Source organism: Pseudomonas sp. B40(2017) (assembly GCF_002112855.1).
In the GTDB taxonomy this organism is placed as follows: Bacteria; Pseudomonadota; Gammaproteobacteria; order Pseudomonadales; family Pseudomonadaceae; genus Aquipseudomonas; species Aquipseudomonas pharyngis.
In genome coordinates, this window is sequence record NZ_NEIT01000005.1 from 400516 (window position 1) to 513428 (window position 112913).

At 60.9% G+C, this 112913-nt stretch carries 107 protein-coding genes (2 of these 107 only partly in view); 83 read left to right on the plus strand and 24 right to left on the minus strand.

Features of this window, described 5'->3' with window-relative positions; translation table 11 throughout:
• From CAF76_RS15940 to CAF76_RS15985, 11 genes are all read left to right on the plus strand, one after another.
• A protein-coding gene (locus tag CAF76_RS15940) for a chemotaxis protein CheW (RefSeq protein ID WP_007954679.1) crosses the window boundary here: on the plus strand, positions 1-271 show its 3' end. 413 nt of this gene lie to the left of the window's left edge; the window shows 271 of its 684 coding nt (coding positions 414-684); the start codon falls outside the window, past its left edge; it ends in the stop codon at positions 269-271.
• Positions 268-2562, plus strand: coding sequence for a hybrid sensor histidine kinase/response regulator (locus tag CAF76_RS15945; RefSeq protein ID WP_085647775.1), 2295 nt, complete (start codon positions 268-270; stop codon positions 2560-2562). The genes CAF76_RS15940 and CAF76_RS15945 overlap by 4 nt, the downstream gene beginning before the upstream one ends.
• On the plus strand, positions 2559-3569 hold the full coding sequence (locus tag CAF76_RS15950) for a chemotaxis response regulator protein-glutamate methylesterase (RefSeq protein ID WP_085647776.1): 1011 nt from the start codon (positions 2559-2561) through the stop codon (positions 3567-3569). Before CAF76_RS15945 ends, CAF76_RS15950 begins: the two co-directional genes overlap by 4 nt.
• 48 nt (positions 3570-3617) lie before the next feature.
• Positions 3618-4619: a PleD family two-component system response regulator gene (locus CAF76_RS15955; protein ID WP_085647777.1), complete on the plus strand. Its 1002-nt coding sequence runs from the start codon at positions 3618-3620 to the stop codon at positions 4617-4619.
• Positions 4620-4725: 106 nt separating this feature from the next.
• Positions 4726-5821, plus strand: a protein-coding gene (gene prfB / locus CAF76_RS28475) for a peptide chain release factor 2 (RefSeq protein WP_102621447.1) whose coding sequence is annotated in 2 segments (ribosomal slippage) — positions 4726-4797 and positions 4799-5821 — 1095 coding nt in all. Because the reading frame shifts where the segments join, the coding sequence is not laid out codon by codon here.
• A gap of 69 nt (positions 5822-5890) precedes the next feature.
• A complete protein-coding gene (gene lysS / locus CAF76_RS15960; protein WP_039769614.1) occupies positions 5891-7393 on the plus strand; it encodes a lysine--tRNA ligase in 1503 nt (500 codons plus the stop codon).
• A 118-nt stretch (positions 7394-7511) separates the two neighbouring features.
• Positions 7512-8216: a TetR/AcrR family transcriptional regulator gene (locus CAF76_RS15965; protein ID WP_011332647.1), complete on the plus strand. Its 705-nt coding sequence runs from the start codon at positions 7512-7514 to the stop codon at positions 8214-8216.
• 146 nt (positions 8217-8362) lie between these two features.
• On the plus strand, positions 8363-8917 hold the full coding sequence (locus CAF76_RS15970) for a hypothetical protein (protein WP_085647778.1): 555 nt from the start codon (positions 8363-8365) through the stop codon (positions 8915-8917).
• 33 nt (positions 8918-8950) lie between these two features.
• The gene (locus CAF76_RS15975; RefSeq protein WP_064593712.1) at positions 8951-10228 is read left to right on the plus strand and encodes a flavohemoglobin expression-modulating QEGLA motif protein; all 1278 of its coding nucleotides are present in this window, start codon (positions 8951-8953) and stop codon (positions 10226-10228) included.
• 149 nt (positions 10229-10377) lie between these two features.
• Positions 10378-11292: an alpha/beta hydrolase gene (locus CAF76_RS15980; RefSeq protein ID WP_007954702.1), complete on the plus strand. Its 915-nt coding sequence runs from the start codon at positions 10378-10380 to the stop codon at positions 11290-11292.
• Positions 11289-11618: a hypothetical protein gene (locus tag CAF76_RS15985; RefSeq protein WP_085647779.1), complete on the plus strand. Its 330-nt coding sequence runs from the start codon at positions 11289-11291 to the stop codon at positions 11616-11618. Before CAF76_RS15980 ends, CAF76_RS15985 begins: the two co-directional genes overlap by 4 nt.
• A 68-nt stretch (positions 11619-11686) precedes the next feature.
• On the opposite strand, the gene CAF76_RS15990 is transcribed toward CAF76_RS15985, so the two are convergent.
• From CAF76_RS15990 to CAF76_RS16000, 3 genes are all read right to left on the minus strand, one after another.
• The gene (locus tag CAF76_RS15990; RefSeq protein WP_039769619.1) at positions 11687-12481 is read right to left on the minus strand and encodes an OmpA family protein; all 795 of its coding nucleotides are present in this window, start codon (positions 12479-12481) and stop codon (positions 11687-11689) included.
• A 55-nt stretch (positions 12482-12536) separates the two neighbouring features.
• Positions 12537-12941, minus strand: coding sequence for a DUF4398 domain-containing protein (locus CAF76_RS15995; RefSeq protein ID WP_011332653.1), 405 nt, complete (start codon positions 12939-12941; stop codon positions 12537-12539).
• Positions 12942-13307: 366 nt separating this feature from the next.
• Positions 13308-13652, minus strand: coding sequence for a hypothetical protein (locus CAF76_RS16000; RefSeq protein WP_011332654.1), 345 nt, complete (start codon positions 13650-13652; stop codon positions 13308-13310).
• A 214-nt stretch (positions 13653-13866) separates the two neighbouring features.
• Here CAF76_RS16000 and ppc point away from each other — a divergent pair, with 214 nt between their 5' ends.
• The 7 genes from ppc to CAF76_RS16035 all read left to right on the plus strand — a co-directional run bounded on the left by ppc (position 13867) and on the right by CAF76_RS16035 (position 21167).
• A complete protein-coding gene (ppc, locus tag CAF76_RS16005) occupies positions 13867-16497 on the plus strand; it encodes a phosphoenolpyruvate carboxylase (RefSeq protein WP_085647880.1) in 2631 nt (876 codons plus the stop codon).
• Between the two features lie 288 nt (positions 16498-16785).
• Positions 16786-17436 (plus strand): adenylate kinase, encoded by a 651-nt coding sequence (gene adk / locus CAF76_RS16010; protein ID WP_064593717.1) that lies wholly within the window; start codon positions 16786-16788, stop codon positions 17434-17436.
• A gap of 93 nt (positions 17437-17529) precedes the next feature.
• Positions 17530-18204: a tRNA (adenosine(37)-N6)-threonylcarbamoyltransferase complex dimerization subunit type 1 TsaB gene (gene tsaB / locus CAF76_RS16015; RefSeq protein ID WP_007954718.1), complete on the plus strand. Its 675-nt coding sequence runs from the start codon at positions 17530-17532 to the stop codon at positions 18202-18204.
• A 230-nt stretch (positions 18205-18434) separates the two neighbouring features.
• Positions 18435-18743: a hypothetical protein gene (locus tag CAF76_RS16020; RefSeq protein ID WP_007954720.1), complete on the plus strand. Its 309-nt coding sequence runs from the start codon at positions 18435-18437 to the stop codon at positions 18741-18743.
• On the plus strand, positions 18743-19603 hold the full coding sequence (locus CAF76_RS16025; RefSeq protein ID WP_039769627.1) for a DUF72 domain-containing protein: 861 nt from the start codon (positions 18743-18745) through the stop codon (positions 19601-19603). Before CAF76_RS16020 ends, CAF76_RS16025 begins: the two co-directional genes overlap by 1 nt.
• A gap of 32 nt (positions 19604-19635) precedes the next feature.
• On the plus strand, positions 19636-20472 hold the full coding sequence (locus tag CAF76_RS16030) for an oxaloacetate decarboxylase (RefSeq protein WP_085647780.1): 837 nt from the start codon (positions 19636-19638) through the stop codon (positions 20470-20472).
• 2 nt (positions 20473-20474) lie between these two features.
• Positions 20475-21167 (plus strand): extensin family protein, encoded by a 693-nt coding sequence (locus tag CAF76_RS16035; protein WP_085647781.1) that lies wholly within the window; start codon positions 20475-20477, stop codon positions 21165-21167.
• A 4-nt stretch (positions 21168-21171) separates the two neighbouring features.
• Here CAF76_RS16035 and CAF76_RS16040 read toward each other — a convergent pair whose 3' ends face one another.
• Complete coding sequence (locus tag CAF76_RS16040) at positions 21172-21786, minus strand: energy transducer TonB (RefSeq protein WP_085612274.1); 615 nt, start codon at positions 21784-21786, stop codon at positions 21172-21174.
• Between the two features lie 93 nt (positions 21787-21879).
• Here CAF76_RS16040 and CAF76_RS16045 point away from each other — a divergent pair, with 93 nt between their 5' ends.
• Positions 21880-22662 carry a class I SAM-dependent methyltransferase gene (locus CAF76_RS16045; protein ID WP_064593732.1) on the plus strand — a complete coding sequence of 261 codons (783 nt, stop codon included), beginning with the start codon at positions 21880-21882 and terminating at the stop codon, positions 22660-22662.
• A 46-nt stretch (positions 22663-22708) separates the two neighbouring features.
• Here the strand turns inward: CAF76_RS16045 and CAF76_RS16050 are convergent, their stop codons facing one another.
• Entirely contained in the window at positions 22709-23344 is a 636-nt protein-coding gene (locus CAF76_RS16050) for a TetR/AcrR family transcriptional regulator (RefSeq protein ID WP_085647782.1), read from the minus strand.
• A gap of 94 nt (positions 23345-23438) precedes the next feature.
• On the opposite strand from CAF76_RS16050, the gene CAF76_RS16055 reads away from it, so the two are divergent.
• Both CAF76_RS16055 and CAF76_RS16060 read left to right on the plus strand, forming a co-directional pair.
• Positions 23439-24539 carry an efflux RND transporter periplasmic adaptor subunit gene (locus tag CAF76_RS16055; RefSeq protein WP_064593735.1) on the plus strand — a complete coding sequence of 367 codons (1101 nt, stop codon included), beginning with the start codon at positions 23439-23441 and terminating at the stop codon, positions 24537-24539.
• 6 nt (positions 24540-24545) lie between these two features.
• The gene (locus tag CAF76_RS16060; protein ID WP_085647783.1) at positions 24546-27614 is read left to right on the plus strand and encodes an efflux RND transporter permease subunit; all 3069 of its coding nucleotides are present in this window, start codon (positions 24546-24548) and stop codon (positions 27612-27614) included.
• Between the two features lie 778 nt (positions 27615-28392).
• Here the strand turns inward: CAF76_RS16060 and CAF76_RS16065 are convergent.
• From CAF76_RS16065 to plsB, 3 genes are read right to left on the minus strand one after another with little or no spacing between them, the layout of a single operon-like run.
• The gene (locus tag CAF76_RS16065; protein WP_011332665.1) at positions 28393-29082 is read right to left on the minus strand and encodes a DUF4197 domain-containing protein; all 690 of its coding nucleotides are present in this window, start codon (positions 29080-29082) and stop codon (positions 28393-28395) included.
• Between the two features lie 26 nt (positions 29083-29108).
• Positions 29109-29507 (minus strand): YbaY family lipoprotein, encoded by a 399-nt coding sequence (locus CAF76_RS16070; protein ID WP_085647784.1) that lies wholly within the window; start codon positions 29505-29507, stop codon positions 29109-29111.
• A gap of 51 nt (positions 29508-29558) precedes the next feature.
• The gene (gene plsB / locus CAF76_RS16075; protein ID WP_085647785.1) at positions 29559-32063 is read right to left on the minus strand and encodes a glycerol-3-phosphate 1-O-acyltransferase PlsB; all 2505 of its coding nucleotides are present in this window, start codon (positions 32061-32063) and stop codon (positions 29559-29561) included.
• A 237-nt stretch (positions 32064-32300) separates the two neighbouring features.
• Between plsB and CAF76_RS16080 the strand changes: the two genes are divergently transcribed.
• Positions 32301-32510 (plus strand): cold shock domain-containing protein, encoded by a 210-nt coding sequence (locus CAF76_RS16080; RefSeq protein WP_007954750.1) that lies wholly within the window; start codon positions 32301-32303, stop codon positions 32508-32510.
• Between the two features lie 153 nt (positions 32511-32663).
• Here the strand turns inward: CAF76_RS16080 and CAF76_RS16085 are convergent, their stop codons facing one another.
• From CAF76_RS16085 to CAF76_RS16100, 4 genes are all read right to left on the minus strand, one after another.
• On the minus strand, positions 32664-33041 hold the full coding sequence (locus CAF76_RS16085) for a hypothetical protein (protein WP_085647786.1): 378 nt from the start codon (positions 33039-33041) through the stop codon (positions 32664-32666).
• 75 nt (positions 33042-33116) lie between these two features.
• Entirely contained in the window at positions 33117-33926 is an 810-nt protein-coding gene (locus CAF76_RS16090; RefSeq protein ID WP_085647787.1) for a putative RNA methyltransferase, read from the minus strand.
• Positions 33926-35077, minus strand: a complete 1152-nt coding sequence (gene dapE, locus CAF76_RS16095) for a succinyl-diaminopimelate desuccinylase (protein WP_085647788.1) — start codon at positions 35075-35077, stop codon at positions 33926-33928. The genes CAF76_RS16090 and dapE overlap by 1 nt, the downstream gene beginning before the upstream one ends.
• A 212-nt stretch (positions 35078-35289) precedes the next feature.
• On the minus strand, positions 35290-37881 hold the full coding sequence (locus tag CAF76_RS16100; RefSeq protein WP_085612282.1) for a glycosyltransferase: 2592 nt from the start codon (positions 37879-37881) through the stop codon (positions 35290-35292).
• Between the two features lie 274 nt (positions 37882-38155).
• On the opposite strand from CAF76_RS16100, the gene tcdA reads away from it, so the two are divergent.
• Positions 38156-38974, plus strand: a complete 819-nt coding sequence (gene tcdA, locus CAF76_RS16105; RefSeq protein WP_085647789.1) for a tRNA cyclic N6-threonylcarbamoyladenosine(37) synthase TcdA — start codon at positions 38156-38158, stop codon at positions 38972-38974.
• A 25-nt stretch (positions 38975-38999) separates the two neighbouring features.
• On the opposite strand, the gene CAF76_RS16110 is transcribed toward tcdA, so the two are convergent.
• The 4 genes from CAF76_RS16110 to CAF76_RS16125 form a co-directional block, all read right to left on the minus strand.
• A complete protein-coding gene (locus tag CAF76_RS16110) occupies positions 39000-39404 on the minus strand; it encodes a SufE family protein (protein ID WP_064593760.1) in 405 nt (134 codons plus the stop codon).
• Complete coding sequence (locus CAF76_RS16115; protein WP_064593763.1) at positions 39401-40606, minus strand: aminotransferase class V-fold PLP-dependent enzyme; 1206 nt, start codon at positions 40604-40606, stop codon at positions 39401-39403. The genes CAF76_RS16110 and CAF76_RS16115 overlap by 4 nt, the downstream gene beginning before the upstream one ends.
• 148 nt (positions 40607-40754) lie before the next feature.
• The gene (gene dapD / locus CAF76_RS16120) at positions 40755-41789 is read right to left on the minus strand and encodes a 2,3,4,5-tetrahydropyridine-2,6-dicarboxylate N-succinyltransferase (protein ID WP_007954762.1); all 1035 of its coding nucleotides are present in this window, start codon (positions 41787-41789) and stop codon (positions 40755-40757) included.
• A 31-nt stretch (positions 41790-41820) separates the two neighbouring features.
• Entirely contained in the window at positions 41821-42183 is a 363-nt protein-coding gene (locus CAF76_RS16125; protein ID WP_003222107.1) for an ArsC family reductase, read from the minus strand.
• Positions 42184-42364: 181 nt separating this feature from the next.
• Here CAF76_RS16125 and CAF76_RS16130 point away from each other — a divergent pair, with 181 nt between their 5' ends.
• Positions 42365-43996: a Na+/H+ antiporter gene (locus tag CAF76_RS16130; protein ID WP_085647790.1), complete on the plus strand. Its 1632-nt coding sequence runs from the start codon at positions 42365-42367 to the stop codon at positions 43994-43996.
• A 22-nt stretch (positions 43997-44018) separates the two neighbouring features.
• Here the strand turns inward: CAF76_RS16130 and CAF76_RS16135 are convergent, their stop codons facing one another.
• The 5 genes from CAF76_RS16135 to map form a co-directional block, all read right to left on the minus strand.
• Positions 44019-44693, minus strand: a complete 675-nt coding sequence (locus CAF76_RS16135; protein WP_085647791.1) for a hypothetical protein — start codon at positions 44691-44693, stop codon at positions 44019-44021.
• Between the two features lie 173 nt (positions 44694-44866).
• Positions 44867-45601, minus strand: coding sequence for a peptidase M12 (locus CAF76_RS16140; protein ID WP_064593776.1), 735 nt, complete (start codon positions 45599-45601; stop codon positions 44867-44869).
• Positions 45602-45768: 167 nt separating this feature from the next.
• On the minus strand, positions 45769-46968 hold the full coding sequence (gene dapC / locus CAF76_RS16145; protein ID WP_085647792.1) for a succinyldiaminopimelate transaminase: 1200 nt from the start codon (positions 46966-46968) through the stop codon (positions 45769-45771).
• 43 nt (positions 46969-47011) lie between these two features.
• On the minus strand, positions 47012-49714 hold the full coding sequence (locus tag CAF76_RS16150) for a [protein-PII] uridylyltransferase (protein ID WP_064593782.1): 2703 nt from the start codon (positions 49712-49714) through the stop codon (positions 47012-47014).
• Between the two features lie 40 nt (positions 49715-49754).
• Positions 49755-50537, minus strand: a complete 783-nt coding sequence (gene map, locus CAF76_RS16155) for a type I methionyl aminopeptidase (protein ID WP_039769663.1) — start codon at positions 50535-50537, stop codon at positions 49755-49757.
• Positions 50538-50911: 374 nt separating this feature from the next.
• Between map and rpsB the strand changes: the two genes are divergently transcribed.
• From rpsB to ispD, 23 genes are all read left to right on the plus strand, one after another.
• Positions 50912-51649, plus strand: coding sequence for a 30S ribosomal protein S2 (rpsB, locus tag CAF76_RS16160; RefSeq protein ID WP_008052780.1), 738 nt, complete (start codon positions 50912-50914; stop codon positions 51647-51649).
• 190 nt (positions 51650-51839) lie between these two features.
• Entirely contained in the window at positions 51840-52703 is an 864-nt protein-coding gene (gene tsf, locus CAF76_RS16165) for a translation elongation factor Ts (RefSeq protein ID WP_064593783.1), read from the plus strand.
• A gap of 211 nt (positions 52704-52914) precedes the next feature.
• Entirely contained in the window at positions 52915-53658 is a 744-nt protein-coding gene (gene pyrH, locus CAF76_RS16170) for a UMP kinase (RefSeq protein ID WP_011332683.1), read from the plus strand.
• Complete coding sequence (frr, locus tag CAF76_RS16175; protein WP_011332684.1) at positions 53655-54212, plus strand: ribosome recycling factor; 558 nt, start codon at positions 53655-53657, stop codon at positions 54210-54212. The genes pyrH and frr overlap by 4 nt, the downstream gene beginning before the upstream one ends.
• Before the next feature lie 14 nt (positions 54213-54226).
• Positions 54227-54982, plus strand: a complete 756-nt coding sequence (gene uppS, locus CAF76_RS16180; protein ID WP_007954779.1) for a polyprenyl diphosphate synthase — start codon at positions 54227-54229, stop codon at positions 54980-54982.
• A complete protein-coding gene (locus CAF76_RS16185; protein WP_064593785.1) occupies positions 54982-55788 on the plus strand; it encodes a phosphatidate cytidylyltransferase in 807 nt (268 codons plus the stop codon). Before uppS ends, CAF76_RS16185 begins: the two co-directional genes overlap by 1 nt.
• Entirely contained in the window at positions 55785-56975 is a 1191-nt protein-coding gene (gene ispC / locus CAF76_RS16190; RefSeq protein ID WP_085647793.1) for a 1-deoxy-D-xylulose-5-phosphate reductoisomerase, read from the plus strand. Before CAF76_RS16185 ends, ispC begins: the two co-directional genes overlap by 4 nt.
• A gap of 53 nt (positions 56976-57028) precedes the next feature.
• Complete coding sequence (gene rseP / locus CAF76_RS16195; RefSeq protein WP_085647794.1) at positions 57029-58381, plus strand: sigma E protease regulator RseP; 1353 nt, start codon at positions 57029-57031, stop codon at positions 58379-58381.
• A gap of 74 nt (positions 58382-58455) precedes the next feature.
• On the plus strand, positions 58456-60846 hold the full coding sequence (bamA, locus tag CAF76_RS16200) for an outer membrane protein assembly factor BamA (protein WP_039769675.1): 2391 nt from the start codon (positions 58456-58458) through the stop codon (positions 60844-60846).
• 45 nt (positions 60847-60891) lie between these two features.
• Positions 60892-61395: an OmpH family outer membrane protein gene (locus tag CAF76_RS16205; RefSeq protein WP_003222140.1), complete on the plus strand. Its 504-nt coding sequence runs from the start codon at positions 60892-60894 to the stop codon at positions 61393-61395.
• 3 nt (positions 61396-61398) lie between these two features.
• A complete protein-coding gene (gene lpxD, locus CAF76_RS16210) occupies positions 61399-62454 on the plus strand; it encodes a UDP-3-O-(3-hydroxymyristoyl)glucosamine N-acyltransferase (RefSeq protein WP_085647795.1) in 1056 nt (351 codons plus the stop codon).
• Between the two features lie 106 nt (positions 62455-62560).
• Positions 62561-63001, plus strand: coding sequence for a 3-hydroxyacyl-ACP dehydratase FabZ (fabZ, locus tag CAF76_RS16215; RefSeq protein ID WP_003222142.1), 441 nt, complete (start codon positions 62561-62563; stop codon positions 62999-63001).
• The gene (lpxA, locus tag CAF76_RS16220; protein WP_085612293.1) at positions 62998-63774 is read left to right on the plus strand and encodes an acyl-ACP--UDP-N-acetylglucosamine O-acyltransferase; all 777 of its coding nucleotides are present in this window, start codon (positions 62998-63000) and stop codon (positions 63772-63774) included. The genes fabZ and lpxA overlap by 4 nt, the downstream gene beginning before the upstream one ends.
• A 2-nt stretch (positions 63775-63776) precedes the next feature.
• A complete protein-coding gene (gene lpxB / locus CAF76_RS16225; RefSeq protein ID WP_085647796.1) occupies positions 63777-64907 on the plus strand; it encodes a lipid-A-disaccharide synthase in 1131 nt (376 codons plus the stop codon).
• Positions 64908-64918: 11 nt separating this feature from the next.
• On the plus strand, positions 64919-65545 hold the full coding sequence (rnhB, locus tag CAF76_RS16230; protein ID WP_143491817.1) for a ribonuclease HII: 627 nt from the start codon (positions 64919-64921) through the stop codon (positions 65543-65545).
• Between the two features lie 76 nt (positions 65546-65621).
• On the plus strand, positions 65622-69143 hold the full coding sequence (gene dnaE, locus CAF76_RS16235) for a DNA polymerase III subunit alpha (protein WP_085647798.1): 3522 nt from the start codon (positions 65622-65624) through the stop codon (positions 69141-69143).
• Positions 69144-69282: 139 nt separating this feature from the next.
• Positions 69283-70230, plus strand: a complete 948-nt coding sequence (locus CAF76_RS16240) for an acetyl-CoA carboxylase carboxyltransferase subunit alpha (protein WP_064379018.1) — start codon at positions 69283-69285, stop codon at positions 70228-70230.
• 146 nt (positions 70231-70376) lie between these two features.
• Positions 70377-71705, plus strand: a complete 1329-nt coding sequence (tilS, locus tag CAF76_RS16245; RefSeq protein ID WP_085647799.1) for a tRNA lysidine(34) synthetase TilS — start codon at positions 70377-70379, stop codon at positions 71703-71705.
• Positions 71706-71979: 274 nt separating this feature from the next.
• Complete coding sequence (locus CAF76_RS16250; RefSeq protein WP_011332696.1) at positions 71980-73611, plus strand: CTP synthase; 1632 nt, start codon at positions 71980-71982, stop codon at positions 73609-73611.
• 5 nt (positions 73612-73616) lie between these two features.
• The gene (gene kdsA / locus CAF76_RS16255; protein WP_007954807.1) at positions 73617-74462 is read left to right on the plus strand and encodes a 3-deoxy-8-phosphooctulonate synthase; all 846 of its coding nucleotides are present in this window, start codon (positions 73617-73619) and stop codon (positions 74460-74462) included.
• A 156-nt stretch (positions 74463-74618) separates the two neighbouring features.
• Positions 74619-75908: a phosphopyruvate hydratase gene (gene eno, locus CAF76_RS16260; RefSeq protein ID WP_007954808.1), complete on the plus strand. Its 1290-nt coding sequence runs from the start codon at positions 74619-74621 to the stop codon at positions 75906-75908.
• A 171-nt stretch (positions 75909-76079) separates the two neighbouring features.
• Positions 76080-76358, plus strand: coding sequence for a cell division protein FtsB (gene ftsB, locus CAF76_RS16265; protein WP_003222158.1), 279 nt, complete (start codon positions 76080-76082; stop codon positions 76356-76358).
• On the plus strand, positions 76355-77062 hold the full coding sequence (gene ispD, locus CAF76_RS16270; RefSeq protein ID WP_085647800.1) for a 2-C-methyl-D-erythritol 4-phosphate cytidylyltransferase: 708 nt from the start codon (positions 76355-76357) through the stop codon (positions 77060-77062). Before ftsB ends, ispD begins: the two co-directional genes overlap by 4 nt.
• Here the strand turns inward: ispD and CAF76_RS16275 are convergent.
• Complete coding sequence (locus CAF76_RS16275) at positions 77059-77955, minus strand: LysR substrate-binding domain-containing protein (RefSeq protein ID WP_007954817.1); 897 nt, start codon at positions 77953-77955, stop codon at positions 77059-77061. The genes ispD and CAF76_RS16275 overlap by 4 nt on opposite strands.
• 116 nt (positions 77956-78071) lie before the next feature.
• Here CAF76_RS16275 and CAF76_RS16280 point away from each other — a divergent pair, with 116 nt between their 5' ends.
• The 8 genes from CAF76_RS16280 (at position 78072) to rpoS (ending at position 85278) form a co-directional block, all read left to right on the plus strand.
• Positions 78072-79184 (plus strand): S-(hydroxymethyl)glutathione dehydrogenase/class III alcohol dehydrogenase, encoded by a 1113-nt coding sequence (locus tag CAF76_RS16280; RefSeq protein ID WP_065259207.1) that lies wholly within the window; start codon positions 78072-78074, stop codon positions 79182-79184.
• 55 nt (positions 79185-79239) lie between these two features.
• Complete coding sequence (gene fghA / locus CAF76_RS16285; RefSeq protein WP_085647801.1) at positions 79240-80085, plus strand: S-formylglutathione hydrolase; 846 nt, start codon at positions 79240-79242, stop codon at positions 80083-80085.
• A 43-nt stretch (positions 80086-80128) separates the two neighbouring features.
• Complete coding sequence (ispF, locus tag CAF76_RS16290) at positions 80129-80602, plus strand: 2-C-methyl-D-erythritol 2,4-cyclodiphosphate synthase (protein WP_064593803.1); 474 nt, start codon at positions 80129-80131, stop codon at positions 80600-80602.
• The gene (gene truD, locus CAF76_RS16295) at positions 80599-81657 is read left to right on the plus strand and encodes a tRNA pseudouridine(13) synthase TruD (protein ID WP_011332702.1); all 1059 of its coding nucleotides are present in this window, start codon (positions 80599-80601) and stop codon (positions 81655-81657) included. Before ispF ends, truD begins: the two co-directional genes overlap by 4 nt.
• Complete coding sequence (surE, locus tag CAF76_RS16300) at positions 81645-82394, plus strand: 5'/3'-nucleotidase SurE (RefSeq protein WP_085647802.1); 750 nt, start codon at positions 81645-81647, stop codon at positions 82392-82394. Before truD ends, surE begins: the two co-directional genes overlap by 13 nt.
• A gap of 41 nt (positions 82395-82435) precedes the next feature.
• Positions 82436-83071 (plus strand): protein-L-isoaspartate(D-aspartate) O-methyltransferase, encoded by a 636-nt coding sequence (locus CAF76_RS16305; protein ID WP_170844894.1) that lies wholly within the window; start codon positions 82436-82438, stop codon positions 83069-83071.
• A 211-nt stretch (positions 83072-83282) separates the two neighbouring features.
• Positions 83283-84164, plus strand: a complete 882-nt coding sequence (locus CAF76_RS16310; protein WP_085647803.1) for a peptidoglycan DD-metalloendopeptidase family protein — start codon at positions 83283-83285, stop codon at positions 84162-84164.
• 106 nt (positions 84165-84270) lie between these two features.
• Positions 84271-85278 (plus strand): RNA polymerase sigma factor RpoS, encoded by a 1008-nt coding sequence (gene rpoS / locus CAF76_RS16315; protein ID WP_007954831.1) that lies wholly within the window; start codon positions 84271-84273, stop codon positions 85276-85278.
• A 489-nt stretch (positions 85279-85767) separates the two neighbouring features.
• Here rpoS and fdxA read toward each other — a convergent pair whose 3' ends face one another.
• Together fdxA and mutS are read right to left on the minus strand one after the other, a co-directional pair.
• A complete protein-coding gene (gene fdxA / locus CAF76_RS16325) occupies positions 85768-86091 on the minus strand; it encodes a ferredoxin FdxA (protein WP_007908827.1) in 324 nt (107 codons plus the stop codon).
• Between the two features lie 163 nt (positions 86092-86254).
• Positions 86255-88837, minus strand: a complete 2583-nt coding sequence (mutS, locus tag CAF76_RS16330) for a DNA mismatch repair protein MutS (protein WP_085647804.1) — start codon at positions 88835-88837, stop codon at positions 86255-86257.
• 210 nt (positions 88838-89047) lie between these two features.
• Between mutS and CAF76_RS16335 the strand changes: the two genes are divergently transcribed.
• From CAF76_RS16335 to CAF76_RS16470, 28 genes are all read left to right on the plus strand, one after another.
• A complete protein-coding gene (locus CAF76_RS16335; RefSeq protein WP_085647805.1) occupies positions 89048-89782 on the plus strand; it encodes an XRE family transcriptional regulator in 735 nt (244 codons plus the stop codon).
• Between the two features lie 522 nt (positions 89783-90304).
• Positions 90305-90643, plus strand: coding sequence for a phage holin family protein (locus CAF76_RS16340; RefSeq protein ID WP_085647806.1), 339 nt, complete (start codon positions 90305-90307; stop codon positions 90641-90643).
• A gap of 74 nt (positions 90644-90717) precedes the next feature.
• A complete protein-coding gene (locus tag CAF76_RS16345) occupies positions 90718-91239 on the plus strand; it encodes a hypothetical protein (RefSeq protein WP_085647807.1) in 522 nt (173 codons plus the stop codon).
• Positions 91240-91242: 3 nt separating this feature from the next.
• The gene (locus tag CAF76_RS16350) at positions 91243-91851 is read left to right on the plus strand and encodes a phage baseplate assembly protein V (protein WP_039771230.1); all 609 of its coding nucleotides are present in this window, start codon (positions 91243-91245) and stop codon (positions 91849-91851) included.
• Positions 91852-91865: 14 nt separating this feature from the next.
• Entirely contained in the window at positions 91866-92198 is a 333-nt protein-coding gene (locus CAF76_RS16355) for a hypothetical protein (protein WP_007954853.1), read from the plus strand.
• Positions 92195-93190 carry a baseplate J/gp47 family protein gene (locus tag CAF76_RS16360; RefSeq protein ID WP_085647808.1) on the plus strand — a complete coding sequence of 332 codons (996 nt, stop codon included), beginning with the start codon at positions 92195-92197 and terminating at the stop codon, positions 93188-93190. The genes CAF76_RS16355 and CAF76_RS16360 overlap by 4 nt, the downstream gene beginning before the upstream one ends.
• Positions 93187-93822: a phage tail protein I gene (locus CAF76_RS16365; RefSeq protein ID WP_085647809.1), complete on the plus strand. Its 636-nt coding sequence runs from the start codon at positions 93187-93189 to the stop codon at positions 93820-93822. The genes CAF76_RS16360 and CAF76_RS16365 overlap by 4 nt, the downstream gene beginning before the upstream one ends.
• Positions 93823-96822, plus strand: a complete 3000-nt coding sequence (locus CAF76_RS16370) for a tail fiber protein (protein ID WP_256579621.1) — start codon at positions 93823-93825, stop codon at positions 96820-96822.
• 25 nt (positions 96823-96847) lie between these two features.
• The gene (locus tag CAF76_RS16375) at positions 96848-97396 is read left to right on the plus strand and encodes a DUF4376 domain-containing protein (protein ID WP_085647810.1); all 549 of its coding nucleotides are present in this window, start codon (positions 96848-96850) and stop codon (positions 97394-97396) included.
• Positions 97397-97497: 101 nt separating this feature from the next.
• The gene (locus CAF76_RS16380; protein ID WP_039771239.1) at positions 97498-97683 is read left to right on the plus strand and encodes a hypothetical protein; all 186 of its coding nucleotides are present in this window, start codon (positions 97498-97500) and stop codon (positions 97681-97683) included.
• 2 nt (positions 97684-97685) lie between these two features.
• Positions 97686-98852, plus strand: a complete 1167-nt coding sequence (locus tag CAF76_RS16385; RefSeq protein ID WP_064379034.1) for a hypothetical protein — start codon at positions 97686-97688, stop codon at positions 98850-98852.
• Positions 98852-99358 (plus strand): phage major tail tube protein, encoded by a 507-nt coding sequence (locus tag CAF76_RS16390; RefSeq protein WP_007954868.1) that lies wholly within the window; start codon positions 98852-98854, stop codon positions 99356-99358. The genes CAF76_RS16385 and CAF76_RS16390 overlap by 1 nt, the downstream gene beginning before the upstream one ends.
• Before the next feature lie 99 nt (positions 99359-99457).
• A complete protein-coding gene (locus CAF76_RS16395; protein WP_064379036.1) occupies positions 99458-100039 on the plus strand; it encodes a phage tail assembly protein in 582 nt (193 codons plus the stop codon).
• A 128-nt stretch (positions 100040-100167) separates the two neighbouring features.
• Complete coding sequence (locus CAF76_RS16400) at positions 100168-102429, plus strand: phage tail tape measure protein (protein WP_085647811.1); 2262 nt, start codon at positions 100168-100170, stop codon at positions 102427-102429.
• Positions 102426-102809: a phage tail protein gene (locus tag CAF76_RS16405; protein ID WP_085647812.1), complete on the plus strand. Its 384-nt coding sequence runs from the start codon at positions 102426-102428 to the stop codon at positions 102807-102809. Before CAF76_RS16400 ends, CAF76_RS16405 begins: the two co-directional genes overlap by 4 nt.
• Complete coding sequence (locus CAF76_RS16410; RefSeq protein WP_085647813.1) at positions 102802-103014, plus strand: tail protein X; 213 nt, start codon at positions 102802-102804, stop codon at positions 103012-103014. The genes CAF76_RS16405 and CAF76_RS16410 overlap by 8 nt, the downstream gene beginning before the upstream one ends.
• Positions 103015-103023: 9 nt before the next feature.
• A complete protein-coding gene (locus CAF76_RS16415; RefSeq protein WP_085647814.1) occupies positions 103024-104052 on the plus strand; it encodes a phage tail protein in 1029 nt (342 codons plus the stop codon).
• 61 nt (positions 104053-104113) lie between these two features.
• A complete protein-coding gene (locus CAF76_RS16420; protein WP_085647815.1) occupies positions 104114-104698 on the plus strand; it encodes a hypothetical protein in 585 nt (194 codons plus the stop codon).
• Complete coding sequence (locus tag CAF76_RS16425; protein ID WP_039771254.1) at positions 104695-104874, plus strand: DUF2635 domain-containing protein; 180 nt, start codon at positions 104695-104697, stop codon at positions 104872-104874. Before CAF76_RS16420 ends, CAF76_RS16425 begins: the two co-directional genes overlap by 4 nt.
• A complete protein-coding gene (locus CAF76_RS16430; RefSeq protein ID WP_085647816.1) occupies positions 104874-106370 on the plus strand; it encodes a phage tail sheath subtilisin-like domain-containing protein in 1497 nt (498 codons plus the stop codon). Before CAF76_RS16425 ends, CAF76_RS16430 begins: the two co-directional genes overlap by 1 nt.
• 67 nt (positions 106371-106437) lie before the next feature.
• Complete coding sequence (locus CAF76_RS16435) at positions 106438-106785, plus strand: phage tail tube protein (RefSeq protein WP_007908779.1); 348 nt, start codon at positions 106438-106440, stop codon at positions 106783-106785.
• Positions 106782-107078 (plus strand): phage tail assembly protein, encoded by a 297-nt coding sequence (locus CAF76_RS16440; RefSeq protein ID WP_003222226.1) that lies wholly within the window; start codon positions 106782-106784, stop codon positions 107076-107078. Before CAF76_RS16435 ends, CAF76_RS16440 begins: the two co-directional genes overlap by 4 nt.
• 130 nt (positions 107079-107208) lie before the next feature.
• On the plus strand, positions 107209-109104 hold the full coding sequence (locus CAF76_RS16445) for a phage tail protein (RefSeq protein WP_143491815.1): 1896 nt from the start codon (positions 107209-107211) through the stop codon (positions 109102-109104).
• Complete coding sequence (locus CAF76_RS16450) at positions 109091-110326, plus strand: DNA circularization protein (protein WP_039771262.1); 1236 nt, start codon at positions 109091-109093, stop codon at positions 110324-110326. Before CAF76_RS16445 ends, CAF76_RS16450 begins: the two co-directional genes overlap by 14 nt.
• 3 nt (positions 110327-110329) lie before the next feature.
• Complete coding sequence (locus CAF76_RS16455) at positions 110330-111367, plus strand: phage baseplate assembly protein (protein ID WP_085647817.1); 1038 nt, start codon at positions 110330-110332, stop codon at positions 111365-111367.
• Between the two features lie 143 nt (positions 111368-111510).
• The gene (locus CAF76_RS16460; RefSeq protein WP_085647818.1) at positions 111511-112020 is read left to right on the plus strand and encodes a phage baseplate assembly protein V; all 510 of its coding nucleotides are present in this window, start codon (positions 111511-111513) and stop codon (positions 112018-112020) included.
• The gene (locus tag CAF76_RS16465) at positions 112020-112418 is read left to right on the plus strand and encodes a phage GP46 family protein (protein ID WP_007954906.1); all 399 of its coding nucleotides are present in this window, start codon (positions 112020-112022) and stop codon (positions 112416-112418) included. Before CAF76_RS16460 ends, CAF76_RS16465 begins: the two co-directional genes overlap by 1 nt.
• A protein-coding gene (locus CAF76_RS16470; RefSeq protein WP_074691337.1) for a baseplate J/gp47 family protein crosses the window boundary here: on the plus strand, positions 112408-112913 show its start. 538 nt of this gene lie beyond the right edge of the window; the window shows 506 of its 1044 coding nt (coding positions 1-506); it begins with the start codon at positions 112408-112410; its stop codon lies off the right edge, out of view. The genes CAF76_RS16465 and CAF76_RS16470 overlap by 11 nt, the downstream gene beginning before the upstream one ends.

The following is a 112913-nucleotide window of genomic DNA, read 5'->3' on the forward strand; positions in this document are numbered from 1 at the left end:
CGACCTCGACAGCAACGCGGCCCCGGCGACCGGCGCGCGGATCATGCCGCGCATGCTGATCATCTCGGCCCAGGGCGGGCCGGTGGTGGTGCCGGTGGACGAAGTCGACGGGATTCACGCCATCGACGAGCGAATCCTCGATGCCGCCTCACGCTCCGGTGCGCAAGCCAGCGCCAAATACACCCGAGGCGTGTTGCCTTTCAAAGGTCGCAGCCTGCGTTGGCTGGATGAAGAACAGTTGCTGTCCGCCGTGTCCCGGAGCCTCACATGACCCCCGAGCAAATGCGCGACGCCTCCTTGCTCGAGCTGTTCAGCCTCGAAGCCGAAGCCCAGACCCAGGTGCTCAGCGCCGGGCTGCTGGCGTTGGAGCGCAACCCGACCCAGGCCGATCAGCTCGAGTCGTGCATGCGTGCGGCGCACTCCTTGAAAGGCGCGGCGCGGATCGTCGGCATCGACAGCGGCGTCAGCGTCGCCCACGTGATGGAAGATTGTCTGGTCAGTGCGCAGGAAGGACGGTTGTTCCTGCGTCCGGAACATATCGACGCGCTGTTGCAGGGCACCGACTTGCTGATGCGCATTGCCACCCCGGCCAGCGCCCCCCAACCGGCGGACATCGAGGCTTATGTGGCGTTGATGGGCGGATTGCTCGATCCGACGACGCCGCCACTAGTGCCCGCCGCTGCGAGTGCGCCGCTGATGGCCGAGTTGCAGCTTCAGCCACCGTCGGTGGCGGAGCCTGCGCCGGTTGAAATCCCGGTCGAGGTTGCCGAACCGGAACCCGCGCCGCGCAAGAGCAAACGCGCCACCGAAGGTGGCGAGCGGGTGCTGCGGGTCACCGCCGAACGTCTGAACAGCCTGCTCGACCTGTCGAGCAAATCCCTGGTGGAAACCCAGCGCCTCAAGCCGCACCTGGCCACGATGCAGCGCCTCAAGCGCATGCAGAGCAATGGTCTGCGGGCACTGGAGAGTCTCAATGTGCACCTCAAGGAACATGCCCTGAGCCTTGAAGCTCAGGAAGCGCTGGAGGATGCGCGGCGTTTGCTCGCCGAATCCCAGCAACTGCTGGCAGAAAAAAACGCCGAACTCGACGAGTTTGCCTGGCAGGCCAGCCAGCGCGCGCAAGTGCTTTACGACACCGCACTGGCCTGCCGCATGCGGCCGTTCGCCGATGTGCTGTCCGGGCAGGTGCGGATGGTCCGCGACCTTGGTCGCAGCCTCGGCAAACAGGTGCGGCTGGAGATCGAGGGCGAGAAGACCCAGGTCGACCGCGATGTGCTGGAAAAACTCGAAGCTCCGCTGACGCACCTGCTGCGCAATGCGGTCGATCACGGCATCGAAACCCCACAGGAACGCCTGCTCAAGGGCAAGTCGGAGGAAGGCCTGATCCGTCTGCGCGCCTCGCATCAGGCCGGTTTGCTGGTACTGGAACTGAGCGATGACGGCAACGGCGTGGATCTGGAAAAGGTCCGGCGCAGCATCGTCGAACGCCAGTTGTCGCCCGCGGAAACCGCCGCCCAGTTGAGCGAAGAAGAACTGCTGACCTTCCTGTTTCTGCCGGGTTTCAGCCTGCGCGACAAGGTCACCGAAGTCTCCGGTCGTGGCGTCGGCCTCGATGCCGTGCAGCACATGGTCCGCCAGTTGCGCGGCGCGGTGGTGCTGGAGCAGACGGCGGGCGAGGGCAGCCGTTTCCATCTGGAGGTGCCGCTGACCCTGTCGGTGGTGCGCAGCCTGGTGGTGGAAGTCGGCGACGAGGCCTACGCTTTCCCGCTGGCGCACATCGAGCGCATGTGCGACCTGGCGCCGGAGGACATCGTGCAGGTCGAAGGGCGCCAGCATTTCTGGCACGAGGGCCGACATGTCGGGCTCGTCGCGGCCAGTCAGTTATTGCAACGTCCGGCCAGTCAGAACAGCGGCGATACGCTGAAAGTCGTGGTCATCCGCGAGCGCGATGCGATCTACGGCGTGGCGGTCGAGCGCTTCATTGGCGAGCGCACGCTGGTGGTGCTGCCGCTGGACGAGCGGCTGGGCAAGGTGCAGGACATTTCCGCCGGGGCCTTGCTCGACGATGGCTCGGTGGTGCTGATCGTCGACGTCGAAGACATGCTGCGGTCGGTGGACAAACTGCTCAACACCGGGCGTCTGGAGCGCATTGCCCGCCACGGCCATCAGGCGGCAGAAGCCGCGCGCAAGCGGATTCTTGTGGTCGACGACTCGCTGACCGTGCGCGAACTGCAACGCAAGCTGCTGCTCAATCGCGGCTACGACGTCGCTGTTGCGGTGGACGGCATGGACGGCTGGAACGCCCTGCGCTCCGAGGATTTCGATCTGCTGATCACCGACATCGACATGCCGCGTATGGACGGCATCGAGCTGGTCTCGCTGCTGCGCCGCGACAACCGTCTGCAATCGCTGCCGGTGATGGTGGTGTCCTACAAGGATCGCGAGGAAGACCGCCGCCGTGGACTGGACGCCGGGGCCGACTATTATCTGGCCAAGGCCAGTTTTCATGACGACGCCCTGCTCGACGCAGTGGTTGAGCTCATCGGAGGAGCGCGGGCATGAAGATCGCAATCGTCAACGACATGCCTCTGGCGGTGGAGGCCCTGCGTCGCGCGCTGGCCTTCGAGCCGGCGCATCAGGTGCTGTGGGTCGCCAACAACGGCGCCGAAGCGGTGCGTCTGTGCGCGGAAAACACCCCGGACCTGATCCTGATGGACCTGATCATGCCGGTGATGGATGGCGTCGAGGCCACCCGGCGGATCATGGCCGAGAGCCCGTGTGCGATCGTCATCGTCACTGTGGACCGCCAACAGAACGTGCACCGGGTGTTCGAGGCCATGGGCCATGGCGCGCTGGACGTGGTCGACACCCCGGCCATCGGCGGTGGCAATCCTCAGGAAGCGGCGGCGCCGCTGCTGCGCAAAATCCTCAACATCGGCTGGCTGATCGGCGAGAAAACCGCCCGCTCGCGCCCGGCACCTGCGACACCGCGCAGTGCCGCCTCGCGCCAGCGACTGGTGGCAATCGGCTCTTCGGCCGGTGGCCCGGCGGCGCTGGAAGTCTTGCTCAAGGGCCTGCCGCGCCACTTTTCGGCGGCCATCGTGCTGGTGCAGCATGTTGATCAGGTATTCGCCGCCGGCATGGCCGAATGGCTGGCCAGCGCCAGCGGCCTGGACGTGCGTCTGGCCCGCGAAGGCGAACCGCCGCAGGCCGGCGCGGTGCTGCTGGCCGGCACCAACCACCATATTCGTTTGCTCAAGAACGGCACGCTGGCCTACACCGCCGAGCCGGTCAACGAGATCTACCGCCCCTCGATCGACGTGTTTTTCGAAAGCGTCGCCAATTACTGGAACGGTGACGCAGTAGGGGTTTTATTGACAGGGATGGGACGCGACGGGGCGCAAGGGCTTAAGCTCATGCGCCAACAGGGTTACCTGACCATCGCGCAGGATCAGCAAAGCAGTGCGGTGTACGGCATGCCCAAGGCCGCAGCGGCCATCGACGCGGCCGTAGAAATCCGTCCACTGGAAAAGATAGCGCCACGATTGCTGGAGATATTCCCCAAATGAATACGTCCATCGGCAATCCTGGCCCCCGCAGCACTCAGGTGACCGCCCATGAATGACTTACAGATCGATGACATCAAAACCGACGAGAACGCCGCCATGGTGTTGTTGGTGGACGATCAGGCGATGATCGGCGAGGCCGTGCGCCGTGGGCTGTCGAATGAAGAGAACATCGACTTCCACTTCTGCTCCGACCCGCATCTTGCCGTGGCCCATGCGGTGCGGATCAAGCCGACCGTGATCCTGCAGGATCTGGTGATGCCGGGCCTCGACGGTCTGAGCCTGGTGCGCGAATACCGCAATCACCCGGCGACCAAGGACATTCCGATCATCGTCCTGTCGACCAAGGAAGACCCGCTGATCAAAAGCGCGGCGTTCTCCGCCGGGGCCAACGATTACCTGGTGAAACTGCCGGACAACATCGAGCTGGTGGCGCGGATCCGCTATCACTCGCGGTCCTACATGACGTTGCTGCAACGGGACGCGGCCTACCGCGCGTTGCGGGTCAGCCAGCAGCAATTGCTCGACACCAACCTCGTCCTGCAGCGGCTGATGAACTCCGACGGCCTGACCGGGCTGTCCAACCGCCGGCACTTCGACGAATACCTGGAGCTGGAATGGCGCCGCTCGTTGCGCGACCAGAGCCAGTTGTCGTTGCTGATGATCGACGTCGATTACTTCAAGTCCTACAACGATACCTTCGGCCACGTCGAAGGCGACGAGGCCTTGCGCAAGGTCGCCACGGCAATCCGCGAGGCCAGCGCCCGGCCGTCCGATCTGCCGGCGCGTTATGGCGGCGAAGAATTTGCGCTGGTGCTGCCCAACACCTCGCCGGGCGGGGCCCGACTGGTGGCGGAGAAGCTGCGCCAGACGGTCGCGGCGCTGAAGATTCCGCACAATGCCCCGGCCGAAGGGGCGAGCCTGACCATCAGCATCGGTCTGGCGACCATGGTGCCGGAGTCGGGCAGCGACTGCCGGTTGCTGATCTCGGCGGCGGATCGTGGCCTGTACCTGGCCAAGAACAACGGGCGCAATCAGGTGGGGATCGAATGAACCATCGGGTTCATTCGCCTCAAGAGCCGCCGGACGGGCTGCCGTGACAGCTTGATTACGTTATACTCGCCGGCTTTCAAAAGTTCGCCAACGAGTGCTGCCCGTCATGGAAATCAACCCGATCCTGAACACCATCAAGGACCTGTCCGAGCGCTCCGAAACTATTCGGGGGTATCTTTGACTACGATCAAAAGCATGAGCGTCTGATCGAAGTCAATCGCGAGCTTGAAGATCCTGCCGTCTGGAACAAACCTGAATACGCCCAGGAACTGGGCCGCGAGCGCGCTGCGCTGGCGCAGATCGTCGATACCCTCGACGAACTGAACGGTGGCCTGGCCGATTGCCGCGAGCTGCTGGACATGGCCGTTGAAGAGAACGACGAGGGCGCGGTCAACGACGTCGTCGAAGTCCTTCAAGGTCTCGAGGAGTCCCTGTCCAAGCTCGAATTCCGCCGTATGTTCAGCCACGAGATGGACCCGAACAACGCCTACCTGGACATCCAGGCCGGTTCCGGCGGCACCGAAGCCCAGGACTGGGCCAACATCCTGCTGCGCATGTACCTGCGCTGGGCCGACAAGCGCGGTTTCGACGCGACCATCATGGAGCTGTCGGCCGGTGAAGTCGCCGGGATCAAGGGTGCGACCGTGCACATCAAGGGCGAATACGCCTTTGGCTGGCTGCGTACCGAGATCGGCGTGCACCGTCTGGTGCGCAAGAGCCCGTTCGACTCCGGCAACCGTCGCCACACCTCGTTCTCCGCAGTTTTCGTCTCGCCAGAGATCGACGACAAGGTGGAAATCGAAATCAACCCGGCAGACCTGCGGATCGACACCTATCGTTCCTCCGGTGCCGGTGGTCAGCACGTAAACACCACCGACTCGGCCGTACGTATCACCCACGTACCGACCAACACCGTGGTGAGCTGTCAGAACGAACGTTCCCAGCACGCCAACAAGGACACCGCCATGAAAATGCTGCGGGCCAAGTTGTACGAGCAGGAAATGCAGAAGCGCAACGCCGCGTCCCAGGCCCTGGAAGACACCAAGTCGGATATCGGCTGGGGTCACCAGATCCGTTCGTACGTGCTCGATGCGTCGCGGATCAAGGATCTGCGCACCAACATCGAACGCAGTGACTGCGACAAGGTACTCGACGGCGACATCGACGAATACCTGGAAGCCAGCCTGAAATCGGGGCTGTAAGCTTTCAACCGACCTCAAGTCCCCCGTCGCCGGCGGGGGCAACGAACCTGTGATGGAAAATTTAAAGACATGAGCGACCTACAACTCGATCCGCAAGCCCTGCAACAGGAAGAAAACTCCCTGATCGCTCTGCGCAAGGAAAAGCTTGCTGCCGAGCGCGCCAAGGGCAATGCCTTCCCGAACGACTTCCGCCGCGACAACTACTGCGATGCGTTGCAGAAACAGTACGCGGACAAGACCAAGGAAGAGCTGGCAGAGGCTGCGATCCCGGTCAAGGTTGCAGGTCGCATCATGCTCAACCGTGGCTCGTTCATGGTGATCCAGGACATGACCGGTCGCATCCAGGTCTACGTCAACCGCAAGACTCTGTCCGAAGAAACCCTGGCCGCGGTGAAAACCTGGGACATGGGCGACATCATCGCCGCCGAAGGCACCCTGGCCCGTTCCGGCAAGGGCGACCTGTACGTCGAAATGACCAGCGTGCGCCTGCTGACCAAATCCCTGCGCCCGCTGCCGGACAAGCACCACGGCCTGACCGACACCGAACAGCGCTACCGTCAGCGCTACGTTGACCTGATCGTCAACGAAGACGTGCGTCAGACCTTCCGCGTCCGTTCGCAAGTGATCGCGCATATCCGCAGCTTCCTGATGAAGCGCGACTTCCTCGAAGTCGAAACGCCGATGCTGCAGACCATTCCTGGCGGCGCCGCGGCCAAGCCGTTCGAAACCCACCACAACGCGCTGGACATGGAAATGTTCCTGCGTATCGCGCCGGAGCTGTACCTCAAGCGTCTGGTGGTTGGCGGCTTCGAAAAAGTGTTCGAGATCAACCGCAACTTCCGTAACGAAGGCGTTTCGACTCGTCACAACCCAGAATTCACCATGTTGGAGTTCTACCAGGCTTACGCCGACTACGAAGACAACATGGACCTGACCGAAGAACTGTTCCGCGAGCTGGCGCAGCTGGTTCTGGGCAGCACCGACGTGCCGTACGGCGACAAGGTGTTCCACTTCGGCGAGCCGTTCGTGCGCCTGTCGGTGTTCGACTCGATCCTCAAGTACAACCCAGAGCTGACCGCCGATGACCTGAACGACATCGACAAGGCTCGCGCCATCGCCAAGAAGGCCGGCGCCAAGGTGCTGGGCTTCGAAGGTCTGGGCAAGCTGCAGGTGATGATTTTCGAAGAGCTGGTCGAGCACAAGCTGGAACAGCCGCACTTCATTACCCAGTACCCGTTCGAAGTGTCGCCGCTGGCCCGTCGCAACGATGACAACCCGAACGTCACCGATCGCTTCGAGCTGTTCATCGGCGGCCGTGAAATCGCCAACGCCTACTCCGAGTTGAACGACGCGGAAGACCAGGCCGAGCGCTTCATGGCGCAGGTGGCCGACAAGGACGCCGGCGACGACGAAGCCATGCACTACGACGCCGACTTCGTTCGCGCGCTGGAGTACGGCATGCCGCCGACGGCCGGCGAAGGTATCGGCATCGACCGTCTGGTGATGCTGCTGACCAACTCCCCGTCGATCCGCGACGTGATCCTGTTCCCGCACATGCGGCCGCAAGCGTAAGTGTTTCAATAAAAAAGCCGCCTGAAATGGGCGGCTTTTTATTGCCTGTCTGGTACAAACGTATCAAATGGTTAATTTTGAAGAAAACAACAGAGGTATGCCTGTCGTGATCGGTGCAATGGCTCAAGAGGGTGCAGCGGGAATCGCCACTGCGGTCGCTGAAAGTGTTCAGTACCAGGGCCGCAAGGCCAGCCGGCAGGGCAGTGAACAGCGTCGACAGGACATTCTCGATGCGGCGATGCGCATTGTCGTGCGCGACGGTGTGCGGGCCGTGCGTCATCGGGCGGTGGCCGCCGAGGCCGGTGTGCCGCTGTCGGCCACCACGTATTACTTCAAGGACATCGATGACCTGCTCACCGATACCTTCGCCCAGTACGTCGAGCGCAGCGCGGCCTACATGGCCAAGCTGTGGATCAACAACGAAGGCCTGCTGCGCGAAATGGTGGTCAGCGGTGACGGCAGCCCGGAGTCGCGTTCGCAACTGGCCGACGATATCGCGCGTTTGATGGCTGATTACGTGCATCGGCAACTGGTCAACCGTCGCGAGCATTTGATGGCCGAACAGGCGTTCCGTCAGGAGGCGCTGCTCAACCCGCGTCTGGCGGAATTGGTGCGCTCCCATCAGCAGATTCTGTTGCAGGGCACCTGCCAGTTGTTCCAGGTATTGGGCTCGCGCGAGCCACAGCAGGATGCCAAGGTGTTGACGGCGATTATCGGACGGATGGAATATCAGGGCCTGCTCAACGACGCCGAGCCTTTGGCCGAAGAGGACATGCTCGGCATTCTGACGCGCTATATGCACCTGGTACTCGCGTCGGTGTAACACCAAACCTGTGGGAGCGAGCCTGCTCGCGAATGCGGTCTGACATTCAACATCTTTGTTGCCTGACACCCCGCATTCGCGAGCAGGCTCGCTCCCACAAGGGATCACGGCGATTTTCAGGGCCGTGTATTCATAGGGAGTGTCGAATGAAAGCCTGGCGTGGCGTGCTGATCGCCTTGTCGTTCCTGCTGCTCAGCGGATGTCTGGTGACCTTCAAGGAGCCGCTGCCCGCCAGTGAACCGGCGCCCAAGGGCCTGCTCGGCCAATGGTCGAGCACCAATGCCTGGGGCGAGCCGATGAATCTGGAGCTGACGCGCCTGGGCAACGACCGCTATCAGGCAGTTGCGTACTTCAAAGCCAAACCCCGCGAGCGTGAAGCCTATCCGTTCACGGTGTCGCGCCACGGCAACCGCTGGTACCTGTCGGCGAAAGTGCCGGCGCAATACGGCGGGCACTTCACCATCGCCGGCTTCGAGATCACCGACAAGCGCGAACTGGTGATCTACAACCTCGACCTCGAACAGATCAACCAGGCCATCGCCCAGAAAGCCCTCGACGGCCAGGGCTTCCAGACCGATGACGGCGACGGCGTGCAGGTCGACAGTCCGCTTGAAAAGGTCTTTGCTTACCTCGACGACCCGGCCAATTCCGACGTCTTCGTCGAAGCGGCGCGCTATCAGCATCAAGCCAAAGCCAAATAATTCAGTTCGTCACGTTTTCTACAGGAGTTTCGGGTGGACGATTACCAGCAGACGATACGCATTCTGTCCGATCGCATAGTGCTGGCGCAGACGCCGATCCGCGTGCTCGACGCGGTCAAGTGGGACGAGAACATCCGCAAGGGCTTCCTCAAGGCCAAGGGCAAGGAATTGCCGGCGGTGGATCGCGACTACTACCTCAACCGGCCGCTGTCCTTTGATTCGAGCAAGGTCAAGCTGGAATTCCAGAACATCGAACGGGACATCACCCGCCAGCTCGGCCAGTTCAACCCGGTCGGCCAGATCATGCGCCGCATGTGCAAGGAATACCGGATGGTGGTGCGCATGCTCGAAGCGCGCGGCACAGAGGATTTCGGCCTGATTTCCCAGGAGCTGTACGGCGCCGCGTCCGACGCGTTCCACGCCGGTGACCCGACCCTGGCCGACCTCGGCCTGATGATGTCGGATTACCTGAACAACATCGACGGCCGTGGTGACCTGAAGGACGAACCGAAGATCCTCACCGCCAAAGACGCCGTGCACCTGCTGCAAACCCGCCTGAACAAGGTGTTCGGCGAGGCCGAGGAAACCATCCGCGTGTTCGAGTCCGACGGTATCGTCGCCGATGCGGCGGCGGGTGCCGACTACATCAAGATCCGCACCGACGCGATGTTCAACGACCGCGACGTGCGCGCGCTGGAAGTCCACGAAGGCCTGGTGCACGTCGGCACCACGCTCAACGGTCTGAACCAGCCGATCTGCACCTTCCTGTCCAAGGGGCCGCCTTCGTCGACGGTGACTCAGGAAGGCCTGGCGATCCTGATGGAAATCATCACCTTCGCCTCCTATCCGAGCCGCCTGCGCAAACTGACCAACCGCACCCGCGCCATTCACATGGTCGAGGAGGGCGCGGACTTCCTGCAGATTTTCGAGTTCTTCCGCGAGCAGGGCTTCGAGATGGCGGAAAGCTACGGCAACGCCAGTCGGGTTTTCCGTGGTTCGACGCCGACCGGTCTGCCGTTTACCAAAGACTTGTCCTACCTCAAGGGCTTCATCATGGTTTACAACTACATTCAGTTGGCCGTGCGCAAGGGCAAGCTCGAGCAGATCCCGCTGTTGTTCTGTGGCAAGACCACGTTGGAAGACATGCGAACCCTGCGTCAGCTGGTGGACGAAGGATTGGTGGTGCCGCCGAAGTACCTGCCGGACCAGTTCCGCGACATGAATGCGTTGTCGGCGTGGATGTGCTTCTCCAACTTCCTCAATCACTTGAGCCTGGACCGGATCGAGGCGGATTACTCCAACATCCTGTAACCAACCAATATCCCTTGTGGGAGCTAGCCTGCTAGCGATGGCGGTCAACGTTCAAAAGTGAAGTTGCCTGACACGCCGCCATCGCGAGCAGGCTCGCTCCCACAGGTTTGATCTGTGTTCCAACCAGAATTTTTGCGAGGTTTCACCGGATGAGAATCCTCGGCATCCTTTGCCTGCTCCTGACCCTCGGCGGTTGCAGTTCCTTGCTGTTCTACCCTGAACCGGGGCAGATCTTCACCCCGGAAAAGGCCAAGCTCGAATACCGCACCGTCACCCTGACCACCGCCGACGGCCTCAAGCTGAATGCCTGGTGGCTGCCGGCCAAACCCGGGGTTGAGGTCAAGGGCACGGTGCTGCACCTGCACGGCAACGGCGGCAATTTGCCGATGCACCTGGGCGGGAGCTGGTGGTTGCCGAAGAACGGCTATCAAGTGCTACTGGTGGACTATCGCGGTTACGGTTTGTCCGAGGGCGAACCGAGCCTGCCGGCGATCTATCAGGACATCGATGCCGCCTTCGCCTGGCTGGACAAGGCGCCGGAGGTCAAGGGAAAACCGCTGGTGCTGCTGGGCCAGAGTCTCGGCGGGGCGATGGCGGTGCATTGGCTGGTGCAACATCCGCAAAGGCAAAAACAGCTCAAGGCCCTGGTACTCGACGGCGTGCCCGCCAGTTACCGCAGCGTCGGCCAATACGCCCTCAGCACCTCATGGCTGACCTGGCCGTTTCAGGTGCCGCTGTCGTGGCTGGTGCCGGATGGCGACAGTGCGATCAACGCCATGCCGCAGCTCAACGGCGTGCCGAAACTGATCTTCCACAGTCTCGATGATCCGCTGGTGCCCCTTTCCAACGGCATCCGTCTGTATCAAGCTGCGCCGCCACCGCGTGTGCTGCAGTTGACCCGGGGCGGGCATGTGCAGACCTTCGGCGACCCGGTCTGGCGTCAGGTGATGCTGCGCTACCTCGATGATCCCGAACACTTCAACGGCCTGCGCCGCCTCGGCGAGATCCCGAATTATCCAACACCCCCGAATTCTGAAGACGAACCACCAGAGAGTCCGCAATGAGTGAAGAACGTAACGCCATCCCGCTGATCATCACCGGCATCTGCAGCATCCTCGGCACCGTCGGCGCCCTGTGGTACTACGGCTACCTGCACTTCGCCAAACCCGAGGATGCGTTGCTGCTCAACGACTTCACCATGCTCAAGACCGTTCCCGGCGAAGACTACAAGATCTCCCTGACCCCGGCGCCGCAAGTGGCGCAATGCATCGATGGCGTGCTGGTGCTGTTCGACACCGAACAGAAAGGCCTGACCGGGGTGCTGGTCAACAGTCAGAAAAAGGCTGTGCGCTGCATGGGCCAGGAGACGCCGCAGAAGCTCGAGGAGTAAATCTGCGACGGACAAAAAAGCCCCGCCTGATCAAATCAGGCGGGGCTTTTCATTTACCGCTCAGCGAATCAGTGCGCAGTCGAGCTCACGGCCGAACGCGGCATCACTGGCTGGTTGTCGTTGGAAATGGTCACTTCCACGCGACGGTTCATCGCACGGCCCGAGACCGAGGTGTTATCCGCCACCGGGTATTCCTTGCCATAACCCTGTACGACGATACGCGAAGGGTCTACACCCATCTTGATCAGCGCAACCTGCACCGAAGTCGCGCGACGCTCGGACAGCGACTGGTTGTAGCTCGCGGTACCGGTGCTGTCGGTGTAGCCCTCGACGATCACTTTGCGATCAGGGTTTTCCTGGAGGAACTGCGCCAGTTTGTTGATGTTCACCAGACCGCTGGATTTCAGGTCGGCCTTGTTGGTGGCGAACAGCACGTCACCGAACGTCACCAGCGTGCCGCGATCGGTCTGCTTGGCGTTGAGGCTGTCCTGCAGCTGTTTGATCTGCTGATCGCGGGCATCCAGACGGGCCTGGGCACGTTGGGCGGCGGCGTTCTTCAGGTTGTTTTCAGCGGTGCGCAGAGCGATGGTCTGCTTGGCCACTTCTACGCGCTGGTTGGTCAGATAAGCCAGTTGATCGACCTTGGCGGCGTCCTCTTTATCCAGATAAGCCTTGTCGGCCTTGTCCAGATAGTCGCTGGCGTCCTTGGTTTCCAGCGCTGCGACCTTGCTTGCCTGCGGGTTGGCCTGCAGGCCGGCGTAGTTGGTGCGTGCCTGTTCCAGGTTCGGGTTGGGCGGCGTGGAGCAGGCAGCCAGGGCAACGCTTGCAGCCAGGAGAGCGGGGATCATCAGTTGTTTACGCATAATCGTTCGTCCTTTATATCGATAAGAGTTTCAGCCTTGCGGTCGGGATGCGCGCTTACTGCACTGGGCGCTGACTTTCCTGACGCAGTTCCTGAACACCTTTCTGGGAGTCCTTCACAGCCAGTTCGGCCTTGGCTGCCTGAGCCTTGCGTTCGGCAACGCGGGCATCCCACTCGGCCTGCTCGGACAAGCGACGGGCTTCGTCATACTTCTTGTCGTGCATGGCGATTTCGGCTTGCTTCAGCTTGTCCTGAGCCTGCTTCATTTCCACGGCGGCGAACTCGGTACCGCCAGCGCTGACCGCGCTGTTGACTGCCGATTGAGTGACGGCGTATTGCTCGGTCGGTGGATTGCCGGCACAACCGGCCAGTACGAAGCTGGTGCCGATGGCCAGAGCAGCCAGTTTCAGACCGCGCAGGTGGGAGAACGAGGTTTGGGTCTTCATGGTCTTCAACTCCATTGGTTAACTCCTTGGAAGCTTCGAAATCCATCCTGGTCGAGGAGTGACAACCGTCGTGTGTCAGCGCGTTTTGAAACGCTCGTTCCAGGCGTGGTTACCTGTTCCGACCGAAGGCATTTTTCAAAAGTTCAGAAAAGATGGCCCATCGCCAAAAAAAATTTTGACCGAACGGACAGGGCTCTAAACCGGGAACTTTGGCGGTGGGCAGAGGTACGCGCGGGCGAGAAACGGCGCAAAAAGCGGAGGGGGGACACAGTCCCTGTGGGAGCTGGCTTGCCAGCGATGAGGCCATCGAATTCAGCACATGTGCTGCTGAACTGACGCCATCGAGGGCAAAACATTCCCACCGTTCTGAAGGGTCAGGAATCAGTGTTTCTGCTTCCCGGCAGCAGCCGACAAGTCATGCAGATGACGCCGCGACAGCGCGAGAAAACGCGGCGTCGGGCCGACATCCTCATACAGCGGATCGCCTTCCTCGTCGGTGGCGACCACGGTCGAGCCTTTCACATACGGCAGGCTCGCTTCGAACTCCTCGAGGGCGGCGCCGATCAGCTCGCCGAGCAGTTCTTCGGCATGGCGTTTGGGGTACATCTCGGCAATCGCCGCCAGCCGTGCGGCGGCTTCCACGTCCAGATGAATCGTGTAGCCGGTATCGGTCAGGCGACCCTTGGCGGTTTCTTCCCAATGCTGGGCGAGTTCACGGATTTTCATAAAAACCTCATGTCGCACCTGCTCATGGCAGGTCTTGGTGAGTGTCCGGCGTCTGCCGGCGGCAAGCCGTTGTGCGGCTTACTGTTGAGACTAGCTGCAACCCTCAAGGTTTAAAGTCCCTTCGTCGTCTGCTTGTAAGAAGCGTCCCGGAGCGGCACTCTCTGTTCATCCACTCACTTGCGATCCGTCACCGATTACTGCTGGAGAGATGCTGATGACCGATATTGATGCACGCTTGCGCGAAGACGTTCACCTGCTCGGTGAGCTGTTGGGCAACACCATTCGTGACCAGTACGGCGAGGCGTTTCTCGACAAGATCGAGCAGATCCGCAAGGGCGCCAAGGCCGACCGGCGCGGCTCGATGGACGCCGAACTCAGCGCCAGCCTCAATCAATTGAGTGAAGACGAACTGCTGCCGGTGGCGCGGGCGTTCAACCAGTTTCTCAACCTGGCGAACATCGCCGAGCAGTACCAGCTCATTCATCGCCGGGAAGAGACCCAGGCCGCGCCGTTCGAGTCCCGCGTGCTGCCGGAACTGCTCGCCCGCCTGCGCAACGAAGGGCACAGCGCCGAATCCCTGGCCCGGCAACTGGCGCGGCTGGAAATCGAACTGGTACTCACCGCGCACCCGACCGAAGTGGCCCGGCGCACGCTGATCCAGAAGTACGACGCGATTGCCGCGCAACTGGCAGCCCAAGATCATCGTGACTTGACCACGACCGAACGCGAGCAGATCCACAACACCCTGCAACGCCTGATCGCCGAAGCCTGGCACACCGAAGAAATCCGCCGCACCCGCCCGACTCCGGTGGACGAAGCCAAGTGGGGGTTTGCGGTGATCGAACATTCGCTGTGGCAAGCGATTCCCCACCATATGCGCAAGGCCGACCAGGCGCTGTTCGCCGCTACCGGTTTGCGCTTGCCGCTGGAAGCTGCGCCGATCCGCTTCGCTTCGTGGATGGGCGGTGACCGTGACGGCAACCCGAACGTGACCGCTACCGTGACCCGCGAAGTGCTGTTGCTGGCGCGCTGGATGGCGGCGGATCTGTACCTGCGTGACGTCGATCACCTGGCGGCCGAACTGTCGATGCAGCAGGCCAGCGAAGCGCTCAAGGCCCGGGCCGGCGACAGTGCCGAGCCGTATCGGGCAGTGCTCAAACAATTGCGTGAACGGCTGCGCGCCACGCGCAACTGGGCCCATGCATCGCTGACCGCAACCACCCCGGCACCGGCCGATGTGCTGCACAACAACCGCGACCTGCTCGATCCGCTGGAGCTGTGTTTCAACTCGCTGCACGAATGCGGCATGGGCGTGATCGCCGATGGGCCGTTGCTCGATTGCCTGCGCCGGGCGGTGACGTTCGGCCTGTTCCTGGTGCGACTCGATGTGCGTCAGGACTCGTCCCGCCATAGCGCGGCCATGACCGAAATCACTGATTACCTCGGCCTCGGCAAATACGAGGAGTGGGACGAAGAACAGCGCATCAGCTTCCTGACCCGCGAACTGCAAAACCGTCGGCCGTTGCTGCCGGCGCATTTCAAACCCTCGGCCGACACCGCCGAAGTGCTCGCCACCTGCAAGGAAATCGCCGCCGCGCCGGGCGCTTCGCTGGGCTCCTACGTGATCTCCATGGCCGGTGCCGCTTCCGATGTGCTCGCGGTGCAGTTGCTGCTCAAGGAATCCGGGGTACTGCGGCCGATGCGCGTGGTGCCGCTGTTCGAAACCCTCGCCGACCTCGACAACGCCGGCCCGGTGATCGAACGCCTGTTGCTGCTGCCGGGTTACCGCGCGCGCCTGCAAGGCCCGCAGGAAGTGATGATCGGCTATTCCGACTCGGCCAAGGACGCCGGCACTACCGCCGCGGCCTGGGCGCAGTACCGGGCGCAGGAGCGGCTGGTGGAAATCTGCCGTGAGCAACAAGTCGAACTGCTGCTGTTCCACGGTCGCGGTGGCACCGTGGGCCGGGGTGGCGGTCCGGCGCACGCGGCGATTCTGTCGCAGCCGCCGGGGTCGGTGGCCGGACGTTTCCGCACTACCGAGCAGGGGGAAATGATTCGATTCAAATTCGGCCTGCCGGACATCGCCGAGCAAAACCTCAATCTGTATCTGGCGGCGGTGCTCGAAGCGACCCTGTTGCCTCCGCCGCCACCGACTCCCGAATGGCGGCATCTGATGGACGAACTGGCCGCCGACGGCGTCGCTGCTTACCGTGCGGTGGTGCGGGAGAATCCGCAATTCGTTGAGTATTTCCGTCAATCCACACCGGAGCAGGAGTTGGGCCGCTTGCCATTGGGCAGCCGTCCGGCCAAGCGCCGTGCTGGTGGCATCGAAAGCCTGCGGGCGATTCCGTGGATCTTCGGTTGGACCCAGACCCGCCTGATGCTGCCGGCCTGGCTCGGCTGGGAAACCGCACTGAACAATGCGCTGGAGCGCGGCGAAGGCGAGTTGCTGGGGCAGATGCGCGAGCAGTGGCCGTTCTTCCGCACCCGCATCGACATGCTGGAAATGGTGCTGGCCAAGGCCGACGCCGATATCGCGCTGTCCTACGACGAGCGTCTGGTGGAGCCGGAGTTGCTGCCGTTGGGTGCGCACTTACGCGACCTATTGTCGCAGGCCTGTTCCGTTGTCCTCGGCCTGACCGGTCAGTCGCAGCTACTGGCACATAGCCCAGACACCCTGGAATTCATCCGTCTGCGCAACACCTACCTCGACCCGCTGCATCTATTGCAGGCCGAGTTGCTGGCGCGTTCGCGGCAGCAGAATGTCGAGCAGGGCAGCCCGGTGGAACAGGCGTTGCTGGTGTCTGTGGCGGGGATTGCCGCCGGTTTGCGAAATACCGGCTAAGGTTTTCTGCGTGGGGCGGGGCACCCGGGGCGAACCTCGGGTGCCGTTTATTGACTGTAGGAAAAATGCGGTCAGGCGACAGTTAATGATGGGGTTGCGACTTGGGGAACCGCGTCGCAAGGTCGCGGCGGGCGCCGGTTTCTCCGACTTTTGGCGTCTTGTGTGGGCGCAGCCTGCTGTGTATCTTGATCAGCCTTTGGCCGTTTGGTCGGCCACGACCCGTTTTATGAGATTGGCCCCACGAGGCGAATCCATTGTTTTTTATATAAAAAATTGAGGAGCACATCGATGCGCGTCATTCTGCTGGGAGCTCCCGGGGCCGGTAAAGGTACTCAGGCTAAGTTCATCACCGAGAAATTCGGCATTCCGCAAATCTCCACCGGCGACATGCTGCGTGCTGCGGTCAAGGCCGGCACCGAGCTGGGCATCAAGGCCAAGAGCATCATGGATGCCGGCGGCCTGGTGTCGGATGACCTGATCATCGCGCTGGTCAAGGACCGTATCGCTCAAGCCGATTGTGCCAAGGGTTTCCTGTTCGATGGCTTCCCGCGCACCATTCCTCAGGCTGAAGCGCTGGTGACTGCCGGTGTCGAGCTGGACGCCGTGGTCGAAATCGCCGTTGAAGACGAAGAAATCGTTCAGCGTATCGCCGGTCGTCGCGTTCACGAGGCCAGCGGCCGCGTTTACCACATCGTCTACAACCCGCCGAAACTGGCCGGCAAAGACGACATCACCGGCGAAGAGCTGGTGCAGCGCAAGGACGACACCGAAGAAACCGTGCGTCATCGCCTGTCGGTCTACCACTCGCAGACCAAGCCGCTGGTGGAGTTCTACCAGAACCTGTCCGCCAAGAACGGTGGCAAGCCGAAGTACAGCCATATCCCTGGCGTCGGTTCGGTTGAAGCGATCACTGCCAAGGTGCTTGAAGCCCTGAGCTGAAAAACCTGATCCGCTGCATCATCCACGGCCCGCTTGCGGGCCGTAGTTGTTTATACTGGCGCACTTTTCCCCACCTGATTTACGGACACATCGATGAGCACCTTGCTGGCCCTGGACACCGCGACTGAAGCTTGCTCCGTTGCCTTGCTGCATGACGGCAAGGTCACGAGCCATTACGAGGTGATCCCGCGCCTGCACGCGCAGAAACTGCTGCCGATGATCCAGCAACTGCTGGCCGACGCCGGCACCACCCTGCAAGCGGTGGACGCCATCGCCTTCGGACGTGGCCCGGGCGCATTCACCGGTGTGCGGATTGCCATTGGCGTGGTGCAAGGCCTGGCCTTTGCGCTGGATCGCCCGGTGTTGCCGGTGTCGAACCTGGCCGTGCTGGCGCAACGGGCTTATCGCGAGCACGGCGTGAGCCAGGTCGCGGCTGCCATCGATGCGCGGATGGATGAGGTGTATTGGGGCTGCTACCGCGAGACGGCCGGGGAGATGCGTCTGGTCGGCGCCGAGGCGGTGCTGCCGCCGGAAGTCGCTGCGCTGCCGGACGATGCTTCGGGTGACTGGTTCGGTGCCGGCACGGGTTGGGGTTATGGCGAACGCATCGCTGTAAACCTGAGCGGATCCGATGCCGGCATGCTGCCCCATGCCGAAGACCTGCTGACCCTGGCGCGATTTGCCTGGGAGCGCGGTGAAGCGATTCCGGCAGACGACGCCCAGCCGGTTTACCTGCGCGACAAAGTGGCCACCCCCAAGGCTCGTTGATCCTCGAAATCAAGTTTTCCCAATCGCGAGCAGGCTCGCTCCCACATGAGTGTCGCAAATCATGTTGGAGCGAGCCTGCTCGCGATGCGCTCATCGGCAAACGCCAATCGTCCGTTTCTAACCCCGCGCTTTAAACCTTTTGCCTTTTATGTGTTCTAGTTATCACTCGGCGATTTGCTAAGTCGGTCAGGTGCCGCTAAATTGCCATCATCGATACCGAGCATGACTTTATGCGTATAGACGGCGTTTCCACTCATTCCTACCCCATCAAGCGCAAGCCTCGCAAAGGCAATCCGGCGCTGGATGAGTCCGTCGACGATATCGACGGCGAGCTGGAATTCCCGACCGAAGAGCAACTGGCTGCCCGTGCCGCCAAAGCCACCGCGCAACGCCTGAGCAATCTGCCCGCCCGTCAACAAGACATGATTTATCACCGCGCGATGAAGAAAAGCGTGGCCATGGCCCTGGCCAGCTACCTGAGCACCGCCGGTTTTGTCGATTGGGATGCAGACGTGCTGGGCCTTGATCTGTACATCTGATGGATTTGCCTTACTACCTCGGTTGCCCGTCCTGGAGCGAAAACGCCTGGCGCGAGTATCTGTATCCGGTAGACGCCAAGACCTCCGATTTCCTCGGACTCTATTCACAAGTGTTCAACGCCGTGGAAGGCAACACGACCTTCTACGCCAGCCCGTCGCCGGCCACCGTGCAGCGCTGGGCCGAGGTGATGCCGGAGCACTTTCGCTTCACTGCCAAGTTTCCCGGTGACATCAGCCACAGCGGCGATTTGCGCGATCAACTGACTGCCGCCGAAACCTTCCTCCAGTTGCTCAAACCGCTCGGTGAGCGCGTCTCGCCAATGTGGCTGCAACTGTCGAAAAGCTTCACGCCGCACCGCTTGCCGGAGCTCGCCGCGTTCATCGATGCGCTGGATTGTCCGCTGGCGGTGGAAGTGCGCCACGAACAGTTCTTCGCCAAGGGTGAGAGTGAGCGACTGCTCAACCGGCTGCTGCTGGATCGCGGTGTGGAGCGCATCTGCCTTGATCCGCGCGCCTTGTTCAGTTGCCTGTCGACCGAGTCGTCGGTGATCCACGCTCAATCGAAAAAGCCCCGCGTACCGACGCGTCCAGCAGCGTTCACCCAGTTCCCGCAGGTGCGCTTCATCGGCCATCCGGAGCTTGAGGCCAACGACCCGTTCCTGGTGCCGTGGGTGGCGAAAATCGCCGAGTGGATCGAAGAGGGCCGTACGCCGTACATCTTCCTGCACACCGCCGATAACATTCTGGCGGCGAAGCTGGCGCAACGTTTTCACGCACAACTGATGCAACGTTTGCCTGGCCTGCGACCTTTGCCTGAGCTATACAGAGAACCCGCCGCCGAGCAACTTGGCCTGCTCTGAGGCGGATTTCTTTGCTGCCCAGGAGCCTGCCGATGGACGCCCAAGCCCGTCAACAACAAGCCCGTAAAGCCGAAGCCTTCAAAGCCCTGCACGAACGCCCGGGGATTTTCGTGATTCCCAATCCGTGGGATGCCGGTTCCGCGAAGATGCTCGCCAGTCTCGGCTATCAGGCGCTGGCGACCACCAGCGCCGGTTATGCGTTTTCCCAAGGCAAGCCCGATGGTGGCCTGAGTCTTGACGATACGCTGGCCAATGTCCGGGCGATTGTCGCGGCCACGGATTTGCCGGTGGCAGTGGATCTGGAAAACGGCTTCGCCGACTCCCCGGCCGAATCGGCACAAAGTCTGATCCGCGCAGCCGAGGCGGGCGCCGTGGGTGGCTCGATCGAAGATGCCACCGGCCGGGAAGACTCGCCGATCTACTGCTTCGAACACGCGGTGGCAAGGATCGAAGCCGCCGTCGCTGCCGTGCGCACCTTGCCGTTTCCCTTCACCCTGACCGCCCGTGCGGAAAACTATCTGCACGGCAATCCCGATCTCAACGACACCATCCGCCGCTTGCAGGCCTTTGCCGAAGCTGGCGCTGACGTGTTGTACGCGCCGGGCCTGCGCACCGCCGAAGAAGTTCTGGCGGTGGTGCGCGCGGTGGCGCCGAAACCGGTCAATGTGTTGATGTCCGGCGGCTTGAAGCTGACGGTGCAACAGCTGGAAGAAATGGGCGTGAAGCGGATCAGCACCGGCTCGGCGCTGGCACTGGCGGCATTGGGTGAGTTTTTCCGCGCGGCTGAAGAAATCCAGCAGTCCGGCACCTTCACCTTCACCTCCCGTTCGATGCCGTACGCCAAGGCCAATCAATTCTTCAAGGGATGAGCATGGGGCGCTGGCTGGTGTTGGCAGGGCTGCTGATCATTGGTGGCGGGCTGATCGGCGTCTGGCGCGGCTGGCTCGATGTGCCGCCGCGGTGGAACCCGTGGGCGCCGCTGGACGTGCAGGCGACGCCCAACTGGCTCACGGGTTACAAGTTGATGCGCCTGCGCAGCGATCCGGCCCTGTGCGCACAGGCGCTGGGCAGCTCTGGCCTGCGGGTTTCGCCACAGGCCGACAGTCCGGATGCCAAATGCCCGCTGATCGGCGCTTTGCGCGTGCAGGGCGGCGGTGTGGGGCTCAGCAGCAGCTTTCTCGCCAGTTGCCCGTTGGCCGTGGCGTTCGCGATGTTCGAGCGCCACACGCTGCAACCGGCGGCGCAGCAGGCCTACGGTCAGTCGGTGGCGCGGGTCGATCACCTCGGCAGCTTCGCCTGCCGCAACGTCTACAACCGCGATAGCGGCGCGCTCAGCCGCCACGCCAGCGCCGATGCCCTGGACATCGCCGGCTTCCGTCTGGCGGATGGTCGCGCGATCAGCGTGCTCAAGGACTGGCCGAAGCAAAACCGGGACGCACAGTTTCTACGTCAGGTGCGCGATGGCGCCTGCGAGGTGTTCAGTGTGGTGTTGAGTCCGGATTACAACGCCGCCCATCGCAATCACTTTCATGTCGATGTCGGGCGCTGGAGCGTGTGTCGCTGAGGGATCAGGCGGCGATGCGCAAATTCTGCTGAACGATCGGGCGCACCCAGCCGTTATCGAAGTCCAGGGCTTTCTGCTGCTCGACGATGGCTTCCGGCGGGAATGGCGGGTACGGCTGCAGCAGATCCAGGTCGAACTCGGCAATCGGCAGGTACAGCGGTTTTTTCTGCGGGGCAGGGCCTGGCTCCGGAATCGGCTGGCCGTTGTTGATCACGACCGGACGAACCCAGCTGCTGTCGAAATCCTGCTGCTTTTGCTGAGTCTTGATTTCTTCTGGCGGGAACGGAGGGTACGGCTCGGCCAGTGTCATGTCGATTTCGGCGATCGGCAGGAACAGCGGCTCCGGCGGACGCACCTCGGTTTCAACCACATCGCATTCGCGCTGGCTGACGATGTGCGCGTGCAGTTCGCTGCCGACGGTCGGTTCTTCAGGGCTTTCCAGGTCAACCGGTGGGAACGTGCCACAGGCCGGCACCACATCACTCGATTGCTCGGCCAGTGCCTGGGCAAAAAAATCCTGCCACAGGTGGCTGACGCCGCCCAATGCTTGAGTGTTATGACGGCTGAAATCGCCTGTGGGCGAAATGTAGCCAATCGATGTGGGAAGAATGCCTGACATTTTTTTCGGTTGACGCTCAGCTCTGGCAAAATACGCGTTGATTGGGTTATCGGCGGATTTTGCCGATCCTTAACTTTTTTGAGCGTGTTTTCCATGATTGAGCAACCCGCGGCCTGCCGCATCCATGTCGAGGCCCTCGGCCCGACGTTCGAAGCGCAGGCCGAGCAGTGGGCGCAGCGCCTGAACCTGCCGTTGCAGGTGGCTGACGGCGAGTTTGCCCTGCAGGTCGGCGAGCAGGGTTTGCAGCTGCAACAGCTGGGGCCGGATGCGCCGGGGCCGGTGCGGGTGGACTTTGTCGAGGGTGGCGCGGCCCATCGCCGGTTGTACGGCGGTGGCAGCGGGCAGATGATCGCCAAGGCGGTCGGCATCGCCCAAGGCGTGCGTCCACGGGTGCTGGATGCCACGGCAGGGCTGGGCAAGGATGCGTTCGTGCTGGCCAGTCTCGGTTGCGAGATGAGCCTGATTGAGCGCCAGCCATTGATCGGCGCGTTGCTGGAGGATGGTCTGGCCCGCGCTGCGGAAGACTTCGAGGTGGCGCCGATCGTGGCGCGGATGAAGCTGCTCAAGGGCAACTCCATCGACGTGATGCGCAATTGGGAGGGCGAGCCGCCGCAGGTGATCTACCTCGACCCGATGTTCCCGCACCGTGAGAAAACCGCGCTGGTGAAAAAGGAAATGCGTCTGTTCCGCCCGTTGGTGGGCGATGATCCGGATGCCCCGGCGTTGCTGGAAGCGGCGCTGGCATTGGCCACGCACCGGGTGGTGGTCAAGCGACCGCGCAAGGCGCCGTGCATCGAAGGGCCGAAACCGAGCCATGCGCTGGATGGCAAATCCAGCCGCTATGACATCTACCCGAAGAAAGCGCTCAAGGCCTGAGCCGTCGCATAAGGAAAATCCCACGCATGGCGTGGGATTTTTGTTTTCAGGGTCGAAAGGCCCGCATGAACAGCCCGACCACTTCCTGCGCATGACTTTCCGCCGCCTCGCCGGTCAGCGGCTCACCGCAGCCGTACAACAGGCGGAAATTCCCGGCGCCCTTGATCAGGCAAAAGAAGTGTTCGGCGGCGTTGTGCGGGTTGTCGATGCTCAGCACGCCGGTTTCGTGGATCCGCCGCAGCAAACGTTCCATGCCCTGCACCATGCGCTGAGGGCCGGCCTCGAAGAAGATCAGCGACAGCTTCGGATCCTGGCTACCCAGCGCCATGATCAGACGATGCAGGTTCACCGATTCATCGCTGTTGATCAGGTGGTGAAAGCCTCGCGCAATGTTCAGCAACACATTTTCCACCGCGATGCCGTCCGGCAATTCGAAGAACAGCGGCGGCAATTGCTCCTCGCATTTGGCCACCACGGCGGCAGAGAACAGCGTCTCCTTGTCGTTGAAATGGCTGTAGACCGTCAGCTTCGACACCCCGGCCTCGGCGGCCACCGCGTCCATGCTGGTGTTGGCATAGCCATGACTCAGGAACAGGATTTTCGCCGCCTCGAGGATCGCCTGGCGCTTGGCCGGATCCTTCGGTCGGCCCGGGCCGTTTGGAGTGGAAAGATTGTTCGACATTCTTCGCTTTTAATACTGGACTGGTGAGTTTGCTATTAATAACATACCGGCCAGTATAATTATTCCAAGCCTCCTTAGCGAAAGGTCCTTCACCATGTTCCGCCATGCGTTGTCCTTTGCGGTGCCAGTCAGTCTGGCTTTTTTATTGTCGGCATGTGGCAAGGAGGAGGTGACGCAAGTCAGCGTGCGACCGGCCATGGTGGTGCAGCCAGAGCCTTCGGCGCAGGCGATGGAAAGTTATCCGGGTGAGGTTCGCGCCCGCTACGAACCCGATCTGGCGTTCCGCATCGGCGGCAAAGTCAGCCGACGACTGGTCGAGGAAGGCCAGCGCGTGAAGGCCGATCAGCCACTCGCCGAGCTCGATCCGCAGGATGTACGCCTGCAACTGGAAGCCACCCGAGCCCAGGTCGCGGCGGCCGAAGCCAACCTGAACCTGGTGCGTGCCGAGCGTGACCGCTACAAGACCCTGATGGAACGGCAGATGGTCAGCCGCTCGGCCTACGACAATGCCGAAAATCTCTATCGCTCCGGCGAAGCCCGCCTGAAACAGATCAAAGCCGAATTCAACGTCTCGACCAATCAGGCCAGTTACGCCGTGCTGCGCGCGCCCCAGGATGGCGTGGTGGCCAAGCGTTCGGTGGAGGTCGGGCAGGTGGTCGCCGCCGGGCAGACCGTTTTCACTCTCGCCACTGACGGCGAACGGGAAGTGCTGATCAGCCTGCCGGAGCAGAGCTTCGGCCGCTTCAAGGTCGGCCAGCCGGTCTCGGTGGAGTTGTGGACGCAACAGAACCAGCGCTTCGCCGGGCAGATCCGCGAGTTGTCGCCGGCGGCCGATCCGAAATCCCGCACCTTCGCCGCACGCATTTCATTCACCGCCGGCAAGGTCCCGGCAGAACTGGGCCAGAGCGCCCGGGTCTTCGTGCAGACCGCCGATGTCATCCCGCTGTCGGTGCCGCTCTCGGCACTGACTGCCGAAAACGGCGCGACCTACGTCTGGGTCGTCAGCGCCAACAACACCCTGAAAAAGACCCCGGTGCGCGTCGGCCCGTTCGGTGAGAAAACCGTGCCGGTGCTCGAAGGCCTGAACGCCAGCGACTGGGTGGTCGCCGCTGGCGTTCACGTATTGCTGGAAGGGCAGCAGGTGCGTCCGGTGGATCGCTCCAACCGCGTGGTCAATCTGGCGGACAAGGAGTAATCCCCGATGGGTTTCAATCTTTCCGCCTGGGCGCTGCGCAATCGCCAGATCGTACTGTTCCTGATGCTTTTGCTGGCGATTGTTGGTGCCTTGTCCTACACCAAGCTCGGCCAGAGCGAAGACCCGCCGTTCACCTTCAAGGCGATGGTCATCCAGACCCGCTGGCCCGGCGCAACGGCTCAGGAAGTCTCGCGCCAGGTTACCGAACGCATCGAAAAGAAACTGATGGAAACCGGCGAGTACGAGCGGATTGTTTCGTTCTCGCGCCCCGGTGAATCCCAGGTCACGTTCATTGCCCGCGACTCGATGCATTCGGTGGAGATTCCGGATCTCTGGTATCAGGTGCGCAAGAAAGTCAGCGACATTCGCCAGACCCTGCCGCCGGGCATTCAGGGGCCGTTTTTCAACGATGAGTTCGGCACCACCTTCGGCAATATCTATGCGCTGACCGGCGACGGTTTCGACTACGCGGTGCTCAAGGATTACGCCGACCGCATCCAGATCCAGCTGCAACGGGTCAAGGACGTGGGCAAGGTCGATCTGCTCGGTTTGCAGGACGAGAAGGTCTGGGTCGAATTGTCCAACGTCAAACTCGCCACCCTCGGTTTGCCGCTGGCAGCCGTGCAGCAGGCGCTGGAGGAACAGAACGCGGTGTCCACCGCAGGGTTTTTCGAAACCGGCAGCGAGCGTTTGCAGCTGCGGGTGTCGGGGAATTTTCAGACAGTCGACGAGATCAAGAACTTCCCGATCCGGGTCGGGGATCGTACGTTCCGCATCTCCGATGTCGCTGACGTGCGGCGCGGTTTCAACGATCCTCCGGCACCGCGCATGCGCTTCATGGGCGAAGACGCCATCGGTCTTGCGGTAGCGATGAAGGACGGCGGCGACATTCTGGTGCTGGGCAAGGCCTTGGAAATCGAATTCGCCCGCATCCAGAAAAACCTCCCGGCCGGCATGCAATTGCGCAAGGTCTCCGATCAGCCCGCAGCTGTGAAAACCGGCGTCGGCGAGTTCGTCCAGGTGCTGGTCGAAGCGCTGGCCATCGTGTTGCTGGTGAGCTTCTTTTCCCTCGGCGTGCGCACCGGCATGGTGGTGGCGCTGACCATTCCGTTGGTGCTGGCGATGACGTTCGCCTGCATGTATTACCTCGGCATCGGCCTGCACAAGATTTCCCTCGGTGCGCTGGTACTGGCGCTGGGTTTGCTGGTGGACGACGCGATCATCGCCGTAGAAATGATGGCGATCAAAATGGAGCAGGGTTTCGACCGGATCAAGGCTGCCAGTTATGCCTGGACCAGCACCGCGTTCCCGATGCTCACCGGTACGTTGATCACCGCCGCCGGTTTCCTGCCAATTGCCACGGCGCAATCCGGCACCGGCGAATACACCCGCTCGATCTTCCAGGTGGTGACCATCGCCTTGCTCGCATCCTGGGTAGCGGCGGTGGTGTTCGTGCCGTATCTGGGGGAAAAACTCCTGCCGGATCTGGCGAAAATTCATGCGGCCAAACACGGTGCGGCTGACGGCCAAACCGATCCCTATGGCACGCCGTTCTACCAACGGGTGCGGCGTCTGGTGGAGTGGTGCGTACGTCGGCGCAAAACCGTGATCGTGCTCACCGTGCTGCTATTTGTTGCGTCGCTGGCGTTGTTCCGGTTCGTGCCGCAGCAGTTCTTCCCGGCTTCCGGGCGACTGGAGCTGATGGTCGATCTGAAGCTTGCCGAAGGCGCCTCGCTGGCCAATACCACGGCCGAAGTCAAACGGCTGGAAGCGATGCTCAAGGATCACGCCGGCATCGACAACTATGTCGCTTACGTCGGCACCGGTTCGCCACGTTTCTACCTGCCGCTGGATCAACAACTGCCGGCGGCGAGCTTCGCCCAGTTTGTCGTTCTGGCGAAAACCATCGAGGAGCGCGAAGCGCTGCGCACCTGGCTGATCGACACGTTGAACGAGCAGTTCCCGGCCTTGCGCTCGCGGGTCACGCGCCTGGAAAACGGCCCGCCGGTCGGTTATCCGGTGCAATTCCGTGTCACCGGCGAGCACATCGAGGAAGTCCGTGCTTTGGCGCGCAAGGTGGCGGCCAAGGTGCGCGAGAACCCGCATGTGGTGAATGTGCATCTGGACTGGGAAGAGCCGAGCAAGGTCGTGTACCTGAACATTGATCAGGATCGCGCCCGGGCACTGGGTGTGAGCACGGCGAATCTGGCGAAATTCCTCCAGAGTTCGCTGACCGGCTCCAGCGTCAGCCAGTATCGCGAGGACAACGAACTGATCGAAATCCTCCTGCGCGGCACCGTGCACGAGCGCACCGAACTGTCGTTGCTGCCGAGTCTGGCGGTGCCGACCGACAACGGTCGCAGCGTCGCGCTGTCGCAGATTGCCACGCTGGAATATGGCTTCGAGGAAGGCATCATCTGGCACCGCAATCGTCTGCCGAACGTGACCGTGCGGGCGGACATCTACGGCAAGGAGCAACCGGCAACGCTGGTGAAGCAGATCATGCCGACGCTTGATCCGATCCGCGCCGAATTGCCGGACGGCTATCTGCTGGATGTCGGCGGTACTGTGGAGGATTCGGAGCGTGGGCAGAAGTCGGTGAACGCCGGGGTGCCGATGTTCATTGTCGTGGTGCTGACGTTGCTGATGGTGCAATTGCGCAGTTTTTCGCGCACGGCGATGGTGTTTCTGACGGCGCCTTTGGGGTTGATCGGGGTGACGCTGTTTCTGCTGGTGTTCCGTCAGCCGTTCGGGTTTGTGGCGATGCTCGGGACGATCGCGCTGTCGGGGATGATCATGCGTAACTCGGTGATTCTGGTGGATCAGATCGAGCAGGACATCGCCGCCGGGCTCAAGCCGTGGCAGGCGATTATCGAGGCGACCGTGCGGCGGTTCCGGCCGATTGTGTTGACGGCGCTGGCGGCGGTGCTGGCGATGATTCCGCTTTCTCGCAGTGTGTTTTTTGGGCCGATGGCGGTGGCGATCATGGGGGGGTTGATTGTTGCTACGGCGTTGACGCTTTTGTTTTTGCCGGCGTTGTATGCGGCTTGGTTCAGGGTTCGCAAGGAGTCTTGATTTGGTTTGGTGAGCTTGGCGGCCTTCGGGCCGACCAGACTCTTGGGGTTTTGGGTGAATATCCGTTTCTGCGGGTGTTGCGACTGGCGGTTTCGCCCTTACGGCGAGTCCCTTTTGCAAACGCCCAAAAGGAACCAAAACGCTGGGCCCCGGCGTTCGGCCCCTCGCTGGGGCTCGGGGTTCCTTCGTTCCGGGATTCATCCGGGGGCATCGCCTCCGGTTTGCTTCGCTGCACCTCCTCTCGATGCATGCGGCTTCGCCGCACGGTCGCTGCGCTCCCACCCCCGGATAAATCCCTCCACTCAGCCGGCCGAAGGGGCCGGCACGTCAAGAGCGGTACTCGAGCTAACGCTCATTGTGTTGAGTGGTTAAGGGCAGGGTGGTTTTGGTGGTGGCTTGGGGTTTGTGTCGGAGTCGTTCCCCACTGGAAAGCTGTCTACCTGGCCTCTCCTGAAAGAGGGAGAGGTGTGGGTTTGGGGCGCCGGTTTGGGAGCTTTCAAAACTTGAGCTCGACTCGGTGTCTCACGTCGGCGTAGCTCTCCCAAACTCCTCGGTCAGTCCCCTCTCCCTCCGGGAGAGGGCTAGGGTGAGGGGGCTTCTTGAGTCGTTCAAAAAATGCTCCGGAGCACCGGAAAGCTCTCAAGTGTTTTCTTCGATTTGCGATCCCGAGCGCGATCTCAAATTAAGCTTTGGATTCAGGACGCTACACAAAACTGACGCGCATGAAAAAGCCCGCTGAACCTGTAAATATCAGCGGGCTTTTCATTGCACGAGAGAGTTAAAGCGTACCAAACACCTTCTTCGCCAGACTCGTCGCCGCAGCGGCCGGGTTCTTGCGGATGGTTTCTTCCTGTTTGCCGATCATTTCGAACAGGCCGTTGAGCGCTTGTTCGGTCACGTAGCTTTCGATGTTGGCGCTCTTCGCATCCACTACGCCGAAGGTTGCGGCCTGGCCGGCGAAGGCGTTGTATTTCTGGGCTACGCCGACTTTGTCGGTCGCCTGTTTGACGATCGGCAGGAACTTGGTGCGGATCTGTTCGCGGCTGGATTTGTCCAGGTATTGAGTAGCGGAGTCGTTGCCGCCGCTGAGGATGCCTTTGGCGTCTTCCACGCTCATTTTCTTCACGGCGTCGACGAGGATCGGCTGGGCCTGGGTGACGGCGGTTTCCGCGGCCTTGTTCATGGCGGTTTCCAGTTCTTCAACTTGAGCGCCCATGCCGAAGGCTTTCATCTTGCCGGCGACTTTCCCGAGTTTGCCCGGCAGTTCGATCTTCACGTCCGGGTTGTTGCTGAAACCGCCCGGGGTGCCGAGTTGTTTGACGGCCAGTTGCGCGCCCTGGGTCAGGGCATCCTTGAGGCCACCGGTGGCGTCGCCTTGCGACAGGTCGCTGAGGGACAGGGCCAGTGCGTTGGCGGAGATCATCAGGCCCGCGCACAGGCCGGCGAAGCGAAGGGTAGGACGGAGCATGAGAGCTTCCTTGTTTGAAAAGGGCGTTAACGGGCCGAGTCGACGCGGATCTTCAGTGGCTGTGGATCCTTGCCATCAAGCTGCACGGCATGGTTTTCGGTGGTGATGAACATCAGCTCGCCGTTGACTTCAATGCGCGCGCTGACCGAGTAGCGATGGCCGGGTTTGACCTGGGCCGGATCGTAGCTCAAGTGGAACGGCAGCGGCACCTGGCCTTTGACCGGGCCTTTCTGTTCGTCGAGTACCACGGCCGGAGCGTCGGCCAGCGAAACGTCCTGCAGGCTTACGCTCAAGGTCGCACTGGGTGGCAGGGCGATGCGTTGCAGGTAGAACACTTCGCCCTCGAGGCTGACCTTGCCGGCCGGAGAGGTCGACTGGCAGGCGCTGAGCAGCGTGGCGGCGGCAAGAAGGGAAAGTTTTTTCATCGGAGATCTCCGTATCGACGGCGCCAGAAGAAGCTTGGCGCCTGTAGGAATTTAGTCGCTTTGCACAGGGGCGGCGGGCTGATCGGCCGCATCTTCACTGCGGTGCAGTGCCACCTGACGGATCGACAAGCGAATCTCCGCCGGCAACACCCGTTTGGCCGCGCCTTCGGCCAGTTCGCCGAGCAGTTCGTGGTAGCTCAACTTGCCGGCTTCGTCGCGGCGCAGCACGTCGAGGTCGAGCATTGTCTGGATGAAGTGGCGGAACAGGCTCTTGTCGAAGAACTCCGGTGCGTTCAGGCCGTGCAGAATCGACAGGCGCTGGGCCATGACCGTGCACAGGTCTTCCAGCTCTTCGGCGCTGATGCTGTTCTGGCCGCTGTTGAGCAGCAGGGAAACGGTCATGTAGAAGCGTTGCAAGGTTTGGGCGATGCTCTTCGACAGCAGGGTCAGCAGCACGAAATGCCGCGAGCTCGGTGCGGGGCGCAGGTACACGTCTTTTTCGAAACGCAGCAGGCCCTGTTCGACGAACGCTTCCAGCCACTGATCGATCACCGCGTCCAGTTCGTCCAGGGTCCAGCGGATGAACAGCTCCGATTGCAGATACGGATACAGCGCGCGGGTGTAGCGCAGGATCTGTTCGCGGCTCATGCGCGAGGTGCTCTGGAAGAAGCTCGCCAGCAGCGCCGGCAGGGCGAAGATGTGCAGCACGTTGTTGCGGTAGTACGTCATCAGGACGGCGTTCTGCTCGTCCAGATAAAGGATCTTGCCCAGCGCATCGTTCTGCTCGGACAGCAGATCCATGTCCTTCACGTGCTCGATCAGCGCGCGGCCATCGCCTTCCGGCAAGGTGGTGTGCGGTGAGTATGGCACCTTGCGCAGCAGCGCCAGATACAGATCCAGCACCCGCGCCATGGCCCGATCATCCAGCGCCAGGCGGGTGGTCGACAGCAGCGCCAGCGCCACCAGGTTGACCGGGTTGATCGCCGCCGCTTCGTTCAGGTGCTGCGCGACTTTTTCGCCGAGGCGATTGGTGGTTTCGTTGAGCCACGCCGGCTTGTACTGCGGGCCGAGTTCCTGCTGGCGCCAGTCGGGCTGTTCTCTGTCGAGGAATTCCGCCAGTTTGATCGGCTCGCCAAAGTTCACCGCCACTTGGCCGAAGCGCTGCTTTAGCGCGCCGATGACTTTGAAGATGTCGAAGATCGATTCTTTCTTCTTGCTCGCGCCACGCAGCTCGCCGAGGTAGGTGCGGCCTTCGAGCACGCGCTCGTAACCGATGTACACCGGCACGAATACGATCGGCATCCGCGACGAACGCAGGAAGCTGCGCAGGGTGATCGCTAGCATCCCGGTTTTCGGTTGCAGCATGCGGCCTGTACGCGAGCGACCGCCCTCGACGAAGTACTCGACCGGGAAACCTTTGGTGAACAGGGTGTGCAGGTATTCGTTGAACACCGAGGTGTACAGCGGATTGCCCTTGAACGTGCGGCGCATGAAAAACGCCCCGCCACGGCGCAGCAGGCTGCCGATCACCGGCATGTTGAGGTTGATTCCGGCGGCGATGTGCGGCGGGGTCAGGCCATTGCGGAACAGCAAGTACGACAGCAGCAGATAGTCGATGTGGCTGCGGTGGCACGGCACGTAGATCACTTCGTGACCCTGGGCGACTTTCTGCACGCCTTCGATGTGGTTGACCTTGATCCCGTCGTAGATCTTGTTCCAGAACCAGCTCAGCACCACTTCCAGAAAACGGATCGCGGTGTAGGTGTAGTCCGAGGCGATCTCGTTGCCATAGCGCAGGGCCTGGGCCTTGGCTTTTTCCGGGGAGATGTTTTCGCGCTCGGCTTCGTCGAGGATCGCTTGCTTGACCAGCGGCTGGTTGAGCAGGCCTTTGACCAGGTTGCGGCGGTGGGAAATGTCCGGGCCGATCACTGCAGCCTTGAGGTTGCGGAAGTGCACCCGCAGGATCCGCTGGGCCATGCGCACCGTGCGCTCGTGGCCCTTGTTGTGTTCGATCAGTTCGCGCAGGTGGATCGGTGCGGAGAATTGCACGCGGGTCTTGCGCCCCAGAATCATGATGCTCAGCAGGCGACGCAGACGCCCGGTGACGGCCCAGCTGTCGGCGAACAGCAGTTTCCACGGGCTGTTTTCGCTGTCCGGCGACTGGCCCCAGAACACGCTGACCGGAATGATCTGCGCGTCTTCGGCAGCGTTCTGGCTGAGGGCGCTGACCAGTCGGGTCAGGGTCGGCGGTGCACCGCGCTTGTCCTGGCGACCGAGCCAGTCCGGGTCCGGCGTCAGGTAGAAAAACGCCGCCGGTTCGATCAGCGAACCCACGGACACCGGCAGCACCGGGCGCGGCAGGCCGGCCTTGGTGCACTCGGTGTCGACCACCGCCAGATCAGTCAGCGATGGATTTTGCAGGACGTAGAACACCGGACGACTGCGGTCGAGGTTGAGGGTGAACGACGACTGGTTGATCGTCTCGGAGCGAACCCAGAGATACAACAGTCGGCGCAAGGTGCCAAACACAAGACGACGGAACGGGGAACGGGTCATACGGCTTCTGCGTGAGTGGATAAACCGAGCGTTTGCTCGGGCGGTCGACAGTTTGCCGGATTCACGGAAAATCGGCAAAAAAGCGGCGAAGTAATCTCCTGTTGAGAGTTTCACCGCCTGTCATATACTCGGCGATCTGTCGCCGGGGCCCTTTTATGGACGTCGGACGCAGGCTGACGTTCCTCAAAGGCTTTCCTGCGAAAAGCCTGTTCAATAATAAAAAAGGAGTATGAACAGATGGCAACACGTGAAACCGGCAACGTGAAGTGGTTCAACGACGCCAAGGGCTACGGCTTCATTCAGCGCGAAGACGGGGTTGATGTGTTCGTGCACTACCGCGCGATCCGTGGCGAAGGCCACCGTTCGCTGACCGAGGGTCAGCAGGTTGAATACGCGGTGGTGGAAGGGCAGAAGGGGTTGCAGGCTGAAGACGTTGTAGGCCTGTAACGCAAATCTTCAGAACACCGAAAATCATTGTGGGAGCGAGCCTGCTCCGGGCGGCGTTCCGACGATTGCGGTGTATCAGTCAGCCTTGATATCGACTGACAATACGCAATCGCGAGCAGGCTCGCTCCCACATTGTCATTGTGTTGCTGGTTTTTAAGCGGTTTTCCAGGTGATCTCTTCTTCGCCATCGGTGCTGATCCGGATCCAGCGATCCGCCGTCTCTTCACCTTCTTCCTCGACCCACGTCCCCGGCGCACAGCGCACTTCGACGTTCAGCGCGGCAAAGGCTGCCCGGGCGCAGGCGATGTCGTCGTCCCAAGGGGTCGCATCGCTTTCCAGGTACAGGCTGTTCCACCTGCCCACGGCCTTCGGCAGCCAGGTCACCGGGATGTTGCCGGCCTTGCACTTGTACGTCTGACCTTTCTGTACCCAGTCGCTGCACGGGCCGAGGGCGGCGCCCAGCCAGGCGGAAATGGCCTTGTGGTCGACGTCGGCGTCTTTCAGGTAAATCTCGATGTCCGGTTGGCGCATGGATATCCTCACTGCGGGTCTGAAAAATCCATTCGCGGATTTAGCCGGCCCCGGGTCGTTGCCCGGGACCAAAAGTTATTGAAGAACGAAATAATCGTAGCGCATCGAGACCGTGGTCACGAACGGCTCGGGCTGTTCGATCACCGCCGCGCGGCGCTCGGCACTGGCGCGCCAGCCGTGGGGCGTCATCGCCAGCAGGTTGGCGCGATCCTCGGGCTTGTCCAGCGTCAGTTTGAATTCCAGGGTTTCACTGTGCGCCAGCGCCATGCCTTGCGGCACCAGGGCCAGGTGCTTGTCGTCGGTGTATTCGCGCACTTCGTCGTACAGGCGTTCGCGCAGTTCCATCAGATGGCCGCTGGTCGGGCCGACTTTCATCAGGCCGCCGCCGACGCTGAGCAGCCGCTTGGCCTCTTCCCAGTCCAGTGGACTGAAAACGCTGGCCAGAAACTGGCAGCTGCCGGAGGCCAGTGGCACCCGGGCCATGCTGGCGATCAACCAGGTCAGCGCCGGATTGCGTTTGCAGGCGCGTTTGACCGCTTCCTTCGAGATGTCCAGCGCGTAACCGTCGGCGTCGGGCAAAGCCTCGGCGATCTGCGCGGTGTAGTAACCCTCGCCACAACCGATATCGACCCAGCGCGCCGGCGCATAACTCGCCGCCAGCTCCGCCAGACGCTTGGCCACCGGCGCGTAATGCCCGGCGTTCAGAAAGTCGCGGCGGGCCTCGACCATCGCCTGATTGTCACCGGGATCGCGGCTGTTCTTGTGCTGCACCGGTAGCAGGTTGAGGTAACCCTGGCGCGCACGGTCAAAGCGGTGGCCGGCGGGGCAGACCACGCCGTTGTCCACCGCATTCAGCGGTTCACTGCAGATCGGGCACGCGAGCATCAGACGAGCAACTTGATCAGGGTCTGGTAGTAGATCTCGGTCAGCACGTCGAGATCGGCCGCCAGCACGCGCTCGTTGACCTGGTGGATGGTTGCGTTGACCGGGCCCAGCTCAACAACCTGCGTACCCATGGTCGCGATGAAACGACCGTCGGAGGTGCCGCCGCTGGTGGACGCCTTGGTCTCGCGGCCAGTGATGTCCTTGATGCTCGACGACACCGCGTCGAGCAGCGCACCCGGCTCGGTGAGGAACGGCAGACCGGACAGCGCCCAGTCGATGTGCCAGTCCAGGCCGTGCTTGTCGAGGATGTCGGCGACGCGTTTCTGCAGCCCTTCAACGGTCGACTCGGTGGAGAAGCGGAAGTTGAACACCGCCACCAGATCGCCCGGAATCACGTTGGTCGCGCCGGTGCCGGAGTTGACGTTGGAAATCTGGAAACTGGTCGGCGGGAAGAAGTCGTTGCCGTGATCCCAATGCTCGGCGGCCAGCTCGGCCAGAGCCGGGGCAGCGAGGTGGATCGGGTTCTTCGCCAGGTGCGGATAGGCGACGTGGCCCTGGACACCGCGCACGGTCAGTTTGGCGCCGAGGGAGCCGCGACGACCGTTCTTCACCACGTCGCCCACCAGCGTGGTGCTCGACGGTTCGCCGACGATGCACCAGTCCAGACGCTCGTTACGGGCTGCCAGGCGCTCGACCACAGCCTTGGTGCCGTGATGCGCCGGGCCTTCTTCGTCGCTGGTGATCAGGAATGCAACCTTGCCCTTGTGATCCGGGTAGTCGGCGACAAAACGCTCGGCTGCCACAGTCATCGAGGCCAGGCTGCCTTTCATGTCCGCCGCGCCACGGCCGCAGAGCATGCCGTGCTCGTCGATCACCGCGTTGAACGGGTCGATCTGCCAGGCCGTCACCGGGCCGGTCGGCACCACGTCAGTGTGGCCGGCGAAGCACAGCACCGGGCCGTCGTCTTTGCCGTGCGTCGCCCAGAAGTTATCCACATCTTCGATGCGCATCGGTTCCAGCTGGAAACCGGCATCGCCCAGGCGCTGCATCATCTGCTTCTGGCAATCGGCGTCGACCGGCGTCACGGACGGACGGCGGATCAGGTCGATGGCGAGTTGGAGGGTCGGCGAAAGGTCGGCGTGGGCCGTCATGGAAAACTCCGGATGCTGTAAATGTGGGAGCGAGCCTGCTCGCGATGATGATGTCCTGTTCAACATAAGTGCTGAATGTGACGGACTCATCGCGAGCAGGCTCGCTCCCACAGGTCTAGGGGCAGGCCATCGGGGCCTCGGCCCTGCAAAATGGCGGTTATCTTAAAGCAAAACGGCGACCATTGGCCGCCGTTTAGTGCATCGGGAAGGATTTAGACCACCGGTGCCGGTTCAGGCGCCGCCGCAGGTTTTGGCAGCGACGACAGGAACGCCATGATCAGCGCCGCCACGTACGGCAGCGACTGCACCAGCAACATGGCCACCCAGAAGCGCATGTCGTTGCTCGGAATGCCCTGCACCAGGAAGATCCCCAGCGCCGCGCCCCACAACAGCAGCATGATGAACAGCTCTTCCCGGGCTTCGGAAATCGCCACCCAGAAGCCATGGTTGTCGGCGTTTTTCGGGGTGCGGAAGAACGGAATGCTGCTGGTGAAGAAGCCGTACAGCACCGCTTTGGCGATGGTGTGCGACAACGCCAGACCGGCCAGTGCCGCGCAGAATGCATCCTTGAGGTTCACGCCCACGGCGCGACGGTAGAGGAAGATGATCTTGCCGACCTTGAACACGAACAGCGCCAGCGGCGGGATCGCGAAGATCAGCAGCGGTGGGTCGACCCGTTGCGGCACGATGATCATCGCCGCCGACCACAACAGCGCGCCGACGGTGAAGAAGATGTTCATGCCGTCCGCCACCCACGGCAACCAGCCCGCGAGGAAGTGGTAACGCTGGCCGCGCGTCAGCTCGGTGTCCTTGCCGCGCAGCAGGCTGCGGGTGTGACGCTTGATGATCTGGATCGCACCGTAGGCCCAGCGGAAACGCTGTTTCTTGAAGTCGATGAAGGTGTCCGGCATCAGACCCTTGCCGTAACTGTCGTGGTAATACGCCGCCGACAGGCCTTTCTCGAATACCCGCAGACCGAGCTCGGCGTCTTCACAGATGCACCAGTCGGCCCAGCCCAGTTCTTCCAGAACCGAACGACGGGTCATGGTCATGGTGCCGTGCTGGATGATCGCGTCGCGGTCGTTGCGGGTGACCATGCCGATGTGGAAGAAGCCTTTGTATTCGGCGTAGCAGAGCTTCTTGAAGGTGCTTTCGTTCTGGTCGCGGTAATCCTGCGGCGACTGCACCACGGCGATTTTCGGGTCGGCGAAGTGCGGCACCATGTGCTTGAGCCAGTTCGGGTGCACGCAGTAGTCGGAGTCGATCACCGCGATCACCTCGGCGTCCTTGGCGGTGTGCGGGATCAGGTAATTCAGAGCGCCGCCCTTGAAACCGGCCAGAGGCGAGACGTGGAAGAACTTGAAGCGCGGGCCGAGCGTTTCGCAGTAGTCGCGCACCGGTTCCCAGACCGCCGGGTCCTTGGTGTTGTTGTCGATGATCAGGACTTCGAAGTCCGGATAGTCGAGGTTGGCCAGGGCGTTGAGGGTCTGTTTGACCATCTCCGGCGGCTCGTTGTAGCAGGGCACGTGGATCGAAACTTTCGGGCGGTAATCAGAATCGCCGACCACCGGCAGGAATTCACGCCGGCGTTTGTGAATCCACACCGCCTCGGCCAGTTCGTGGGCCTCGGTCAGCAACACGATGAACACCCCGAGCGCACCGAGCGCCAGCAGGAAGCCCACCGTCAGGCTGAACCACGTGCTGTATTGCTGGCTGTAGTCGTAGCCGATCCACACCAGCACCGAACCGCAGAGGAACGCGATAAAGGTCAGGAAGGTACGACCGCGCTGACGCAGGGCCGAGCCGTCGATCATCAGCAAAGTCAGCGACAACAGCGCCAGCACCACCGAACCGATGGCCAGCACGCGCCATTGCGGGATCGCCACCACCGGACCTTCGAAGTTGAATTTCTGCTGGCGTGCGGCGTTGAACACGCCCCAGTAAGCGCCGACCGAACCTTCGTCGCTGGCCTTCCACGGCTGGTCAAACGCTTCGATCACGAAGTAGTTGAAGCCCTGGCGGTTGAGTTTGTTGACCAGCGTGCGCAGGTAGATCGCCTGATCCGCCGGCGACGCATCGGCGCCACCGCGCATGCGGCCGTTGCTCGGCCAGCCCACTTCGGACAGCAGCAGCGGCTTTTTCGGGAACATCTTTTTCAGGTCGCGGGCGCGGTCGAAAACGAACTGCCCGGCCTTGTCCACCGGAATGAATTCCCAGTAGGGCAGAACGTGGGCGGCAATCAGGTCGACGTGTTTGGCCAGTTGCGGGTATTTCTCCCAGATATGCCATTGTTCGGAGGTGGTGACCGGTACCTTCACCGCTGCACGGACACGATCCAGCAGGACGATCAGGGCCTCAGGCGTGATTTCCTCCCGGAACAGTGCTTCGTTACCGACCACCACGCGAACCACACTGCGCGAAGAGTTGGCCAACTCGATAGCTTTAGCGATCTCCCGCTCGTTGCGCTCCTGGTCGGGGCTGATCCAGATCCCCAGGGTCACGCGCAGGCCGAATTCTTCTGCCAGTTTCGGGATGTCCTGCAGGGAGCCGTCGACCGAGTAGATGCGGATGTTGTCCGTCAGCTTGCTCATGATCTCCAGGTCGCGGCGCATTTCATCGTCGGACGGATACTGATCCTTCTGTGGGAACTGTCCCTGCTGGAACGGTGAATAGGAGAAACCGGAGATCTGCTCCGGCCAGTTCGGCGCGGAGACGGGGCGGTTGATCAGCGCCCAGAAACCGGTGAACAGGGCGGCGATTGCCAGAACCACCACCAGGTTGAGTCCAAATTTACGCGATGACATAGCTGTGTCGGGTTCCAAAGGCTGTGGAACGAAGGGTCGGCTGATTGACGCCAAGAGGGCGCGCATCCTACACCGGCAGTTCGCTGAGTCCTACAAGAGACAGGGAAATGCCGGACGTTGGGCAATCCAACCTGACTTAAGTTCTTTCGTTTCAGGGTGTAAGACAAATCTTTGTTACGTACAGCTTCAATTAAAGCAGGCGCGTTCGCCGTTCATAGCGCAAAGATGCTCTTGGCCGCCGACGGCCCTATAATGCGCGCCGGTTTTCAGGGTAATGGTCATGAGTACAGAAGATCCGCGGTTTGCAGGCATCGCCCGTTTGTATGGCATCGAGGGCCTTGAGCGCCTGCGTGCAGCCCATGTGGCGATTGTCGGCGTTGGCGGCGTCGGTTCCTGGGCGGCGGAAGCCATGGCCCGTTGCGGGGTGGGCGAGATTTCGCTGTTCGACCTCGACGACGTCTGCGTCAGCAACGCCAACCGCCAGTTGCACGCGCTCGACAGCACCGTCGGCAAACCCAAGGTCGAGGTGATGGCCGAGCGTCTGCGCGGGATCAACCCGGACTGCAAGGTGCACGCCGTGGCGGACTTCGTCACCCGCGACACCATGGCCGAATACATCACGCCGAACATCGACTGCGTGATCGACTGCATTGATGCGGTCAACGCCAAGGCTGCGCTGATCGCCTGGTGCAAGCGCCGCAAGATCCAGATCATCACCACCGGCGGCGCCGGCGGGCAGATCGATCCAACGTTGATTCAGGTCTGCGACCTCAACCGCACCTTCAACGACCCGCTGGCCTCGAAAGTGCGCTCGACGCTGCGTCGTGACTACGGCTTCTCGCGCACAGTGACCCGCCATTACAGCGTGCCGTGCGTGTTCTCCACCGAACAGCTGCGCTATCCGAAACCGGACGGCAGCATTTGCCTGCAGAAGAGTTTTGTCGGCGACGGCGTGAAGCTGGACTGCGCTGGCGGATTTGGTGCGGTGATGATGGTGACGGCGACGTTCGGCATGGTCGCGGCGACCAAGGCTGTGGACAAGATTGTGGCGGGCGTTCGGCGCCCGGCGGATCGGGTCAAGTCTCAGGCCTGAAGCATAGGGCTGCCCAGCAGCCCTTTTACTGCGCCAGCTCGTTCATCCGCTGCAGCACGGCATTCAAGCCATTGCTGCGCGAAGGCGACAACTGCCGCGACAGTCCCAACTGATTGAACCAGTCCGGCAGATCCACCTGCTGCAACTCGCCCGCGGTCAAGCCGTTGACCCGTAACAGCAACAACGCCACCAACCCGCGAATCATCCGCGCATCGCTGCCTGCTGCGAATTGCCAGTGACCGTCGCGCAACTCTCCAACCAGCCACACCTGGCTTTCACAGCCGTGCACGCGGTTGGCCTCGCATTTGTCCGCATCGCTCAGCGACGGCAGACGATCACCGAACTGCATCAACAGCCGCGCCCGTTGTTCCCAGCCAGCGGCGTTCTGAAACGTTTGCAGCGCGTCGGCGGCCTCGACCGGCAGGCTCATCGCAACAACTCCAGCGCCTGATCCAGCGCTTCAAAGAACCTCTCCAGATCCTCGGAATCGTTGTACAGCGCCAGCGACACGCGAATCGCCCCGGCCAGTTCGAAACGCTTGAGCAGCGGCATCGCGCAGTGGTGCCCGGCACGCACGGCGATGCCCTGTTCGGTCAGCAAGTGCGCCAGATCGGCGTTGTGCACGCCTTCGACGACAAAACTGGCCAACGCCAGTTGCGGCTTGCCCAGCAGACGAATGCCATTGCGGGCGGCGAGACCGCGTAACAGGTAATCGTGCAGCGCGGCTTCGTGGGCGGACACGGCGTCCTGATCCAGACCGGCCAGATAATCGAGGGTCGCGCCGAGGCCGATCACGCTGGCAATCGGCGGCGTTCCCGCTTCGAAGCCCAGTGGCGCCGGGCGGAAACGCGCATCGTGATAATTGGCTTCCAGCACCATTTCGCCACCGAACTGCCACGGGCGCAGTTGTTCGAGCGCTGCGTTGCGCCCGAACAGCACGCCAAGGCCATCGGGGCCGTACAGCTTGTGGCTGGAAAACACGTAAAAGTCGCAACCCAGCGCCTGCACGTCATGCCGGCCGTGGACCACGCCTTGAGCGCCATCGACCACGGTCAGCGCGTTGTGCGCCTTGGCCATCGCCAGCAACGCCGGCAACGGTTGCCAGGCGCCCAGTACGTTGGACAACTGGCTGACCGCCAGCAAGCGAGTGCGCGGACCGATCAGGTGAACGGCAGCAGCGAGGTCGATGACCCCGTCATCGTCCAGCGGCAGGATCACCAGTTTCAGGTCGCGACGTTGTGCCAGTTGCTGCCACGGCAGCAGATTGGCGTGATGCTCCAGGGCGCTGATGACAATTTCATCGCCTGGAAGGAAAAGATGTTCCAGGCCGTAAGCCAGGAGATTCAGCGCGCTGGTGGCGCCGTGGGTGAAGATGATCCGCCCGCTGTCACCGGCATTCAGCCACTGGGCGACCTTCAGGCGGCTGTCCTCGAACGCCTGCGTGGCGTGGGCGCCGGGCAGATGCTGGGCACGATGCACGTTGGCCGCGCCATTGGCGTAGTAATGCGCCAGCGCGTCGAGCAGGGCCTGGGGTTTTTGCGTGGTGGCGGCGTTGTCCAGATAGGTCTGGTCTTGCCGTTGCAGGGCGGCGATGGCCGGGAAATCGGCGCGCCAGGGGGAGGGAATCATCATCTGTTCAGCCCTGTGAACTTGGGCGGGTGTACACCGAACCTTGTGGGAGCGGGCTTGCCCGCGAATGCGTCGTGTCAGTCAAAATGAAGGGTGACTGAAACACCGTCTTCGCGAGCAAGCCCGCTCCCACAGGAGGTCACAGCGGCGCTTAGTTGTGAGCGTGCAGCGCTTCGTTCAGTTCGATCGCCGATTTGTGGGTTTTGCATTCCACGGCACCGGTTTCCGAATTGCGACGGAACAGCAGATCGGTCTGACCGGCCAGTTCACGGGCCTTGACCACTTTGACCAGGTTGTTGTGCTCGTCCAGCAGCGCGACCTTGGTGCCGGCGGTCACGTACAGGCCCGACTCGACGGTGTTGCGGTCGCCCAGGGGGATACCGATACCGGCGTTGGCGCCGATCAGGCAGCCTTCGCCGACCTTGATCACGATGTTGCCGCCGCCCGACAGGGTGCCCATGGTCGAGCAGCCGCCACCCAGGTCCGAACCCTTGCCGACGAAGACGCCAGCGGAGACGCGGCCTTCGATCATGCCCGGGCCTTCGGTGCCGGCGTTGAAGTTGATGAAACCTTCATGCATCACGGTGGTGCCTTCGCCCACGTAGGCGCCCAGACGCAGACGTGCGGCGTCAGCGATACGCACGCCGGCCGGTACCACGTAGTCGGTCATTTTCGGGAACTTGTCCACCGAGAACACTTCCAGCAGCTCGCCGCGCAGACGGGCTTCGAGTTGCAGCTCGGCCAGTTCGCTCAGGTCGATCGCGCCCTGGCTGGTCCAGGCCACGTTCGGCAGCAGCGGGAAGATCCCGGCCAGGCTCACGCCGTGCGGCTTGACCAGGCGATGGGACAGCAGGTGCAGCTTGAGGTAAGCCTCAGGAGTCGAAGTCAGTTGCGCGTCTTCGGCCAGCAGGGTCGCGACCAGCGGCTTGTGGCTTTCGGCCAGGCGGGTCAGCAGCTTGCCTTGTACCGCGTCGATGCCTTTCACGGCTTCAGCCAGTTGCGCAGCCTGTGCGGTGGTGAAGGTGATGGCCTGGTTGCCTTCGGTGTAGCCGAGGATCGGTGCAACTGCGGCAACCAGTTCGGCCGAAGGGTTCAACAGCGGCTGGGCGTAGAACACTTCCAGCCACGCGCCTTGACGGTTCTGGGTGCCGACGCCGAAGGCAATACTGAACAGGGAGTTGGACATGTGAATACCTCTACAAAAAGTGACGGGCTGCTTACTTGAGCGCGGCCGCGTAGATGTCTGGCTTGAAGCCAATCAGGGTTCGGTCACCGAGATCGAGCACCGGGCGCTTGATCATCGAGGGTTGAGCGAGCATCAGTTCGATGGCTTTCGACTGGTCGAGATCGGCTTTGCGTTCGTCGTCGAGTTTGCGAAAGGTCGTGCCTGCGCGGTTCAACACCGTTTGCCAGCCATGCTCGTCGCACCATTGGGTCAGGTGCTCGCGGTCAATGCCGGCGGTCTTGTAATCGTGGAAGTCATAGCTGACAGCGTGTTCATCGAGCCAGGTGCGCGCCTTTTTCATGGTGTCGCAGGCTTTGATGCCGAAAAGGTGCAACGTTTTGCTTGAAACGGTCAAGGAATTGCCCCCTTTACAGGTGCTGGAAAAAAATGGTGTCGGATTATGCCATGACCAGACGGTTTCGCGGCGCCGAGGTTGCTTTTGCTGAGGGGGCTGCGACATAGGTGCAACGGCCACGCACAGCCTAAGCGGCTAATATGGCAGTTCAACGCTGTCGATTGTCCGGGATTTCCGCTTTATGCAAACCGCTTATACCGTCCTGATTCTGCTGATGCTGGTCAGTGTCTCGCGCCTGATTGGACGGGTGATTCCGCTGCCGCTGCCACTGGTGCAGATCGCCGCCGGTGCCTTGCTGGCCTGGCCGACCCTCGGCCTGCACGTGGCCCTTGATCCGGAACTGTTCCTCTTTCTGTTCCTGCCACCGCTGCTGTTTTCCGATGGCTGGCGCATGCCCAAGCGTGAATTGTGGCGCCTGCGCGGGCCGGTGCTGACACTGGCGGTCGGGTTGGTGCTGTTTACCGTGGTCGGTGCCGGTTACTTCATTCATTGGCTGCTGCCGACGATTCCCTTGCCGGTGGCCTTTGCGCTGGCGGCGGTGCTGTCGCCAACGGATGCCGTGGCCGTCTCGGCCATTTCGCAGAACCGCTTGCCCACACCGTTGATGCACATGCTGCAAGGCGAGGCGCTGATGAATGACGCTTCGGGCCTGGTGACGTTCAAGTTCGCCCTGGCCGCGGCGGTCACCGGTGCGTTTTCCCTGGCCAACGCCAGCCTGACCTTCGTACTGGTCGCGGTCGGCGGGCTGGCAGTGGGGGTGGCGCTGAGCTGGCTGGTCGGCCGGTTGCGCGCCTGGATGATCGCCCGGGGCTGGGACGATCCGGCGACCCACGTGGTGTTCATGTTGCTGCTGCCATTCGCCGCTTACGTGCTGGCCGAACGGCTCGGCGCGTCGGGCATTCTTTCGGCAGTGGCGGCGGGGATGATGCAGAGCTGGCTCGATCTGCTGCCGCGCCAGACCAGCACCCGGTTGCTCAATCGCAGCGTGTGGTCGTTGCTGGAGTTTGCCTTCAACGGTTTGATTTTTCTGCTGCTCGGCCTGCAGCTACCGGACATCATTAAAGCGGTGGTCAGCCACGAGACGTCGTTGTGGCCGACCCTGTTCTATCGCTGTCTCGATGTGGTGGCGATCTTTCTGGCGCTGGTGCTGTTGCGTTTTATCTGGGTGCAGAGCATCTGGCGTCTTTCGGTGCTGTTGCGTCGCCTGCGTGGGAAGGGGGATCTGACGCAGGTGCCGACCGCCCGTTCCTGCTGGTTGCTGACCGTTGGCGGTGTGCGCGGTGCGGTGACCCTGGCGGGTGTGATGTCGGTGCCGATGCTGATGGGCAGCGAGGTGTTTCCCGAGCGGGACCTGCTGATTTTCATCGCCGCCGGGGTGATTCTGTTGTCGCTGGTGGCGGCGTGTATTGCGCTGCCATTGCTGTTGCGTGGTATCGAAAAAAGCCCGGACGACAAGCGTCGTCAGGAAGTCCGTGACGCCTGGCGAAAGACCGCGGAAGCAGCGATTCATGCGCTGGAGACCGAAGAGGTCAACCCGCAGGATGCCGCGCAAGCCGCGCTGGCGGCGGAACTCAAGGCGCGGATCATGTCCGAGTACCGCCATCAGCTGGAGGTGTTCAACGATTCCGCCGAAGCCCAGGCATTGGCGTTCCAGATGGATCTGCTTGAACGCCGCTTGCGCCTCAAGGCATTGCGGGCGCAGCGCCTTGAGTTGTACAGCCTCAGTCGTCAGCATCAGATTGGTGATGACGTTTTACGGGAAGTGTTGGGAGAACTGGATTTGAGTGAGGCCAATCTGGGGCAGGTCAAATAATCCAGGAGGCCCGGTCCACCGATTACGCCGTTTGTGCAGCAGGGTACGGATAGACCTTCGCCATGAAGGCCTTGTCTTTTTCACTGAGCACTCGATTCAGATAAATCTTGAAATCGCCGTGGGTCCAGTCCTGGCGAACGGGGTAATGCATGATCGATTTCGGATCGTAAGGCGAATAGTCGAACGAGCCGGCATCGAGCAGGTTGAAGTAGCGTTCATCGACAGACTGGCGCGCGTAATCGTCTTCATCGGCGTCTTCGGCCACGCCGTGTGAGGCGTAAACCGCAGGTTTGTTCCAGGGAATGTTTGACTCCGGGTGCAGGTGCTCATGTTCGGCTCCCAATGCGTGCCCGAACTCATGCATGACATTGGCGGCGAAGAACGCTGGTGCTCGCAGGTCCGGTGACAGCCTCATGGTCGGGTCTGGCGCTTCGACCAATAGGGCGTTGTTACCGATGACAGACCAGTAAATACCGGGCTCGCTTTTGATACGAATATCCCCTGAGTCGCCCTCGACAAAATCGAACTTCAGGTTGATGTGAGGCAGCCAGTTGCTCGCTGCGGTTTTGACAGCCTCTTTGAACGCCTGGTCGCCATTCAGAAAGGCAATTCGCAATGTCTGGCCAGGCGTCCAGAAGTGAGCCGGTTTGCCGGCTGCGCGTTTTTTTCGGCGAGACTGGTTGATTGTTTGAATCATGTTCAAGTGTCCTTACTTGCAGGAAATAATTAACGTGTCCAGCAACTCGATGAGTTCGGGTGGTGAAGTTATTGTTGATCGTGAAAGTATGAAAGTTGTTTGATGTAAGTGGGTGTGTTCAATCCAGTTTCGTCAGGCGTTGCACCTGACGAATGTTTTTTTGAAGCAGGAATTTATTTCGGATAAAGCAGTTTCATCAATTGTTTGTCTTTTTTACTGATCTTGCGGTTGATCGGGACTTGCCAGTTGCCGATGGTCAAATCGTTCGATACGGGATGGTGCATGATCGATCGCCTGTCGTAATTCGTATAAAGCGCGTCCAGCGTATCGAAGGAGGCGAACAGATTGCGGTCGACCTGTTCGCGGGTCAGCGGATTCATTTCCCGATTTCGGTAAAACGCGTACACCTTGGGTTTGTCCCACGGAATATTGGCTTGAGGGTGCTGATGTTCGTGCAGGGCCCCCAGCACATGGCCGAACTCGTGAACCACGATGGTTTCGAAATCGGCATGTTCCGGTTTGACGCCCAGATTCATCGTTGGATGGTCGGGATGAATCAATAGCGCATCGGTGCCGAGCACCGAACTGTTGTTATTGTTCCGAGTGGCGATGCGGATATCACCTTTCAGATCGTCGACGAATTCAAACTTGAGGTTGATATAGGGCAGCCATTTACAGGCCGCCTTGATAATCGCGGCCTTAAGGTCTGCGTCGGGTGCATCCATGAATGCGATTTTTAACGTGCGGCCATTTGCCCAGAGTTTCGAGTAATTGATCACGGAGCGTTTGCGGCGAGAGCCGGGTGCGCTGTGGGTACCGGCATTTGCCGGATTCTCGTTGATGGCGGCTGTGTAAGCGGCCTGATCGTCAGGCCATTGAATCAGTTGGCAATCCAGAAGTTCTTTCATTGTTCACTTCTTCCATGAAGTTAAAGTTGGCGTTGGTTCACGCGCAGCGAGTGGCGCGACTCAAGACTAACGTCTGGCCGGCACAGGAATGGGGTACAAAAAACAGGGGAAGTGTTACGTGATATTTGACCACCCGTGCCGGATTGCCCGGCACGGGCATTCAGACATTACTTGTGGCGCAGGACGAAGTCGCGAATACGCTCGGCAGCCTCGACGCACTCCGCCAGCGGCGCAACCAGTGCCATCCGCACGCGCCCGGCGCCCGGATTGACGCCATCGACGTCGCGCGACAGGTACGAGCCCGGCACCACGGTCACGTGTTCTTCGGCAAACAGATCCCGGCAGAACGCGGCATCGTCGCCTTGCACATTCGGCCACAGATAGAAGCTACCGTCAGGGCGCTGCACGTCCATCACCGGGCTGAGGATCGCCAGCACGGCATCGAATTTCTCGCGATACAGCGCACGGTTGGCGCGTACATGCACTTCGTCATTCCACGCAGCGACGCTGGCGAGTTGGGTCTGAACCGGCATCGCGCAGCCGTGGTAAGTGCGGTACAGCAGGAAGCCCTTGAGGATGTCGGCGTCGCCGGCGACGAAACCGGAACGCAGCCCCGGCAGGTTCGAGCGCTTGGACAGGCTGTGGAACACCACGCAGCGCTTGAAGTCCTGGCGGCCCAGTTCTGCGCAGGCACTGAGCAGGCCCGGCGGCGGGGTTTGTTCGTCGAAGTACAGTTCGCTGTAGCACTCGTCGGCGGCGATCACGAAGTCGTATTCGTCGGCCAGGGCGATCAGTTTTTTCAGCACATTGACCGGAATCAGCGCACCGGTCGGGTTGCCCGGCGAGCAGAGGAACAGGATCTGGCAGCGCTTCCAGATCTCCGGCGATACGGCGTCGAAATCCGGATTGAAGCCGTTCTCGTCCAGGCACGGCAGGTAATGCGGCTTGGCCCCGGCGAGGAACGCTGCGCCTTCGTAGATCTGATAGAACGGGTTCGGGCTGACCACCAGTGCGTCGTCGCCACGGTTGACCACGGTCTGGGTGAAAGCGAACAGCGCTTCACGGGTGCCGTTGACCGGCAGTACGTTGCGCGCCGGGTCGATCCAGCCGCTCGGTACGTTGAAACGACGTTCGCACCAAGCCGCGATGGCTTCGCGCAGGGCCGGAATGCCGAGGGTGGTCGGATACACCGCCATCTGATCCAGATTGTTGGCCAGCGCCTCGGCGACGAAGCTTGGCGAGCGATGCTTCGGTTCGCCGATGGACAGCGCGATCGGGCGCTTGTCCGGGTTTGGCGTAACGCTGCCGAGCAGGGCGCGGAGCTTTTCGAACGGGTAGGGCTGAAGCTGGGACAGAGCGTTGTTCATCGGTGCGGGATCTCGTGCAAAGCGGTTGAATCCGGGCGCGCAATCAAATGCTGATGCGCGACAGTTTGATATCGGGTTCCTGATTGACGCTCAACTGTTCGACGATGGCATCCTGCAAACGGCTGCACAGCAGCGGGTCGGACAGCGGTTGATTGTGGGCGTCGGTGATGAAGAACACGTCTTCCACCCGCTCGCCCAGGGTGGCGATTTTGGCGTTCTGCAGCGACAGGTCGAACTCGAGGAAAATCCCGCCGACCCGTGCCAGCAGGCCTGGACGATCCGGCGCAGTGAGTTCCAGTACGGTTACCGGACGCTGGGCGTCGTTGTGGATCGTCACCTGCGGGGCGAACGCAAAATGCTTGAGCTGGCGCGGCACCCGACGCTGGATGATCGTCGGGTAGTCGGCCGGGTTGCGCAGGGCTTCGGTCAGTCCCTCGCGAATCTGCTTGACCCGGACCGGATTGTCGCCGATCGAGTCGCCATCGGTGTCGAGCACGATGTAGGTGTCGAGGGTGAACTGGCTGCTGGACGTGATGACCCGGGCGTCGTGAATGTTCAGGTTGAGCTGATCCATCGCAGCCACGGTCACGGCGAAGAAGTCGTGCTGGTCCGGCGCATAGATGAAGATCTGCGTGCCGCCCTCGAATTCTCGCTGGGTGGTTTCCTTGATCAGCACCAGCGGGCCGCCGTCAGCCGGTTGCTGGAGAATGGCGTCGGTGTGCCAGGCCACATCCCCGGCGGTGTGGCGCAGGAAGTAGTCGTCGCCCAGCTGCGCCCACAATTGCTCAACGTCATCCGGATCGGTGCCGCCGCGTACCAGAATGTCCAGCGCCGCACTCTGGGTCTGGCGGATCTGTTCTTCGCGATCCACTGGGTTCTCCAGGCCGCGGCGCAGTGCACGCTTGGTCTCGGTGTAGAGCTGGCGCAGCAGACTGGCGCGCCACGAGTTCCACAGCGTCGGGTTGGTCGCGTTGATGTCGGCCACGGTCAGCACGTACAGGTAGTCGAGACGGGTTTCGTCACCGACCGCCAGCGCGAAGTCGTGGATTACCTGCGGGTCGGACAGGTCCTTGCGCTGGGCGGTGGTCGACATCACCAGGTGGTTCTGCACCAGCCACACGATCAGGCGGCTGTCCCACACCGGCAATTGATGGCGCTGACAGAACGCTTCAGCGTCCACGGCACCAATTTCCGAGTGATCACCATGCCGGCCCTTGCCGATGTCGTGGTACAGGCCGGCCATATAAATGAGTTCAGGCTTGGGCAGCTTGGCCATGAGCTTGGCGGCCAGCGGGAATTTCTCCGACACCTGGGTGTACTGCAACTTGCGCAGATGTTTGATCAGGTTCAGCGTGTGCGCATCGACCGTATAGATGTGGAACAGGTCGTGCTGCATCTGCCCGACGATGAAGCCGAACTCCGGCAGATAGCGCCCGAGAATGCCGTAACGGTTCATCCGCCGCAGGTTGCGGTGGATGCCGATCTTGCACTTGAACAGCTCGATGAACAGGCTGGTGTTGCGGATGTCGTTGCGAAAGTTGTCGTCGATCAGGTGACGGTTTTCCCGCAGCAGACGAATGGTGTCGGCGCGTACGCCTTTGATTTCCGGCTGCTGGGCCATCAGCACGAAGATCTCGAGCATGGCGAACGGCGTACGGCGGAACACATTGTCGTTGCGTGCCTCGATGTAGCCGTCGTGCAGCTGGAAGCGCGAGTTGATCGGCTGTGGCGGCGCTTCGTCTTCCGGGGCGAGGATGACTTCCTCGAAGTGCTGGATGATCAGGTCGCTGAGCTGGGCAATGCTCATCACCACCCGGAAATACTGCTGCATGAAGTTTTCGACGGCCTGTTTGGCGTCGTCGCCTTCAAAACCCAGCAGCCCGGCAATGGTGCGCTGGTGATCGAACAGCAGGCGGTCTTCGGAGCGACCGGCCAGCATGTGCAGGGCGTAACGCACTTTCCAGAGGAATTCCTGAGAGGACGCCAGCAGGGCGTTTTCACTCTCGACCAGAAAGCCTTCGCCGGCCAGGGCACGCAGGTTCAGGGTGCCGTACTGACGGCGGGCTACCCACAGAATGGTCTGAATATCCCGTAGTCCGCCGGGCGAGCCTTTGACGTTGGGTTCCAGGTTGTACTCGGTGTCGTTGTACTTGTGGTGGCGAGCCTTCTGCTCGGCGCGCTTGGCCAGGAAGAACTCCTTGCTCGGCCACATGTGTGCAGTGCTGGTGACGTCGAGCATGCGCTGGCGCAGGCGCTCGGGGCCGCAGATGGTGCGGCTTTCCATCAGGTTGGTGACCACCGTCAGGTCGGCGCGCGCCTCTTCGGCGCATTCGTCCACCGAACGAACGCTCTGACCGACTTCCAGGCCGATGTCCCACAGCAGGGTGAGAAAACGCTCGATGGAATCGCGGAAGATTTCGTGGTCGGCGCTGTCCAGCAGGATCAGCAGGTCGATGTCGGAGTAGGGGTGCAATTCACCGCGACCGTAGCCGCCGACCGCGACCAGCGCGATGTCGGCGTCTTCGCTCCAGTCGAACTGGTCCCAAGCCTTTTGCAGGATGTTATCGACGAACCACGCCCGATCTTCGATCAGTCGCCGGATGTCGCGACCGGCCCGGAAGCGTGCATCGAGCACCTCGCGGGCCTGGCGGATCGCCTTCTTGAACGCCGCGATGGGACTCGCTTTCAGGGCCAGTTCAGCCTGGAACTGGCCGCGGTCGAAGAGTTCGGGATCAACCTGCGGCATCGATTGGCTTTCCTTCTATAGGCTGGGAACGGTGTCTGGGTCAGGCCGAGATGCGCGGGATCGTGTCGTCGCTGCGCAGGGTGAAGATCTCGTAGCCGGTGTCGGTGACAAGCAAAGTGTGTTCCCACTGTGCCGACAGCTTGCGATCCTTGGTGATAGCGGTCCAGCCGTCGCCCAGTACTTTGGTGTCGGCCTTGCCCTGGTTGATCATCGGCTCGATGGTGAAGGTCATGCCGGCCTTCAGTTCCATGCCGGTGCCGGCACGGCCGTAGTGCAGGATCTGCGGTTCTTCGTGGAACACCTTGCCGATGCCGTGGCCGCAGAATTCACGTACCACCGAGAAACCGTTCTTTTCCGCGTGCTTCTGGATGATTTCGCCGATGTCGCCGAGGCGGCAGCCGGGTTTGACGATCTCGATCGCCTTGTACATGCATTCCTGGGTGACCTGCGACAGGCGCTCGGCCCAGACCGGCACGGTGCCGACGTGGAACATGCGGCTGGTGTCGCCGTGGTAACCGTCCTTGATCACGGTGACGTCGATGTTCAGGGTGTCGCCGTTTTTCAGCGGCTTGTCGTTCGGGATGCCGTGGCAGACCACGTGGTTGATCGAGGTGCAGATCGACTTCGGGTAGCCCTTGTAGTTGAGCGGGGCAGGGATGGCCTGCTGCACGTTGACGATGTAGTCGTGGCAGATCTGGTTCAGCTCATCGGTGGTCACGCCAGGCTTGACGTGCTCGGCAATCATTTCCAGCACATCGGCGGCCAGTTTGCCGGCGACACGCATGCCAGCGATGTCCTCGGGGGTTTTGAGGGTGACGGTCATACAGGCTCTCTCTGCGCTCGACGGCGCTTGCTGATACGAACAGGGGCGCGGCCGTTGATTTGGCGGCCCCGAAAAACGCGATTCTAACAGACCAAAGGCGCAAATCCGCGCCTGCGTGCATCGCTTCTCTCTATACAATGCGGCGCATTGTCCCGATTCCAAGGGGCTGGCGCGCATGTCCCTGACGCGATTGCAGATTCCGGGTTCCGTTTGCGTCGCCCCTGTGGTATAAAATGCGCCGCTTTCCGGGGATAGCTCCGGGAGCATTAACCCACACACGTGTCGACACGATGGCCTGGGTGCCTTTGATCCTCGGATCAATGGTTGGTCATTGGGATACGTGGAGGCCCAACCCGACTTATCAAGGAACTATCATGTCCCAAGTCAACATGCGCGATATGCTGAAGGCCGGTGTGCACTTCGGTCACCAAACCCGTTACTGGAATCCGAAAATGGGTAAATACATTTTCGGCGCGCGTAACAAGATTCACATCATCAACCTTGAAAAAACCCTGCCAATGTTCAACGAAGCTCTGACTTTCGTAGAGCGTCTGGCCCAGGGCAAAAACAAGATTCTGTTCGTCGGCACCAAGCGTTCCGCTGGCAAGATCGTTGCTGAAGAAGCAGCACGTTGCGGTTCGCCGTACGTCGATCACCGCTGGTTGGGCGGCATGCTGACCAACTTCAAGACCATTCGTGCTTCCATCAAGCGTCTGCGTGACCTTGAAGTACAAGCCGAAGACGGTACTTTCGCCAAGCTGACCAAGAAAGAAGCGCTGATGCGCACTCGCGATCTTGAGAAGCTGGATCGCTCCCTGGGCGGCATCAAGGACATGGGCGGTCTGCCAGACGCACTGTTCGTGATCGACGTTGACCACGAGCGCATCGCGATCACCGAAGCCAACAAGCTGGGCATCCCGGTCATCGGCGTTGTCGATACCAACAGCAGCCCGGAAGGCGTTGACTACATCATCCCAGGCAACGATGACGCAATCCGCGCTATCCAGCTGTACATGGGTTCGATGGCTGACGCAGTCATCCGCGGTCGCAACAACGTTGCTGGCGGTACTGTAGAATTCGCAGCTGAAGAAACTCAGGCTGCAGCTGAGTAATTGACGCCCTGGCGTTGACTCAGTAAGCAAAAAGGGGGCTTGGCCCCCTTTTTGCCACCTCGAAAACCATCTGTCGGCAGCGCAGCTACAGCATCTGTAACGTGCAGCGGCTACAAACAGGTTCGGGAAGAATTGAACGCCCGTTCGATCGGGTGGAATGGTTGAAAACCTATCCAAGAGGAATTTGAAAATGGCAGCAATTACTGCAGCGTTGGTCAAAGAACTGCGCGAGCGTACCGGCGAAGGCATGATGGATTGCAAGAAAGCCCTGGAAAAGGCTGGCGGCGACATCGAAAAAGCCATTGATGACATGCGTGCTTCGGGCGCCATCAAGGCTGCCAAGAAAGCTGGCAACGTTGCCGCTGAAGGCGCTATCGCCATCAAGGACGACGGCAAGGCTGCCGTTCTGATCGAAGTCAACTCGCAGACCGACTTCCTGGCTCTGCAGGACGACTTCAAAAACTTCGTTGCTGCCAGCGTTGACAAAGCATTCGCTGACAAGCTGACCGATGCAGCTCCGCTGATCGCCTCTCAAGAAGCCGCTCGCGAAGCACTGGTTGCCAAAGTAGGCGAGAACGTCAACATCCGTCGCCTGGTGCGCGTAGAAGGCGACGTAGTCGGCACCTACCTGCACGGCAACAAGATCGGTGTTGCTGTTGTCCTGAAAGGCGGCGACGTCGAGCTGGCCAAGGACATCGCAATGCACGTTGCTGCAAGCAACCCTGAGTTCCTGCTGCCTTCGCAAGTCTCCGACGAAGCGATCGAGCGTGAAAAGGCTGTGTTCCTGCAGCTGAACGAAGAAAAAATCAAAGGCAAGCCAGAAAACATTGTTGAGAACATGGTCAAAGGCCGTATCAGCAAGTTCCTGGCAGAAGCAAGCCTGGTTGAGCAGGCGTTCGTCAAGAACCCTGAAATCAAGGTTGGCGAGCTGGCCAAGAAAGGCGGCGCTGAAATCGTTTCCTTCACCTACTTCAAAGTAGGCGAAGGCATCGAGAAGCCGGTCGACAACTTCGCTGAAGAAGTTGCTGCCCAGCTGGCTGCCGCCAAGCAATAAGACGGTTTTTCAACTGTCGCCCGAAAGAGGCTGCCCGCTCACGCGCGCAGCCTCTTTTCAGATAGGGTTACCAATTTTTAATTGGTTTCCCCTTGGAACTGACTTACAAAGCCATGTTCCGATGGCGCTGAAGCAGCGCCAAGCTAGAGTGAACGCCAGCTGTAAACAGCTCGCAAAGAATTTTTAAAATACGCCGCAGGAGAGATTCGCAATGGCTCAGCAGGGCAGTGGTTATCAGGCTCGCTATAAACGCATTCTACTCAAGCTTAGCGGCGAGGCCCTGATGGGCTCGGAAGAGTTCGGGATCGATCCGAAAGTGCTCGATCGCATGGCGCTGGAAGTCGGCCAGCTGGTCGGCATCGGCGTTCAGGTCGGTCTGGTGATCGGCGGTGGCAACCTGTTCCGCGGTGAAGCGCTGAGCAAGGCCGGCATGGATCGGGTCACGGGCGACCACATGGGCATGCTGGCCACTGTGATGAACGCCCTGGCCATGCGCGACGCGCTGGAACGTGCCAATATCTCCGCCATCGTGATGTCGGCCATCTCCATGGTCGGTGTGACCGATCACTATGACCGTCGCAAGGCCATGCGCCACCTGAACTCCAAGGACGTGGTGATCTTCGCGGCCGGTACCGGCAATCCGTTCTTTACCACGGATTCGGCAGCCTGCCTGCGCGCTATTGAAATCGACGCTGATGTCGTGCTCAAGGCGACCAAGGTCGATGGCGTCTACACCGCTGACCCGTTCAAAGACCCGCATGCCGAGAAGTTCGATCATCTGACATACGATGAAGTACTGGATCGCAAGCTGGGTGTAATGGATCTGACGGCTATCTGCCTGTGTCGCGATCACAAGATGCCGCTGCGCGTATTTAACATGAACAAGCCGGGCGCCCTGCTGAACATCGTGCATGGTGGCGCTGAAGGCACTCTGATCGAGGAAGTCCAACAATGATCAACGAAATCAAGAAAGACGCTAAAGAGCGCATGACGAAGTCCGTTGAGTCCCTGGCTCACAACTTCGGCCGTATCCGCACCGGTCAGGCGCACCCGAGCATCCTGGAAGGCGTGATGGTGCCTTACTACGGCGCTGATACCCCGATCAAACAAGTGGCCAACATCACCGTCAAGGATGCCCGTACCCTGCAAGTCGTTGCGTTCGAGCGCAACATGCTGGGCGCCGTGGACAAGGCCATCGGCAGTGCAGGTCTGAACCTGAACCCGACCAACCTGGGTGAGTTGCTGCTGATCAGCATGCCGGCCCTGACTGAAGAAACCCGTCGCGGTTTCACCAAGCAGGCGCGTGATGTGGCTGAAGACGCTCGTGTTGCCGTGCGCAACATCCGTCGCGATGCCAACAGCTCCCTGAAGGATCTGGTCAAGGAAAAGGAAATCAGTGAAGACGAAGAGCGTCGCGCAGCCGGCGAGATCGACGATCTGACCAAGAAGTTCGTGGCTGAAATCGACGCCAAGCTGGCCGAGAAAGAAAAAGACCTGATGGCCGTATAAGGGTCGAGCTTTAAATGGACAAGACCAAGCAGACTGCGCCGTCCGCGGTGCCGCGCCATGTCGCGATCATCATGGATGGCAACAATCGCTGGGCGAAAAAACGCTTCATGCCGGGTGTCGCCGGGCATAAAGCGGGCGTAGATGCTGTACGGGCGGTGATCGAGGTGTGTGCCGAGGCCAAGGTCGAGGTGCTCACCCTGTTCGCTTTTTCCAGTGAAAACTGGCAGCGCCCGGCTGATGAGGTCAGCGCTTTGATGGATCTGTTCTTCAAGGCGTTGCGTCGTGAGGCCAAGCGCCTGAACGACAACAACATCAGTCTGCGCATCATTGGTGATCGCACGCGGTTCCATCCCGAGCTTCAGGCAGCCATGCGTGAAGCTGAAGCGATGACCGCCGGTGCCAACCGTTTCATCCTGCAAATCGCTGCCAACTACGGCGGTCAGTGGGACATTGCGCAAGCGGCGCAGCGTCTGGCGCGTGAGGTTCAGGCCGGGCATTTGCGCCCGGAAGATATCACCCCGGATCTGCTGCAGACCTGTCTGGTCACTGGTGATCTGCCGTTGCCTGATTTGTGCATCCGCACCGGCGGCGAGCATCGCATCAGCAACTTCCTCTTGTGGCAGTTGGCCTACGCCGAGTTGTACTTCTCCGACCTGTTCTGGCCGGACTTCAAACACGAAGCCATGCGCAATGCGCTGGCCGATTTCGCTTTGCGCCAGCGTCGCTTCGGTAAAACGAGCGAGCAGGTCGAAGCTGGAGCCCGGGTTTAATGCTTAAACAACGCATCATCACTGCACTGATTCTTTTGCCGATCGCCCTGGGTGGTTTTTTCCTGCTCGAAGGGTCCGGTTTTGCCCTGTTCATCGGGCTGGTCGTGAGCCTGGGTGCCTGGGAGTGGGCACGCCTGGCCGGCTTCACCGCGCAGGCATTCCGTGTCGGCTACGCGGCGGTGGTCGCGCTGATGCTGTTCGTCATGTACATCCTGCCGGGGCTGGCACCATGGGTGCTGGGCGCGTCAGTGATCTGGTGGGTGCTGGCGACCTGGCTGGTGCTGACGTATCCGCGCTCCAGCGAGCATTGGTCCAGCGCCGCCGCCAAGCTGGTAATCGGTTTGCTGATTCTGTTGCCTGCCTGGCAAGGGCTGATGCTGATCAAGCAATACCCGCTCGGTAACTGGTTGATCATGGCGGTGATGGTGCTGGTCTGGGGGGCTGATATCGGGGCGTACTTCTCCGGTCGTGCGTTCGGCAAGCGCAAGCTGGCTCCGCAAGTCAGTCCCGGCAAAAGCTGGGAGGGCGTGTATGGCGGTCTGGCGTTAAGTCTGGTCATCACCACGTTGGTCGCGCTGTTCCGTGACTGGACGGTGGCACAACTGTTCAAGGGTTTGATCGGTGCGGCGGTGATTGTCTTCATCTCGGTGGTGGGCGATCTGACCGAAAGCATGTTCAAGCGCCAGTCCGGCATCAAGGACAGCAGTAATCTGCTGCCCGGCCATGGTGGTGTACTGGATCGCATCGACAGCCTGACGGCGGCGATCCCGGTATTCGCGGTGCTGTTGTGGATGGCGGCGTCGTGAGTCGCCCACAGCAGATTACCGTCCTGGGCGCGACCGGTTCGATCGGTCTGAGCACCCTGGATGTCATCGCCCGGCATCCGGAGCGTTATCAGGCCTTCGCCCTGAGCGGTTTTACCCGCCTGAGCGAACTGTTTGCCCTGTGTGTCCGTCATCTTCCTAAATATGCTGTAGTGCCGGAGGTCGGCGCCGCTCGCAACCTGCAGGATGATTTACGAGCCGCGGGCCTGCCGACGCAGGTGCTGGTCGGCGAGGAAGGATTGTGTCAGGTCGCTGCGGCACCCGAGGTGGATGCCGTCATGGCCGCCATCGTCGGCGCTGCCGGCCTGCGCCCGACTCTCGCGGCAGTCGAGGCGGGCAAGAAGATTCTTCTGGCCAACAAGGAAGCGCTGGTCATGTCCGGCGCCTTGTTCATGCAGGCGGTGCGCAAGAGCGGTTCGGTCCTGTTGCCGATCGACAGCGAACACAACGCGATTTTTCAGTGCATGCCGCAGGACTATGCTCGCGGGCTGAGTAACGTTGGGGTCCGTCGGATTTTGCTGACGGCTTCCGGTGGTCCGTTTCGCCAAACGCCGATGGCCGAACTGGCGCATGTTTCACCGGATCAGGCCTGTGCGCACCCGAACTGGTCCATGGGGCGCAAGATTTCGGTGGATTCGGCCAGCATGATGAACAAGGGGCTCGAACTGATCGAGGCCTGCTGGTTGTTCGATGCCAAGCCATCGCAAGTCGAAGTGGTGATTCATCCGCAGAGCGTGATTCACTCGCTGGTCGATTATGTGGACGGCTCGGTGCTGGCGCAGTTGGGCAATCCCGATATGCGCACGCCGATTGCCAACGCCCTGGCTTGGCCAGAGCGCATTGATTCGGGCGTGGCGCCGCTGGATCTGTTCGCTGTGGCGCGCCTGGATTTCGAAGCTCCCGACGAGGAGCGTTTCCCGTGCCTGCGCCTGGCGCGGCAGGCCGCCGAGGCGGGAAACAGTGCCCCGGCCATGCTCAACGCGGCGAATGAAGTGGCGGTTGCCGCGTTTCTCGACGGACGGGTTCGCTACCTGGAAATCGCGAGTATCATCGAGGAAGTCTTGAATCTCGAGCCTGTGGTGGCGCTGGATGATCTCGATGCGGTGTTCGCCGCTGATGCAACCGCCCGGACATTGGCCGGGCAGTGGTTGAGTCGTCACGGCCGATAGGTCTTGCAATACATGGCTTCACGCGGCACTGGACAGGATTGCGGAGAAAGTAGATGAGCGCGCTCTATATGATTGCCGGCACCCTGATCGCTCTGGGTGTGCTGGTCACCTTTCACGAATTCGGCCACTTCTGGGTCGCGCGTCGCTGTGGCGTCAAGGTTCTGCGTTTCTGCGTTGGCTTCGGCATGCCGCTGCTGCGCTGGCACGACAAGCAGGGTACGGAGTTCGTAGTCGCCGCGATTCCGCTGGGTGGCTACGTCAAGATGCTCGACGAGCGCGAAGGCGAAGTGCCGGCCGATCAGCTTCATCAGTCATTCAATCGCAAGTCTGTTCGTCAGCGTATCGCCATCGTCGCGGCCGGCCCTGTGGCCAACTTCCTGCTCGCGCTGGTGTTCTTCTGGGTGTTGGCCATGCTCGGTAGCGAGCAGATTCGTCCGGTCATCGGTTCGGTGGAGTCCGGCAGCATCGCTGCGACAGCGGGGCTGAGTGCTGGTCAGGAAATCGTCGCCATCGACGGTGAGCCGACCTCGGGCTGGGCTGCGGTCAACCTGCAGTTGGTCCGACGCCTGGGGGAAAGCGGCTCACTGCAATTGATGGTGCGCGAGCCGGGCTCCACGGCTGACTCGCCTCGTGAGCTGGCGCTCGATAAATGGCTCAAAGGGGCCGACGAGCCGGATCCGATTCGCTCCCTCGGTATTCGTCCTTGGCGCCCGGCATTGCCGCCGGTGCTGGCCGAACTTGATCCGAAAGGCCCGGCCCAGACAGCCGGGCTGAAAACCGGCGATCGTCTGCTGAAACTGGATGGCAAGGCGCTGGATGACTGGCAGCAGGTGGTCGATACCGTTCGTACGCGTCCTGATACCAAAATCGTGCTGCGCGTCGAGCGCGACGGTGTTCAAATCGACGTCCCTGTGACACTGGCTGCACGTGGCGATAAAAAGTCGCCAAGCGGTTACCTTGGGGCGGGCGTGAAGGCTGTCGACTGGCCGCCGGAAATGATTCGCGAGGTCAGTTACGGGCCTTTGGCGGCGATTGGCGAGGGTGCCCGTCGTACCTGGACCATGAGCGTACTGACGCTGGATTCACTGAAGAAAATGCTCTTCGGCGAGCTCTCGGTAAAAAACTTGAGTGGACCGATAACCATTGCTAAAGTGGCGGGCGCTTCTGCCCAGTCGGGCGTCGCTGATTTCCTGAATTTCCTTGCTTATCTGAGTATTAGCCTGGGGGTTCTGAATTTGCTGCCCATTCCTGTACTGGATGGGGGGCATTTGTTGTTTTATCTGATCGAGTGGGCGCGTGGTCGTCCCTTGTCGGATCGGGTGCAAGGTTGGGGGATACAGATCGGTATCAGCTTGGTGGTCGGGGTGATGTTGCTTGCTCTGGTCAACGATCTGGGTCGTCTGTAACGCTTCGCTGAATTGCGAATCTGCCGCATTTTGCGGCAGTTTGTTTATTGCCAGTTGGAATAAGAAAGGACTTCATGAAACGTCTGCTGCTAACTGCGGTTCTCACCGTATTGATGATCGCCGAAGTTCACGCCGAGTCCTTCACTATCTCTGATATTCGCGTCAATGGCCTCCAGCGGGTCTCCGCGGGTAGCGTCTTTGGTGCCTTGCCGTTGAACGTCGGCGAGCAGGCGGATGATCGTCGCCTGGTGGAATCCACTCGTGCGCTGTTCAAAACCGGTTTCTTTCAAGATATCCAGCTGGGCCGCGAAGGCAACGTTCTGGTGATCACGGTCGTCGAGCGTCCCTCGGTCGCCAGCATCGAGATCGAAGGCAACAAGGCGATCTCCACCGAAGACCTGATGAAAGGCCTCAAGCAATCCGGTCTGGCCGAAGGCGAGATCTTCCAGCGCGCGACCCTCGAAGGCGTGCGTAACGAGCTGCAACGTCAATACGTTGCACAAGGTCGTTACTCGGCTACCGTCGATACCGAAGTGGTCTCGCAGCCGCGCAACCGCGTCGGCCTGAAAGTGAAGATCAACGAAGGCACCGTCGCCGCCATTCAGCACATCAACGTGGTGGGCAACACGGTTTTCCCCGAGGAAGACCTGACCGACCTGTTCGAACTGAAAACCACCAACTGGCTGTCGTTCTTCAAGAACGACGACAAGTATGCCCGTGAAAAACTGTCCGGTGACCTGGAGCGTCTGCGTTCCTACTACCTGGACCGTGGCTATATCAACATGGATATCGCTTCGACCCAGGTGTCCATCACCCCGGACAAGAAGCACGTCTACATCACCGTCAACGTCAACGAAGGCGAGAAGTACACCGTTCGTGACGTCAAGCTCAGCGGTGACCTGAAAGTCCCTGAGGACCAGGTCAAGTCGCTGTTGCTGGTGCAGAAAGGTCAGGTGTTCTCGCGCAAGCTGATGACCACCACTTCCGAACTGATCACCCGTCGTCTGGGTAACGAGGGTTACACCTTCGCCAACGTCAACGGCGTGCCACAACCGCACGATGAAGATCACACCGTCGATATCCTGTTCGCTGTCGATCCGGGCAAGCGTGCCTACGTCAACCGCATCAACTTCCGTGGCAACACCAAGTCCGAGGACGAAGTGCTGCGCCGTGAAATGCGTCAGATGGAAGGTGGCTGGGCTTCGACCTACCTGATCGACCAGTCCAAGACCCGTCTGGAGCGTCTGGGCTTCTTTAAAGAAGTCAACGTCGAGACCCCGGCTGTGCCAGGTGTCGATGACCAGGTTGACGTGAACTACAGCGTTGAAGAGCAGGCTTCCGGTTCGATCACCGCCAGCGTCGGTTTCGCCCAGAGTGCCGGTCTGATCCTCGGTGGTTCGATCACCCAGAACAACTTCCTCGGTACCGGTAACCGCGTCAGCGTCGGCCTGACCCGCAGCGAATACCAGAGCCGCTACAACTTCGGCTACGTTGACCCCTACTGGACCGCCGATGGCGTGAGCCTGGGTTACAACGCGTTCTACCGCACCACCGACTACAAAGACCTCGACGTTGACGTAGCGAGCTATGCGGTAGACAGCCTGGGTGCCGGCGTGAACGTGGGCTACCCGATCAGCGAGACTTCGCGTCTGACCTTCGGCCTGTCCGCTCAGCAGGACAAGATCAAAACCGGCCAGTACACCGTTGACGAGATTTTCGACTTCGTTAAGCGTGAAGGCGACAACTACCTGAACTTCAAGGCTTCGGCCGGCTGGTCCGAGTCGACCCTGAACAAGGGTGTGCTGCCAACCCGTGGTCGTTCCCAGAGCCTGACCCTGGAAACCACCATTCCGGGCAGCGACCTGTCTTTCTTCAAGCTCGACTACCGTGGCCAGTTGTTCCAGCCGCTGAGCGAGAACTACACCATGCGCCTGCATACCGAACTGGGTTATGGCGATGGTTATGGTTCGACCGACGGCTTGCCGTTCTATGAAAACTACTATGCTGGTGGTTTCAACTCGGTTCGTGGCTTTAAAGACAGCACGCTGGGTCCACGCAGTACCCCTAGTCGTGGCGCCGGTGTGACCGGTAACGCCGGTACGTTGCGTGACCCGGATCAGGATCCGCTGCCGTTCGGTGGCAACGTGTTGATCCAGGGTGGTGTCGAGGTGTTGTTCCCGCTGCCATTCGTCAAGGATCAGCGTTCGCTGCGTACTTCGGTATTCTGGGACGTGGGTAACGTATTTGACTCCAAGTGCGAGAAGACTACCAACGCGACTGTCGGCTCGACTTCTGCCACTCAGTGCAACGACATCAGTCTGAGCAACATGGCCAGCTCCGTCGGTGTCGGCGTGACCTGGGTCACCGCACTGGGCCCGCTAAGCTTTGCACTGGCGATGCCGATCAAGAAACCGGATGAAGCTGAAACTCAAGTGTTCCAATTCTCCCTGGGCCAGACGTTCTAAGCGTCTGACCCAAGACAACGACAATGGATTTTGTAGGAGTGCATCGTGCGTAAGTTGACTCAATTGGTTCTCCTGGCCTCCGTACTGGTGGCAGGCCCGGCATTTGCCGACATGAAAATCGCCGTCCTGAACTATCAGATGGCTTTGCTGGAATCCGACGCGGCGAAGAAGTACGCCGTGGATGCCGAGAAGAAGTTTGGCCCGCAACTGACCAAGCTCAAGACCCTGGAAAGCAGTGCCAAGGGCATTCAGGATCGTCTGATGGCCGGTGGCGACAAGATGCAGCAAGGCGAGCGCGAGCGTCTGGAGCTTGAGTTCAAGCAAAAGGCTCGTGACTTCCAGTTCCAGTCCAAGGAGCTGAACGAAGCCAAGGCTGTTGCCGACCGCGAAATGCTCAAGCAACTGAAGCCGAAACTGGATAGCGCAGTGGAAGAAGTCATCAAGAAAGGTGGTTTTGACCTGGTGTTCGAGCGTGGCGCAGTGATCGATGTCAAACCTCAGTACGACATCACGCGCCAGGTTATCGAGCGCATGAATCAGCTGAAGTAACCCATGACCGTGACTATCAAGCTCGGCCAGTTGGCCGAGTTCCTCGGCGCCACCCTGAGTGGCGACCCCGAGAAGCAAATCACTGGGCTAGCCACCTTGCAGGAGGCTGGCCCAGCTCAGTTGAGCTTTCTGGCAAACCCCCAATACCGTAAATACCTGGCTGGCTCGCAGGCCGCAGCCCTGTTGCTCAAGGCTGCCGACGCGGAAGGTTATGCCGGTAATGCGTTGGTGGTGCCGGATCCGTACCTGGCTTACGCACGCATTTCCCATCTGTTCGATCCGAAACCCAAGGCTGTTGCCGGCGTTCATTCGACTGCCGTGATCGCCGAGGACGCCGTGGTCGATCCGAGCGCCAGTGTCGGTCCCTTCGTGGTGATCGAAGCCGGTGCTCGAATTGGCGCGGGTGTGACACTCGGCGCGCATTGCGTTGTCGGTGCGCGCAGTGAAATCGGCGAGGGCGGCTGGCTGGCCCCACGGGTCACGCTGTATCACGATGTGCGGATCGGCAAACGCGTGGTGATCCAGTCTGGTGCCGTACTTGGTGGTGAAGGCTTCGGCTTCGCCAACGAGAAGGGCATCTGGCAGAAAATTGCCCAGATCGGTGGCGTGACCATCGGTGACGATGTGGAGATTGGCGTGAATACCGCCATCGACCGCGGTGCGCTGGCCGATACCGTGATCGGCAATGGCGTGAAGCTCGACAACCAGATTCAGATCGCCCACAACGTGCAGGTCGGTGACCACACCGCCATGGCCGCGTGCGTGGGGATTTCCGGCAGCACCAAAATCGGCAAGCACTGCATGCTCGCCGGGGGTGTTGGCTTGGTAGGGCACATCGATATTTGCGACAACGTATTCCTGACCGGGATGACCATGGTGACCCACTCGATTACCGAGCCGGGTGCCTATTCTTCCGGCACAGCCATGCAACCGGCAGCCGAATGGCGCAAAAGCGCGGCCCGTATTCGTCAGCTCGATGACATCGCGCGACGTTTGAAACAGCTGGAAAAGCGCTCCGGGGAAGTGACCCCTGGCGGTAATGCTTCATCTGAAGGCTGATACCATTTCCATATCAAGTGTGCACAGCCTCTGGACTGCCTCCTTGATTTGCTAGAGGAGTGCGCGTCAGTCGCGCTCCCAATCTTTACATAGGCTTCCCCCCGAAATGATGGACATCAACGAGATTCGCGAATACCTGCCTCACCGTTACCCGTTCCTGCTGGTGGACCGGGTAGTGGAGCTGGATACGGAAGGCAAGCGCATTCGCGCCTACAAGAATGTCAGCATCAACGAACCGTTCTTCAATGGTCACTTCCCTGCGCACCCGATCATGCCGGGCGTGCTGATCATCGAAGCCATGGCTCAGGCTGCCGGGATCCTCGGTTTCAAGATGCTTGACGTGAAACCGGCCGACGGCACCCTTTATTACTTCGTCGGCTCCGACAAACTGCGTTTCCGCCAGCCAGTGCTGCCGGGGGATCAGTTGATCCTCGAAGCCAAGTTCATCAGCTGCAAGCGTCAGATCTGGAAGTTCGAATGCCAGGCTTCGGTCGACGGCAAACCGGTCTGCTCGGCTGAAATCATCTGTGCGGAACGCAAGCTATGAGTTTGATTGACCCTCGCGCAATCATCGATCCGTCGGCCGTGTTGGGCGATGGCGTCGAGGTCGGCCCGTGGTCGATCATCGGTGCAGGTGTGGAAATCGGCGAGGGTACGGTCATCGGGCCACACGTGATCCTCAAAGGTCCGACCCGTATCGGCAAGCACAACCGCATCTACCAGTTTTCCTCGGTAGGCGAAGACACGCCGGACCTGAAATACAAGGGCGAAGAAACCCGTCTGGTGATCGGTGACCACAACGTCATCCGTGAAGGTGTGACAATCCACCGTGGCACCGTTCAGGATCGTTCCGAAACGACTCTGGGTGATCACAACCTGATCATGGCCTACGCCCACATCGGACATGACAGCGTCATCGGCAACCACTGCATTCTGGTCAACAACACCGCGCTGGCCGGCCATGTACACGTTGATGACTGGGCAATTCTGTCCGGTTTTACCCTGGTTCATCAGTACTGCCACATTGGCGCCCACAGCTTTTCCGGCATGGGTACAGCGATCGGCAAGGACGTCCCGGCGTTCGTCACCGTATTCGGCAACCCGGCCGAAGCGCGCAGCATGAACTTCGAGGGCATGCGCCGTCGCGGTTTCAGCGAAGACGCCATTCACGCGCTGCGCCGTGCGTACAAAACGGTGTATCGCCAGGGACTGACCGTCGAGCAGGCGCTGGCCGAACTGGCCGAGCCGTCCGCCCAGTTCCCGGAGGTCGCGATGTTCCGTGACTCCATCCAGTCGTCGACCCGCGGCATCACCCGCTGACCATGGCTAATCTGCGTATTGCGCTGGTGGCGGGGGAGGCTTCCGGTGACATTCTGGGCGCAGGCCTGATGCGTGCCCTCAAGGCACAGCACCCTGCGGTGGAGTTCATCGGTGTCGGTGGCCCGCTGATGCAGGCCGAAGGCCTGACTTCCTATTTTCCGATGGAGCGTCTGTCGGTCATGGGCCTGGTGGAAGTCCTGGGACGCTTGCGTGAACTGCTCAAGCGCCGCAAAGACCTGATCGCTACGCTTATCGCTGAAAAACCGGATGTGTTCATCGGCATCGACGCACCGGATTTCAACCTCAATATCGAACTCAAGCTGCGTCAGGCCGGAATCAAGACCGTGCACTACGTCAGCCCATCAGTGTGGGCGTGGCGGCAGAAGCGGGTGCTGAAGATCCGCGAAGGCTGCGACCTGATGCTCACGCTGCTGCCGTTCGAAGCCAGATTCTACGAAGAGAAGGGCGTGCCGGTGCGGTTCGTCGGCCATACGCTGGCCGATACCATTCCGCTGGAGGCTGATCGCGCCGCCGCGCGTGCCGAACTCGGTCTGCCGGACGGTCCGCTGGTGGCTTTGATGCCTGGCAGCCGGGGCGGCGAAGTCAGCCGTCTGGGTGCGTTGTTCCTTGATACCGCCGAACGCGTGCGGGCCATGCGCCCGGGTGTGCGTTTCGTCATCCCGTGCGCCAGCCCCGAGCGTCGTGCCCAGCTCGAAGAGCTGTTGGCCGGCCGCGACCTGCCGGTGACCCTGCTCGATGGCAAATCCCATCTGGCGCTGGCGGCGTGCAACGCGGTTCTGATTGCATCCGGTACTGCCACGCTGGAAGCGCTGCTGTACAAGCGCCCGATGGTCGTGGCGTACCGTCTTGCGCCGCTGACGTTCTGGATTCTCAAACGCATGGTCAAGAGTCCGTACGTCTCCCTGCCGAACCTGCTGGCCCAGCGACTGCTGGTGCCGGAATTGTTGCAGGATGATGCGACGGTCGAGGCGCTTGCCCAGACCCTGTCGCCATTGATCGACGGTGGCGAAGAGCAGACCCGTGGCTTCGACGAGATCCATCGCACTCTACGTCTGGACGCTTCCAATCAGGCGGCTGACGCCGTTCTGAACCTGATCGGGCAAACACGATGAGCAAGACAAGCATGCAGATGGGCCTGGATTTCACCCTGGTCGCCGAAGTCGAAGAGCTGGTGGCCGGCGTGGATGAAGTCGGTCGCGGTCCGTTGTGCGGAGCGGTCGTCACCGCAGCGGTGATCCTCGATCCGAATCGGCCGATCCTCGGTCTCAACGACTCGAAAAAACTCACCGAAGCCAAGCGCGAAAAGCTCTACGACGAAATCTGCGAGAAGGCGCTCAGCTGGTGCATCGCCCGCGCCGAAGTCGAAGAAATCGACGAGCTGAACATCCTTCACGCCACCATGCTGGCGATGCAACGCGCGGTCGCTGGCCTGCACATCCAGCCGAAACTGGCGATGATCGACGGCAATCGCTGCCCGAAACTGCCGATGCGTTCCGAAGCGGTGGTGCAGGGCGACGGCAAGGTGCCGGCGATTGCAGCGGCATCGATTCTGGCCAAGGTCAGCCGCGACCGCGAGATGGCGGCGTTCGAATTGATCTACCCGGGTTACGGCATCGGCAGCCATAAGGGCTATCCGACCCCCGTTCATCTGGAAGCGCTGTCACGCCTCGGGCCGACGCCGATTCACCGGCGTTCGTTTGCACCGGTGCGTCAGGCTTACGAAGCGCTGGAAGGCCTGACGCAGGTTTAGCGGCAAGGCTGATGTTTTGTTCGGGGCCCGGTACAATCCGGGCCTTGTTGTCTCTATGTAACTGGACAGGATCACTATGCCGGCTTCATTCGTTCATCTACGCCTGCACACTGAATACTCCCTGGTCGATGGGCTCGTGCGGATCAAGCCGCTGGTCAAGGCCCTGACCGGCATGGGCATGCCGGCCGTTGCGGTGACCGACCAGAACAACATGTGTTCGCTGGTCAAATTCTATAAAAACACCATGGGTGCCGGGATCAAGCCGATCTGCGGCGCCGACCTGTGGCTGTCGAACAAGGACCCGGATGGTCCGCTGAGCCGCATCAGCCTGCTGGTCATGAATGCCCAGGGCTATCGCAACCTGACCGAACTGATTTCCCGTGGCTTTATCGACGGTCAGCGCAACGGCATGGTCATCATCGAGCGCGAGTGGGTCGCCGAGGCCAACGAAGGCCTGATCATGCTGTCCGCCGCGAAGGAAGGCGAGATCGGCATGGCCATGATCGGCGGCAACCCCGCCGAAGCTGAAACCCTGGCGCGCGATTGGATGGCAGTGTTTCCGGATCGTTTCTATCTGGAAATTCAGCGCACCAATCGTCCGAACGACGAAGAACAGTTGCACGGTGCCGTGGCCCTGGCCGACAAGCTCGGCGCGCCGCTGGTAGCCACCAACGACGTGCGCTTCATCAAGCAGGAAGACTTCGCCGCCCACGAAACCCGCGTCTGCATCGGTGAGGGCCGGGCTCTCGACGATCCGCGGCGTTCGAAGAACTACAGCGACCAGCAGTATCTGAAAAGCGCCGAGGAAATGGCCGAGCTGTTCAGCGACCTGCCGGATGCGATCGAGAACACCGTCGAGATCGCCAAGCGTTGCAACATTGATGTGAAGCTGGGCAAGCACTTCCTGCCGGATTACCCGATTCCCGATGGCATGACCATCGACGAGTATTTCCGCAAGGTCTCGTTCGATGGGCTGGAAGAACGCCTCAGCGTGCTGCTGCCTAAGGACACCACCGAGGACTACGAGGCCAAGCGTCAGGTCTACGTTGACCGGCTGAATTTCGAGCTGGATATCATCATCCAGATGGGGTTCCCCGGTTACTTCCTGATCGTGATGGACTTTATCCAGTGGGCCAAGAACAACGGCGTGCCGGTGGGCCCTGGCCGGGGGTCGGGTGCCGGATCGCTGGTGGCCTATGTACAGAAGATCACCGACCTCGACCCACTGGAATATGACCTGCTGTTCGAACGTTTCCTCAACCCGGAACGGGTATCGATGCCCGACTTCGACGTCGACTTCTGCATGGATGGTCGCGACCGGGTGATCGACTACGTGGCCGAAAAGTACGGCCGCAACGCGGTGAGCCAGATCATCACCTTCGGTTCCATGGCGGCGAAGGCTGTGGTCCGCGACGTGGCGCGGGCCCAGGGCAAGTCGTTCGGCCTGGCCGATCGCCTGTCGAAGATGATTCCGTTCGAAGTCGGCATGACCCTGGAAAAAGCCTACGAGCAGGAAGAAATCCTGCGCGACTTCATCAAGGTCGATGAAGAAGCGGCGGAAATCTGGGAGATGGCGCGCAAGCTCGAAGGTGTGGTGCGTAACGTCGGTAAACACGCCGGTGGTGTGGTGATCGCGCCAACCAAGCTGACCGACTTCTCGCCGATCTATTGCGACGAGGCCGGCGACGGTCTGGTGACCCAGTTCGACAAGGACGACGTCGAGGCGGCCGGTCTGGTGAAGTTCGACTTCCTCGGCCTGCGGACCCTGACGATCATCGACTGGGCGCTGAAGACCATCAACCGTGACCGCGCCAAGGTCAACGAACCGCCGCTGGACATCGCGTTCATCCCGCTGGATGACAAGCCGACTTATCAGCTGCTGCAAAAAGCTGAAACCACCGCGGTGTTCCAGCTTGAATCCCGCGGCATGAAAGAGCTGATCAAAAAGCTCAAGCCCGACTGCCTCGAAGACCTGATCGCACTGGTGGCCCTGTTCCGTCCGGGCCCGCTGCAATCGGGCATGGTGGATGACTTCATCAACCGTAAGCACGGTCGCGCGGAGCTTGCGTATCCGCACCCGGATTACCAGTACGAAGGTTTGCAGCCGGTACTGGCGCCGACGTACGGCATCATCCTGTATCAGGAACAGGTGATGCAGATCGCCCAGGTCATGGCCGGTTACACCCTCGGTGGTGCGGACATGCTGCGTCGGGCGATGGGCAAGAAGAAACCCGAGGAAATGGCCAAGCAGCGCGGCGGTTTCATTGAGGGTTGTGCGTCGAACAATATCGACGCGGATCTGGCCGGTAACATTTTCGATCTGGTGGAAAAATTCGCCGGTTACGGCTTCAACAAATCCCACTCCGCCGCCTACGGCCTGGTCTCGTACCAGACCGCCTGGCTGAAAGCCCACTACCCGGCGCCGTTCATGGCCGCGGTACTGTCGGCGGATATGCACAACACCGACAAGGTTGTGACCTTGATCGAAGAAGTGCGCACGATGAAGCTGCGCCTCGACGCGCCGGACGTGAACACCTCGGAGTTCAAGTTCACGGTGAACGACGAAGGCCGCATCGTGTATGGCCTGGGCGCGATCAAAGGCGTCGGTGAAGGCCCGGTGGAAGCGATCACCGAGGCCCGTCAGGCCGGTCCGTTCAAGGATCTGTTCGACTTCTGCGCCCGGGTTGACCTCAAGCGCATCAACAAGCGCACGCTGGACGGTCTGATCCGCAGCGGCGCGCTGGATCGCCTCGGCCCGTACTTCCATGACGAGCAAAAGGCTTACCAGGCCAATATCGACCGCAACCGCGCCGTGCTGCTGGCGGCGATGGAAGAGGCGATCAAGTCGGCCGAGCAGACCGCGCGCACCCGCGACAGTGGTCACGCCGACCTGTTCGGCGGGTTGTTCGTCGAGGAAGACGCGGACGTTTACGCGGTCCACCGCAAGGCGAAAGAGCTGACCCTCAAGGAACGGCTCAAAGGTGAAAAAGACACCTTGGGCCTATACCTGACCGGCCACCCGATCGACGAATACGAAGGCGAAATCCGCCGTTTCGCCCGCCAGCGCATCATCGACCTGAAACCGGCCCGGGACACTCAGACCGTGGCGGGGATGATCATCGCCCTGCGGGTGATGAAGAACAAAAAGGGCGACAAGATGGGCTTCATCACCCTCGACGACCGCTCCGGGCGGATCGAGGCATCGCTGTTCGCCGATGCGTTCCACTCCGCGCAATCGCTGCTGCAGACCGACGCAATGGTGGTGGTCGAAGGCGAGGTCAGCAACGACGATTTCTCCGGCGGTCTGCGCCTGCGGGTCAAGCGGGTGATGAGCATGGAAGATGCACGCACCAATCTTGCCGAGAGCCTGCGCCTGAAGTTGCAGACACAGGATCTGAAAGGCGATCAGCTACGCTGGTTGGGTGATTTGCTCAAGCGTCATCGCGGTGCGTGCCCGATCACCATGGAATACACCAGTCCCGATGCGAAGACCTTGCTGCAGTTCGGTGAGACCTGGCGGATTGACCCGGCGGATGCCTTGATTCAAGCCCTGCGTGACCAGTTCGGGCGAGACAACGTCTTCCTCCAATACCGTTGACCGGCGGGTGCCATCAAAGCGCCTGCCCACAACCTGAATTTTTAATCTCGACCTCAGCGCGCCTCTCCCTTAAGGTAGGGCGCGAATAGACAACCGGCCGGCCCAAGCTCATTTGGGACACGACCCAAGACGGACGCCTATGAACCCGAATTTTCTAGATTTCGAACAGCCGATCGCCGACCTGCAAGCCAAGATCGAAGAGTTGCGCTTGGTCGGTAATGACAATTCGCTGAATATCGGCGATGAGATCTCCCGCCTGCAGGACAAGAGCAAGACGCTGACCGAAGACATCTTCGGCAAGCTGACCAGCTGGCAGATCGCACGTCTGGCGCGTCACCCGAAACGTCCTTACACCCTGGACTACATCGACCACATCTTCACCGAGTTCGACGAACTGCACGGTGACCGTCACTTCTCCGACGACGCGGCCATTGTGGGCGGCGTGGCACGTCTGGAAGACCAGCCAGTGATGGTGATCGGTCACCAGAAGGGCCGTGAAGTGCGTGAAAAGGTACGCCGCAACTTCGGTATGCCGCGTCCGGAAGGTTACCGCAAGGCGTGCCGCCTGATGGAAATGGCCGAGCGTTTCAAGATGCCGATCCTGACCTTCATCGACACCCCGGGCGCCTACCCTGGCATCGATGCTGAAGAGCGCAACCAAAGCGAAGCGATTGCCTGGAACCTGCGCGTCATGGCCCGCCTGAAAACCCCGATCATCGCCACCGTGATTGGTGAAGGTGGTTCCGGCGGTGCACTTGCGATCGGCGTGTGCGACCAGTTGAACATGCTGCAGTACTCGACCTACGCGGTGATCTCGCCGGAAGGCTGCGCTTCGATTCTGTGGAAAACCGCAGAGAAGGCGCCGGATGCTGCTGAAGCAATGGGCATCACCGCCGAGCGTCTGAAAGGTCTGGGCATCGTCGACAAGGTGATCAGCGAGCCTCTGGGCGGCGCCCACCGTGATCCGGCCGCTGCCGCAGCATCGATCCGCGCCGAGCTGAGCTCGCAACTGGCGATGCTGAAGAAGTTCGACAACGAAGCGCTGCTCAAGCGTCGTTATGATCGTCTGATGAGCTACGGTCTCTAAGTCGAGCCGTTTCGGCCAACGATGCAAAACACTGTGGGAGCGGGCTTGCCCGCGAATGCGATGTAACATTCAACAATTGTGTTGGCTGTTTCACCGCTTTCGCGAGCAAGCCCGCTCCCACATTTGGTTTGTGAAAAGGTAGAAAAATGGGTCAGCCTTCGATTGATTTGCCTTCCAGGCTTTTGCGCAGTCTCCGGCCCTGGCTCAGTGCTTCCCACTGGCGCGTCGCTTTCTCCGGCGGCCTCGACTCCACCGTTCTGCTGCACCTCCTGGCCAATCTCGCCAAAACCGAATCCCTTCCGGCGCTAAGCGCCATTCATGTTCATCACGGCCTTCAAGCTGCGGCCGATGCGTGGCCGGCGCATTGTCAGGATGTCTGCGACGAACTGTCGGTGCCGTTGCAAGTGCAGCGTGTGCAGGTGCAGCCGGGGGCGAGTGTAGAGCGCGCGGCACGGGATGCTCGCTATGCGGCGTTCAGTGCGGCGACTCAGGCCAATGATGTGCTGCTGACCGGGCAGCATCGCGATGATCAGGCTGAAACGCTGTTGTTCCGTCTGCTGCGTGGCGCCGGCGTGCGTGGGTTGTCCGGAATGCCGGCCACGCGAGCGCTGGGGCAGGGCAGTCTGGTGCGGCCGTTGCTCGACGTCACACGTGCCGAGCTGGAAGCCTATGCGCAGGACCACGGCTTGCGCTGGGTCGAGGACCCTTCGAATCAGGAACGACAGTTTTCGCGCAACTATCTACGGCATCAGGTTCTGCCGTTGCTGAGCGGTCGCTGGCCTCAGGCGCACGCCAGCATGGCCCGCAGCGCGGCGCATCTGCGTGAGGCGCAAGGTTTGCTCGATGAGCTGGCGCAAATCGATCTGGCTACTGCGAAATTGCCCGCTGAGTTCGAGTGGTCGGGATTGCCATCGCTGGAGTTTGCGGCCATCGCGAAATTGTCCGATGCCCGTCAGCGAAATGCACTCAGCCACTGGCTTGGACCTTTGACCCGACTGCCGGATACCGACCATTGGTCGGGTTGGGTCGATGTGCGTGACGCCGGCAACGATGCCTCGCCGATCTGGCGTCTGGCGGATGGCGAGCTGCACCGAAGCGCCGGTCGCCTGTGGTGGCTCAGCGGACAATGGTTGCGTACACCGGTGGTCAGCGGCGACTGGCACGAGCCGTCGCTGGCGCTACGCTTGCCCGATAACGGACGTGTCATGTTCAGCGGTCAGACTCCCGTCGGGCCGCTGCAAGTCCGCTATCGGCAGGGCGGCGAGGTGATGCATCTGGCGGATCGCGGTCATCGTGATCTCAAGCGCCTGCTTAATGAGCGCGCGGTGCCGGGCTTCGTGCGTGGCAGATTGCCGCTGCTGTTTCGCGGTGAAGAATTGCTCGCCGTGGCGAACCTGCCGGGGCTCGACGGCCATGTGCTGGAAGGCTGGCGATTGCATTGGCAGCCTTCGGACGAAGATCAAGGTTTGAGATGAAGGGGGCATTCCGGTAGACTACGCTCCCTTCTTGATACAACTTCTGTGGATTCGCCTGAATTGCAGGAGTTGCCGATTACCAAGCAGTCTTTGCTGGGCGATTCCAAAAAATGTGTAGCGAGCAACGTACCGGTGTTTTCACTTCCGGTCTGTCCCAACGCGGCGGTTTTTTTGAAAGGTGCACTGTGATTAATGCAGGTGATCGGGGGCTTCGGCCTTCCTTCGCTTTCCCCGGCGGCTCGGACCGCTTTAACGCAGACTTCTAGGGTTTTTCATGACGCGCTACATATTCGTCACGGGCGGTGTTGTTTCTTCTTTGGGGAAAGGCATTGCATCGGCTTCATTGGCGGCCATCCTGGAGGCGCGGGGGCTTAAGGTCACCATGCTGAAGCTGGATCCGTACATCAACGTCGACCCGGGCACCATGAGCCCGTTCCAGCACGGTGAAGTGTTCGTCACCCACGACGGCGCCGAGACCGACCTGGACCTGGGCCACTACGAGCGGTTCATCCGCACGACCATGACCCAGAACAACAACTTCACCACCGGCCGTGTCTACGAGCACGTGCTGCGCAAAGAGCGCCGTGGTGACTACCTGGGTGCAACCATCCAGGTGATTCCGCACATCACCGACGAAATCAAGCGTCGCATCATCAAGGGCGCCGGCGATGCCGACGTGGCGCTGGTGGAAATCGGCGGTACCGTGGGTGATATCGAATCGCAACCGTTCCTCGAAGCCATCCGCCAGCTGCGTGTGGAAGTCGGCTCCAAGCGCGCGATGCTGATGCACCTGACCCTGGTTCCGTACATCGCCACCGCAGGCGAAACCAAGACCAAGCCGACCCAGCACTCCGTGAAGGAACTGCGTTCGATCGGCCTGCAGCCAGACGTGCTGATCTGCCGCTCCGACCATCCGGTGGATGTGTCGTCGCGTCGCAAGATCGCGCTGTTCACCAACGTTGAAGAGCGTGCGGTGATCTCCCTGGAAGACGTCGACACCATCTACAAGATCCCGGCCGTACTGCACGCCCAGGGTCTGGACGATTTCGTCGTCGAGCGTTTCGGCCTGCAATGCAATGGCGCCGACCTGTCCGAGTGGGAAAAGGTTGTCGATGCCAAGCTGAACCCAGAGCACGAAGTCACCATCGCGATGGTCGGCAAGTACATGGAACTGCTGGATGCCTACAAGTCGCTGATCGAAGCGATGAGTCATGCCGGCATCACCAACCGCACCAAGGTCAACCTGCGCTACATCGATTCCGAAGACATCGAGAACCAGGGCACCGCGCTGCTGGAAGGCGTCGACGCGATCCTCGTACCGGGCGGCTTCGGTCTGCGCGGCGTGGAAGGCAAGATCACTGCCGTTCAGTACGCTCGCGAAAACAAGGTTCCGTACCTGGGTATCTGCCTGGGCATGCAAGTGGCGGTCATCGAGTTCGCCCGTAACGTGCTGGGCTGGAAAGACGCCAACTCCACCGAGTTCGATCGTGCCAGCGGCCATCCGGTTGTTGGCCTGATCACCGAGTGGGAAGACGCTACCGGTGCCGTTGAAGTGCGTACCGAAGCGTCCGACCTGGGCGGCACCATGCGCCTCGGCGCTCAGGAATGCCTGCTCGAAGCCGGCTCCAAGGTGCACGACTGCTATGGCAAGGATGTGATTGTCGAGCGTCACCGTCACCGTTACGAAGTGAACAACAACCTGCTGCCGCAAATCATTGAAGCCGGCCTGAAAATTTCCGGTCGCTCTTCCGATGCTGCGCTGGTTGAAGTGGTCGAAGCGCCGGATCATCCATGGTTCGTCGCTTGCCAGTTCCACCCAGAGTTCACCTCGACGCCACGCGATGGCCATCCGCTGTTCAGCGGCTTCGTCAAAGCGGCATTGGCTCAACACCAGAAGAAGGCGTAACCCCGATGGCACAGAAGATCATCCGCGTCGGCGACATCGAGATTGCCAACGACAAACCCATGGTGCTGTTCGGCGGCATGAACGTGCTGGAAAGTCGTGACATGGCCATGCAGGTTTGCGAAGAGTACGTGAAGGTCACCGAAAAGCTCGGTATCCCTTACGTTTTCAAGGCCAGCTTCGACAAGGCCAACCGTTCTTCTGTGACCTCCTATCGCGGTCCTGGCCTGGAAGAAGGCATGCGCATCTTCCAGGACATCAAACAAGCCTTCGGCGTACCGATCATCACCGACGTCCATGAGCCTGACCAGGCCGCGGTCGTCGCCGAGGTCTGCGACATCATCCAGCTGCCGGCCTTCCTGTCGCGCCAGACCGATCTGGTCGTCGCGATGGCCAAGACCAATGCCGTCATCAACATCAAGAAAGCCCAGTTCCTCGCGCCTCAGGAAATGAAACACATCCTGAACAAGTGCGTGGAGGCGGGTAACGATCAGTTGATCCTCTGCGAGCGCGGTTCGAGCTTCGGCTACAACAACCTCGTGGTCGACATGCTTGGCTTCGGCATCATGAAGCAGTTCGAGTACCCGGTATTCTTCGACGTGACCCATTCGCTGCAGATGCCTGGCGGTCGTTCCGATTCCGCTGGCGGTCGCCGCGCCCAGGTCACCGACCTGGCCAAGGCTGGCATGAGCCAGTCGCTGGCGGGTCTGTTCCTCGAAGCGCACCCGGATCCCGACAACGCCAAATGCGACGGCCCTTGCGCCTTGCGTCTGGACAAACTGGAGCCATTCCTGGCCCAGCTCAAAGCACTGGACGAACTGGTGAAGAGTTTTCCGACGGTAGAAACCGCGTAAACCTCAATTCTCCGGTAAAGTACCGCACGATTTGTCGCTCATGCCCTCGGGTATGAGCGTTGTCGTCTGCAAGCTGCCCGCTGCACACCACTTGCCGACGGTAAAAAGATTTCCTCTAGCTGCGTCGTTTTCGTCAACTTTGGAGTGTTTACAACAATGGCAAAAATCGTCGACATCAAAGGTCGTGAAGTTCTCGACTCCCGTGGCAATCCCACCGTGGAAGCGGACGTGCTTCTCGACAACGGCATCATCGGCAGCGCCTGTGCGCCGTCCGGTGCATCCACTGGCTCGCGTGAAGCGCTCGAGCTGCGTGATGGCGACAAGAGCCGTTACCTGGGCAAGGGCGTGCTCAAGGCGGTAGCCAACATCAACGGTCCGATCCGCGATCTGCTGCTGGGCACCGACCCAAGCGACCAGAAAGCCCTGGATCACGCGATGATCAAGCTGGACGGTACTGAAAACAAAGCGACCCTGGGCGCCAACGCCATCCTCGCCGTATCCCTGGCCGCGGCCAAGGCGGCTGCACAGGATCAGGACCTGCCGCTGTACGCTCACATCGCCAATCTGAACGGCACTCCGGGTGTGTACTCGATGCCGGTTCCGATGATGAACATCATCAACGGTGGCGAACACGCCGACAACAACGTCGACATCCAGGAATTCATGGTTCAGCCGGTTGGCGCCAAGTCTTTCTCGGAAGGTCTGCGCATGGGCACCGAGATTTTCCATCACCTGAAAGCTGTGCTGAAGGCCCGTGGCCTGAGCACCGCCGTCGGTGACGAAGGTGGTTTCGCGCCGAACCTGGCGTCCAACGAAGACGCACTGAAAGTGATCTCCGAAGCTGTTGCCAACGCCGGTTACAAGTTGGGCACCGACGTGACCCTGGCTCTGGACTGCGCAGCCAGCGAATTCTTCGAAGACGGCAAGTACAACCTGTCCGGCGAAGGCCAGGTGTTCACCGCTGAAGGTTTCGCCGACTACCTCAAAGGTCTGACCGAGCGTTACCCGATCATCTCGATCGAAGACGGTCTGGACGAGTCCGACTGGGCTGGCTGGAAGATCCTCACCGACAAGATCGGCGAGAAGACCCAACTGGTCGGCGACGACCTGTTCGTGACCAACACCAAAATCCTGAAAGAAGGCATCGATAAAAAGATCGCCAACTCGATCCTGATCAAGTTCAACCAGATCGGAACCCTGACCGAAACCCTGGAAGCCATCCAGATGGCCAAGGCTGCCGGTTACACCGCCGTGATCTCGCACCGCTCCGGCGAAACCGAAGACTCGACCATTGCCGACCTGGCCGTGGGTACTTCGGCTGGCCAGATCAAGACCGGTTCGCTGTGCCGTTCCGACCGTGTTTCCAAGTACAACCAACTGCTGCGTATCGAAGAGCAGTTGAATGGCAAGGCCAAGTACAACGGTCGCAGCGAGTTTCGCGGCTGAGCAGTAAATGATAGAAAGACACCGGATTGTGTCGGAAAAGTCGTGACAGCGATGGATTTGCCACTAATCTGATGCCTTATATGCACAAGCCTGGATATTCCAGGCTTCGTGCTATCAGATGCTTCAAAGTTTTGGCGTGGCTGTCTTTTTTCACTGGATACCTGATATTCGATGCGCAGTCCTTACTGGTTGTTTCTCGTTTTGCTCTTGCTGCTGGCCGGTCTGCAGTACCGCCTGTGGGTGGGCAATGGCAGTCTGGCGCAAGTCGCCGAACTGAATCAGCAGATTGCTGATCAACACGCCGAGAACGAAGCCTTGTTGGAGCGCAACCGGGTGATGGACGCTGAAGTCAGCGAGTTGAAGAAGGGCATGGAGACCGTTGAAGAGCGGGCTCGTCACGAACTGGGCATGGTCAAGGACGGCGAAACCCTTTACCAGTTGGCCCAATGATCGACTCCCTGCCGGCCTTCTGGGCCGTGATTCCTGCCGCGGGCGTCGGTGCCCGAATGGCCGCGGACCGTCCCAAGCAATACCTGCAACTGGGCGGGCGCACAATTCTCGAACACAGCCTCGGCTGTTTCCTCGATCACCCGAGCCTCAAGGGCCTGGTGGTCAGTCTTGCCGTTGATGATCCTTATTGGCCGAACCTGGCCAGCGCCAGCGATCCGCGTATTCAGCGGGTCGACGGTGGTGCCGAACGTTCCGGCTCGGTGCTCAACGCCTTGCTGCATCTGCATGCGCAAGGTGCCGACGACGAGGACTGGGTGCTGGTGCACGATGCGGCACGGCCCAATCTGAGCCGTGACGATCTCGACAAATTGCTCGCTGAGCTGGCGAACGATCCGGTTGGTGGTTTGCTGGCTGTGCCGGCGAAGGACACTCTCAAGCGGGTCGACAAGCACGGTCGTGTGGTGGAAACCGTCGATCGCAGCGTGATTTGGCAAGCGTACACGCCGCAGATGTTCCGCCTCGGTGCCTTGCACCGCGCACTGGCGGACAGTCTGGTGGCGGATGCCGTGATCACTGATGAAGCTTCGGCGATGGAGTGGGCCGGGTTGGCACCGCGCCTGATCGAAGGCCGCGCGGACAATCTGAAAGTCACCCGCCCGGAAGACCTCGAATGGTTGCGCCAGCGCTGGGCCAACCGTCGTTAAATCCGATACTCAGGCCGTTCGGCCAAACCTTCCTTGAGAAAATCCACCAGTTTGCGCACCTTGGGCGACAAGTGCCGTTGCTGCGGATACAGCGCCCACACCGCTGTATTCGGCGGTTGATGCGCCTCCAGCAAAGAAATCAACGCGCCGCTGTGCAGATGCTCCAGCACGTAATAGTCCGGCAACTGACACAACCCGACGCCTTGCAGTGCGGCATCCAGCACCGCTTGCCCACTGTTGCAGCGCCAGTTTCCCTGTACCCGCTGGGAAAATTCCCGCCCGTTTTGTTCAAGCTGCCAGATGTCCGAGCTGCCGATCAGGCAATTGTGCCGTCCCAGTTCCGACAAACTGTGTGGGCGCCCGTACCGTTCCAGGTAGGAAGGCGACGCACACAGATACATGCGCCGGGGTGCCAGTCGGGTCGCTACAAGCCGGGAATCCTGAAGTCGACCAAGACGGATCGCCAGATCCAGGCCTTCATGCACAAGATCGAGCTGGCGGTTGGTCAATTCAATGTCGATGCGCAGTTGCGGGTAGTGCCCCATGAACCGGGTCACCAGCGGCACGATGAAGCGTTCGCCATAGGCCACGGCGCAGGTCATGCGCAGCATGCCTTTGGGTTCGCTGGTCAGATCGCCGACTGCACGTAACGCTTCTTCACGACCGTCCTGCAAGCGCTGGCAGTGTTGCAGGAAAGTCTGACCCGCCTCGGTCAGGGTGACGCGCCGAGTACTGCGATACAGCAGTCGCGTCTGCAAACGCTCCTCCAGCCGTACGATTTGTCGACTGATGTGCGAGGAAGAAACGCCCAGGCGTTCCGCAGCGGCGGTGAATTGGCTGCATTCGGCAACGGCGACAAACTCGTCGATGCCTTCCCAGCGGTTTTCGGACATGGGGATTATCCCTGTATGGCAATAATGTTTTGCTTTTGTCCGGATTATTCATCAAGCAGCGCTGGACTACACTGCCTGTCTGGTTTTTTATTTAATGGATTCACTGGAGAGTCAGCATGATCAAGTCGCGCGCCGCCGTTGCCTTCGAGGCCAAGAAGCCGCTGGAAATCGTAGAAGTCGATGTCGCCATGCCCAAGGCCGGTGAAGTATTGCTGCGCGTGGTGGCTTCCGGGGTTTGCCACACTGACGCTTACACCCTGTCCGGCGCGGACCCGGAAGGTATCTTCCCGTCGATCCTCGGCCACGAAGGCGGCGCCATCGTTGAAGCGATCGGCGAAGGCGTGACCTCGGTGGCCGTCGGCGACCATGTGATTCCGCTGTACACCCCGGAATGTGGCCAGTGCAAATTCTGTAAGTCGGGCAAGACCAACCTGTGTCAGGCCATTCGGGCCACCCAGGGCAAGGGCCTGATGCCGGACGGCACTTCGCGCTTTTCCTACAAGGGCCAAACGATTTTCCACTACATGGGTACTTCGACCTTTTCCGAATACACCGTGCTGCCGGAAATCTCCGTGGCCAAGATCTCCAAGGATGCACCGCTGGAAAAGGTCTGCCTGCTCGGTTGCGGCGTGACCACCGGTATCGGTGCGGTGATCAACACCGCCAAGGTGAAGCCGGGTGACACCGTGGCCATCTTCGGTCTCGGCGGCATTGGCCTGTCGGCCGTGATCGGTGCAGTGAAGGCCAAGGCCTCACGGATCATCGCCATCGACATCAACCCGGCCAAGTTCGAAATCGCCAGACAACTGGGTGCCACCGACTGCGTGAACCCGAAAGATTTCGATCGTCCGATCCAGGAAGTGATCGTCGACATGACCGACGGTGGCGTCGACTTCTCCTTCGAATGCATCGGCAACGTGCAACTGATGCGCGCGGCCCTCGAGTGCTGCCATAAAGGTTGGGGTGAGTCGGTGATCATCGGTGTTGCCGGCGCCGGCCAGGAAATCGCCACCCGTCCGTTCCAACTGGTGACCGGTCGCGTCTGGCGCGGTTCGGCGTTCGGTGGCGTGCGTGGCCGTACCGAGCTGCCAAGCTATGTCGACATGGCGCAAAGCGGCGAAATCCCGCTGGATACCTTCATCACCCACACCATGGGTCTGGAAGATATCAACAAGGCCTTCGACCTGATGCACGAAGGCAAGAGCATCCGCACCGTCATTCATTTCTGATCAATCGCGATACGACGGCTGCCGATGTGCAGCCGTGGCTGCGTAGGAGTCTTACATGAGTCTGGAAAACATCTCCTGTCAGAAAAGTTTCGGCGGTTGGCACAAGCGCTATCGCCATCGCTCCGAAGTGCTGGGCTGCGACATGGTGTTTGCCGTGTATCTGCCGCCGCAGGCCGAGCAGGGCGGCAAGTTGCCGGTGCTGTACTGGCTGTCGGGCCTGACCTGCACGGACGAGAACTTCATGCAGAAGGCCGGTGCCATGCGCATGGCGGCTGAACTGGGGCTGATCATCGTGGCACCTGACACCAGTCCGCGCGGCCCGGATGTACCGGGTGATCCCGACGGGGCCTGGGATTTCGGTCTCGGTGCAGGGTTTTATCTGAATGCCACGCAGGAACCGTGGTCGCGGCACTATCGGATGCATGACTACGTCGTGCAGGAATTGCCTTCACTGGTTGAAGCGCATTTCCCGGCGTCGGACAAACGCAGCATCAGCGGCCATTCCATGGGTGGTCACGGTGCGCTGGTCTGTGCGTTGCGCAATCCGGGGCGTTATCAGTCAGTGTCAGCGTTCTCGCCGATCAATAATCCGATTGATTGTCCGTGGGGCCAGAAAGCGTTCTCCCGCTATCTGGGCGAAGACCGTTCGAAGTGGCGCGAGTGGGATGCCTGTGCACTGATCGCCGAAGCGGACGAGAAACTGCCACTGCTGGTCGATCAGGGTGACCGCGACGACTTCCTCGCCACCCAACTAAAACCCGAAGCCCTGCAACAAGCGGCAAAACAAGCGGGTCATCCGTTGACGTTGCGTCTGCAACCGGGCTACGACCACAGCTATTTCTTCATCGCCAGCTTCATTGACGACCACTTGCAGCATCACGCACGCGCCCTGAAGGGTTAATGCAGGTAGAATCACGCCCTGACAAAATTCGGGGCGTTTTTTTATGCGTATTGGCCACGGCTATGATGTGCACCGTTTCGCTGAAGGCGATTTCATTACTCTGGGCGGCGTGCGAATCGCACACGGCTTCGGGCTGCTCGCTCACTCCGACGGTGACGTCCTGCTGCATGCCTTGAGCGACGCCTTGCTCGGCGCGGCTGCGCTGGGTGATATCGGCAAGCATTTCCCGGATACCGACCCGCAATTCAAGGGCGCCGACAGCCGAGTGCTGCTGCGTCACGTGGTCAGTCTGATCCACGCCAAAGGCTGGAAGGTCGGCAACGTCGACAACACCATCGTTGCCCAGGCGCCGAAAATGGCCCCTCATATCGAATCGATGCGCGCGCTGATTGCCGCGGATCTGCAAGTAGAACCGGATCAAGTGAACGTGAAAGCCACCACCACCGAGAAGCTCGGCTTCGTCGGTCGCGAAGAAGGCATCGCCGTGCATTCCGTTGCCTTGTTGCTGCGCGCATGAACGAACTGCAACTGCTCGGCCCGCGGGCCTATGGCGATGCCCTCGGCACCGCGGTCCTGAAAGCCATCGCCGAAGATTTCCAGGTCGATGAAGTCCTCGACATTCCGTTCAGCGGTGACGGCGAGCACCTGTGGATCTGGGTCGAGAAGCGCGGCTTGAATACGGAAGAGGCCGCACGCCGTATCGCCAAGGCCGCCGGCGTGCCGCTACGCACGGTGAGTTACGCCGGTCTGAAAGACCGTCAGGCGCTGACCCGGCAGTGGTTCAGCGTGCAATTGCCGGGCAAGGCCGATCCGGATCTGTCGGCGGCGGAAAACGACACGCTGAAAATCCTCAAGACCACTCGCCACAAGCGCAAGCTGCAACGCGGTGCGCATTCGGCCAACGGTTTCACGCTGCGTCTGACTCAGTTCAATGGCGACAAGGCCGCCATCGACGAGCGTCTGCAACTGATCGCCAAACAGGGCATCCCGAATTACTTCGGCGCCCAGCGTTTCGGCCATGACGGTGGCAACGTTGTCGATGCCCGCTCCTGGGCCGCGCGCAAGGCACTGCCGGAGCAGCGCAATGTGCGCTCGCGCCTGCTGTCGACCGCGCGCAGTTTTCTGTTCAATCAGGTGCTCGCAGCACGGGTCGCCGATGGCACCTGGCAGCGTGCCCAGGTCGGCGATCTGCTGGCGTTCACCGATAGCCGCAGCTTTTTCCCGGCCGGTGAAGCCGAGTGCAGTGATCCGCGTCTGGCGATTCTCGACCTGCACCCGACCGGTCCGCAGTGGGGCGAAGGTGACTCGCCGGCGGCCGGGGTTGTCCATGATCTGGAGCAGGGGATTGCCGCACGCGAGGCGGATCTGCGCGATTGGTTGATTAATGCCGGTATGAGCCACGAACGTCGCATCCTGCGGCTGCCCATTGGCGGGTTGACGTGGCATTATCCCGAGCCTGACATTCTGCAACTGGAATTCGTCCTCCCGGCCGGATGCTTCGCCACCGTATTGGTGCGCGAACTCGTTGATCTGGTGCCGGTGGGGCAGACGGACAGCCCATGCGTATTCTGATTTCTAACGACGATGGGGTGACTGCGCCCGGTCTTGCCGCGCTTTATGCTGCGCTGGCGGATTACACCGAGTGCGTGGTTATCGCCCCGGAACAGGACAAGAGCGGTGCCAGCAGTTCGCTGACACTCGATCGTCCGTTGCGCCCGCAATACCTGGCCAACGGCTTTATCAGCCTCAATGGCACGCCGACCGACTGCGTTCATCTGGGCCTCAACGGTTTGCTTGAACGTGAGCCGGACATGGTGGTGTCGGGGATCAACCTGGGCGCCAACCTGGGTGATGACGTGCTGTATTCCGGGACCGTGGCAGCCGCCCTCGAGGGCCGCTTTCTCGAGCGCCCGTCGTTTGCCTTCTCGCTGGTTTCGCGGCAGGTCGACAACCTGCCCACGGCCGCCTACTTTGCGCACAAACTGGTCGAAGCCCATGCCGGGCTCGATCTGCCTCCGCGCACGGTATTGAACGTGAATATTCCGAATCTGCCGATCGATCACATTCGCGGCATTCAACTGACCCGTCTCGGCCATCGCGCCCGTGCGGCGGCGCCGATGAAAGTCGTGGACCCGCGCGGCAAGGCCGGTTACTGGATTGCAGCGGCAGGTGATGCGGAAGACGGCGGGCCGGGCACCGATTTCCATGCGGTGATGCAGGGTTACGTATCCATCACTCCGTTGCAGCTCGATCGCACCTTCAATGATGCCTTCAGAGGTCTCGACGGCTGGCTGGAGGGGCTCAATTAATGGCTCGTGAACAAGACGACAGGCTGCGCAGCGGCATCGGGATGACGTCCCAGCGAACCCGTGAGCGCCTGATCCAGCGTCTGTATGAAGAGGGCGTTTCCAACGCCAGCGTGCTGGAAGTGATCCGTCGCACCCCGCGGCACCTGTTCGTCGATGAAGCGCTGGCGCACCGGGCCTATGAGGACACCGCGCTGCCGATCGGCAACAACCAGACCATTTCCCAGCCTTATATGGTGGCGCGCATGAGCGAGCTGCTGCTGGAGGCCGGGCCGCTGGATAAAGTGCTGGAGATCGGCACTGGTTCCGGTTACCAGACAGCGGTGCTATCGCAACTGGTCGAGCGGGTGTTCTCGGTCGAGCGCATCAAGGTGCTGCAGGATCGGGCCAAGGAACGCCTGGTCGAGCTCAACTTGCGCAACGTGGTGTTTCGCTGGGGCGATGGCTGGGAAGGCTGGCCGGCGCTGGCGCCGTACAACGGCATCATCGTCACGGCAGTCGCCACCGACGTGCCTCAGGCGTTGCTCGACCAACTGGCACCGGGCGGGCGGATGGTGATCCCGGTCGGCTCTGGTGAAGTGCAGCAATTGATGCTGATCGTGCGTGAAGAAAACGGCTTCTCCCGACACGTTCTGGGGGCGGTGCGTTTCGTGCCATTGCTTAATGGCCCGCTGGCCTGAGCATTTGTTCGAAGCCGCTGAATTCCTTTCGCGCGTGCCTGTCTTACAGCGGCAGCGAGTGTTTAAACAGGACGGATCGTCTACAAGCAAACGTGTGCGCCGAGCGATAGCGCTTCTATAAAGGTAAAGCCGGTTGCGCCCGTTATACTTGCGAAGTTTCATGCCGGAATCGGTATTCCACATTTTTCAGCCACCACAAAGGGAGCGGCGGGTGAGTCTCACAGTCATTGCGCAGCGTATGGGTAACACGAGCTTTCAGCGCCTGGTGACTGGCCTTGTCTTGAGCACCTTGCTGGTCGGTTGCTCCAGCACAAAATCGAGCAACGTTCGGGTCGTCGATCGCAACAATACGGTGGCCCAGCGTCCGGTCGTGACGACCGGGCAGTATGTAGTCCGTCCGGGCGATACCCTGTTTTCCATCGCTTTTCGCTACGGCTGGGACTACAAAGCCCTCGCCGCCCGGAACAATATTCCTACGCCATACACGATACATCCGGGTCAGACGATTCGCTTCGACGGCCGTACCGGTTCAACGTCGACGGCGGTCGTCAGCAACTCCGGTTCTTCAGCGTCTTCGTCCAGCAAAACCACGGTTATCCGGCGCCAGGCAAATGGCACGACAACCACCACAACCACGGGTTCCGGTGCGGCTTCGACGACGGTTGTACCGTCCGTCGCCAACAAGTCAACACCCGCTCCACTGCCTCCACCGGGCCCGGCCCCGACCGGCTGGGGATGGCCATCTAATGGCATTCTCATTGGAAAATTCTCTTCAAACGGTAGTTTGAATAAAGGAATTGATATCGCCGGAGATTTGGGACAGCCTGTTTTAGCTGCGTCTGATGGGACGGTGGTATACGCCGGGAGTGGCTTAAGGGGCTACGGCGAATTGGTCATCATCAAACACAGCGAAACCTACGTCAGTGCTTACGGACACAACCGTCGGCTGTTGGTACGGGAGGGGCAGCAGGTCAAGGTCGGACAGACAATTGCCGAAATGGGGTCAACGGGTACAGACCGGGTGAAACTGCATTTTGAGATTCGCCGACAAGGTAAACCTGTAGATCCGCTGCAGTTCCTGCCAAGACGTTGATTTGCAGACCAGCCTGTTCCGTCACGTAGAGGGGACAGGCTCCAGCGTTGCCAAGGATAAAGGCGTCGCTTGAGCTTGGGGTCGAACTCACCAAAGGACTATAACAATGGCTCTCAGTAAAGAAGTGCCGGAGTTTGACATCGACGATGAGGTTCTCCTGATGGAGACCGGCATCGATTCGGATTCGATGTCGAATGATGAAGGGGCTGCTCCACCTTCCGTTCGTGCCAAATCCAAACACTCCGCTTCACTTAAACAACATAAGTACATCGATTACACTCGGGCACTTGATGCCACGCAGCTGTACCTCAACGAAATCGGCTTTTCCCCTCTGCTCTCCCCGGAAGAAGAAGTTCATTTTGCGCGCTTGTCGCAAAGTGGCGATCCTGCCGGGCGCAAGCGCATGATCGAAAGTAACCTGCGGCTGGTGGTCAAAATCGCCCGGCGTTACGTCAATCGGGGGCTGTCGCTGCTGGATCTGATCGAAGAGGGCAACCTCGGATTGATCCGCGCGGTGGAAAAGTTCGATCCCGAGCGCGGCTTCCGCTTCTCGACCTACGCGACCTGGTGGATCCGTCAGACCATCGAACGCGCAATCATGAATCAGACCCGGACCATCCGGTTGCCGATCCATGTGGTCAAGGAGCTCAACGTGTACCTGCGGGCTGCACGGGAGCTGACGCAAAAGCTCGACCACGAACCTTCACCCGAAGAAATTGCCAACCTGCTGGAAAAACCGGTGGGCGAGGTCAAGCGCATGCTGGGCCTGAACGAGCGGGTTTCTTCGGTCGACGTCTCGCTGGGTCCGGATTCGGATAAAACCCTGCTCGACACCCTGACGGATGACCGTCCGACCGATCCGTGCGAACTGCTGCAGGATGACGACCTGTCGCAGAGCATCGATCAATGGCTCTCGGAGCTGACCGACAAGCAACGCGAAGTGGTGGTACGCCGCTTCGGCCTGCGCGGTCACGAGAGCAGCACGCTGGAGGATGTAGGCCTGGAGATCGGCCTGACCCGGGAACGGGTGAGACAGATCCAGGTGGAAGGCCTCAAACGCCTTCGGGAAATTCTCGAGAAAAACGGCCTGTCGAGCGAGTCGCTGTTTCAATAAGCCGGCCGCCTGACCGCTATGCAGAAAGCCCCGACTGGTTCGGGGCTTTTTGTTTGTGTGCTGAAAGCGGGAGGCATTCCCACCTTGTAGGTTTGCGCTGTAAGCCTTTGCTGACTGTATCGTAAGTGTTCGTTATTTTTACACTGCTGCCGAAGGCGATTGCGCTCATCGATGATCAATAAGATATTGATTTACATGGTTATTTTTGAATGTTAAGGGCTTATGACAACAGGTTCATGCGCTGAGAGCCGGTTGCCCCCTGCGGGGAACTCGCTAGTATCTGGGTTGTGTCGACGGATAGACACGCCCTTCAAGGAAGAGGGGAATGGACATCGCAGGACGCGATTCATCAGGACGATGAAAAGGAACACAGGGAATAGGGAAAAAATGTGGGCGGGTCAAACCGCCCCTTTTTTTGCCTGAAGAAAAGCCAAACCCGCAAAAACAAAAAGGCCCGCGAGGGGCCTTTTCATTCGAACGCGGGACAGATCAGCGTTCGAGGTCTTTGATCTTGCCTTTGACGCCATCCCACTCTTCGGCATCCGGCAGCGATTCTTTCTTCTCGGTGATGTTCGGCCAGATTTCGGCCAGCTCGACGTTCAGCTGAATGAATTCCTGCATTTCTTCCGGAACTTCGTCCTCGGAGAAAATGGCCACGGCCGGGCATTCCGGTTCGCACAGGGCGCAGTCGATGCACTCATCCGGGTGAATCACCAGGAAGTTCGGGCCTTCGTAGAAGCAGTCCACCGGACAGACTTCTACGCAGTCGGTGTACTTGCACTTGATGCAGTTGTCGGTGACGACGAAGGTCATTTCTAATTTTCTCCTCAGGCGGCGGCAGCGTTGCCCCTTCACGGTTGGGGTCGCCAGGTTCGGGAGCGATGTCTGCCAGCCAGGCTATTAGCCAGCAGCATCCCAAACCGCGCGAGATTCTAACAGCTTGAAGCCGTTTGCGTTATATCCGGTTCGTCGGTGCTTAGATCCGGTTCTTTAGTGCATAGAGCATTTCGAGTGCGCGACGCGGTGTTACGTCATCCAGATCGAGCTTGGCCAACTCATCCAGCACCGGATGCGGGAGGCTGGCAAACATGTCGCTCTGCTGCGGCGTCGCCGGTTTGCCCTTGACGGCCGGTTTTGGCGCCTCATGCGGCAGCGCGGTATCTTCCAGGCGGCTCAGGTGCTCACGAGCACGCACGATCACTTCGCTTGGCACACCGGCCAGCTGTGCGACCGCGAGGCCGTAACTCTGGCTTGCCGGGCCTGGCAACACATGGTGCAGGAACACGATGCGTTCATTGTGTTCGGTCGCATTAAGGTGCACGTTGGCCACCAGCGGTTCGGCTTCCGGCAACACAGTCAGTTCGAAATAGTGTGTCGCGAACAGAGTATAGGCCCGCAATTGCGCCAGACGCTCAGCCGCTGCCCAGGCCAGGGACAGGCCGTCGAAGGTGCTGGTGCCGCGACCAACTTCGTCCATCAGTACCAGGCTGCGCTCGGTAGCGTTATGCAGAATGTTCGCGGTCTCACTCATTTCCACCATGAAGGTCGAACGCCCACCGGCGAGGTCATCGCTGGAACCGATCCGGGTAAAGATCCGGTCCACCAGCGACAGTTCGCAGCTGGCCGCCGGCACAAAACTGCCGATATGCGCCAGCAGCACGATCAGTGCAGTCTGGCGCATATAGGTGGATTTACCGCCCATGTTCGGGCCGGTGATCACCAGCATGCGGGTGTTGTCGTCCAGGCTGAGATCGTTGGCCACGAACGGCGTGGTCAGCACTTGCTCGACCACCGGATGACGGCCCTGGGAGATGCGCATGCACGGTTCGCTGACGAACGTCGGGCAATTCAGGTCGAGATTCAGCGCACGTTCGGCGAGGTTGCTCAGCACGTCCAGCTCGGCCAGGGCACCTGCGGTGTCCTGCAGCGGCGGCAACTGGCTGATCAAATCTTCCAGCAGCGCTTCATAAAGCATTTTCTCGCGAGCCAGGGCGCGGCTCTTAGCCGACAGTGCCTTGTCTTCGAACTCTTTCAGCTCTGGCGTGATGAAGCGCTCGGCACCTTTGAGGGTCTGACGGCGAATGTAATCTGCGGGCGCCGACTCGGCCTGCTTGCTCGGCAGTTCGATGAAGTAACCGTGGATGCGGTTGTAGCCGACTTTCAGGTTGGCGAGGCCGGTGCGGGCCTTTTCCCGGGCTTCCAGATCAATCAGGAACTGGCCGGCGTTTTCGCTCAGCGACTGCAGCTCGTCGAGCTCGCTGTCGTAACCGGTTTTCAGTACGCCGCCGTCGCGGATCACCGCCGGCGGGTTGTCGATGATGGCTTTCTCCAGCAGCGCCGCCAGTTCCGGGTAAGTGCTGGTGGTGGTCGCCAGGCGTTGCAGGTGCGGCGCTTCCAGGTCAGCCATTGCCACTTGCAGTTCAGGCAACGCGCCGAGTGCATCACGCAGGCGGGCGAGGTCGCGAGGGCGGGCATTGCGCAGGCCGATCCGCGCCAGAATCCGCTCGATGTCGCCGATTTCCTTAAGCTGCGGTTGCAGGTTTTCAAAGCGATAGCGGTCGAGCAGGCAAGTGATCGAGGTCTGGCGCGCCAGCAACACGGTCAGGTCGCGCAGTGGACGGTTGAGCCAACGGGTCAGCAAACGGCTGCCCATGGCGGTCTGGCATCGGTCGACCACCGATTGCAGGGTGTTGTCGCGGCCACCGGCCAGGTTGGTATCGAGTTCCAGGTTGCGGCGGCTGGCGCCGTCCAGCACCACGGTGTCGTCCAGCCGCTCGTGGCGCAGGCTGCGCAGGTGGGGCAGGGCGGTGCGCTGGGTTTCCTTGGCATACGCCAGCAGGCAACCGGCGGCACCGATCGCCAGAGTCAGGGTTTCGCAGCCAAAACCTTTCAGGTCCTGGGTGGAGAATTGCTGGCAGAGACTTTTCAGCGCCGAATCACGCTCGAAATCCCACGGCGCGCGGCGACGAACGCCACGGCGTTTTTCCGCCGGCAGATCCTTCGGCCAATCATCCGGGATCAGCAACTCGACCGGGTTGACCCGCTCCAGCTCCGCCAGCAGGTTTTCCCAGCCCTTGATCTCCAGCACGGTGAAGTTGCCGCTGGTGATGTCCAGCACCGCCAGGCCGAACAGGCGCTCATCGCCCAGCACCGCCGCGATCAGGTTATCGCGACGCTCATCGAGCAGCGCCTCATCGCTGACCGTACCCGGGGTGATGATCCGCACCACCTGGCGCTCCACCGGGCCCTTGCTGGTGGCCGGGTCGCCGACCTGTTCGCAGATCACCACCGACTCGCCGAGCTTGACCAGTTTCGCCAGGTAGCCTTCCGCCGCGTGATACGGAATCCCGCACATCGGAATCGCCTGACCCGCCGACTGCCCGCGCGCGGTCAGGGTGATGTCCAGCAACTTTGCCGCCTTCTTCGCGTCTTCGTAGAAGATCTCGTAGAAGTCGCCCATGCGGTAGAACATCAGCTGGTCCGGGTGCTGATTCTTCAGGCGCCAGTACTGCTGCATCATCGGAGTGTGGGAGGACAGGTCGGAGACGGCTTTATTCATCGGATTGTCAGGCAACTCGTTCAAAGGTGTGGGGCAAAAGCGCGGCAGTGGCCGGGCTTTTCCGCGATGGGCGCAAGATTACCATGGGCGGTCTGTCGGACGCAGGCATCGCGGCCGGGTGACAGCGATCTGGCTTAAAAAGGTCGACTATGCACGATTTATGCAAATCAGCATTTGTCTTCGCGAAAAACTTCAAGCACTATGCGCGTTATGCAAAAACGCAACGTATCTACCGTCTTAAGAGCACTGCTCGACCAGCACGGGATCTCCCCCACGGAGCTTCACCGTCGCACCGGCGTGCCTCAATCCACGCTCTCGCGGATTCTCAGCGGGAAGATCGTCGATCCTTCGGACAAACACATCTCGAAGATCGCCGAATACTTCGCCGTGAGCACCGATCAGTTGCGCGGGCGCGCGGATGTTGCGCCCGCCAGCAACGGCGGACGCGACGAGTTGCATTCCGAACTCAAGGACATAAGCCTGTGGGACGACGACACGCCAGTCGATGACGACGAGGTGTCGGTGCCCTTTCTTCGCGAGGTTGAATTGGCTGCTGGATCAGGAAGATTCGTCATCGAAGAGAGCGAACGCTCGAGCCTGCGCTTCGGCAAGCGCAGCCTGCGCCATAACGGTGTGCAGTTCGATCAGGCCAAATGCGTGACGGTACGGGGCAACAGCATGTTGCCGGTGCTGCGCGACGGTGCCACGGTCGGGGTCAATGCCGGCAAGTGCGGGATCGGCGACATCATCGATGGCGACCTTTATGCGATCAGCCACAACGGTCAACTGCGGGTGAAGCAGCTCTATCGCCTGCCTACCGGTATCCGCCTGCGCAGCTTCAACCGCGATGAACACCCGGACGAGGACTACAGCTTCCAGGACATGCAGGAAGAGCAGATCGTCATCCTCGGTCACGTCTTCTGGTGGGGCATGTACGCCCGGTAACCTGATTCCTTTCTGACAAAACCCGCCTCGGCGGGTTTTTTTTCGCCTGTAGAAAACCGGCCAACCCTTGAATGGCGGGGCTTTCATGCATTCGCGCATTTCTTGTGCATAAATAAATGCATTTACGCATTGACTGTATATGCATCCATGCATATTCTTGCCACCAAGCCGCTCGACAAAGCGGCTGGCAACAACAGCTCTTTAGTTCCACAAGAACAGGCAGCGATGAACCGGCCTCAACGGTTCAGAGGGTTGGCAACTGGCCCGGGTGTGCAGCGTAAAGCACCAGAAGCAGTTATCCGGCGGGCAGGGACCGCGGTCGGAAAAACAATTTGAATGGACTCGTACCGCGCCAGTAGCGCCGAAAAGTCAGCTTCCTTCACGTACACAGGATTGAAGGAAGGCGAAGGAGCGCATTACTGAAAAGCCCGGCGAGCTGCCGGGCTTTTTGGAATGCCTGCCTCAAGAGAAAACGATTGAACCCAACACACACCACTCATCCATCACACCAGGAGGCGTGACATGACAAACGAGCAACAAGCGTTGGCGGACATGCCGATCTGGCTGGTCATCCTCCTTGCCGTCGTGGGCGGGGTGTCCGGCGAAATGTGGCGCGCCGACAAGGAGGGCGCCCGTGGCTGGCCACTGCTGCGGCGACTGGCCCTGCGCTCCGGCGCCTGCATGATCTGCGGCGTGTCGGCGATCATGCTGCTATACGCCGCTGGCATGTCGATCTGGGCCGCCGGGGCATTTGGTTGCCTCACGGCAATGGCCGGTGCCGACGTCGCTATCGGCCTTTACGAACGCTGGGCTGCCAAGCGTATCGGCGTCTGCGAAGTTCCTCCGCGCGACCCGCAGTAAACCCTTCACTTTCCTGTCTCGCTGCACGCCGTGTGGCGGGACTTCGCGTGGACATCAGAAAAAGGAGGTCAAGCATGCCCACACCGATCCAGCAGCCTTCGCAGCTGTTCACGGCGATGGCGACAGCCTTGCGCAACAGCGCCGAGCTGAACGTGCAGGTCGGCAATCACGATGACTTCACCGCACCCGGCGACAAGGCCTGGGTGCTGATCGACATCGAGCGAAATGCACCGGGAGAGCGCGCCGCCAACGGGCGGATTGCCCATGTGCTGACGCTGTCGCTGCAAGTCATTCCGGCGCTGTCCGCCACGGCATTTGCCGCCTGTGATCTGATCGCCGCGCTGAAGAACCTGATCACCGACAACCGCTGGGGCTTGCCCGGCGATCAATGCGATCTGCCGATGAACATTGATGGAATGCCGTCATTGCTCGTCCGCGCCGATCAGCCGAGCAAAGCCTGGACGCTGACTTTCAACCAGACCCTCTACCTCGGTCCGACCCTGCTGGACGACCCGCTCGGTACACCGAAATTCGCCCGCACCTGGGAAGTCAGCGACATCGACGATCCCGACCAATACACCACGCTGGAGGCCTGACCGATGTTCGACGCGTTACTGCGAATGCAACTGGGCCCGATCATCGAGCGCCTGGCGGAAATGGAAGCCGAGATCGAAGACCTGCACCGTCGCGCCGAGAGTTATTGCCGCATCGGCATCTGTCAGGAGGTCGATGCGGCGAGCAACACCTGCAGGGTCAGCCACGGTGGATTGCTGACACCCGCCATCAAATTCTTCAACCCCAGTGCCGGCGCGCAGAGCGAGTCGCGGATCCCGACGGTGGGCGAACAGTGTCTGCTGTTCAACTACGGCAGCGGCGAAAGCGGTGCGCAGAGCGTAGCGTTGTTCGGGCTTAACAGTGACCGTTTTCCACCGACCTCGACGGTGCCGACGTTGACCCGTCGCGTCCATCAGGACGGCAGCGAAAGCGGCTACGACGACGCCACGCACACGCTGCATTGGCAAAACGGCCCGGCCGCCTTCAACGGCTCCCGCGAGTCGCTTGAGCTGAGCATCGGCCCGGCACGGCTGGCGATGACTCCGCAAGCGATCAACCTGCAACTGGGCGCGGTCGGCCTGACCATCGACGCCTCGGGCGTGCACTTCAGCGGCCCGCTGGTGGATCACCAGGGCCGCGTCATCAGCCCCTGAATCAAGAGCTTCCCATGATCGGAATCGATAGAGACAGCGGGGCCACGGTCGACGACTGGCTGCAATTCGTGCAGCGCGCGACCCGGGCCCTGACCACGCCGCTGGGCACCCGGCAAAAACGGCCCTTGTACGGTTCGCTGATCCCCACGCTGCTGGGGCAGAACCTGGGCGACGACATCCTGTTACTCGCCCAGAGCCACGCGGCCCAGGCGTTCTATAACCCGCAAAACGGCATCGGCGATTTCCAGCCCGGCGTGATCGTCGCCACCCGACAGGGCGCCGGTTTGCTGCTGCGGTTTGCCGGTACCTGGAAAAACCGCCAACAGACTTTCGAGGTCGTGACATGAGCATGTTGATCCCCGGCCAGAATCAGTTGGCCGAACCCTCCTTGATCAAGGTCGATGCCTTCGAGGATCTGCTCGCCGAGTTCAAGACCTTCTTGGTCGAGTACGTCGGCGCCCGCTCGCCGCAGAGCGCGGAAAAACTCAAGACCAGCCTGGAAAACGAAAGCGAATTGCTGACCCTGGCTCTGGAGGCCTTTTGCGTTCGCCTGCAAACCCACGAACGCAAATACAACGCTCGCATCAAGCAGATGCTGGCGTGGTGGGCCACCGGCAGCAACCTTGATGCGCGGTTGGCGGACATGGGCCTGGAGCGACAATTGCTCGATCCGGGCGATCCGGCGGCATTCCCGCCAGTGCCGGCGATCTACGAGAGCGACGACGACGCCCGGCTGCGCTATTACCTGGCGCCCCATGCGCCGGCGGCGGGCTCGCGGATGCAGTATCGCCGCGAGGTGTTCACCCTGGGCGAACGGCCGACGGTGAAAGTCGAATCCACCGATGCGGGTGTCGTGAACGTCACCTACACCTTCGACCCGGACGGCCTCGCCGCACAGGTCAAGGACGGCAATGGTCGCCGCACCGCGCCTGGCGAAGTGCAAGTCACCGTGCTTGCCCGCGAGGGCGACGGTACACCGTCCCCGACGTTGCTCGACGGCGTGCGCCGACACTTTGCTCGGCCCGACGTTTGTCCCGAGACCGACAAGGTGACGGTGCAGGCCGCCGAGATTCAGCGCTACAAGATCCGCGTCGTGGCCAAGATCAATTCCGGCCCGGATTCGGGTCTGACCAAGGTCGCCGCGCAGCAGCATTTGCAGGCCTACGCCGACAGCTGCCATCGCCTGGAAGGCCGGGTCGACCCGAGCTGGATCGACTACACGCTGCACAGCGCCGGTGCCGTGCAATTGCAGATTCTTGAACCGCTGACGCCCATCGTCTGCAGCGCATTTCAAGCGCCGTACTGCACGGCGGTCGAAGTCGAGGTGCAGACGCTATGACCGATCAGACACCGCGTCCGACCCTGCTGCCAGCCAACAGCTCGGCGCTGGAACGGGCCCTCGACATCGGCTTCGGCGCATTGCTTGATCGCGTCGCGCCGCCGTTTCCCGAACTGATGAACCCGAGTTCGACACCCGTCGCTTTCCTGCCGTATCTCGCGGCGGATCGTGGTGTTGCCGAATGGAGCACCGACGCACCGGAAGCGGAAAAGCGCCTGACCGTCGAACTGGCCTGGCCCACCGCGCGCCAGGCCGGCACTCGCAAGGCGCTGGAGAACGCCGCCAAGGGTTTGCAGCTCAGGCCGGAAATCCGCGCCTGGTACGAACAGACCCCGCCCGGCGAGCCTTACAGCTTTTCCGTGCGAGCCTTCAGCGAACAACCCTACAGCGAAGAAATCGACGCCCGTCTCGACCGGCGCCTGGCTGATGCCAAGAGCGAGCGGGACGTGCTGTCGGTGTCGGTCGGCCTCAGCGCCTTCGGCAATCACGTCATCGGTGCCGCGACTTTCTGCGGTGAGCTGACCACGGTTTATCCGGTGTTCCTCGAAGGACTCGAGACATCTGGCGAGGCCTTCATGGCGGCGGCGCTGTACACCGTCGAAACATCCACTATTTATCCTCAGGGGGCCTGAATGGCTGACTATTACACCCTGCTCACCAACGCAGGGATTGCCTACGAAACGGCGTGCAAGGCCGCGGGCCTGCCGATCAAGCTGACGCAGATTTCCGTCGGCGACGGCGGCGGCGCGGTCTACAACCCGGCCGCGACCGCCACCGCGCTGAAACGCGAAGTCTGGCGCGGACCGCTCAACGCCCTGTTCCAAGACGAGAAAAATCCGAGCTGGCTGCTCGCCGAAGTCTCCATTCCGCCGGACGTCGGCGGCTGGTACGTGCGTGAAGCCGGTCTGTGGACCGACACCGGGATTCTCTACGCGATCGTCAAATACCCGGAGTCGTTCAAACCGGTGCTGGCCACATCCGGCTCGGGAAAAGAGTTTTATATCCGCTCGATTTTCGAGACCAGCAATGCCTCGCTGGTGACGCTGCTGATCGATGACACGGTGGTCAAGGCCACACGTGCGTGGGTCATGAGCTACCTCACCGAAGAACTCGGCAAACTCGACGGCAAACAGTCGGTACGTGTCGCCGCCACCGCCAACGTGGTGTTGAACGGTGCGCAGCAGATCGACGGCGTGGCGGTGATTGCCGGCGACCGCGTGCTGCTGCCGAACCAGACGTTGGCGAAAGACAACGGTCTGTGGATCGTCGCCAACGGCGACTGGGTTCGGGCCAACGATGCCAACGTCAGCGCCAAGGTCACACCGGGCCTGACGGTGATGGTGGAGGAGGGAGCGCTCAACGGCGATTCGCTGTGGCACCTGACCACCAATGCGCCGATCACCCTCGGCACTACTGCGCTGACATTCAAGATGCTGGCAGGGCGCACCGGGATTGCTGCCGGGACTTACAAGAGTCTGAGCGTCGACGAATATGGCCGCGCGACGGCCGGCTCGAATCCCGACACGCTGGCCGGTTTCGGCATCAAGGATTCGTACACCAAGGCTGAAGTCGAATCGTTGATTGCCAAGGCGTCGGCGTTGCCGGTGGGTTCGATTGTTGCGTTCCCCGTCGATACACCACCGCCGGGCTTTCTGGAGTTGGACAACAGCGTCAAGAGCAGCGCGACTTACCCGGACTTGAGCGCCTATCTGGGCGGCAAGTTCAACAAGGGTGATGAGGGCGTCGGGAATTTCCGGTTGCCTGAGGCGCGTGGGGAGTTTTTGCGCGGTTGGGATCATGGGCGTGGGGTGGATGCCGGGCGGCAGTTGGGCACCAGTCAGCTGGACGCCATGCAGCGCCTGACCGGTGCCATTGCAGCAGCGGATTCCACTGGGCTCGGCCAAGCGCTCAACGGTGTTTATGGCGGCGTTAAATCCGGCGTGTCCAAGGGTGTCAATGTTGCAGCTGACGCCTACACCAGTATCGATTTTGACAACGCCCGACAGGCTCGGACCGCCACTGAAAACCGTCCGCGCAACGTCTCCGTCATGTGGTGCATCAAAGCCTGGAATGCCCCGATCAATCAAGGAAACATCGACGTAGCGGCATTGGTCAAGGAAGTGTCACGCCTCGGATCTGCCGTTCCGGTGGGGGCCGTCATGGCGTTCCCGACGGGGATTGTGCCGCCCGGTTTTCTTGAGCTCAATGGCAGTGTACAGAGCACTTCGACGTATCCGGATCTGGCAGCGTATCTCGGCACCACTTACAACAAGGGTGATGAGGGCGCTGGCAACTTCCGGTTGCCGGAATCACGCGGTGAGTTCCTGCGGGGTTGGGATCATGGGCGTGGTATAGACCCGGGTCGGACGATTGGTAGCTGGGCGCCCGATGAGCTGAAGTCTCACGTCCACCAGATTGACGCGCCTGCCAATCCGGCCGGACTGGGCCAGGACAAGGTGGCTCGGGGCAACCGCTCGGACAGCAACGGAACACCGACAACGACAGCCACTGGCGGATCGGAAACCCGTCCGCGCAGCATTGCGGTCATGTGGTGTATCAAGGCCTGGAACGCCCCGGTCAATCAGGGAAGCATTGACGTAGCCGCGCTGGCCAATGAAGTCGCACAGCTCAAATCCTCTGTTCCGGTCGGTGCTGTTCTGTCGTTTCCAACGGGTGTCGTTCCTGCCGGTTATCTGGAGCTGGACGGCAGTGTGCAGAGCATTGCGACCTATCCGGATCTGGCGGCGTATCTCGGCACTACATTCAACAAGGGCGATGAGGGGGCCGGGAATTTCCGGTTGCCGGAATCTCGCGGCGAATTCCTGCGAGGTTGGGATCATGGTCGCGGTGTTGACGCTGGTCGGACAATCGGTAGCTGGCAAAAAGCGACGTTGGTTGCGCACGATGCAGTGACCTCGACAGCGCAGGCTATCCAAGCTGCGGCCTCATCGTGGAAACTCAATCCAGACAATAGCGGGAAGTCTCACCCGGTACTCGGAGGCGACGTTGCCTTTGCGGCCGACTATCCTGCCGCATTTTTCTCTTCTGGCGAAATCACCTCCCCGGTTTCGCTGAATCAGGCGGCGCTGTTTACTGATGGGCACCTGGTTGGCACCCGTCCGCGCAACCTGGCTGTCATGTGGTGCATCAAGGCCTGGAACGCCCCGGTCAATCAGGGAAGTATTGATGTAGCTGCGTTGTCCGGTCTGGCGCAGCAGGCTACCGAACTCAATCAAGGCACTGCGACGGTTGCGACCCAGGCACAGGTCGATGCAGGTGCCGACGATAAAACCTTCGTGACCCCGAAAAAAATGCGCTGGGGTTTCTCCATCAGTGTTTCCGGCGACATGAGCGGCAGCTATGTCATTTTCCCAACCTGGCTCGGAGGCTTGACCCTCCAGTGGGGGATGACGACCGCCATCGCATCCGGAGCCAATTACTTGCAGGCGTTTCCGGTCGCCTACCCAATGGTCAACCCGTCAGTATTTATCACTTACCCCAATACGGCCGTGGACGCTCCCGTCGGATCGACCTACATCGGGCAAATCAAAGGGATCAGTAAAGCGAACGTGACCATTCGTAATCTGGGTCAGGGACCTGCACAGTTTTACTACTTTGCAGTGGGTCGCTAATACAACGGAGTGACGAGGTCTATTTATGAAATTCGCAACATTTGATGAGCACGGAGACCTGACCGGTCGGTATGACTCCGATATTCATAGCGTGATTCCTGAGCAGGCAATTGAACTCAGTGACGCGGTATTTCTGGCGACCAGAACAGAGAGGGACGGTGTCTGGAAGTTGGTTGACGGTGACGTGGTCAAGTTACCTTTCCCTCACATCGAACCCGATTATGCGGCTCTGTTTGCGGCTGAGCGTTTCACCCGGGAAGCATCAGGTATTGCCGTAGAGGGATTGCGCATCGAGACCTCTCGTGAGAGTCAGGCTTTGATCGCAAGCACAGGTCTCTCCGCAGTACTTGATCCGCAGTACCGCTGCAATTTTAAAACCCTTAGCGGTTTCGTCGAAATCGGTGCCGCACAGATTCTCTCAATTGCGCAGGCTGTCAGGGCGCACGTGCAGGCTTGTTTCGATCGCGAACTGGAGTTGCTCCAGGCAATCGAGCACGGCACGTACTCCGATGAAATGCTCAAGGAAGGCTGGCCCGATTCCATGCCAGCTTCACCGACCTCCGAGCCTCAATAAAACGCCCCGCACCCCGGGGCATTTTCTTGTCCGCCCAACACATTCAACACCCACCAAGCCCCTCCCAACGAGGGGCTTTCCCGTTTATGGAGAAACGAAAAATGGCAACCCGCCAAACCTACACCGTGCTCGTTCCATTCCCCACCGGCGGTGGGCACTGGTCGAGTGTCGGCCAGGAACTCGATCTGCTCGATGTCGAGGCCAGTGCCCTGCACAGCGCCGGTCGACTGGAGCTGAAAACACCTACCACCAAGGCCGTGAAGGCCGCTGCCAAGAAGGCTGACTGACTATGGCTGAGGTTCTGAACTTCGAGCACAACGGCATTACCGTCAATGCCACCGAATCCCCCGAGGCCATGGGTGGCCTGGGCGACAACGTCATCGGTCTGGTCGGCACCGCGCCGAAGGCCGATCCGCTGATTCCGCGTAACGCACCGTTTCGCATCAACAGCTTCACCACCCACGCGCTGCTCGATCCGACCGGTTCGGAAGAGGGCACCCTGTACCACGCCGTTTACCAGATCCTCAAAGTGGTGAAGGTGCCGGTGTACGTGGTGATCGTCGAAGCGGGCGCGACCCCGGCCGATACCGTCAACGCGGTAATCGGCGGTGTTGAGCCAGCCACCGGCCGCAAGCTCGGTCTGGCGGCACTGGGCAGCGTCCCGGAAGACCTGACCATCATCGGCGCGCCGGGCTTCACCGGCACCAAGGCGGTGGCCAGCGAGTTCGCCTCGTTCGGCAAGCGCATCAAGGCCCGTGTGGTGCTGGACGGCAAGGACGTCTCGGTCGCCGATCAGGTGCTGTACAGCCAGGAGCTGGGCGGTGCGGATCTCGGTTTCGACCGTTGCCTGGTGGTGCACAACATGCCTGCCGTGTACTCGAAAGCCGCGAAGAAGAACGTATTCCTCGCGCCATCCAGCCTGGCGATTGCCGCGCTGGCCAAGGTCAAGCAATGGGAGAGCCCGGGCAACCAGGTGACCTACGCCGAAGACGTGTCGCGGGTCGTTGAGTACAACATCCTCGACACCTCCACCGAAGGCGATCTGCTCAACCGCTACGGCGTCAGCTATTACGCCCGCACCATCCTTGGCGGCTTCTCGCTGCTGGGCAACCGCTCGATTACCGGCAAGTTCATCAGCTACGTCGGTCTGGAAGACGCCATCAGCCGCAAGCTGGTGAAGGCCGGCCAGAAGGCCATGGCGAAGAACCTGACCAAGTCGTTCATGGATCAGGAAGTCAAACGCATCAACGACTGGCTGCAAACCCTGGTCGCCGACGAAACCATTCCCGGCGGCAGCGTGTACCTGCACCCGGAACTCAACAGCGTCGAGAAGTACAAGAACGGCACCTGGTACGTGGTCATCGACTACGGCCGCTACGCGCCGAACGAACACATGGTTTATCAACTCAACGCCCGCGATGAAATCATCGAGCAGTTCCTGGAGGACGTTCTCTAATGTTTACCAACCGCGTAAGACAGGCCATCGCGGCCACCCTGCAAGGCCTGCCGTTGTCGGCGACCGTGGAGGAATTCACTCCGCCGAAGATCGAATTCGATGTGGAAGAGATGCGTGGCGGCCGTTTCATCGTCGAAGAAATGGCCAAGGGCGGCAAAGCGCTCAATGCCAAGTTGACCCTGCAAGGCATGGGCACCGAAGTCATGCTCGCACTGGGTGTGAAGCTGGGCGACGACATCCTGCTGAACGTGCGTGAAGGCGGTCAGGATCAGGACGGCAACACCTGGTTCACCTACCACACCGTCGGCGGCAAGCTGAAATCCCTGGAGGAAACCGCGGTGAAGATGGGTGAAAAACCCAAGACCAACCTGGAGCTCTCCTGCCGCACCTACAACCGCCTGGAAAACGGCGTGCCGGTGATCGACATCGACGTGCGCACCCAGAAGTTCGTGCTCAACGGCGTCGACATCCTCGGTGATGCCCGTCGTGCGGTGCTGATGCCGTAAGCCTCGGCCAAAGGTAATCACAAAACCCTGTGGGAGTGGGCAAAACCCGCTCCCACAAGGGACTGCAACACCCCTCAAGAATCACCAAGGAATTCATACATGTCGTGGATGCCACCCAAGCATGACCTGTTGTCGCCGATTACCGGTGACGACGGCTCGCAGATCGAATCGATCCAGCTCAAGCCGCTGTTCTACGCCGCCCAGAAAGAAGCGCTGGAACGCGCTGGCGACGATGAGGACGACCAGTTCTTCGAACTGGCGCTGCTGGCCACCGGCTTGTCGGTCAAGGAACTCGACCAGCTCAAGCGCCCAGACTACGTGACCATCGCGCAGTACGTGCACGAATTCTCGACCCGTCCGGCATCGTTCTTTCTCGAACAGGTCGAAGACGCGGAAAAATCCGACGATCCAGATCAGGTGCAACTGCTGTTGCCGCTCGCCGTCACCGGCCGCACCGTGACTTCGCTGAGCCTGGAAATGCCGGCGCTGCGGGCCACCAAAGTGATGAAGAAACTGAAAACGGCCAAGGAACGTGCCGAATTCATCACCGCCCATTGCACCGGCCTGATGATCCCCGATCTGGCCCTGTTGAGCGTGCCGGACTGGACACAATTGCAGGTGCGCATCGACGATTTTTTAAACCAGCCGGCGGCCTTCTTTCAGAACGCGACATCGAAGTAATCCTCGATATCGTGCCGCTCATTTACCCGGTAAGTGAGGCGGAGATTCTGGAGTGGGACGCCGAAAAGGCGTTGCGCCGCTACGACATAGCGATCACTCGCCTTGGCGTGAAACAGGAGTAGAGCGGCATGGCAGAGAGCAAATTTGCGCTCACATACGCCAATGAGAGTGGCAACGCAGCAGCCGGGTTGGCGGTGGCCGATGGCTTTGGCAAACCGCTGCAGGACTTGAATCTGACTATGGCGCTGGTCAGCGTGGATATTCGCTTGCTCACGCAGGAGCAGATCAAGCTGCGGGAACTGCTGGTCAGCCAGCAGTCGTTGTTCAAGGTCGTCACGGCGCCGCCAGCCGCCAATAGTGAGCCGAAGTCAAAACTCAAGGCGGAAATCGAGCAGCGCCCGCCACCGAAAAGACTGCAATCGGCGATGGCCAACGAGACGGCGCTGGTTGAATTGAATCAGGTGCTGCACCTGAGCACGAAATCGCTTCAGGCTCTTTCGGAAAAGAACCTGGAAATCGCCAGTGATAAACGGGTTGCCCCCAGCGGGGCTACCGGCGCGGATCTGTTGCAAGTGCAACTCGCAGGGCTGCGGTCCGGCATCAGTGATGGTCTGAAGGGCGAGCAGAAAACCGAGGCGTTACAGGATTTCTCCCGTGATGCCGCCATCAATGCCTCGGCCTTCAAGATGGATGTCAAGGCGGCTGGCGAAATGTTGTCGGGCTGGCGCACCGCTTTGAAGCTTGATCAGGTGCAGAGCCAGGATCTGGCAGACGCAACCAACTACCTTGGCAACAGTGGCCTGAACGTCAAAGCCGCGGACATCGGCTCCGTCGTTCAAAGCGCCGGTCAGGACGCCAAGGCTGCCGGGATGACACCCGAACAAGTGGCTGCACTTGCGGCGGCGTTCCTCAACAGCGGCGCTAACAAGACCGATGCCGGAGCGGCGCTGAAGAGTTTCACGACGGTTCTGGGCAAGGGAAAATCCGCGTCATCGGCGCAGCGCTCGGCCTGGGCCGACATAGGTCTGAACCCGGAGTCGCTCGCGCACGGGATGAGTGGCGATGCACCCGAAACGATCAAGCTGGTTCTGGAACAACTCAAGCAACAGCCTGAGGAGAAACAGGCTTCGCTGACTAAAACGCTGTTTGGCAACAATGATGCAATCCTCGAGTTGTTGAAGAAGCCTGAGGATGTTCAAACGGCGTTCAAGCTGGTTGCTGACAAGTCCCTGTATGCAGGCTCGGCGGGAGCAACCGCTGAGGCTTATGGCAATACATCGCAGGGACGCTGGAATGCGCTGGATGCGAGTCTAAACCGGCTGTCCACGGCAGTCGGCAATGCATTGGCCCCGGTGACAGACGGCATTGCCATCGGGCTTACTGCGGTGGTCAATGGACTGAGCGCAGCGGCCGAAACCTTCCCGTTCATCACCGCTGCACTGACATTGCTTGGGGTGGCCGCCACGCCGTTCGTGGCGGGGGCACTGAAAACCGGCGTGTCTGCAGTGCTTGATGCGGTCTCCACGAGGCTTCTGCGCCTGGCCGCAGCACGTCTTCCGTCCGAAGTCGGCGATATGATCACCGGTGACGATGACAACGGTGGCGGTCGCAAAAAGAAACGTTCGGCTCGCAAGTCGGGTCAGGGCAAGCAGGCTAAAACCACTGCGAAAAGTGCCAAGCCCCGCACGCCCGCTGTTCGTCAAAGCCTGGGCAATCGCCTGCGCGGTGCAGCGATGAAGGTCATGCCTTCGATCAAGCGTGCGGCTGCCAGGGTCTTGCCTGCGGTGCGAAGCGCCGGTGTCAAGGTCATGCCTGCGGTGCGGAGTTTCGGAGCCAAAGTCATGCCTGCGGTGCGGAGCTTCGGAGCCAAGATCATGCCGATGCTGTCCCGGATGACACCTTTGGTGGGTAAGGTCGCTGCCCCGTTAGTGGTGGCGCACGCCGCTTACACAGGCCTGAAAGGTCTGCGTGAAGGTGATGAAAAAGCGGTGGGAAGCGCAAAAGCCGAGCTGGCAGGGGCAGCCATTGGCGCTGTGATCGGCGGGTTTGTTTTTCCAGGTGTCGGCATAGGCATCGGGAGTGCCTTGGGCGGAATGGCGGGCTCATGGCTATCAGAAAAACTCGCGGACCCGCCCACCGACAAACTCGCTGCACCGGGAGATGTCGCGAAAAACCTGGTCAACGCTCCCACTCAAAGTCAAAACCAGCAAGTCACCTTCTCCCCACTGATCCAGGTCACCTGTCCGGCACCGGACACTGCCGAGCAGATTCGCTCGATCATCGGGCAACAACTGAGCGGACAATTCCACGGCGAGTTCCTGCCGCTGTTGACCAACAACCCGCTCGCCACCCGCCGTGACGCAGCCCTGACCGATGGAGTCGCCCAATGAAACAACAAATGGCACTGGGCAGTTTCATCTTCGGTTTGTCCCGGGATTTTGCGTACAGCACGCTGTCGCGAAAATCCGAGGGTGGCTGGACCGAGTTGCAGATCCTCAACAGCAAACCCAAATCCCATCAGACAGGGCAGAAGCCTGAAACCCTGACCATCTCCGGCACCTCGATGTACGCCGTGGGGATGGAACGGCTCGATGAACTGCGTGCGCTGCAAGCACTGCGTGCACCGTTGCCGTTGATTGACGGCATCGGTCGCAACTGGGGTTTGTGGCGGATCAACAGCATCGACGAAAACCAGAGCGAGGTCATCGATGACGGCACCGCGATGGTGATCAAGTGGGTCATCGGATTGTCGGAGTTCAACAATGCGTAAGGTACGAAGCGTGGCCGGTGACTCGGTGAATCTGTTGCTCTACCGCGAAACCGGTCGCAGCGATGACAGCGCCGAAGAAACCCTCTGGAAACTCAACCCGACCCTGGCCGAGCACGGCCCGATCCTGCCGGCAGGTGTCTGGGTGACGCTGCCGGAGCTCGACAGCAGACCGGCCGCAATCAAACCGGTTCTGGCCTGGGATTAAGGAGGCTGCATGGCACAGGGATTTACGCCGGCGATTGAAATCTACGGCGCCAACAAGGACCTGCTCAACCAGCGCCTGATCAGTTGGGAACACATCGATGCCGCTGGAATGGAGTCCGATCAACTGACGCTGGTGCTCGATCTGGAAGGCCTTGAAGGCTTGCCTACCCTGGGCGGCACCATCGGCCTGCGGGTGGGCTATCTGGAGACCGGACTGGTGGAAAAAGGCCAGTTCAAGGTCACTCGACTGACACCGACGCTGTTCCCGCTGCGTCTGACACTGGTCGCAACTGCAGCGCCTTTCAGCGGCAAGGACGAAACCGGATTCAAGGAACGGCGCACGGCCAGTCATGGCCCTATAACCCTTGGCGGACTGTTTCGCGAGCTGGTCTCGAGACACGGATTCTCGCCGCGTGTGGATCCCGAACTGGCGCTGATCAGGATCGCCCATGTCGACCAGTCGAACGAAACCGACATGAGCTTCATCACACGCCTGGCGAAAAAGTACGACGCGGTGGCCAAACCGTTCAACGACCTCTACGTACTGGCGAAACCGGCGCAACTGAAAAACCTGTCGGGACAGGTCATACCGGACGTCAGGCTGTCGGTGACCCACAACAATCGGCCGGGCGATCACGCCTTCATCAGCGCCACGCTGGAAGAGACCGCCCGCACCCAGAATCAGGGTTGCAAAACCTCATTCTGGGACGGTGCTCTCGGCAAGCTGCGGGAGGTGATCACCGGTTCCGAACCCTACAAGGTCATCCGCCAGAAACTGGCCAGCGAAGAAGAAGCCAAAGCCATCGGCGAGGCCGAAGTGCGCAAGATGCTGCGCGAGAAATACAAGCTGAAGGTCACCTGCCCGGGCGATCCCCTGCTGGCAGCCGAAGGTCTGCTGGTACTCGACGATACCTGGCCGGACTTCATGCGCGGTCGCTGGTCGATCGAGAAAGTCACTGCCAGCGGCAAGCGCGAGGAAAGCTATCGCTGCCTGATCGAAGCGACCGGCCGGGATCCCGAGGCAAAAGCCAAGGACTGATCCTCCGATCTCACCGCCACACGCATCACTGTGGCCACTCACACATCCTGGAACGCTCCCCATGAAGATCTCCCCGATCCTCACGCAGCTGCGTGCGCAATGCCCAAGCCTTGCCGGCCATATCGCGACAGGTGTCGACCTGGCGCTATTGCAAGGCGACCCGAATCTGCCGATGCCCTCGGCCCATGTTTCACCGCTGGCCGACCTGGCCAGCACCAGCACTGCCCAGAACACCGCCAGCCAACCGATCCGCGACCGCTTCGAAATCATCCTGGCACTCGATGCCACGGACGCCACAAAAGCGCTGGATCTGTTGCACGACCTGCGCGCCGAACTTTGGCGTGCGCTGGTGGGTTTCAAACCCGATTCCAACTACAGCGCCATCGTTTACGACGGCGGCGAAACGGTCTCGATCAACAGCAGCCGCGCGTTCTACCGGCTGCGCTTTTTTGCCGAGTTCCAGCTGGGCCGCAATCTGCCGAGTCAGCCTGCGGAGAGTTGGCACGAACGCGAACTGGACGGTTTGTCGTCCTTTACCGGGGCCACCGTGCGGGTCGATGCGATCGACCCGGCCGACCCCAACCTGAAACGCCCGGGCCCTGACGGGCGCGTGGAAATGACTTTCTCTGGAGACGTAACCCCATGAGCAACCGCATCACCGTAGTGCCGGCCCCTGGCCGTGCCGTGCCGGACCCGGAAGCCGGCGACCTGCTGCCACTGGAAGGCCGTGAAGTGCTGGACAGCGCCTGGTGGCGCCGGCGTCTGGCCGACGGCGATATCACCCTCAAAACCGCAACAGCCAAACAAAAGGGAGCCAAATAATGGCGATCGGATTCAGCAACATCCCTGCGGACATTCGTGTACCGCTGTTCTATGCCGAAATGGACAACTCGGCCGCCAATAGCGCGTCCTCGTCCATGCGTCGCCTGATCGTGGCGCAGGTCAACGACAACATCGCCCCGAGCGAAGTCGGCAAACTGGTGCTGGTCTCCAGCGTTGCGCTGGCCAAGAGCATTGGCGGCCAGGGCTCGATGCTGGCCTCGATGTACGAGACCTTCCGCAAGGCCGACCCGATCGGTGAGATCTGGTGCCTGCCGCTGCACAACGCCACTGGCGCCATCGCCAAAGGCGTGCTGACCCTGACCGGCACCGCGACTCAGGCTGGCGTACTCAACCTGTATGTCGGCGGCGTCCGCTTCCAGGCCACCGTGGTCAACGGTGCCACCGCTGCCCAGGCGGCCACCGCTCTGGCACAGAAAATCAACGCCACCGCCGATCTGCCGGTGAGCGCTGCCGCCGCTGAAGGCGTCGTCACTCTGAACGCCAAATGGACCGGCGAGAGCGGCAACGACATCAGCCTGCAATTCAATCGCCTGGGCAAGAGCAACGGCGAAGAAACCCCGGCCGGCCTGACCACCGCGATTACCGCCATGACCGGCGGCGTCGGTGTGCCTGACCAGGTTGAAGCGGTTGCTGCACTGGGTGATGAGCCGTTCGAATTCATCGCGCTGCCATGGTCCGACCTGGCCACCCTCAACACCTGGCAAGCGGTGATGGACGACAGCACCGGTCGCTGGTCGTGGGCCAAGCAACTGTTCGGTCACGTCTACAGCGCCAAACGCGGCACCGTCGGCACGCTGGTGGCGGCCGGTCAGGCTCGCAACGACCAGCACATGACCATTCAGGCGCTGGAGCCGGGCGTTCCACAACCGGTGTGGGTACAAGCTGCAGCACTGGCAGCGCGCACTGCGGTGTTCATCTCCGCCGACGCCAGCCGTCCGACCCAGAGCGGCAGCCTGCCGGGCGTCGATCCGGCCCCGGCGAGCGAGCGCTTCACCCTGACCGAGCGTCAGTCGCTGCTCAACTACGGCATCGCCACCGCGTACTACGAAGGCGGCTACGTGCGCATCCAGCGCTCGATCACCACCTACCAGAAGAACGCTTACGGCCAGGCCGACAACTCGTACCTGGACAGCGAAACCATGCACCAGTCGGCGTTCATCGTGCGTCGTCTGCAAAGCGTGATCACCAGCAAGTACGGTCGCCACAAACTGGCTTCCGACGGCACCCGTTTTGGCGCCGGCCAGCCGATCGTCACCCCGGCGACCATTCGCGGTGAGCTGATCGCCCAGTACGCCAAGCTCGAACTCGAAGGCCACGTGGAAAACGCCGAGCTGTTCGCCGAGCACCTGATCGTCGAGCGCGACGTGCAGGACCCGAGCCGCGTGAACGTGCTGTTCCCGCCGGATTACATCAACGGTCTGCGCGTGTTCGCACTGCTCAACCAGTTCCGCCTGCAGTACGACGACGTCGCCTGATCGGCCCGTCTGACACTGTGATTTCAGCCCACCTTGCGTGGGCTTTTTATTTGAAGGGAGTAACACCATGGGTCAACTGATTGCAGGCACCTGCTACGTCAAGGTCGACGGTGCACAACTGACTATCAATGGCGGCTGCGAAGCCCCGCTGATGGCCGTCAAACGCGAAACCGTCGTGCCGGGTTTCTACAAGGAAACCGACATCGCTCCATCGTTCAAGGTGACCGCGCTGCACACCGCCGACTTCCCGTTGAAGAAGCTGATCGAAGGCACCGACATCACCGTCACCTGCGAATTCAGCAACGGCAAAGTCTACGTACTGGCCGGTGCCTACCTGGTCGAAGAGCCAGTCTCCAAAGGCGATGACGCCACCATCGAACTGAAATTCGAAGGCATCAAGGGGACCTGGCAATGAGCGGCGCCGTGAAGCTTCAGGTTGCGATCGAAGCTCACGGCGAGCCCCTGACCGAACTCGTCCTGCGCCGTCCGACGGTGCAGGAGGTACGAGCGATCAAGGCGCTGCCGTACAAGATCGACAAGAGCGAAGAGGTCAGCCTCGACATGGACGTGGCGGCCAAATACATCGCCGTGTGCGCCGGCATTCCGCCGTCGTCGGTCAACCAGTTGGACCTGGCTGACCTCAACGCGCTGAGCTGGGCCGTTGCGAGTTTTTTCATGAGTGCGGCGTCGGAGCCATCACCGACCTGATTTCGGTCGCCTATGACCTGGCCTGGTTCTGGAAGGTTGACCCCGAACAGATGATGGCCAGGCCACTGGATGTGCTTCGCGAATCGCTGGAGCACGCGCAACGGATCAATGCGATGCAGCAGGTGCAGTGATGGCAGAAGAAACCAAAGCTAAAGCGTCGGTGCTGCTTACCGGCATCGACGAACTGTCACCCAAACTCGGCGCCCTGCGAGTGAAGGTCGATGACTTCAAGAAAAACCTCGAACAGACCGGCCTCGGCAAACTGGACATCAGCGGTCTGTTCAAGGGCGGCAGCGTGATTACGCCGTTCGTGGACGGTATCAAATCCGCCGCAGCCTTTCAGGGCAAGCTTGCCGAGGTCAGCGAGACGGCGAAAACCGTCGACCTGCCGGACACTCCCAAAGCCGCCGCGCAGAACATGAACGTGTTCAGCGCGTCGATGGAAAAGGTCTCCGCTGCGGTGGACGCCGCACTGGTGCCGGCGGTGGGCGCATTGGTCGTCGGGCTGGAGCCGATGCTGACCCAGGTCGGCAGCCTGCTGGCCGACAACCCGAAACTGGTCGAAGGCCTGGCAGCGGGGGCGATTGCGTTTTCCGCCATGCAAACCGCCGTCACCGGCATGACCCAGGTGATGGACGTCATGAGCATGGTGCTCAAGACCAACCCGATCATGCTGATCGCCATGGGCATTGCCGTGGCGGCCGGTCTGATCGTGGCCAACTGGACACCGATTTCCGCGTTCTTCACCGGATTGTGGGAGGGCGTGAAAAACGCCGGAGCCAGTGCAATGGCGACGTTGCGCTCGGTGCTCGACTGGCGGCCGCTGGATGCACTGGCGGCGTTGTGGGAACCGGTCACCGGTTTCTTTTCGGGAATCTGGGACAAGGTCAAGGCTGTGACCGCGCCGGTGATCGACTTCTTCAAGTCGGTTTTCTCGTGGTCGCCCGCAGGCTTGATCCTGGAAAACTGGGGACCGTTGACCGGTCTGTTTTCGGCAATCTGGGAACTGCTCAAGGCCTTGAGTGTGCCGGTGATGTCATTCCTCAGAAACCTGTTCAACTTCTCGCCGATGCAGATGATCGACAGTGCATGGGGCGGTGTTGTCCGGTTCTTCGAACCGATGTTCAGCGGCCTGCGAAACGCCGCGCAAACGGCGAAAGTGTTCCTGGTGTCGTTGTTCGACTTCTCGCCGATGCAGATGATCAACAGTGCGTGGGGCGGTGTTGTTGCGTACTTTCAGCCGGTGTGGACGACGCTGCAATCGGCCGTGCAAATCACCCGGGATACGCTGCGGGCACTGTTCGATTTTTTCCCGATGGAAATGATCACCAGCGCCTGGGGTGGTGTCGTCGGATTCTTCGAACCGATCTGGACGGCACTGCAAACGTCAGTGCAACAGGTCAAAGGCTTTTTCACCGGTCTGTTCGAGTGGTCGCCGCTGGAGCAGATTGCGCAGTACTGGCAGCCCATCGGTGAGGTTTTCTCGGCGCTGTGGGGTGTTGTGCTGGCGCTGTCCGCGCCGGTCGTGGATTTTTTGCACGGCCTGTTCGAATGGAAACCCCTGGATCAGATCATCGAGAGCTGGGGGCCGATTGTCGGGTGGTTCGGCGAGCTGTGGCAAAAGCTGCAAACCGTCATTGCACCGATCAAGGAACTGTTCGACGGTGGCTTCGCCGGGCTGATCGCCAAGGTCACCGGCAAGGTCGAAACCCTGACCGAAGCGCAACGCCAGACCAATGCCGAAGGCAAGGGCGAACTGGCGCCAGCGTTCTTCGGTGCCAGTGCGAAATCCGAGGGTGGCAGTGCGTTGCAGGGCGGTTCGTTGCCGCAATCCTCAGGCGCCCTGATCCAGCAAAGCGCCGCCAACAACCGCACGCAACTCGAAGGCGGCCTGACAGTACGCTTCGAAAACGCGCCGGCGGGGCTGCGCACCGATCAACCGCAAACCAATCAACCGGGGCTGGCGCTCAGTTCGCGCATCGGCTATCGCTCGCTCTCCATGGGAGGTTCCAATGAACTGGCGTGACCGTTTGTTGCCGGCATCCTTTCGCGGTGTCGGTTTCTGGATCGACCAGGCGAAAACCCCGGTCGGTCGCAAAGGGCAGCTGCACGAATATCCGCAACGCGACCTGCCGTTTTTCGAGGACCTCGGCCAGCAGGCCAAGACCCACGACCTGACGGCGTTCATCATCGGTGCCGATTGCCTGGAGCAGCGCGACAAGCTGCTCCAGGCCCTGGAGCAGGGCAGCGGCGAACTGGTGCATCCGTGGCTGGGGCGCTTGCAGGTCAAGGTCGGCGAGTGCGACATGACCCACACCCGCCAGGACGGCGGGATGGTGACGTTCAGCCTGAAGTTCTACCCCGACCGACCACTGCCGTTTCCGACGGCGACGGTCAGCACGCAAAAAGTCCTGCTGATCAAGGCCGAAGGTTTACTCGGCTCGGCGGTGGCGCGTTTCGAACAGGCGATGACCCTGATCAAGGCCGCGCGGATCGGCATCGCCAATCTGCGCAACAGCCTCACCGGCGTGTACGACGTGATCAAGGAGCAGCTCAAACCGCTGATCGCGCAGTACAAGCAGATCACCGAGCTGGTCAGGGCCGTGAAGGAGCTGCCCAAGGAAGTGGCGGCGGAGTTCAAGGGGTTGCTCGGCGATATCAAGGAGCTGAAGGCATTCGCGAAGGAGGGCTACCGTGGCGTGATTGCCGACGTGTCCCAACAGATCGAAGCCATCCGCAAGGCCGATGCGCCGAAAATCACCACCGGCAAGGACACCAACGCCGCCGCGCAAGCGATGGCCAACCTGGTGCAGGACACCCTGATCGTCAAAGTGGCGCAGTGGGTGGCCTCGATGCCGGTGGCGTCGACACCGGTGAAACTGACCTCGACACCCTCGCTGGACCAGCAATCGAAGCAGCCGGTCACGCGTCAGGAAGTGCCGGTCACCGACGATCTGCAAACGCTGCAAAAAGAGTTGAACGAAGCGCTGCAAAAGGCTCAGGACAAGGCCGACCCCGCGCACTACCAGGCCATCGCCGATGTGAAGGAAGCGCTGATCGCGCACCTCAAGGCCGTGGCTTCATCCGGTGTGCGACTGGTCAGCAAAACCTTTCAGGAAACCTTTCCGGCAGTGGTCGTGGCCTACAAACAGTTTGGCGACGCCACCCGTGTGACCGAGGTCATTCAGCGCAACGGTCTGTCTCATCCGAGCTTCCCACCCAACGAAGTCAAAGTTTCCAGGGAGTGAGCCATGAGCGAGATGGACAACCGCGTCACGCTGACCGTCGACAACATGGAATACGGCGGCTGGAAAAGCGTGCAGATCACCGCGGACCTGGAGCGTCAGTTCCGCACCTTCAAACTCGACATCACCTGGCAATGGCCGGGGCAGACCGTGGATCAGCGGATCAAGGCCGGCGACCCGTGCGAAGTGCGGATCGGCCAGGATCTGGTGCTCACCGGTTATGTGTTCAAGGCCCCGATCAGCTATGACGGGCGGCAGATCAGCCTGAGCATCGAAGGCAGTTCCAAGACCCAGGATCTGGTCGACTGTGCGGCGCGAAATATCCCCGGCCAATGGCAGGAACAGCCGCTGTTGAACATCGTCCAAGCCCTGGCCGGGGAATACTCGCAGTTTGTGATCAACGAGATTCCCGAGACCGCACGCCTGAGTAAACACACCATCGTTCCGGGTGAAACGGTGTTTCAGTCGATCGACCGTTTGCTCTCGCTGTACCGAGTGTTTTCCACCGATGACGCCGAAGGTCGGCTGGTGCTGGCCAAACCGGGCAGCGGCGGCCGCGCGAGCGATGCGCTGGAGCTGGGCAAGAACATTCTCTCGGCCAATGCGCCGATGGATCACAGCCAAGTGTTCTCCGAATACCGGGTGATCGGCCAGCAAAAGGGCAACGACAAGAAGAGCGGGGCGGCGGTCAGCGAGGTTGAATCCAGCGCCACCGACCTGAGCTTCAAGCGTCGGCGCACCACGATCATCAACGAAGGTTCGCAACTGACGTTCGAACTGGCCCAGCAGCGGGCCCAGTGGGAAAGCGCCACGCGCATGGGCCGGGCTCTGACCACCACTTATCAGGTGCAGGGCTGGCGCCAGTCCAACGGCGATCTGTGGCGCCACAACACGCTGGTGAAGGTCAAGGATCCGGTACTCGGTTTCGATGGCGACATGCTGATCTCCAAGGTGACGTATTCGCTGTCGGCGCAAGGCTCGGTGACCACGCTGCAAGTGGCGCCGCCGCATACCTTCGACGCCAATCCGACTCCACCGAAATAGCCACCAGCCTGACATTACCTTGTGGGAGCGAGCCTGCTCGCGATAGCGGTAGACCTGTCAGTGCAGAAGTGTCTGCCAGATCGCCATCGCGAGCAGGCTCGCTCCCACAGGTGGGCGGTGGGCTGACATTCCAAGGAAACCCTATGAGCCTACTGACACGCCTGCTGGCGCGCGGCACTGTCGTGCTCGCCAATTCGGCATCCAAGCTGCAATCGCTGCAAATGCGCCTCACCGCCGGTGAAGTGAACGACGACCTGGAGCACTTCGAACCCTACGGTTTCACCAGCCATCCGCTGGCCGGTGCCGAAGGCGTCGTCACGTTTCTCGGCGGCGACCGTTCCCACGCCATCGCCCTGGTGGTCGCCGACCGCCGTTACCGCCTGCAATCGCTGGCGGCCGGCGAGGTGGCGATCTACACCGACGAGGGCGACAAAATTCACTTCAAGCGGGGGCGGATCATCGACATCGAAACCGCCACGCTCAATATCCGCGCCAGCACCGCCGTGAACTTCGACACGCCGGTGATCAACCAGACCGGCAAGATCGTCTCCACCGGCGATCAGCTGGCCGGCGGCATCAGCCAGATCAAACACGTGCACGTTGGCGTGCAGGCCGGCAATGGCCAGACCGGCGCGCCGGCGGGAGGTCAGTGATGCTGTTCAGTCAGAACCTCCACGCCGCGCTGACCCGTGCGGTGCTGATCAGCCTGTTCACCTGGCGCCGTGCCGCCGACGACGATGCCCTCGATGACGAGGAGCGTTTCGGCTGGTGGGGCGACACCTTTCCCACCGTGGCCGACGATCGCATCGGCTCGCGGCTGTGGCTGTTGCGCCGGGTCAAGCTGACCCGCCAGACCCAGATGGACGCCGAGTTCTATGCCCGCGAAGCCTTGCAATGGCTGATCGACGACGGCCATTGCAGCGCCATCGACATCATCAGCGAACGCCTCGACGCCCAGCGCCTGAACCTGCGCACGGTCCTGACACTGGCCGACGGCGAACGCCTGGACATCAACCCCGATAACAGTTGGCAGGTGATCTATGCCGTTTGAAACCCCTTCGCTGCCGGTGCTGATCAAGCGCACCCAAAGCGACCTGGCCGGCGATTCGCTGCGCCAGTCCGATGCGCAAGTCCTGGCCCGCACACTCGGCGGCGCCGCTTATGGCCTGTACGGCTACCTCGACTGGATTGCCGAGCAGATCCTGCCCGACACCGCCGATGAATCGACCCTGGAACGCATCGCCGCACTGCGCCTGAACCAGCCGCGCAAACCGGCGCAGGTCGCCACCGGCAACGTCAGCTTCAACGCGACGGCGGGCGCGGTGCTGGACGCCGATACGTTGCTGCAGTCGAGTGACGGCCGCACCTTCAAAGTCACCGCCACCCGCACCACCGTCAATGGCGTCAACAGCACCAGCATCGCCGCGCTGGAGGCCGGCAGCCTGGGCAATGCCGAGGCCGGGCTGGCGTTGACGCCGGTGCAGCCGATCACCGGCGTGGTCGGCAACAGTTTTGTGGTGCTGGCGCCGGGGCTCAATGGCGGCGT

What these genes read in the sequence shown, in the direction of transcription:
- CAF76_RS15945 (WP_085647775.1), top strand. Translation starts at nt 268, where the DNA reads ATGACCCCCGAGCAAATGCGCGACGCCTCCTTGCTCGAGCTGTTCAGC.
- CAF76_RS15950 (WP_085647776.1), top strand. Translation starts at nt 2,559, where the DNA reads ATGAAGATCGCAATCGTCAACGACATGCCTCTGGCGGTGGAGGCCCTG.
- CAF76_RS15955 (WP_085647777.1), top strand. Translation starts at nt 3,618, where the DNA reads ATGAATGACTTACAGATCGATGACATCAAAACCGACGAGAACGCCGCC.
- lysS (WP_039769614.1), top strand. Translation starts at nt 5,891, where the DNA reads ATGAGCGACCTACAACTCGATCCGCAAGCCCTGCAACAGGAAGAAAAC.
- CAF76_RS15965 (WP_011332647.1), top strand. Translation starts at nt 7,512, where the DNA reads ATGGCTCAAGAGGGTGCAGCGGGAATCGCCACTGCGGTCGCTGAAAGT.
- CAF76_RS15970 (WP_085647778.1), top strand. Translation starts at nt 8,363, where the DNA reads ATGAAAGCCTGGCGTGGCGTGCTGATCGCCTTGTCGTTCCTGCTGCTC.
- CAF76_RS15980 (WP_007954702.1), top strand. Translation starts at nt 10,378, where the DNA reads ATGAGAATCCTCGGCATCCTTTGCCTGCTCCTGACCCTCGGCGGTTGC.
- CAF76_RS15985 (WP_085647779.1), top strand. Translation starts at nt 11,289, where the DNA reads ATGAGTGAAGAACGTAACGCCATCCCGCTGATCATCACCGGCATCTGC.
- CAF76_RS15990 (WP_039769619.1), bottom strand. Translation starts at nt 12,481, where the DNA reads ATGCGTAAACAACTGATGATCCCCGCTCTCCTGGCTGCAAGCGTTGCC.
- CAF76_RS15995 (WP_011332653.1), bottom strand. Translation starts at nt 12,941, where the DNA reads ATGGAGTTGAAGACCATGAAGACCCAAACCTCGTTCTCCCACCTGCGC.
- CAF76_RS16000 (WP_011332654.1), bottom strand. Translation starts at nt 13,652, where the DNA reads ATGAAAATCCGTGAACTCGCCCAGCATTGGGAAGAAACCGCCAAGGGT.
- ppc (WP_085647880.1), top strand. Translation starts at nt 13,867, where the DNA reads ATGACCGATATTGATGCACGCTTGCGCGAAGACGTTCACCTGCTCGGT.
- adk (WP_064593717.1), top strand. Translation starts at nt 16,786, where the DNA reads ATGCGCGTCATTCTGCTGGGAGCTCCCGGGGCCGGTAAAGGTACTCAG.
- tsaB (WP_007954718.1), top strand. Translation starts at nt 17,530, where the DNA reads ATGAGCACCTTGCTGGCCCTGGACACCGCGACTGAAGCTTGCTCCGTT.
- CAF76_RS16020 (WP_007954720.1), top strand. Translation starts at nt 18,435, where the DNA reads ATGCGTATAGACGGCGTTTCCACTCATTCCTACCCCATCAAGCGCAAG.
- CAF76_RS16025 (WP_039769627.1), top strand. Translation starts at nt 18,743, where the DNA reads ATGGATTTGCCTTACTACCTCGGTTGCCCGTCCTGGAGCGAAAACGCC.
- CAF76_RS16030 (WP_085647780.1), top strand. Translation starts at nt 19,636, where the DNA reads ATGGACGCCCAAGCCCGTCAACAACAAGCCCGTAAAGCCGAAGCCTTC.
- CAF76_RS16035 (WP_085647781.1), top strand. Translation starts at nt 20,475, where the DNA reads ATGGGGCGCTGGCTGGTGTTGGCAGGGCTGCTGATCATTGGTGGCGGG.
- CAF76_RS16040 (WP_085612274.1), bottom strand. Translation starts at nt 21,786, where the DNA reads ATGTCAGGCATTCTTCCCACATCGATTGGCTACATTTCGCCCACAGGC.
- CAF76_RS16045 (WP_064593732.1), top strand. Translation starts at nt 21,880, where the DNA reads ATGATTGAGCAACCCGCGGCCTGCCGCATCCATGTCGAGGCCCTCGGC.
- CAF76_RS16050 (WP_085647782.1), bottom strand. Translation starts at nt 23,344, where the DNA reads ATGTCGAACAATCTTTCCACTCCAAACGGCCCGGGCCGACCGAAGGAT.
- CAF76_RS16055 (WP_064593735.1), top strand. Translation starts at nt 23,439, where the DNA reads ATGTTCCGCCATGCGTTGTCCTTTGCGGTGCCAGTCAGTCTGGCTTTT.
- CAF76_RS16060 (WP_085647783.1), top strand. Translation starts at nt 24,546, where the DNA reads ATGGGTTTCAATCTTTCCGCCTGGGCGCTGCGCAATCGCCAGATCGTA.
- CAF76_RS16065 (WP_011332665.1), bottom strand. Translation starts at nt 29,082, where the DNA reads ATGCTCCGTCCTACCCTTCGCTTCGCCGGCCTGTGCGCGGGCCTGATG.
- CAF76_RS16070 (WP_085647784.1), bottom strand. Translation starts at nt 29,507, where the DNA reads ATGAAAAAACTTTCCCTTCTTGCCGCCGCCACGCTGCTCAGCGCCTGC.
- plsB (WP_085647785.1), bottom strand. Translation starts at nt 32,063, where the DNA reads ATGACCCGTTCCCCGTTCCGTCGTCTTGTGTTTGGCACCTTGCGCCGA.
- CAF76_RS16080 (WP_007954750.1), top strand. Translation starts at nt 32,301, where the DNA reads ATGGCAACACGTGAAACCGGCAACGTGAAGTGGTTCAACGACGCCAAG.
- CAF76_RS16085 (WP_085647786.1), bottom strand. Translation starts at nt 33,041, where the DNA reads ATGCGCCAACCGGACATCGAGATTTACCTGAAAGACGCCGACGTCGAC.
- CAF76_RS16090 (WP_085647787.1), bottom strand. Translation starts at nt 33,926, where the DNA reads ATGCTCGCGTGCCCGATCTGCAGTGAACCGCTGAATGCGGTGGACAAC.
- dapE (WP_085647788.1), bottom strand. Translation starts at nt 35,077, where the DNA reads ATGACGGCCCACGCCGACCTTTCGCCGACCCTCCAACTCGCCATCGAC.
- CAF76_RS16100 (WP_085612282.1), bottom strand. Translation starts at nt 37,881, where the DNA reads ATGTCATCGCGTAAATTTGGACTCAACCTGGTGGTGGTTCTGGCAATC.
- tcdA (WP_085647789.1), top strand. Translation starts at nt 38,156, where the DNA reads ATGGTCATGAGTACAGAAGATCCGCGGTTTGCAGGCATCGCCCGTTTG.
- CAF76_RS16110 (WP_064593760.1), bottom strand. Translation starts at nt 39,404, where the DNA reads ATGAGCCTGCCGGTCGAGGCCGCCGACGCGCTGCAAACGTTTCAGAAC.
- CAF76_RS16115 (WP_064593763.1), bottom strand. Translation starts at nt 40,606, where the DNA reads ATGATGATTCCCTCCCCCTGGCGCGCCGATTTCCCGGCCATCGCCGCC.
- dapD (WP_007954762.1), bottom strand. Translation starts at nt 41,789, where the DNA reads ATGTCCAACTCCCTGTTCAGTATTGCCTTCGGCGTCGGCACCCAGAAC.
- CAF76_RS16130 (WP_085647790.1), top strand. Translation starts at nt 42,365, where the DNA reads ATGCAAACCGCTTATACCGTCCTGATTCTGCTGATGCTGGTCAGTGTC.
- CAF76_RS16135 (WP_085647791.1), bottom strand. Translation starts at nt 44,693, where the DNA reads ATGATTCAAACAATCAACCAGTCTCGCCGAAAAAAACGCGCAGCCGGC.
- CAF76_RS16140 (WP_064593776.1), bottom strand. Translation starts at nt 45,601, where the DNA reads ATGAAAGAACTTCTGGATTGCCAACTGATTCAATGGCCTGACGATCAG.
- dapC (WP_085647792.1), bottom strand. Translation starts at nt 46,968, where the DNA reads ATGAACAACGCTCTGTCCCAGCTTCAGCCCTACCCGTTCGAAAAGCTC.
- CAF76_RS16150 (WP_064593782.1), bottom strand. Translation starts at nt 49,714, where the DNA reads ATGCCGCAGGTTGATCCCGAACTCTTCGACCGCGGCCAGTTCCAGGCT.
- map (WP_039769663.1), bottom strand. Translation starts at nt 50,537, where the DNA reads ATGACCGTCACCCTCAAAACCCCCGAGGACATCGCTGGCATGCGTGTC.
- rpsB (WP_008052780.1), top strand. Translation starts at nt 50,912, where the DNA reads ATGTCCCAAGTCAACATGCGCGATATGCTGAAGGCCGGTGTGCACTTC.
- tsf (WP_064593783.1), top strand. Translation starts at nt 51,840, where the DNA reads ATGGCAGCAATTACTGCAGCGTTGGTCAAAGAACTGCGCGAGCGTACC.
- pyrH (WP_011332683.1), top strand. Translation starts at nt 52,915, where the DNA reads ATGGCTCAGCAGGGCAGTGGTTATCAGGCTCGCTATAAACGCATTCTA.
- frr (WP_011332684.1), top strand. Translation starts at nt 53,655, where the DNA reads ATGATCAACGAAATCAAGAAAGACGCTAAAGAGCGCATGACGAAGTCC.
- uppS (WP_007954779.1), top strand. Translation starts at nt 54,227, where the DNA reads ATGGACAAGACCAAGCAGACTGCGCCGTCCGCGGTGCCGCGCCATGTC.
- CAF76_RS16185 (WP_064593785.1), top strand. Translation starts at nt 54,982, where the DNA reads ATGCTTAAACAACGCATCATCACTGCACTGATTCTTTTGCCGATCGCC.
- rseP (WP_085647794.1), top strand. Translation starts at nt 57,029, where the DNA reads ATGAGCGCGCTCTATATGATTGCCGGCACCCTGATCGCTCTGGGTGTG.
- bamA (WP_039769675.1), top strand. Translation starts at nt 58,456, where the DNA reads ATGAAACGTCTGCTGCTAACTGCGGTTCTCACCGTATTGATGATCGCC.
- lpxD (WP_085647795.1), top strand. Translation starts at nt 61,399, where the DNA reads ATGACCGTGACTATCAAGCTCGGCCAGTTGGCCGAGTTCCTCGGCGCC.
- fabZ (WP_003222142.1), top strand. Translation starts at nt 62,561, where the DNA reads ATGATGGACATCAACGAGATTCGCGAATACCTGCCTCACCGTTACCCG.
- lpxA (WP_085612293.1), top strand. Translation starts at nt 62,998, where the DNA reads ATGAGTTTGATTGACCCTCGCGCAATCATCGATCCGTCGGCCGTGTTG.
- lpxB (WP_085647796.1), top strand. Translation starts at nt 63,777, where the DNA reads ATGGCTAATCTGCGTATTGCGCTGGTGGCGGGGGAGGCTTCCGGTGAC.
- rnhB (WP_143491817.1), top strand. Translation starts at nt 64,919, where the DNA reads ATGCAGATGGGCCTGGATTTCACCCTGGTCGCCGAAGTCGAAGAGCTG.
- dnaE (WP_085647798.1), top strand. Translation starts at nt 65,622, where the DNA reads ATGCCGGCTTCATTCGTTCATCTACGCCTGCACACTGAATACTCCCTG.
- CAF76_RS16240 (WP_064379018.1), top strand. Translation starts at nt 69,283, where the DNA reads ATGAACCCGAATTTTCTAGATTTCGAACAGCCGATCGCCGACCTGCAA.
- tilS (WP_085647799.1), top strand. Translation starts at nt 70,377, where the DNA reads ATGGGTCAGCCTTCGATTGATTTGCCTTCCAGGCTTTTGCGCAGTCTC.
- CAF76_RS16250 (WP_011332696.1), top strand. Translation starts at nt 71,980, where the DNA reads ATGACGCGCTACATATTCGTCACGGGCGGTGTTGTTTCTTCTTTGGGG.
- kdsA (WP_007954807.1), top strand. Translation starts at nt 73,617, where the DNA reads ATGGCACAGAAGATCATCCGCGTCGGCGACATCGAGATTGCCAACGAC.
- eno (WP_007954808.1), top strand. Translation starts at nt 74,619, where the DNA reads ATGGCAAAAATCGTCGACATCAAAGGTCGTGAAGTTCTCGACTCCCGT.
- ftsB (WP_003222158.1), top strand. Translation starts at nt 76,080, where the DNA reads ATGCGCAGTCCTTACTGGTTGTTTCTCGTTTTGCTCTTGCTGCTGGCC.
- ispD (WP_085647800.1), top strand. Translation starts at nt 76,355, where the DNA reads ATGATCGACTCCCTGCCGGCCTTCTGGGCCGTGATTCCTGCCGCGGGC.
- CAF76_RS16275 (WP_007954817.1), bottom strand. Translation starts at nt 77,955, where the DNA reads ATGTCCGAAAACCGCTGGGAAGGCATCGACGAGTTTGTCGCCGTTGCC.
- CAF76_RS16280 (WP_065259207.1), top strand. Translation starts at nt 78,072, where the DNA reads ATGATCAAGTCGCGCGCCGCCGTTGCCTTCGAGGCCAAGAAGCCGCTG.
- fghA (WP_085647801.1), top strand. Translation starts at nt 79,240, where the DNA reads ATGAGTCTGGAAAACATCTCCTGTCAGAAAAGTTTCGGCGGTTGGCAC.
- ispF (WP_064593803.1), top strand. Translation starts at nt 80,129, where the DNA reads ATGCGTATTGGCCACGGCTATGATGTGCACCGTTTCGCTGAAGGCGAT.
- truD (WP_011332702.1), top strand. Translation starts at nt 80,599, where the DNA reads ATGAACGAACTGCAACTGCTCGGCCCGCGGGCCTATGGCGATGCCCTC.
- surE (WP_085647802.1), top strand. Translation starts at nt 81,645, where the DNA reads ATGCGTATTCTGATTTCTAACGACGATGGGGTGACTGCGCCCGGTCTT.
- CAF76_RS16305 (WP_170844894.1), top strand. Translation starts at nt 82,436, where the DNA reads ATGACGTCCCAGCGAACCCGTGAGCGCCTGATCCAGCGTCTGTATGAA.
- rpoS (WP_007954831.1), top strand. Translation starts at nt 84,271, where the DNA reads ATGGCTCTCAGTAAAGAAGTGCCGGAGTTTGACATCGACGATGAGGTT.
- fdxA (WP_007908827.1), bottom strand. Translation starts at nt 86,091, where the DNA reads ATGACCTTCGTCGTCACCGACAACTGCATCAAGTGCAAGTACACCGAC.
- mutS (WP_085647804.1), bottom strand. Translation starts at nt 88,837, where the DNA reads ATGAATAAAGCCGTCTCCGACCTGTCCTCCCACACTCCGATGATGCAG.
- CAF76_RS16335 (WP_085647805.1), top strand. Translation starts at nt 89,048, where the DNA reads ATGCAAAAACGCAACGTATCTACCGTCTTAAGAGCACTGCTCGACCAG.
- CAF76_RS16340 (WP_085647806.1), top strand. Translation starts at nt 90,305, where the DNA reads ATGACAAACGAGCAACAAGCGTTGGCGGACATGCCGATCTGGCTGGTC.
- CAF76_RS16345 (WP_085647807.1), top strand. Translation starts at nt 90,718, where the DNA reads ATGCCCACACCGATCCAGCAGCCTTCGCAGCTGTTCACGGCGATGGCG.
- CAF76_RS16350 (WP_039771230.1), top strand. Translation starts at nt 91,243, where the DNA reads ATGTTCGACGCGTTACTGCGAATGCAACTGGGCCCGATCATCGAGCGC.
- CAF76_RS16355 (WP_007954853.1), top strand. Translation starts at nt 91,866, where the DNA reads ATGATCGGAATCGATAGAGACAGCGGGGCCACGGTCGACGACTGGCTG.
- CAF76_RS16360 (WP_085647808.1), top strand. Translation starts at nt 92,195, where the DNA reads ATGAGCATGTTGATCCCCGGCCAGAATCAGTTGGCCGAACCCTCCTTG.
- CAF76_RS16365 (WP_085647809.1), top strand. Translation starts at nt 93,187, where the DNA reads ATGACCGATCAGACACCGCGTCCGACCCTGCTGCCAGCCAACAGCTCG.
- CAF76_RS16370 (WP_256579621.1), top strand. Translation starts at nt 93,823, where the DNA reads ATGGCTGACTATTACACCCTGCTCACCAACGCAGGGATTGCCTACGAA.
- CAF76_RS16375 (WP_085647810.1), top strand. Translation starts at nt 96,848, where the DNA reads ATGAAATTCGCAACATTTGATGAGCACGGAGACCTGACCGGTCGGTAT.
- CAF76_RS16380 (WP_039771239.1), top strand. Translation starts at nt 97,498, where the DNA reads ATGGCAACCCGCCAAACCTACACCGTGCTCGTTCCATTCCCCACCGGC.
- CAF76_RS16385 (WP_064379034.1), top strand. Translation starts at nt 97,686, where the DNA reads ATGGCTGAGGTTCTGAACTTCGAGCACAACGGCATTACCGTCAATGCC.
- CAF76_RS16390 (WP_007954868.1), top strand. Translation starts at nt 98,852, where the DNA reads ATGTTTACCAACCGCGTAAGACAGGCCATCGCGGCCACCCTGCAAGGC.
- CAF76_RS16395 (WP_064379036.1), top strand. Translation starts at nt 99,458, where the DNA reads ATGTCGTGGATGCCACCCAAGCATGACCTGTTGTCGCCGATTACCGGT.
- CAF76_RS16400 (WP_085647811.1), top strand. Translation starts at nt 100,168, where the DNA reads ATGGCAGAGAGCAAATTTGCGCTCACATACGCCAATGAGAGTGGCAAC.
- CAF76_RS16405 (WP_085647812.1), top strand. Translation starts at nt 102,426, where the DNA reads ATGAAACAACAAATGGCACTGGGCAGTTTCATCTTCGGTTTGTCCCGG.
- CAF76_RS16410 (WP_085647813.1), top strand. Translation starts at nt 102,802, where the DNA reads ATGCGTAAGGTACGAAGCGTGGCCGGTGACTCGGTGAATCTGTTGCTC.
- CAF76_RS16415 (WP_085647814.1), top strand. Translation starts at nt 103,024, where the DNA reads ATGGCACAGGGATTTACGCCGGCGATTGAAATCTACGGCGCCAACAAG.
- CAF76_RS16420 (WP_085647815.1), top strand. Translation starts at nt 104,114, where the DNA reads ATGAAGATCTCCCCGATCCTCACGCAGCTGCGTGCGCAATGCCCAAGC.
- CAF76_RS16425 (WP_039771254.1), top strand. Translation starts at nt 104,695, where the DNA reads ATGAGCAACCGCATCACCGTAGTGCCGGCCCCTGGCCGTGCCGTGCCG.
- CAF76_RS16430 (WP_085647816.1), top strand. Translation starts at nt 104,874, where the DNA reads ATGGCGATCGGATTCAGCAACATCCCTGCGGACATTCGTGTACCGCTG.
- CAF76_RS16435 (WP_007908779.1), top strand. Translation starts at nt 106,438, where the DNA reads ATGGGTCAACTGATTGCAGGCACCTGCTACGTCAAGGTCGACGGTGCA.
- CAF76_RS16440 (WP_003222226.1), top strand. Translation starts at nt 106,782, where the DNA reads ATGAGCGGCGCCGTGAAGCTTCAGGTTGCGATCGAAGCTCACGGCGAG.
- CAF76_RS16445 (WP_143491815.1), top strand. Translation starts at nt 107,209, where the DNA reads ATGGCAGAAGAAACCAAAGCTAAAGCGTCGGTGCTGCTTACCGGCATC.
- CAF76_RS16450 (WP_039771262.1), top strand. Translation starts at nt 109,091, where the DNA reads ATGAACTGGCGTGACCGTTTGTTGCCGGCATCCTTTCGCGGTGTCGGT.
- CAF76_RS16455 (WP_085647817.1), top strand. Translation starts at nt 110,330, where the DNA reads ATGAGCGAGATGGACAACCGCGTCACGCTGACCGTCGACAACATGGAA.
- CAF76_RS16460 (WP_085647818.1), top strand. Translation starts at nt 111,511, where the DNA reads ATGAGCCTACTGACACGCCTGCTGGCGCGCGGCACTGTCGTGCTCGCC.
- CAF76_RS16465 (WP_007954906.1), top strand. Translation starts at nt 112,020, where the DNA reads ATGCTGTTCAGTCAGAACCTCCACGCCGCGCTGACCCGTGCGGTGCTG.